The sequence below is a fragment of the Sphingomonas sp. PvP018 genome (assembly GCF_017876865.1).
Classification (GTDB): Bacteria; Pseudomonadota; Alphaproteobacteria; order Sphingomonadales; family Sphingomonadaceae; genus Sphingomonas; species Sphingomonas aerolata.
Window position 1 is genome coordinate 1,898,501 of sequence record NZ_JAGIOU010000001.1, and the last position, 115,343, is coordinate 2,013,843.

Here is a 115,343-nt window from a genome sequence, read left to right on the forward strand (position 1 = left end):
CTAGTGCTCGGCCCCGTTCAGCGCGAAGGCCATGAGACCGATTTCGGCAATCTCCACCTGCGCGGCTGGGTCTCGACGATCACCGCGCACATCGCCGCGGCCGACGTCGTCGTCGCCTCCAGTGGCGATACCATCGTCCACGAAATCGCGCGGGTCGGCCGCCCCTATGTCTGCGCGCCCGAATGGCGCTATTTCGACGAACAGATGCGCAAGGCCGAACGCCTGGCCGAACTCGGCGCAGCGATCCTGGTGCCAAGCTGGCCCGGCGCATCGACCCCGTGGCGCGGCCTGCTCGACGCCGCCAAGGCGCTCGATCCCACAGCGCTCGCAACCCTCCACACCCCCACCGCCGCCGCCAGCGCCGCGGACTATCTCGACCGGCTCGCCACCGATCTCTGGACACGCTGAACCGGCACCCCCGGAATGGAAGACAGGCGGGTCCGATCCGGACGTTTTTAGCTGTATCCGGCTCATTGCCAGGCTAGCCTGCGTCATGCACCTGACCCGGCCACAGGCCGACTCGCTCGCCCGTGAGGGCATGACCGCGCTGCGCAACGGCCACGCCGCCGTCGCCTATGAAAAGCTGTCGCTGTTGCGCGACGGCGCGCCGGGCATGCCCGCGCCCTGGTTCCTGATCGCGCAGGCGGCGCAGGCGCTCGGGCGCGACGACGAGGCCGACGACGCGCTCGTCCGCTTTCTCGCGACCGAGCCCCGGCATCTCGGCGCGCTGCTGACGATGGCGGCGCTGAAGCGTCGTCGTAGTGACGATCGTGCGGCGGAGTCCTTCTATCGCACCGCGCTGTCGGTTGCCTCCCAGCCGGGTGCGACCATCGCCCCCGCGCTCGTCCCCCTGCTTCGGGTTGGCGAGACCTTCCTGACCGAAGTCGCCGGCCGTTTCTCGGCCCATCTCGACGCGGCCCTCAAGGACATGCCGCGCGTGGCGGGTCCCCGGATCCATCACGCGCTCGACCTGCTGCTCGGCCGGAGCGAGCTCTATCTGCAGCAACCCTCGATGTTCTATTTCCCGGGCCTGGCGCAGCGCGCCTATTTCGAGCGCGACGGGTTTGACTGGGTCGCCCCGATCGAAGCGGCGACCGGCGCGATCCGCGCCGAACTCGACGCGGTGCTCGCGGCCGGACAGGGCTTTGCACCCTATGTGCAGACGATGGCCGGTCGACCACCGCCCGCAAACCCGCTGCTCGACGATCCGGGCTGGGGCGCCTTTCACCTCTGGCGTGGTGGCGTGCCGGTCGAGCCCAATGCGACGATGTGCCCGAACACGATGGCCGCGCTGTCGCTGGCGCCGATCCCCGTCATTCCCGGCAGGTCACCGATGGCGATCTTCTCGCGGCTGACCCCGGGCACGCATATCCGCCCGCATCACGGCATGCTCAACACGCGGCTGATCTGCCACCTCCCCCTGATCGCCCCTGACGGATGCGCGCTGCGCGTCGGGTCCGAGACGCGGCCGTGGCGCGACGGCAGGATGCTGATATTCGACGATTCTTTCGAGCACGAGGCGTGGAACCGGGGGACGCAGACCCGGATCGTCCTGCTGTTCGAAGTCTGGCGTCCCGAACTGACCGCAACCGAACGCGACGCGCTGACCGACATATTCGCCGCGATCGACCGGTATCAGGGTCCCGTGGTCGATACCGGCTAAACGCGGCCGGCGTGTCGATCAGTCGCCCGGCATCGCACGGGTATGCATCTCGCGGGTTTCGTCCTGCGCCAGTTCATACTGGCGTCGCCATTCCGCCTTGGTCAGGCAGATGCGCTGGCTCGCGACCAGCGAGCCCGTCCTCGCCTGCGCACGACAGATCTTCTTCTCCGGCAACGGCCCCGCGGTTGCTGATGCGGTCGTGGGTCGGACACCCGCAGGCAGCGTCCAAACGACTTGCCCCTCCTGCCGGGTCGTCGGCCCGCCGCCGCCCGGTGCGACATAGGCCGCAATCTGCGCGTGCGAGAACAGGAAGTCGCACGTCGCCTCGTCGAGCGACGCAAAGCCGCTGCTCTTCGAAACCGCACATTCGCGCAACCGCCCCTGCCGATCGACGGTGACGCTGATCCCGACGGTTCCCTGCTCACCGCGACGCAGCGCTCCGCGCGGATAATTGGCGAGCTGAACCCGTGCATTCTTTTCCCGGAGCGCCTGCAGCGCGGGATCGTCTGCAGATGCAGTGGAGACGGGTGCGATTTGCGCCCCGACGGCCGATAGGCCGACCATACCCCCGACGAGCATGATGACCCACGCCCCCCGGCTTGCCCATGACAGCGTCGTCCGCATAGTTTCGTCTCCCAGCCAGTATTTCACCACCGCAGCCTCGCGCGGGCAAGCTCAATCCACCACGTCGCCCGCCATGCCCAGCCGCGCGCCGAGCGTCCCGAACATCCGCCGCATCATCGCGATTTCGCTCGTTGTGAGATGCGGGTTCCAGACGTCGACGATCAGGACGGCGCGAATCTCGTCGCTGTCGTTCCACGCCTCATGCTCGATCGTGTCGTCAAACACGAACGCCTCACCGACGCGCCACGCTCGGGTCTCGCCACCGACCCGAAAGCCGCATCGGTCGGGAACGATCAGGGGGAGATGCACGACGGACCGGATATTGCTGACCCCCGTATGCGGCGGCAGCCGCGTGCCGGGCTTGAGGACCGAGAAGAAGGCGGACGGCCCGCGGCCGGGAATGTCCGCCAACGGCAGCGTCTCCAGCATCGCCGCGGTTTGCGGGCACCGCGTGCACACCGCATCGTCGCGCACGCCATACCGCCACAGATATCGGGCGCTCCACAGATCCGACCCGTCGAGCGGGGTCCACCGGTTCGGCGGCGTGCCCGGCGTCATCGCGACATAGGGCGCGAAGCCCGATGCCCCATCGGCAAGAAGGTTTTCCAGCTCTGCGCGGATCGCCGGCGTGGCCGCTTCGAACGCGGCCAGCCAGGGAAAATGACGCCGCGGGAAGAATTCGTCCGCGGGCAGGAATGGAAAATGCAGCCCATGGGGTACCGGCGCATGGATCGCCCGACGACCGAGCATCGCATCGATACAGACGTCGATGCGACGTCGGTCGTCCGCGGCCGCATCCTCCCGCAACGGTGCAAGCGCCGTATCGATGGCATCGGACAGTGCACGTGTATGCTGCGCGATCCTATCAGAGGCACGGACGAGGAGCTGGCTCAACGCCGGCGACCGCTCGGGGAGCGACTGAACGATCGTGGCCACCCCACCCCAGCGAAACGCCGCCGCCGCAGTGTTACCGACGCGGTCCTGCAGTTCGGCCAGCCGGACGTTCGCCATCAGATTGCGCTGGTCGAGCGCAAGTGCGCGTTCGAGCGCGGTCTGTTCCCCCACGCTGTCGCCGAGCCCGCGATAGGCGCTCGCCAGGTTCATCCACAGCGGCGACGCGGCAGGGTCAGCCGTCGTCGCGCGCGCGAAATAGCCGACTGCCATGCCATCGCCCCGCGCCAACGCGTCGAGGCCCAGCGCGTTGAGCGCAACAGGATGTTCGGGCGCAATGACGAGTACGTCGTGAAAGGCGGCGCAGGCCCGCGCACCGTCGCCGGCACGCTGCGCGGTTTCGGCGGCTTGCAACAACATCTCCAGCGACGGCCCCGGCTGCTGGCGCATCACCGGGGCGCCGTTATTGCGCACCGCTGCGTGCGGCACGTTCGACCATATCCTGTCCCGCGGCACGTCCCGCCTGCGCGATCTGGTCCCATTCCGCGCGGGTGTGGCATTCGCGTCGCGTCTCGATCAGCGATCCCGACGGCGCCGATCGCTTGCAGATCCGACGCTCGGCCGGCGGTGTCGCGGCCGGTGGCGCCTCATCGCGCTGCGCCATCGCCGCACCGGCCGCTGCCATAGTGACCGCGGACGGCGCCGCCACGATCAGCGACACCGCGGCGAGACCCGATCGGACCGCCGATCCATACCATGTCGTCCGCATCATGATGCCGCTCCGCAATGCATTTCCAAGACGCATCATGACGGGTCCTTTCAGTTTCGCAACGATATTTTGGCCGATTCGGACGTACCAAGATCGGTGGCGGTCGGGACCATGATATGCGATCCCGATGCCATGACCCGTCCGACCCGCCCGCCCGCCCCCGCCCGGGAATCCGCCACGTCCGTCGGCGCACAGATCGGCGATCCGTGCTGGCTGGCCCATCGTTACGATCCGGACCATGATGCGGTGCATTTCATCGCGGCGGACCGGGCGCAGCGTGGCGTGGCGACCTTCCTCACCGACGAGTATCTGCCGTCGTCGGCCACGCCGATCGTGGTGCCACGCCGCGACGCCGTCGCGGCCGCCCCGCCCGCTGCATCGGTTCATTTCATTTTCCACTCGGCCTATTGCTGTTCGACGATGCTGGCGCAGGCACTCGACATGCCGGGCTTCGCCACCGCGCTGAAAGAGCCGGTAATTCTCAACGATCTCGTCGGCTGGCGTCACCGCGGCGGTCATCCCGCGCGCGTCGGTGAGGTCCTCGATGCGACGCTGAGACTGCTTGGCCGCGCCTTCGAGCCCGGCGAGGCCGTGGTGATCAAGCCCTCCAACGTCGTCAACGCCCTCGCGCCGGCGATGCTGGCGATGCGGCAACAGGCTCGCGCCGTGCTGCTCTACGCGCCGTTGCGCATCTATCTGACGTCGATCGCACGAAAGGGCATGTGGGGCCGGCTTTGGGTGCGCGAGCTTCTCGCCAAACAGCTCGCCGACGGCATCGTCGATCTGGGCCTCACGCCCGAGGACATCTTTAGGCTGACCGATCTGCAGGCGGCGGCGGTAGGGTGGATCGCGCAGGCCGATCTGTTCGCTGGCTTGGTGGCCCGCTTTCCGGACCGCGTCAGAACGTTGCAGAGCGAAACCCTGCTCGCGAACCCCTTCGCCGCGGTGACTGCCCTGGCACGATTCTATACACTGCCCGACGATCCGGCGACCGTGCAGGCGCTGCTCGACGGCCCTGCCTTTGCGCGCAATGCCAAGGACGGCAAGACCTATGGCGCGGCGGACAGGGCACGCGAGCACGAGACCGGCGCGGCACTCCACGCCGACGAGATCGACAAGGTGGTCATCTGGGCAGAGGCGGTCGCACGCACCGCCGGCGTCGCGCTTGATCCCCCGGCGCCCCTGCTGGGCTAGGCGCTCGTCCCACCACCACGCGCAGCCGATAGTTTCGCGGTCGAGCCCGAACAAAAAAAGGGGCGGTTCCGAAGAACCGCCCCATTCAAGACCGAGATGGCCTGACCCTAGAAATGCAGGTTCGCACCGATCGCAAAGCGGCGGCCCAGTGCGTCATACGTCGACGGATAGGTGTTGCCGCTGTTGAAGCTGGTCGAACCCACCGTGGACCCAACGAGCGGCGGCTGCTTGTCGAACACATTCTGGACCGTGACGGTCAGGTCGAAATTCTCGGCAATGCCGATCCGCGTCGACAGGTCGATATAGTCGTAGGACGGGATCCGCGTGAAATCCGCAGACTGGCCGGCAAGAGCGCCACCGGTGAGCGTACCGCTGAACGCCGCCCCGTTGCCGTTGACGACATCGTCCGGCTCCTGCTGGACGTTATCGATGTGACGCCACAGCACCGACACGTCGATATTGTCGACGAAGGTGAACGTCGCACGGGTGTTCCAGGTGAATTCGGGCTGGATCGAGCCCGAGCCCCCCGCCGCGGCGCTGGCCGCGCCGCCGCAGTTGACCGAATAATAGCCGATGCACTCACGATTGATGAGGCCCGGTGCGGCCTGGAAGGTCGCGGAGTTCGACCAGTTGCCCTGGAACGACAGGCCCAGTTTGACACCCTGAGTCAGCGGCGTGCGATAGTTGATCGCAAGATCGATACCGTCGGTCTTGACGGTGCCAAGGTTCGAGATTGCAGCCAGCAGGCCGCGCGTGGTTGCCGGATCGCCGTCGAGTCCGCCCGTGACCGGGTTTCGCGAAATCGCGAGGCAGGCCGGGCTGGTGGCGCTCGCCGCGGTGATGGTGTCGAAGCAGTTGGAGATGATATCGCCCGGCGCGAACTGCGAAATCGCGCCCTTGATCTTGATGTTGTAGTAATCGACGTTGATCGAAAGGCCGGGAATGATCTGCTGCGGCTGGATGACGAGGCCGAGCGTGTAGCTGTCCGACTTTTCCGGACGCAGGTCGAGGTTACCGCCGGACGTGATGTTCGCCTGACCCGCAGTCGGAACCGCAATGAGACCGATGGTCGAGGCCGGTGCACCCTGCGCAAGGCAGACGGCGCGCAGATTGGCATCGTTGACCGGCGCTGCACCGGCGCAACGATCGGTCGCCAGGTTGGTCAGACCCGTATTCACCGGCGAGAACAGCTCGCTGATCGTCGGTGCGCGGACTGCACGCTGATAGCTGCCGCGAACCTTCAGGCCCGTGACAGGCTCCCAGCTGCCGCCGCCCTTGTAGGTGGTCGTGTTATACGAGGGCGAGTTGGCCGCGAAGACCTTGTAGTGCGAGTAGCGGACGCCCGCTTCGAGCGTCAGGCTCTGGAAGAACGGACGATCCTGGACGAGCGGTGCGATGAGCTCGCCAAAGCCTTCGCTGACTTCATAGCCACCGTCGATGTTCGGCGCGGCGCCACCGGCGCCACCGAGTTCGCCAGCGGTCTGTGCCAGCGTATCCGAACGCTGCGACGCACGGTACTTGCGATACTCCGCACCGGCCGCGAAACCGATCGAGTCGCTCGCGAACGGCGAGGCAAAGCCGAAATCACCGTTGAGAACCGCGCGGGCCTGCGCCAGCGAGGTACGAACGGTCGTCGTGCTCTCACCCGTGATATACGAGGTCATATCGGGGGTGATCGAACCGTCGGCACCGAAGACGTTGAGCGGAACGCAGCCGGTTCCCGCGTCGATCGCCGCACCGCCGGGCGCACCGCCAAGGCAGCTCGTGGTATTGGTTGCATAGACCGCGGACCGTACGCGCGACGTCAGGACATAGCCCTGCAGCGTCTGCGTATTCTCCGATTCACCGTAACCGCCCGAGACGTCAAGCTTGATACCCTCGGTCAGCCCAACCTTCACGCCGGCACGATAATCGAAGATCGTCGTCTGGAAGTTCGAGATGCGCGGCCCGACCTCGGTCGTCCGGCGCGACAGGTTTGTCGTGATCGTGCGGAAGTTCGGGTTTGCCGTCGTCACGCCGCCCACGGTGACGGTAGGGCTGGTCGCGGCTGCGGCAAGGTCGCACTGCGCCTGCGTGATGCTGGCGGCGGCGCAGAACTGATTCCGCGCACCGGCCGGCAGGTAGGGGTTCGACAACGGAACAACGATCGACGAGTTGAACACACCCGACGGCGCGATGATCGTGTCGACAGTATTCTTCGAGAACAGGCCGCGCGTATAGATTTCGACGCTGTCCGACACTTCGTAATGGCCGGCGCCATACATGTTGAACCGCTCGAACGGCGTCTGGAAGATGTTGTACGGGTTGAAGTTGAACGGAATGACCGCCGTCGTCAGCGAACCCGTGGCCGGGTTGATCTGGCGACGACCGCCAAGCGTGAAGACCGATGGGACCGTCGTGCCCGAGCCGCTGCTCGCGCCCGAGAACGAGTCGTAATTCTGCACCGAATAGTCGCGCTCGCCCTGATAGACGGGATCCGACTGCTGGTACCCGACCGAGAAGACCGCGTTACCGCGGCCATCGTCGAAATTGGCGCCGATCGTAATGTCGCCGCGGAAATACGCGCCATCGCCACGCTCGGTGATCTGGTTCGAAACCGAGGCGTCGATGCCCGAGAAATCCGACCGCGTGATGAAGTTGACGACGCCCGAAACGGCGTCTGCGCCGTAGGTGGTCGCGGCGCCGCCGGTCAGCGTGTCGACCCGCTCGACCAGTGCGAGCGGGATGTTGTTGAGATCGACGCGACCGAGCAGACCCGAGGGTGCAATGCGGTTGCCGTCGAGCAGGACGACGTTGCGGAACGAGCCGAGGCCGCGAAGATCGACATAGGACGCGCCGCCATTGCCGTTGTTGACGGCTGAACCGATGCTCGGCGTCGCACCTGGCAGCGTGCGCAGAATGTCTTCGGCGGTGTTCGACTGGCGAAGCTTGATTTCCTCCTGGCCGATGACAGTCACCGGCGATGAGGCGATCAGCGCGGGGTTCTTGATCAGCGAGCCGGTGACGACGATGTCACCCTGGCTGTTCTCCGTGCTCGGCGCGGCTTCCGACGTCGTCATGCCGACTTCGCCCTGGGCGTTGGCGCCCGGCGTGGTCGACTGAGTCGCGGTCGCGCCCCCGGCGCGAATCCCCGAATTGTCCCCCTGGACCTGCGCAAGGGCTGGAGTGGCGAACGTCGTCGCCCCCATCAGCAACGTGGTCGCAAGCAAATGGGCGCGAGCTGCAGATGTCATAAATACCCCTTTGTCGCCGGTGAATGCACCGTGCATTTTCTCCGGTTTTTCCGGTTCTGGTCACGATCTATCCAGCCACGCCATTGCGCTGCAACAATTATCGTCGATTCGGACCTTTTCTCATTTCGTTTGCGACATCACCGTGACATAACCGCAACATAGTGTCGTATGGCGAAACCCGAGGCCGGGTTCCGCCAAGCGAAAGCTCATAAGGCGATCATATGCGAATGTTGTCGGCCATCTCTGTTGCCCTGTCAGCGCTGCTCATCGGCGCGCTGCCGATCGCCCCGGCTGTTGCCGCGCAGGCCAGAGAAGACTCTTCGAAGACATTGGATGCGCTGGCCGCGTGCCGGGACATAACGGCCGATGCAGCCCGGCTTGCCTGCTTCGACACGACCGCCGGGCAGATCGCGCGCGCGCGCCAGGCAGGCGACCTGCTTGCGCTCGACCGTGGCAAGGTTATCGAGCGCAAACGCCAGCAATTCGGCCTTGCCGATGCCGGTCAGAACCCGCTTGGCGGCGGTGAGGCGGATCGCGCCACACGCGTTACGGAGGTGCAGACTACGATCACCACGGCAAAGCCGGCGAGCTATGCGCGGTTCGCGCTGCAACTGGCGAACGGCATGGTCTGGGAAACGATCGAACCGCTCTCGCTGCAACCCCGGCCGGGCACCGCAATCACCATCCGGCAGGCCGGCTTTGGCGGGTTCAAGGCGTCGATCACCGGCGAGCGCGCGATCCTCGTCAAACGCCGCCGCTGAGCCCGGTCGCTATCTTGGGCACCTCGTAAAAAGGTGGCGTCCTGCGGTCGTTAACGGGCTTCAGATCAGGGCCGACATGCTCGGCGCGCCCGCGGGATATCGATCAGCGTCACCGCCGGGGTGGTGTCACGGGTGAGCGGTCGGGCGGTCACCGCCGGATCGTCAAGTATCGGCGGATGAAAGGGTCCCCATTCGACCACCGCGGCGCAACCCCGGTCGCGAATCACCGCAAGCGCGGCGGCGGGCGACAAATGCGTGCCCGAATACAGCCCGTCGGCCCAGCGTTCACGATAGGCCGACTGAACGACGATCGGTCTCGGGCCCTTGAGCTCCGCGTTTGAGCGATAGCGATCAAGCGCCAGCGCGACCGCATCGTCGCCGACGATGACGAGCGCGGGTTTATGGCTTCCGATCAGGGCGACGGCCTGAGGCCAGTGCTCGCGCTCACGGCTGGGCAGCCAGCTCGCCAGGCCGATGGCGCTCAGGCCGAGCAGGATGGCTCCGCTTGCACGGGCGACGGGGGCCGATCTTATGCGCGTCACGCCGAGCGCCACGAGGACCAGCTCGGGTCCGCTCGCCCAGCTCAGCGTGCGCGGCAGGAATATCGGCACCCGCTGGCTGATCGCGAACAGCAGCAGCGGCGCGCCGATCGTCAGGACGGCGAGCAGCCGCACTTCCGGTCGCGCCGCGCGTACCGCACACGCTGCGAGCCCGGCGAACAGGCCGGCCAGCAGCAGCATACCCGCAACCCCCGTCTCATGGGGAAAGAGCGGCAGATAGACCTGTGCGGTCATCGCGACCGCGTCACGCCAGGACGGTGTGGCGATCCACGCGATATTGGTCACGGGCATCGTCATCTGGCGGACGCTGATCATCCCCCACCATCCCCAGCCGGTCAGCACCGCGACGTTCGTCGCCAGCCACCGCGCCTGTGCCCGTCGGTCACTCCGCAGCAGCCAGAGCATTGTCACCCCCGCCAACCCGGCAAACAGAGCGACCGTCGTATGCGTATACAGGCCGATGAGCGTCGCAATGCCGTAGAGGACCAGCCCACCCGGCGCCCGGCGACGCAGATAAAGCACCATCCCGGTGCAGGCGAGCAGCACCGCCAGCTGCGCGAGCGCATAGCCGCGCAGCTGTTGGCTCAGATCCGTGCCCAGCGCGGACAGAGACAGCAGCGCGGCGGCGAGCAGCCCGATCTTCACATCCCCGACCGCTCGCCCTAGCCCGTATGCCGCGCCGATCCCCGCCATCCCGATCCCGATCGGAAGGATCCGCACCGCGACATCATCCTGGCCGACCAGCGTGATCCAGCCCGACAGCATCGTGTAGAACAGTGGTGGGTTGGTCTCGCGCAGCATCCAGCTGCTCCACAGCCGCGACACGGGCTGACGCGCGAATTCGAGCGACGCCAGCTCGTCATACCAGAGCGAATAACCCGCCGTGTGGATGCGGAATGCCGCAACGGCGACGAGCATCAGCGCCAGCATCAGCGGCGCGCGCAGGCGGCCCGCCGCCGCCGGGGAACCACCACGCTGATCGACCCGCTTCACCCGCATCGCCTTTCCCGATCACGCGCGCCCGCACAAGGGGCGGCCTCACCGCATCGATGATCGTCAGACGAGCTGGAACTCCCCGGATACACCCTCCGCCTGTGCGGACGGCGCGATCCACAGGTGGAAGCGGCCCGGCTCGACCGTCGGCACGAGATCCTGGCCGATGAAGAGCAGGTCGTCACGACGCAGCGTGAACGACACGACCTGCCGCTCGCCCGGCTTCAGCGCGACGCGGCGAAACGCTTTGAGTTCGCGCACCGGACGCGTCACGCTGGCCGCCAGATCGCGGATATAGAGCTGCACGACCTCTTCGGCGGCGCGCGTGCCGCTATTGCCGATCGTCGCGCGCACCGTCAGCGCGCCATCGGTCGACAGACGCGCAGTGCCGAGATCGAGCGACTCATAGTCGATTGCGCCATAGGTCAGGCCATGACCGAACGAGAACAGCGCGGCATTGGCGAATTCGCGGTAGCGCGCCTTGTATTCGAGCAACGGGCCCGGCGGGTTGGGCCGCCCGGTGTTCTTGTGGTCGTAATGATAGGGCTCCTGCCCCGTGGCATGCGGAAAGGAAACGGGCAGCCGCGCCGACGGGCCGGTCTTGCCGAACACGATGTCGGCGATCGCCGGCCCGTCCTGCGACCCCAGAAACCAGGTGACCAGGATCGCCGGCGCCTTGAGCACCGCGTCGCTGAGCACCAGTGCACGGCCGGTCCGCAGCAGCACGACGATCGGCGTGCCGGTCGCGGCCACCGCCTCGGCCAGTGCCATCTGCGCCGCGGGGATCACGATCGACGCCCGCGACTGCGCCTCGCCCGACATGCGCTGACTCTCGCCGACCGCCAGCAGGACGACATCGGCCGCGCGTGCGGCGGCGACCGCCGCGGCAATCCCGCCGGGGAGCGGATCGTCGATCCCCGACCCCGGCGTCACGCTAACCTGCGCCGGATCGGCCACTGCGGCCCGGATACCGGTCGCCAGATCGACTGCTTCGGCGTCGGTGCCGTACACGTTCCACGGACCGATCAGATCGTGCTGCCCGGCCGCGAACGGGCCGATCAGCGCGATCCGCCGTCCCTGTCGCGGCAGCGGCAGCAATGCGCCCTCATTCTTCAGCAGGACGATCGACCGCGCCCCCGCATCGCGCGCCAGCGCCAGCGTCTCGCGCGTCCGGATCCGCGTCTTCTCGCGACGCGGGTCGATCCGCCGGAACGGATCGTCGAACAGTCCGAGCGCGACCTTGAGCGCGAGGACGCGGCGGACCGCCTGGTCGAGCCGCGCCATCGGCACCTCGCCCGCCGCGACGAGCGCCGGCAGATGCGCCAGGTAAAACCCGCTTTGCATGCTCATGTCGACGCCGGCCATGAAGGCGAGCTTGGTCGCTTCGCGCGCATCCGTCGCAAAACCGTGCGCGATCAATTCCTCGTCGCCGGTATAGTCGGACACGACCAGCCCGCCAAAGCCCCATTCGCGGCGCAGGATCTGCGTCAGCAGCCACGCATTCGCGGTCGCCGGGACGCCCGAAATTTCGTTGAACGCCGCCATCGTCGTCGCAGCGCCGGCGTCGAAGGCCGACTGGAACGGCGGAAAATACACCTCGCGGAGCGTACGTTCCGAAACGTCCACCGTGTTGTAGTCGAGCCCGGCTTCGCCCGCGCCATAGGCGGCGAAATGCTTGGCGCACGCCGCGACCGCGTCCGACGCCGCCAGTCCCCGCTCGCCCTGGAACCCGCGGACCCGCGCGGCCGCCATCATCCGGCCGAGCAGGACATCCTCGCCCGCCCCCTCAACACCACGGCCCCAGCGCGCGTCGCGCGCGACATCGACCATCGGCGCGAACGTCCAGTCGATCCCCGATGCCGCCGCCTCGGCCCCCGCGGCCCGGGCGGTACGCCGTGCAAGTTCGGGATCGAAGCTTGCCGCCTCTGCCAGCGGGACCGGAAACACGGTCCGCAGCCCGTGGATCACGTCGGCGGCGAACAGCAGCGGGATCTTCAATCGCGACTGGCGCATCGCAGCGGTCTGCATCCGCTGCGCCATCACCGCGCCATTGCCGTTGAACACCCCGCCCAGTCGCCCGGCGCGGACCTGCGCGAGCTGTTCGTCGAAACTCGACGACCCGCCCGCGGGGTTGAGCGCGGTCGCCGCCCCCCCCGCCCAGGCCGCCGCCATCAGCGTCAACTGCCCGGCCTTCTCGACGACGGTCATGCGCGCAAGCACGGCTTCGACCGATGCGGGCAGGGCACGCGGCTGTGCCGTCTGCTGCAGCAGCGCGCGCGCGGGGTTCGCCGCCCAGGCGGTCACCGCCCCGGCCCCCATGATCATCGCCCGTCGTGAAATCGTCCGTTGTGCCATCGTCGCCGCCGTCATCCGCTAACCCTTTGTCCGTGCCTGTTTCGACCGCCCGGCTCCACCGGGCTGATGATCGTTGCAAGGTTCTTGATCCCCGTTTGTGGATCATGTAACCGGTTACATCAAGAACAACATTTCCAGCCGCGAACGACGGCCGACGCCAGAGGGGATCCTGACCAGCCATGTCGCACGCCACGATCCGTGATATTGCCCGCGAGGCGGCGGTGTCGGTGGCGACCGTGTCGCGCGCGATGAACGGGCTCGCCAGCGTCCGCCCCGAATTGCGCAAGCATATCGAGGAGGTCGCGACGCGGCTCGGCTATGTCCCGCATGCCGCGGCGCGACACCTGAGCTCGGCCCGCTCTGGCATGATCGGCGTGGTGATCCCCGATCTCCACGGCGAATTCTTCTCCGAACTGCTCCGCGGTATGGACCGCGAGGCGTCGGAGCGCGGGCTGTACCTGATGCTGATGAGGATGCACGGCGACGCGGCGCGCGGTGTGGCGGCGCTGAACGCGATGCGCGGTCGGGTCGACGGGCTGCTGGTGATGGCCCCTCAGGTCGCGGCGGACGAGCTGCTCGCGCACCTGCCGCGCGACATGCCCGCGGTGCTGCTGAACTGTGCGCCGGGACAGCCCGGCCGCGCCGAACTGCGCATCGACAACGCCGCCGGTGCCGCCGCGATCGTCGAGCATCTGATCGCGACCGGCCGCCGCCGGCTGGTCCATATCACCGGCCCCGAGGGGAATATCGATGCGGAGGAACGGTGTCGCGGCGCGCGCGACGCCTGCGCGCGTGCGGGCGTCACGCTGCGCATCCTGCAAGGGGACTTCAACGAACCCTCGGGCATCGCCGCCGCCGCGACCCTTCTCGACGAGGGGTGCGACGCGGATGCGATCTTCGCCGCGAACGACATGATGGCGATCGGCGCGATGATGACGCTGAAACGGGCCGGGATTGCCGTTCCGGAGCAGATTGCGATCGCCGGTTTCGACGACATCCCGCTCGCCCGGCTCATCACGCCGTCGCTGACCACCGCAAGCATCGACATCGCGGCCTTCGGTGCGCGCGGCGTCGCACGGCTGGCAGGCGCGATTGCCGGGCAGGACCATGGCCTGCCCGAGCAGCGCGTCCCGGTCGTCGTCATACGGGAATCGACCGGCCAGCCCGACCCGGCACGACCCAACGCATTTCTATCCACAATCCACAACGAGACACCCGATCAATCGGGAACAGGGGAACGACCATGACCAAGATGATGTTGCGTGCGGCAGCGCTTTCGCTGACGGCGCTGTCCGGCGGGGTGCTGTTCGCCCCAGCGCCGGCAGCCGCCCAGGTCGGCCAGGCGTCGTTACGCGGCACGATCACCGCGCCGGCGGACAATCCGGTCGTCGAGGTCACCGCGGTCGAGGTCGCGACCGGCCTGCGTCGCACGGTGCCCGCCGACGCCGCTGGCGGCTACAACTTCGCGTCGCTGCGCGCAGGCACCTATCGCCTCGAGATCAAGCAGCGCACCGGTACGCGCAATTCCGACAGCTTCACGCTGCGCGTCGGGCAGAGCGCCGGGCTTGACCTCGACCTGTCGAGCGCCGCGACGCCCCCCGCCGCTCAGCCGACAACGCCCGGTGCCGAGCCTGATCCGACGGCGGACACCGGGGCGACCCCGGCTGCCGGCGGCACGGGCGACGAGATCGTCGTCACCGGCAACCGGATCCGCTCGCTGTCTGGCGGCCAGGTCGGCAGCAACATCACGCAGCGCCTGATCGAGCAACTGCCCCAGAACAACCGCAACTTCCTCGCCTTCGCCGATCTTGCGCCGGGCGTTCGCTTCATCGAGGACGCCAGCGGCGCGTCGCGCATCCAGGGCGGCGGCCAGGACAGCCGCACCGTCAACGTCTTCGTCGATGGCGTCAGCCAGAAGGATTACGTCCTCAAGAACGGCATCACCGGCCAGGATTCGTCGCCCGGCAATCCCTTCCCGCAGCTCGGCATCGGCGAATATCAGGTGCTGTCGTCCAACTACAAGGCGGAGTTCGACCAGGTCAGCTCGGTCGCGATCACCGCGGTGACCAAGTCGGGCACGAACGAATTCCACGGCGAGGGCTTCTTCGACTACACCAACCAGAAGCTGCGCGACCGTCGCCCGAGCGAGATTTTCCCGACCACGATTCCGAAGGTGGACACGAGCAACAAGCAGTTCGGCGCGGCCCTGGGCGGCCCGATCATTAAGGACAAGGCGCACTTCTTCTTCACCTATGAAGGCAAGCGCATCACCAGTCCGTACGACGTGCGACCCGAGAACGGCTATCCGGTCGCGTCGATCCCCGAACAATATCGGGACGATTTCGGCACCTTCGCGCAGCGCTTCAAGGAAGACCTGTACTTCGGCAAGATCGATATCGTGCCGACGGACAATGATCTGATCGAGCTGTCGGGCAAGTATCGCAACGAATCCGGGCTGCAGAACGCGACGGGCATCAACGCCGCGAGCACGTCGACGCTGAACAAGGTCGTCGACAAGCGCGGCCTGCTGCGCTGGCAGCATACGGGCAATACGTGGATCAACGACGCGCGCGTCTCGTATGAGGATGTGGTCTTCTCGCCGACGCCCGCGACCGGCGGCATCACGCAGTTCTTCCAGGCGACGCAGCGGATCGGCAGCGGCACGCAGCGCACCGACCTGCTGCGCGCCGGTGCCGGCGGCAACTTCCAGACCAAGGGGCAGAAGGGCTGGACCGTCCAGGACGATTTCACCTTCACCGGCCTTCAGGGGCACACGATCAAGGTCGGCGCCAAGGCGAAATGGGTGAAGCTCAACACGCGCGAGCAGAACCTGACCAACCCGCAATATACCTATGACGTCAACGCAATCCCCGGCGTCGCCTTCAACGACACGCTGCCCTACCAGCTCCAGTTCGGCGCCGCCGTCGCGGCGGGCAATCCCAACGTCCGATCGAACAATTTCCAGATCGGTTTCTATGCGCAAGATGATTGGGACGTCACCGATCACCTGACGCTCAATCTTGGCCTTCGCTGGGATTATGAGCGGACGCCAGCCTATCTCGATTATGCCACCTCGGCAGAGAATGTCGCTGCGGTGTCACCCGCCAATTACGGCAACCTGATTGGCGCCGACTACGACATCAACGACTATATCTCGACCGGCAACAACCGGAAGGCGTTCAAGGGTGCGTGGCAACCGCGTCTGGGCTTTACCTACCGCTTCGACGAAGCCGGACGCTTCTCGATGTTCGGGGGCTATGGCCGCTCCTATGATCGCAACCAGTTCGACTTCCTCCAGCAGGAGGTCAGCCAGGGCGCGTATCAGGTCCGCACGTTCAACTTCATCAGCAATGATTCACTCAACCCCTGCGTACCGAGCCAGACCTGTATCGCATGGGATCCGGTCTACCTTACCGAGGCCGGACGTCAGCAGCTGGCAACCTCGGCGAGCGGCGGCGGCCGCGCGATCGTCATGATGAACAACGACCTGAAGCTGCCCTATTCGGACCAGTTCAGCCTTGGCCTGCGCGGCCGCTTCTCGCCGGTCGAACTCGAGCTCGGCTTCACGCATATCGAGAGCAATGACGGGTTCGCGTTCCTGCTCGGCAACCGTCGCCCCGACGGAAGCTTCTTCTTCAACGATCCGGCCAACCCGACCGACGTGCCGCAGTCGCCGTTCTCCTTCTCGCCGAACGGCTTCGGGTCGATCATTCTCGGCACCAATGGCCTGAAGACCAATTCCGATGCCGTCTATTTCAAGCTGACCAAGACCTATTCGGCGGCCTCGCCGTGGAGCATCGACGCGACCTACACCTACACGCAGGCCGACGAGAACCGGCAGTTCGGCGAAACCTATTCGCTCGATTTCGCCCAGCTCTCCGATTATCCGACCTTGCGCTCGTCGGGCGTGCCGCGTCACCGGTTCGTCATCGCGGGCAGCGTCGATACGCCGATAGGCGTGACGATCTCGACCAAGTTCCAGATCGAATCGCCGATCTATCTCAAGGCGTTCATCGACAATTCGGATCCGTTCTCGCGAACGCTGGTCGGGCGCGAAGCGGATGGCCTTGGCGATCTCTGGGGTCGTCGACAGCTCGATTTCGCGTTCACGAAATATGTCCCGCTCGGCTTCATCTCCGATCAGACCAGGATCCGCATGCGGCTCGATATCCTGAACGTGATGAACGACCGCAATTACGTCGATTTTAATAACAGCCCGCTCGATCCGAATTACGGTCGGCGGTCGACCTACAGCACGGGCGGCAACGCACCGCGCACGGTCAAATTGTCGGCGGGTTTCTCCTTCTGACCTGCCCCCGGGGGACGTGGCCCAGCCACGCCCCCGCTTTTTTTTTGAAGACCAGACCCGAAGGACATCATGATCGATCGCAGGCAGATGCTGGGCCACAGCACGCTCGGCCTGGCGGGACTCATAGCCGGCTGCGCCGTGCCGTTCCGCCCCAGTGCTCCCCTCCCCAGCGCGCCCCTACCCCGCCCCGGGACCATCGCCACGCCGATGCCGAGCGCGTTGCTCGCGGACCTCCATCACCGCAGCTTCCGCTATTTCTGGGACACGACCGATCCCGTCACGGGTCTTGCACCCGATCGTTGGCCGACACCGTCCTTCGCGTCGATCGCCGCGGTCGGCTTCGCGCTGACCGCCTATCCGATCGGAGTCGAGAATGGCTGGATCACGCGCGACCAGGCGCGCGCGCGGACCCTGGCCACGCTCGAATTCTTCGCGGCCGCCCCGCAGGGCGACAGCCGTAGCGACGATAGCGGCTTCAAGGGCCTGTTCTACCATTTCCTCGGCCGGACAAAGGGTCACCGCTTCGCACGCGCCGAACTGTCGACGATCGACACGGCGCTGCTGATCGGCGGCGTGCTGTTCGCACAGAGCTGGTTCGATACCGAGCATCCGGGCGACGTCCGGATCCGTGCGCTGGCGGACCAGCTCTATGCTGCGATCGACTGGACCTGGATCACCCCGCGTGCACCGTTCATGGCGATGGGCTGGCATCCCGAAAGCGGCTTCATCCCGCATGACTGGAACATCTACAACGAAGGCCTGCTGCTCTATATCCTCGCGCTCGGCTCGCCGACGCACGCGCTGCCGGCAGAGAGCTGGGATGCGTGGACGAGCCGGTTCGACGCGCAGTGGGGCGACCGCTGGGGCGGCGAGCCGCACGTCCAGTTTCCCGCACTGTTCATCCATCAGTACAGCCATTGCTGGATCGACTTCCGCGGCATTCGCGACCGCTACATGACGGCGAAGGGCATCGATTATTTCGAGAACAGCCGCCGCGCGGTCCGCGCGCAGCGCGCCTATGCGATCGCCAACCCCGAAGGCTGGGTAGGCTATGGCCCCGACGTCTGGGGGCTGACCGCGTGTGACGGCCCCGGCGATTTCGCCATCGACATCGGTGGCCGCCGCCGCGAATTCTTCAGCTATGCAGCCCGCGGCGTCGGCGACCGGGACGACGGGACGCTGGCCCCGACCGCGGCAGCGGCATCGATCGCGTTCGAACCCGAATTGTCGCGCCGCGCGATCGAGACGATGCACGCCCGCTACGGCGCCCGCATCTACGGCAAATACGGCTTTCTCGATTCGTTCAACCCGACGCTGACGGCCACGTCGGTGCCGCTCAAGCATGGCAGCGTCGATCCCGCTTCAGGGTGGGTGGACGACGATTATCTGGGCATCGACCAGGGTGCGATCGTGGTCATGATGGAGAATTGGCGCACCGGCCTCGTCTGGACGACCATGGGCCGCAATCCGCATATCCGCCGCGGGTTGCAGCGCGCCGGGTTTACCGGAGGCTGGCTGACCTGATCGCCGCACCGGGCGATGACGCGATAACAGGTGCGCAAGGCAGGCTCGGGCGCGATAGGATGACGCATGCATCGCCCCAGGACCACCATCCGCCAGCTCAGCTATTTCGTCGCGCTTGCCGAAAACGGCAGCTTCACGCGCGCGGCCGAACGGATGGGCGTGTCGCAGCCGTCGCTCTCGCAACAGATCCGCGCGCTCGAGACGATTCTCGGCGCGCCATTGTTCGAACGCGGCGGCCCTGCGATCCCGACGCCGCTCGGCCGCGAGCTCCTCGAGCGCGCGCGTCGGATCCTGTTCGACCTTGCGGACCTGGAGGAGGTGCGCGTCGCTTCGGCGGACGCGTTGGTCGGGACGATCCGGCTGGGCGTATCGCCGACGCTCGGCGCCTATCTGCTACCGACCTTCGTCGCGCGTCTGCACCGTGACCATCCGACGCTGCGCATCCATGTCCGCGAAGGCCTGCCCTCCGCGCTGACCGCGGGACTCGCGGCGGGTGACCACGACCTGATCCTCGCACAGCTGCCGGTCGCCGGGCGCGGATTCCACACCGAGCGTCTGTTCCGTGAGGCGCTGTATCTGGCGATGGCGGCGGACCATCCGCTGGCCCCCAAGGCTGGAATCGAGATGGCCGATCTGCGCGGCCAGAACCTGCTGACGCTCGTCGCGGACTATCGCCTCGCGCAACAGGTCGCCGCGATCGCCGGCGAAGTCGGCGCGGTCGTGCTCAACGATTACGAGGGCACCAGTCTCGACGCGATCCGGCAGATGGCCGGGATGGGCATGGGGCTGGCATTGCTGCCCGAGCTCTATGTCCGCCAGGAAGTGCGCGACGGTGGCGACGTCATCGTGCGGCCGTTCAGCCATGGCCGACAATATCGCGAGATCGGACTGCTGTGGCGCATCGGCGCAGGCCGTGCCCCCGCCTATCACCTGATCGCCGACCTGTTGCGCGCGGTTGGCCCATAGGTTTATCCTATCGATGATATAGCCGCCCCGTAGTTGTATCAATAACACTGTGCGGCAATTCTGATTGCGGGCTCGAGCAGTTGGATGACGCAGGTGGCAGGCAAACGAATCGGATGGCGTGAAGCGCGCGGCTGGCTGGGTGAGATCGTTGCACCCGATACGCCCTATCTCCGCCTCGCAATGGTGTACGGCGTCGCGATCAGCCTGTTGTCGCTCGCCACGCCGATCTCGGTGCAGCTGCTGATCAACAGCGTCGCCAACACCGCGCTGCCCGCACCGTTATGGACGCTGGCCGGGCTGTTGCTCGTGCTGCTGCTGTTCGTGGCCGGGCTCAGCGCGATGCGCTTCTGGGTCATGGCGCTGTTCGAACGGCGCTTCTTCGCGCGCGTCGTCGCCGAAATCACCGAACGCGCCGTCCACGCGCAGAACCCCTTCTTCGCCGATCAGAATCGCGGCGACCTGTTCAACCGATATTTCGATCTCGTCGTGGTGCAGAAGGCGGTGCCGAGCCTGGTGATCGGGGCGTTCACGATCATCCTCCAGTCCGCGGTCGGACTGGTCGTGACGAGTTTCTACCACCCCTTCTTCCTCGCGTTCAACGCGCTGCTGATCCTGCTGGTGCTCGCGATCTGGACGATCTGGTCGCGCGGATCGATCCGCTCCGCGGTCGCGCTCAGTCACGCCAAGCATGAGGCCGCCCGCTGGCTGGAAAGCCTGGGTGGATCGAACGGCTTCTACAAATCGAGCCGCCATCTCGATTTCGCGATGGATCGGTCCGAAGCCGTCACTGCAACCTATGTCGACCGGCACGAACGTTATTTCCGCTACAGCTTCGCGCAGACCGTGGCCTTCCTGCTGCTCTATGCCTTTGCCAGCGCGGCGCTGCTTGCGCTTGGCGGCAATCTGATCCTGCGCGGCGAATTGTCGATCGGACAGCTCGTCGCGGCCGAACTGATCCTCAGCGGCGTGTTCTACGGTGTGTCGCAGCTCGGCTGGTATCTCGACACGCTCTACGACCTGATCGCGAGCGCTGAGGAATTGTCGCTGCTGTTCGCGATACCGCAGGAACAGGCGGCCGCCACCGCGGGACAGGCGCCCGCCGATGGCGCCGTCCGGCTCGAAGCCGTCGAAGTGGAGGGTGCGCGCTTCGACTTCTCGCTGGCGGCGGGCGAACAGCTCGTCACGCTGGCGGATGGCGGGGCCGAACGGCTGCTGGCGATGGTGCTCAAGCGCCACATCGTGCCCGAGCGCGGGCTGGTCACGGTCGGTGGCGCCGACATGGCGACGTTCGACATGTATCTGTTGCGATCCGCGGTGATGGTGCTCGACCGGCCGACGATCGTCGAGGTCACGATCCGCGAATATCTGTCGCTTGCCGCGGCGGCTGGATCGGACCCGGGCGGGATGCTCGAAGTCCTCGACGCCGTGGGCCTGCGCGAACGGGTCGCGCAGTTCCCGCACGGGCTCGACACCCCGCTTGCCGCGTCGGGTTATCCGCTGGCGATCGGCGAGGTCGTCGCACTCAAGCTCGCCAGCGCGCTGCTCGTGCGACCACGCGTGCTGATGCTCTCGCAGCTGTGCGACCTGATTCCCGCGGAGCGGCTGGCGGACGTGCTGCGCCGGTTGAAGGCGGCCGGGACGACCACCTTGCTGTGTACCGGCCGGCCCGAGGACATCGTCCTCGATGGCTGGTTCCGCCTCGAACCGCATCGCCAGCGACGCTTCGCCACCCATGCCGCGCTGATCGCCGACGCGCATACGGAGTCGAACGATGCCGTATAGTCCCGATCGCATCGCACATTTCCCGACACTGGCGAAGATGCGGGCACCGCGCAGCGCGGTGACGGTCGCGTGGCTGCTGTTTATCGGCATCGCGGTCGCGATCGCGATCATGGCGCTGGTCCCCTGGGTTCAGACCGCCAATGGCACCGGCCAGGTCGTCGCGCTCGATCCCGACGATCGCCAGCAGCAGGTGACGGCGTTCGTGCCGGGCCGCGTCGAACGTTGGTACGTGCATGACGGGCAGCATGTCGAACGCGGCGATCCGATCGCGCGCGTCGTCGATCTCGATCCCGATCTGCTGTCGCGTCTGCGCGCCGAACGGGCGCAGGTCGAGGCGGAGATCGCCGCGGTCCAGCAAAGCCGCGCGGTCGCCGGCATCGACGTGTCGCGTACTGCGCAGCTCTTCGCCGAGGGGCTGGCCGCGCGGCGCGACTATGAGCAGACCCAGATCAAGGTCGCCGATGCGGGCGCCAAGCTGGCCGAGGCGCGCGCCAAGCTCAACCGGATCGACATCCAGCTCAACCGCCAGTCCGCGCAGATGGTCCGCGCGCCCCGCGACGGTCGCGTCCAGCAGCTCAACGCCACGACCGGTGGATCGATGGTGTCGCCCGGCACGGTGCTCGCGGTTATCGCCCCCGAGCGCGTCGAGCGTGCGGTCGAACTGTTCGTCGACGGTCGCGACGTGCCCGTGCTGCGTCCCGGCCGCCCGGTCCGCCTCGAATTCGAGGGCTGGCCCGCGATCCAGTTCAGCGGCTGGCCATCGGTCGCACAGGGCATGTTCGACGGCCGCGTCCGCACGATCGATCCCAATGCCGCGCCAGACGGGCTGTTCCGCATCCTGGTCGAGCCCCAGCCCAGCAAACCCGCCTGGCCCGCGCGCGAATTCGTCCGCCCCGGCGGCAAGGTGCGCGGCTGGGTACAAGGCGAGACGGTGCTGGTCGGCTATGAACTCTGGCGCCAGCTTAACGACTTTCCGCTCGAATTCGGCCGGCGTCCGGCCGCGGCAGCCTATGGCGCAGCAAAGGGCGAGGCCAAGGGCATGGACGCGAAGGCCTCCGACGAGGAGGGCGGCAAGAAGTGACCCGGTTCTTCGCCGCACTGCTGATGCTGCTGTCCCCGGTGGCAGCGATCGCGCAGGCCGCCCCACTGACACTCGACGAGGTGCTAGGTGCCTCCGCGCGGTCCGCCCCGCAGATCGTCGAGGCACTCGCGCGCGTCCGCCAAGCGGAGGGGCGATCGCTGTCGGCGGACGGCGCGTTCGACACGGTGTTCGACGTCGACGGCAAGTCGCGCGTCGCGGGCTATTATGACGGCACGGTGGTCGAGAGCCGAGTGACCCGGCCGCTGACGACCAATGGCGGCTATGTCTATGGCGGCTACCGCGCGTCGCGAGGCACTTTTCCGGTCTATGAGGATCAGGCCTATACCAACCGGCTGGGCGAGGCGAAGGTCGGCGCGCTGTTCGCCTTGCTGCGCGACCGCGTGGTCGACGAACGCCGGACGCGGCGCAGCGTCGCCGGCGCGGACATCGACGTCGCGCGGTTCGAAGCCCAGATGGTCGCGATCGGCGTCCAGCGCCGCGCGGTCGACGCCTATCAGGCCTGGGTCGCCGCAGGGTTGCGACTGCGTGCCTATCGCGACCTCCTCGATCTGGCGGAACGGCGGCGCGGCGCGATCGGGCGGCTGGTGACGCTGGGTGCACGACCCGAGATCCTGTTGACCGAAAACGACCAGAACCTTGTCCGCCGGCGCGCGCTCGTCGTGCGCGCCGAACAGGATATCGCCACCGCCGCCAACACGCTGTCGCTCTATCTGCGCGACGATGCGGGAGCACCGCTGCTCGTATCATCCGATCGGCTGCCCGCGGACACGAGCGCGCTTGCCGGCGTCGCACCGACTGGATCAAGCGCGGCAGCGATCGCGCGGCCGGATTACAGGGCGATCCTGACCCGGATCGACCAGTCGACCGCGCGGCTGATGCTGGCGGAAAACGATCTGTCGCCCCGGCTCGACCTGCGCGGCGAAGTCGGCAAGGATGTCGGCCCGGTCGGTCTGGGCGGACCGAACCGCACGCCGCTCGAAGCGGCGGTCGGCTTCCGCTTCAGCGTCCCGCTTCAGAATCGCGCCGCCAAGGGGCGCGTGGCCGAAGCCCGCGCCGAGATCGACGCACTGGCACAGCGCAGTCGCTTCCTGCGCGACCAGATCGCGATCGAGGTCGAGGGAATCGTCATCGCGGTCGGCGCGACCGAACGGCTCGCCGGGATCGCGGAGGAGGAACGCAGCCTGGCCGACCGGCTCGCGGTCGCCGAACGCCGCCGCTTCGAGCTGGGATCGGGCGACTTCTTCCTGGTCAACCAGCGCGAGGAGACCGCGACCGATGCGCGCGTCCGCCTGATCGACGCGCAGGCCCGCATCGCCTCCGCGCGCGCCGAACTCGCCGCCGCGACGGCCGACCGTGTCGCACTGGGGCTGGACCGCTAGGCCAGCCCCGCCCTGCTCAATAGGCGAGCGCGCACCCATCGGCGCGCATCTCGCTCGCCGCGGCATAGACGCGGGTGTCGCCGTCCATCCGGTGCTCGACGCATTCGTAGCGCCCGAAGCCGCCATCGGGATCGCCGATCGTCCAGCCCATGTCGGCCAGCCGCTTGCGCGTCGCGACCGGCACCCCGGTCTCGAGGCGAAGCAGCCCAGTGGGCCCGAGCCCTGGCGAATCCTCGCCCATCGATTGCGACGATCCCTCGTGATGCCAGCGCGGCGAATCCCCTGCCGACTGGATCTCGAGCCCGTAGTCGACGCGGTTGACGATGATCTGCGTCTGCCCCTGCGGCTGCATGTCGCCGCCCATCACCCCGAAGCTCATCCACGGCGCGCCCTTGCGCGTCGCGAAGCCCGGGATGATCGTCTGGAACGGCCGCTTGCCCGGCGCATAGATGTTGGGGTGACCGTCCTTCAGGCTGAACAGCTGCCCGCGATCCTGGAACATGAAGCCGAGGCCATCCGCGACGAGGCCCGATCCCATCCCGCGGAAGTTGGACTGGATCATCGACACCATCATGCCGTCCTTGTCCGCGCAGCTGAAATAGGTGGTGTCGCCGTGGCTTGGCGCCTGCCCCGGATAGACCGGGGTCAGCAATCGGTCGGGGCGGATCAGTTTGGCGCGCTGTGCGGCATAGTCCTTGGAGATCAGCCACTCGACGGGTACCTTGGCGAAGTGCGGATCGGCATAGTATCGCGCGCGATCCTCATAGGCGAGGCGCTTGGCCTCGGCCTGTAAGTGAATCGACAGCGCCGACTGGAAGCCTGCGCCCTTCAGGTCGAACCGTTCGAGGATGTTGAGCATCTGGAGCGTCGCCAGCCCCTGCGTGTTCGCGCCAAGCGCATGGACGGTCGTGCCGCGATAGTCCGTCGTGCTGGGCGCGATCCATTCCGAATGGTGCGCGGCGAGGTCCGCCGCCGACAGCCACCCGCCGATCCGCTTGAAGTAGCGCTCGATTGTCTGCGCGATGTCGCCCTCATAGAACGCATCGCGTCCACCGCTTGCGATCGCGCGATAGGTGCGTGCGAGGTCGGGATTGCGGAACACGCCCCCTGCCGCCGGTCCCTTGCCGTCCGCCAGCCCATAGGTGCGCAGCGCATTGGCGGACTCCTCCAGCCCGTTCCCCGGACGGCGGAACGCGGTGAGGCTGCGGCGGATATAATAAGCGATGATGTCGGGGACCGGCGCGCCCGCTTCGGCCAGCGCGATCGCGGGCTGGAACAAGTCCGCCCAGGGCAGCTTCCCGTAGCGCTGGTGCATCGTCCACCACGCGTCGACCGTCCCCGGCACCGACACGCTGAGCGCACCGAGCGGCGGCAAGGCGCCGTTCTTGACGCGCGACCGCACCGTTTCCAGGCTCAGGCCGCGCGGCGATGCGCCCGACCCCGCGAGGCCGACCACCGCCTTGGCCTTGGGATCCCAGATCATCGCATAGGCATCCCCGCCGATCCCGCTCGACGTCGGCTCGAGGAAGCCGAGGCACGCGTTGATCGCGATCGCCGCATCGACCGCCGACCCACCCGACCGCAGGATGTCGATCCCCGCCTGCGTCGCGAGCGGGTGCGCGGTCCCCGCCGCGCCGTTGAGGCCATAGACCGCGGTGCGCGACGCGAAGCTCGCGCCGATCGGCCGGTCGCCGGCATGGACGTCGGGGCGCAGGAAGCGCTCCTCGCCAGGCGCCCAGAATGTAGGATTGGTATCCGTCGCGGGCGCTGCCCCCTGACCCGGGCCGGGCGCGGGGTCGGTGCTGGCTGTACCGCGTTGCGCAGAAGCGAGTGTCGGAAGCATCGCAGCGGCCGGCAGCGATGCGATGAAGGTGCGACGATGCATTGGCGAACTCCCAGAACTTGGCAAGGTTGTTGCCCGCAGGGGCGATCGGCGCAAGTGGCTGAAATCGGCGGTGCCTCGACGGATCAGCGCTGGCGTCTGGCCGCGACGATCTGAAGCAGCACCGCCGCGGCGGACAAGGCTGCGCCCAGACCCGTGACCGCGACCCAGCCGTCCGTGCGCCATGCCCAGGTCGCGCCGGCAGATCCCGCCGCGCCGCCGAGGAACATCGCCCCCATGAAGATCGTGTTGAGCCGGGCGCGGGCCTCGGGCCGCAGCGCGTAAACGACATGCTGGTTGGAGACGAGCGCGCTCTGCACGCCGAAATCAAGAAGGATCACGCCGACCACCAGCCCGGCAATCGAACTCCAAAGCGCAAAGACCGACCAGCTTGCCAGCGTCAGCACGGCCCCGAGCAGGATCACCAGCCTTGGGCCACGGCGGTCGGCGATCCGCCCGGCGACCGGCGCGGCAAGCACGCCGACCGCGCCGACCACCCCGAACAGACCCGCAATATCGGCCCCCAGACCGAAGCGCGGACTTTGCAGATGGAGTGCGAGCATCGTCCAGAACACGCTGAACGCGCCGAACAGCAGCGCCTGCGTGATGGCCGCCTTGCGCAGCGCGCCGAACTCCCGCCAGAGACCGCCGAGCGACCGCAACAGCCCTGCATAACCGAGATCCGCGGTCGGGACGCTGCGCGGCAGCCGCATCGCCATCACCACCCCCGCGCCGAGCGCCATCGGCACGCCCAGCCAGAACATCGCCCGCCATCCGGCATGCGTCGCGACGAAACCCGCCAGCGTCCGGCTGAGCAGGATGCCGCACAACAGCCCCGCCATGACCGTCCCGACCGTTGCACCGCGTCGTTCCGGGCTTGCGAGATGCGCGGCGAACGGCACGACCTGCTGCGCGACGGTCGACAATATTCCGACGAGCAGCGACGCGGCGATCAGCATCGCCGCGCTCGGTGCGATCGCCGCGAGGATCAGGGCCGCGGCCAGCCCCAGGAACTGCACGACGATCAGACGCCGGCGTTCGACCAGGTCGCCGAGCGGCACCAGCAAGAACAGCCCCGCGGCATAGCCAAGCTGCGTCGCGGTCGGCACCAGGCTGGTCGCGGCCCCGGGCAGGTCGCGCTCGATGATCCCCAGCATGGGCTGGTTGTAATAGATATTGGCGACGGCAACGCCGGCCGCCGCGGCCATCACGAACGTCAGCCCCCGACCGAGATGGTGTCCGCCCGACGGGCCTGGCATCGACGCATCCGTCTCCAAGGGGCCACGGTCCTGCGCAATACTCGTCATACCAAACTCCTCTGCGACCGCGTGCCCGCTATGTGGACCATGGTGCAATGCCCGATAAGAGCGCGTCAGTGGCGAAGATGGGCTCGCGATCAGCGGCGCATCAATGCGGTGCGGAAGGTAATCGCGAACCGGGTCCGCCCCGGCCGCGACGCGAGCACCACCCGCGTCGCGTGCGCCTCCGCAACCTGCGCGACGATCGCCAGCCCCAGCCCGCTGCTGGCGGATGCGGCACGATCGCGTTTCCAGAAACGGCGAAAGATCGACGGCTGATCCGCCTCGGGGATGCCGGGGCCGTCGTCGCAGACCGCCAGCGTGCCGTCTGTCCCGATCGTCACGTCGATCCGACGGCCAGGCCCGCTATGCTTGACCGCATTCTCGATCAGGCAGCCCAGCGCCTTGGCGATCCAGGCCGCATGGCCCGCGACCATCACGCTGTCCGCCGCCGTCGACAGCGCGATCGACTTGCCTTGGCGGATCGCCAGCGGTGCGATCGAAGCCACGCCGTCGGTCGCGATCGCGACGAGATCGACCGATGCCGCGGTATCCAGCGCGACGGTTTCCAGCTCGGCGATCTCCAGCACCTGCTCGACGATGCGGCCGAGCGTGTCGAGATCGCTGCGCAGCGTCGCTCGCAACGTAGCATCTTCGACCTCCTCGACACGAAGCCTGGCCACCGCGATCGGCGTGCGCAGCTCGTGCGCCGCATCGGCGATGAAGTCGCGCTGCATGCGGTAGCTCGACGTCAGACGCTCCAGCAGCGCATTGACCGCGCGCGCGAGCGGACGCACCTCGGCCGGAAGCCGGTCGTCATGCAGACGCAGATCGAGCGGCAGCGCATCGTCCGTCCGCAGCGATGCGGAGGCTCGCCGTACCGGCGCGACCGCACGCCGGATGATCAGCACGTCGATCGCCAGCAGCAGCAGCAGGACCGGCGTCACGATCGCCAGGCCGTAGAGCAGGAACTGCGCGAGCAGGTCGTCGAGAATATAGTCCGGGTGGGTCAGATTCTGCAGGACAACGATCCAGACGCGCGCGCTCCCGACGCGCGCCGGGCTGCTGGCGCCGGCATAGAAGGCATGCCGCGACTGCCGGCGGAAGAAGCGCTCCTCGTCGCTTAGCGGGATGGCCGCGAGCGGCACCATGATCGGCGAGTCCGAACGGAACAGGACCGCACCACGCGGATCGACGATGCGGAATGCAAAGCCCGCCCCCGGCGCGAACACCGCGGCGCTGGTCCCGTCCTGGGTCAGGTGCAACCGGCCTGTCGGGTCCTGCGACAGCGCCTGGCGCAGGGCCTGGGTATGGACGTGGACCGTCTGATGCTGGATCCGCGCCGCCGTCGTGTCGAGAAACAGATAGACCCCGCCGGCCACCGCGACGGCGGTGATCAGCACCGCGATCGCGTGCCAGCGCAGGATCTGCGCCATCAATGATCGTGGCGGCCGCGTCACGCGTCCCGCTCCAGCAGCATGTAACCGACCCCTCGGACTGTGACGATATCCGCGGTCGCCTGCGACTCCGCCAGGCGACGCCGCAGCCGGTGGACGTAGACCTCGACCGCATTCGACCCGAGATCGTCGGCCAGTCCGAACAGCAATTGTTCGAGATGCTGCTTGGTCACCACCCGGCTCGTGCGGCGGATCAGCCCGGCGAGCACCTCCAGTTCGCGCGCGGACAAAACGGTCGGCCGGCCGGCAACGGAGACCTCGCGCGTTGCCGGATCGAACCGGACATTGCCGCAATCGATCGTCCGGTCGACGATCGTGCCGCTGCGCCGGAGCAGCGCCTGGATGCGGGCGAGCAGTTCCTCGGGCGCGAACGGTTTGGCGAGATAGTCGTCGGCCCCCGCCTCGAGCCCGGTCACGCGGTGTGCGACGCTTGCCCGCGCGGTCAGCGCGATGACCGGCGTGGGATCGTCGCGTTCACGCAATTCGCGCACGACCGACAGGCCATCGCCGTCCGGCAGCCCGAGATCGAGGATGACCGCGGCATAGCGCGTATAGGACAGGATCAGCCGTGCATCGGCGGCGGTCGGGGTCGCGTCCGCGGCATAGCCCGCCTCGCCGAGCAGCCGGATCAGCATCGTGACCAGATCGGCATGATCCTCGACGATCAGGATCCGCATCGACGCTCCCCGGTCGGGCTGCCCGGATCGCACCGCCCGCGCCCATCGCCGCCTGTAAGGCTGGCGTAAGCCGGACGGGATAGGCCGACCGATCCTCGATCCCGATCGATGTCGCGCGATGCGCCGTCAGCAAAAATCAGAGTGTCTCCATGTCCGATATCCTTGGCCCGTTCGAACGGCTTGCAGCGACCCGCGCCGCGGTGTCCCGCGTCCGTGCGGGGCCCGACCAGCCGCGCCGGGTCGCCCTGTTCTCGGGCAACTACAACTATCTGCGCGACGGCGCCAACCAGGCGCTCAACCGCCTTGTTGGGTATCTCGAGCGCGACGGCGTCGACGTCCGGGTCTATTCACCGACATCGCCCCGCCCCGCCTTTGACCCCACGGGCACATTGGTGTCGGTCCCGTCGGTCCGGATTCCGGGTCGCGGCGAGTATCGGCTGGGGCTCGGATTGCCCGCGGCGGTCCGGCGCGATGTCGAACGCTTCCGCCCCGACATCGTCCACCTGTCCGCCCCCGACTGGACCGGCGTTGCCGCGCAGCGGCTGGCGCGGACGATGGGCGTCCCGGTCGTCGCCAGCTTGCACACGCGGTTCGAGACCTATGCGCAATTCTATGGTGCGGGATTGATCCGGCCAATGATGGAACGGCATCTCGACCGGTTCTACACCGGCAGCGACGCGATCCTCGTGCCCACCCCTCCCATCGCCGCCGAGTTTTCCGCCAAGGGGCTTGGCGAGCGGACACGTCTCTGGGGTCGCGGGGTCGATCGCGACGCCTTCTCCCCGCGCCATCGCGACCTGGCCTGGCGCCGGCACATGGGCATCGCCGACACCGACATCGTCCTGCTCTTCTTCGGCCGGCTGGTCCGCGAGAAGGGACCGGCGCTGTTCGCCGACATCGTCGACGCGGTTCGCACGGGTAGCGGAGATATGTGCGGATCATCCGCCACGATCCGGGCGGTGGTCGTCGGCGACGGGCCCGAGCGACGCTGGCTCGCGAAGCGACTGCCCGACGCGATCCTCCTCGGCAGCCTCTCGGGCGACAGGCTGGCCCGCGCGGTCGCCAGCGCGGATATCTTCGTCAATCCGAGCATTACCGAAGCCTTTGGCAACGTAACGTTGGAAGCGATGGCATCGGGATTGCCGAGCGTGTGCGTCGACATCCCCAGCGGACGCAACCTGCTGCGCAAGGAAACGGGCATGTTCTTCGCCGCGAACGATCTCGATGCGGCGGTTGCCGCGGTTCGCCGTCTTGCGCTGTTCTCGGATCTGCGCGCGTCGATGGGCCGGGCCGCACGTGCGGCAAGCGCGGCCTATGACTGGGACACCGCGTCGGCGATGGTCCTCGACGCCTATCGTGCGCTGTCGGGCACGGACACGGCGTCGGCAACCGCCGATCCGGGTGCCGCGCCGGCACTCCGGCGGAACCGGTCGGCCGCGGGCTGAGCGTCGTGACAGAACAGTGCAGCGCCCGAACGCCGTCAGGGTGGCGACGTCGCCTGTCATCGTCGTCGGTGCGAACGGCAGCCGCCGCCGCCGCGATGCTCGCCGTCGTCGCGATCGCCCTGTCGGCGCTCGCAAGCCTGCTCGACGGGGTCGACTGGACCGACATCCGCGACGCGCTGACGCGGATCGGCTGGGTCCGGCTGCTGCTCGCGGCCGGGATCACCGCAACCAGCTACGGCGTGCTGACCGGCTATGACGTGATCGCGCTGCGGGTCATCGGGCGACGGGTTGCCTATCCCCGTGCGGCGCTTGCCTCGTTCACCAGCTATGTTTTCAGTCACAATTTCGGGTTCGCGCTGCTGACCGGCGGAACCGCACGGTTGCGGATCTACCGGCCCGCAGGGCTGACGATCGGCGAAGTCGGTCATGTCATGGTGCTGACCGGCCTGACCTTCTGGTCCGGGGTGCTCCTGCTGCTGGGGATCGGGCTTGTCGCCAGTCCCGACAAGCTGGCGATTGCCGGCATTGCGATGTCCTACCCGGTCCACGCCGCGATCGGCACGGCGAGCCTTGCCCTGCTGGGCGTAGTGCTGATCCTGCTCCACCGGCGTGGCGGTCGGATGATCGTCGCATTCGGCCGCTCGATCCCCGTGCCTCGCACGCGGCAGGCGCTGATCCAGATGATGCTGGCGAGCATCGACCTCGTCCTTGCGGCGCTGGTGCTGGTCGTCCTGCTGCCCGGCGCGTCGCTTGCCCTGCTTCCCGGCCTGTTGCTCGGGTACCTGGTGGCGATCACGACGGGATTGATCACCCATGCCCCGGGCGGCGTGGGCGTGTTCGAAGCGGTGATGCTGGCAAGCCTCCCCGAGATCGACCGCGCGACGCTGTTCGCGGCCTTGCTCGCCTATCGGATGGTCTATTTCCTGATCCCGCTCGCCATCGGGATGGTGCTGTTCGCGCTTCATGAAGTCGACCTGCGGGCCCGCGTAAGGTCGGCGTAAGTCGGCGCGGCGATGAGCGCATGTCCTCATGCTCTATCCACCGGAACCCGTCACCATGATCATCCGCGCGCGGCCCTGCGCCCACTTCTCCCTCGCAGCGTTCTGCGCCCCCGCCCTCCTTGCCGCCAGCACCGGCGCTGCCGCGCAGACGCGATCGGCAGAGGCCCAGCCGGTGCCGGGCGCGACCGCGATCGCGGGGGCGACGTCCGCGGCGATCCCCGCCATCCCCGAACCGATGATCTTCGACATGGTCCGGCCACTCGGCGCGCGGCGGGGCGAGCTCGAGACCAACACGCTCGCCCAGGTCAATCTCAGCGGACCGTCGCGCCATGTCGAATGGGCGCCCGAGGTCGAATACGCAGTCGCCGACGGCTTTGCAGTCGAACTCGAGCTGCCGTTCACCGATGGCCGGCTGACCGATCTCAAAATGGGGCTGCAGGGGACGTTCGGCACGTTTCGCGGCGGACGCAGCATCCACGGCGTCCAGTATCTCGGGCTTCACAATCGCCGCGACGGGGGGTGGTCGAGCAGCCTGGTCTATCTGCTCGGCAACCGCTTCGGCGAACGGTTGAGCACGATGACGATGATCGGCGCGGGCGACGTGACGCTTAGGAGCACGAAGGGCACCGGGCTGATCGTCAATCACTCGACATTCTGGGATGTCGATGACGGCACCGTGCTCGGGTTCGAGGTAAACCGGCAGACGGGGGCGAGCGGCCATTGGCTCTTGATGCCACAGCTGCACCGCGCGATCGGGCGGAAGGTCTCGGCGCAGATCGGTGCGGGCGCCGAACGGGCCGTGTCGGGTCCATTCCGACCGCGCGTCGGCCTGCGCATCATCCGCGAATTCTGAGGTGCCAGCTGCCATGCAGGCCGGGCCCGCTGGTGCCGGCACGCCCGACATGCCACACCCCTGACATATCAGAACAAGGGGTTATGAATGCGCGCCAGTGCCTGTTTGATCGCTCTCCTCCTCGTCACGACCAGCGCGGTCGTCTCCGGCGCCAGCGCGCAGACGCCGGGCACGCCCTATCACCGCGCGCCCGATGCGATCGCACGGGCGCTGGAGACACCCCCGACCCCAGGCGTCTCGGTCAGCCCCGACCACCGGACGCTCGCGATTCTCGGTCGCGAGAATCTTCCGTCGATCGCCAATCTGTCCAAACCGATCCTGCGTCTTGGTGGCTATCGCATCGATCCCGCGACCAATGGCCAGGCCGAGGTCCGCGTGCAGTGGCTGAACGCGCTGCAGTTCAAGGATCTGGCGAGCGGCAAGACCATTAATGTCGCGCTGCCGGCCGGACTGCGCTTTGCCGCACCCGACTGGTCGCCCGACGGCACCCGCCTCGCATTCTACGCGCAGCAGCCCGACGGTCTCTCGCTGTGGATCGCCGAGCGTGACGGCAGTGCGCGCATGGTGGCCAAGGGCGTGAACGGGACGTTCGGCACGCCGTTCACCTGGATGCCCGACAGCACGGCGCTGATCGCCTACACCGTCCCCGCGAACCGCGGCCCCGCGCCCGTCGCCGGCGACACGCCGACGGGCCCCGTCGTCCAGGAAAGCGCGGGCCGATCGTCGGCGGCGCGAACCTATGAAGATTTGCTCGGCGATGCGCAGGACGAGGCCCTGTTCGATCATTATTTCACGGGCCAGCTCGTCCGGATCGCGCTGTCGGGCGCCACCCGGCCGATCGGCGCACCCGGGCTCATCACCGAGTTCAGCGTCTCGCCCGACGGCCGGTATCTGCTGACCGAACGGCTCAAGCGGCCCTATTCCTATCTGCTGCCCGCGCGCTATTTCCCGACCGAGATCGCCGTCGCGACGATCGATGGCCAGCCGGTCCGGACGCTGGTCGATCGCCCGCTCGCCGACGATCTTCCGGTCGACTTCGACGCCGCCGTCAAGGGTCCGCGCGAGGCGATGTGGCGATCCGACGCCCCTGCCACGCTCGTCTGGGCCGAGGCGCTCGACGGCGGCAATCCGCGTGCGAAGGTCGCCTTCCACGACGTGGTCAAGATGCAGGCGGCACCGTTCGAAGCGGCGCCGGTCGATCTGGCGATGACCCCGGCGCGCTATGCGACGACCTTCTGGGGCGATGACGGCTTCGCGCTGGTCGTCGATCGCGAATGGCGGTCGCGGACCGAACACCGGCTCGCGGTCGCACCGGCGCGACCGGGCCAGCCGCGCACGCTGCTGACCCGCAATTATCAGGACCAATATGGCGACCCGGGTCGGCCGGTCGTCGAATCGAACGCCGCGGGCAAACCGGTGATGCGCTTCACCCCGGACCATAAGGCCGTCTACGTCACCGGCGACGGTGCGACCAAGGCGGGCGCCTTCCCCTTCCTTGCGACGCTGCCGCTTACAAGCGGCGAACAGACGCGGCTATGGTCCGCCAAGCCGCCTTTTTACGAAACCGTCGTCGCGATGCTCGACGATACCGGGCAGCGCATCCTCACGCGCCGCGAAAGCGCAAAGCTCGCCCCCAATTACGTCGTGCGCAGCGTCAAGGGCGGCAGCGCCAAGCCGGTCACCGCGTTCGCCGATCCTGCCCCGGTGTTTGCCGGCGTGACGCAGCGCACGATCACCTATCCCCGCGCCGACGGGCTTGCGCTGTCGGGGTCGCTCTACCTGCCCGCGGGCTATGATGCGAAGCGCGACGGGCCGCTGCCGACCTTGCTCTGGGCATACCCCGCCGAATTCACCGATGCGAAGGTCGCCGGGCAGACCGTCGACCAGGGCAATCGCTTCGTGCGCCCGCGCGGCATCAGCCATCTGTTCCTGCTGACCCAGGGCTATGCGATCCTCGACAATCCGGCGATGCCGATCATCGGCGAAGGCGGCACGGAGGCGAACGACACCTACGTCAAGCAACTCCAGCAAGATGCGCAGGCGGCGGTCGATGCCGTCGTTAAGCTCGGGGTCGCCGACCGGACCCGCATGGCGGTCGGCGGGCACAGCTATGGCGCGTTCATGACCGCCAATCTGCTTGCGCATACCGATCTCTTCCGCGCAGGCATCGCCCGGTCGGGCGCGTATAACCGCACGCTGACGCCGTTCGGATTCCAGGCCGAACAGCGGACCTATTGGCAGGCGACGCCGACCTATACCGAGATGAGCCCGTTCACCTATGCCGACCGGATCAAGGCGCCGATCCTGCTGATCCACGGCGGCGCGGACGACAATAGCGGCACCTTCCCGATCCAGTCCGAACGCATGTACGCTGCGCTCAAGGGCAATGGTGCGACCGTGCGCTACGTCGTCCTGCCGAACGAGCCGCACGGCTATCGCGCGCTCGAGTCCACCGAAGAGACGCTGTGGCAGATGACGGACTGGCTGGACCGCTACGTGAAGCCGAAGCCGGCGCCGGAGACGGCGGAGCACCGGCCATGACCGGCCGTTGCTCCTTTCCGCGGGCTTGCGCGACGGCCGGTCGCATCGCATCGGCACCCCATGTGTAATCGCGCGCGGTTCGAGGGCGAGCCCGAAACCCTTACCCAGGTCTTTGGCGCGGGCTGGCTAACGCCAAGGCCGATGGATAACCGGTTCAATCCGACCGAGCTCTATCCCAAAAGCCGCGCCTATGTGATCCGCGAACAGGACGGGGCCCGCGGACTCGATGTGATGCAGTGGGACGTGACCGCCGGGCAGGCGCCATGGCCGATGACCAATGTCCGCAACCTCGCGCTGCCACAGTGGAAAGCGCTCGCGGCGAACCCCGAAAACCGGTGCCTGATCCCGCTCACCGAATTCTGCGAATGGACGCCCGACCCCGTTGATCGCGGCGACGGGAAAAAGCCCATCAAGGGCGAGATGTGGTTCGACGTCATCGACCAAGACGTGTTCGCGATCGCCGGCTTCTGGCGCCAGATCGGCGAGCAGCGCTATTTCGCGATGGTCACCTGCGACGCGAACGACCTAGTCGCGCCGATCCACCCCAAGGCGATGATCACCATCCTGCATCCGGACGATCACGCGCTATGGCTCGCCGGTCGCTACGACGACGTCGTAGCACTGCAGCGCCCCTATCCGGCCAGCCGGATGACGGTGCGCGGCCCCGTCTTTCCGACCCGCACCGCCGCACCGCCGGGCCGCACCCTGCTATAAGTGTCGAACCGCCCGGCGCGGCATCGGGCCGGGCGCCGACGCCAAGCGGCAATCACCCGCAACCATGGTCAGGCGGGCGGCGTACCGCCCGCCTGACCGATCGTCACTTGGGGGCGGACGGCGCGGCGGGCGCGACCGTGGTGGCGACAGGCGTCGCTGCGATCGGCGCACCCGGCGAAGCCACGGTCGCGGCCGGGGATTTCATCGTCTGGCGGATGAACACGGTCTGGTTGATCTGCTCGAACGCCGTCTGATAGACCGACACGTCGTAGATCGGCTCTTCGTCCTGCGCCCCCGAGCCATAGACGGTCGATTTGACTTTCCCCATGACGAAGCTCAGCCGCACATGGGTCGTCGACGGGCTGGTCTGCTCGATAAAGGCCGAGACGATCGGCGTCTTCTTCGATTTACCGAAACCGGTCCACAGGCTGTACGACATCTTGCCCTTGGTCGAGGCGATGCCGGTGATCAGCCCGGTGTCCTTGTCGGCGGCCTGGATACGATAGCCCGAATCCTGCAGCACCGACATGACGGCGCCGAACACCTGATCCTTGCTCGCCTCGATGTCCCGACCCTGCAGTTGCTGCAGTTCGAGCGACGACATGACCACCGGCTTTTTTGCATAGACGACAGACGCGTCGAGGCACGCACCCGCCATGGCGAGCGCTACGAAAAGCTTCTTCATTGATATTCCCCCTTAGAACGAACTGCTGCGGCTTTGAAAATCGCTGACCACCTTGTTCGCGTCGAACTTGATCACGAGTGTCATGGCGCGCGACGACTGGCTCGACCGCGACTTCTTGTTGCTGAACCCCAGACCGCCAAGCCCCGCGCCGCCGCCGCCACCACCGCCGCCGAACAGGCCGATCGAAAACCCCGATGTCTTGTCGTAAGACACCGTGGCATGGCGGTCATAGACCCACATTTCCTGTCCGGAACCATCGATAGTGGTAATGTTCGGCCCGCCAAACGCCTCGATGATCTGTGCCTGCGTCGTGGTGCCGACCTTCAGGTTCATCTGCACCATGCCGTGTGTCAGCGTGTTCGGATCATCCTTCGCCGAAGCCCCTGCTGGAACCGTCGCCGCAAATGCCGCAGCCAGAATGATTGCTCGAATCATAGATCCCCCCGTAATATCTCGCGCTTATCACTGTTGTTTGTGCGCGAGAAGCAGGTGCCGGAGGCGATAGATCGAAAGCTGATCTATTGTAACGAAGCAAAGTCTGAAGACAGCCAGATCTAGTCGGAGATCGTGCCGTCAGCGGAGGCGTGGCGGCCGCCGCTGACGGCGATCCGGCGTCAGGCGTGCGCCGGCCTGGCGTGAACGATCGCGGTCGCTGCGGACATCAGGATCGCGTCCTCGACGAACCCGGTGCTCGTCTGCCCCCAGCGTTCCATCGCCCATTTGCGGGCGGCAAGCCCGCCATAGGACGACAGGATCGCCGCACCGATCCCGAGCGCCGCGCCCGTCAGCTGACGCTTTGGCGGGGCGAGCGCCGCGCCGGCAAAGCCGCCCGTGATCGTGCGCGCGAGCAGACCGAGAAATACCGTACGATCGGGCGCGGTCTTCATCTTGTCACCGGCCATTTCGGCCGCGGCCATCGCCACACCCCCGGCGGTGATCAGCGGCATCGCCATCAGACGCGCCCCGGCGGTGTCCTCGGGGAGCGTGCCGCGCTGGGCTGCGCCAGCCAGTGCAGCAAGCGGCGTCATCGCACGCTGTCCGGCCACCAGGCCTATCAGAAGGGAACGAAGCATAAGGGATCCTGTCGGTTGGAGCGATTGTCTGATCGGCCTCGTCAACGGCTGACACCGTCAATGCGCTCCATGCCTGCGCGCGCTCGATCGTGCGCCGACCTGGGTATCACCCCGATACGCAGAGCAGCGCCCGCAAACGCGCTTGAACGTCCCCGATTTGCGCATATGCCGGAATGTATTGGAGCGAACGATGAATGATCCGGCGAATACCAAAAGCGCGGCGTGGGACGGGACCCTAGTCAAAATCTGGCTCGAGCGGCGGCTTGCCGCGGCGAAGCTCGACCAGGCAATGGCGGACCGGCGCGGCTACGAGGCGCAGGACGATTATGACAAGGCGGCTGCCGAGGAATGGGCCTGCCGGGCGCTGCAGTTGCCGGACTGCACCGAGGATCAGGCCGGTTTTGCAAAACGGCTCAAGGACCTGATCGCCCAGGACGACTATTCCGCGACCGGTATCTATGACGATATTCGGTTCCAGCGCCATGTCCGCGGCCAGCTGCGCAAGATTGCCAAGATGGCCAAGACGAATGAAGGGTTCGGAAAGACGCTCCGTTACCAGTAAAGCCGGGCTGCGAGCGCAGCGCAGCGCAGCGCCCGAATCTCGCGGTACCGCCGGCCTAGGCCGGCCGCATCCTCACGAGGCCCGTGCCATCCCGCCACTGCCGACACGCCGCGCCTCGCGCTGCCCGTGCATCGCCAGAAGCGCGGTCGTCGCATCCCGGTCGACGGCGGGGGAGAATACGAATCCCTGGCCGAGCACGCAGCCGATCGCGCGAAGCTGCGCGATCTGCTGATCCGACTCGATTCCCTCCGCGACGATCCGGATGCCCATCTTCTTGGCGACACGGATCAGCCCTTCGACGATCGTCGCGCTGACACTGTCGGGTTCGAGATGATCGACGAACGTCTTGTCGATCTTGATCACGTCGACGGGCACCGTCAGGAGATGCGTGAGCGACGCGAAACCAGTGCCGAAATCGTCGAGCGCCACCCGGATGCCGTGGTCGCGCAGCGCGCGGATCGCCTCCTGGATCGCCTGGTCGCCCCGGCCCATATACACGGTCTCGGTGACCTCCAGGATGACATGCTCTAGCGAGACGTCATGGCGTTCGAACGCCGATGCGAGCACGCGCGCAATCGCCCCGCCGCTCAAATCCTCCGACGAGACGTTGATCCCGACATGCTGGACCGCGAGACCCAGATCGAGCCAGGTCCGGATGTCGGCGGCGACAAGCCCCATCATCCGCTCGGTCAGCGCGGTCGAAACCCGCGCATCGCTGGTGGCTTCGTGGAACGCGGCGGCGGAAATGATCCGGTCGCCGATGCGCATCCGGCACAGCGCTTCCAGGCCGACGATCTCGCGCGTGTCGAGCCGGAAGATCGGCTGGTAATAGGCCTCGATCCGTCCGTCGCAGAGTGCCGCGCTGACATCGCGGATCGCATGCAGACGCCGCGTCATGCTCGAACCCAGCGCCGCCGAATACATCACGAAGCTGCCACGCGCGGTATCCTTTGCATGGTACAGCGCGAAATCGGCGTTCTGGCGCACAGGGTCGGTCACGGGATCGCCCGCGATATAGACCGCGCCACCGATGGTCGCGCGCGGCACGACGATCTGTCCGCCGCAATCGGCGGGTCGGCCCAGCGCATCGAGGATCCGCTGCGCGATTGCATCGGGTTCGGCCAGGTCGTCCGCCGACTCCAGGATCAGCGCGAATTCGTCGCCGCCCACCCGAAAGGTCCGCCCGGGCTCCCCCGCCGCCGCGATCCGCTGACCGACGATCCGCAGGACAGCATCGCCGGCCGGATGCCCGAACGTGTCGTTGATCACCTTCAGATTGTCGAGATCGAGCACGAACAGCGCCCAGCGCGCGACCGAGCGCTCCCGGATATCGGCCAATGCCGCATTGAAGGCGGCCCGGTTGGGCAGTTCCGTCAGCGTGTCGGTAAAGGCACGCCGCTCATGCTCGACGACGCGGTTATGGCGGTCGATGGCGATCAGGCAGAGATGCAGGCAATGTTCGACGAGCACGCGTTCGAACGCCGTCGGACCCCGCGCTTCGCGGTAATAGAAGGCGAAGGTCGCCACGGTGAGCCCGTCCGGATTCGATATCGGGCTCGACCAGCAGCCGCGCAGACCGAGCGGCGCCACCAGATGCTTGAAATCCGCCCAGCGCGGATCGGTCGCGATATCCGCGACGCTGATATCGGTGCCAAGATACGCGGCGGTGCCGCACGACCCCGCCAGCGGCCCGATCGCGGCGCCATCGATTGCCTGCGAATACGACTCCGGAAGACTGGGGCCGGCCAGCGGATGCATCCTGCCCGCGCGGTCGACCGTCAGGACCGAACAGATCACGCCGGGCACCAACTGCTCGACCTGCTCGCATAACGACCGACAGGTGACGTCCAGACCCTCGCCCCGGGCAATCCTCTTAAGTATCGCGTTCTGGAGTTGCAGCACCACACGCTGGGTATCATCACCGACTGGATAGGATAGATCGGTCATGGAGAAATCATAAGCCATGGATGCATCTGAGAACAATTTCTATTTACTTTTCATGAACATCCCAAACGGCTATAGTTCAGCCCGATTTGGCATGTATCCATTCGTCAACGGACGCGCACCCAGAACTGTACTGAACGAGCCCTCCGGAGTCCGACCGACACGCACGGACTTCGCCACGGATTGAGGGTCCTTAACCAAAGAACATATAGCGAACAATAGGCCTTGTCGCGATCTGGTCCCGCGCCTAGGACGCCGCATGGCTGGCACTCGCCGGCGGCGGAACATACGCGGGCGATGCTGCGCGAGGGGCTTGACGATGACGGACGCAGATCGGTGCTATTTCGAACGGCGAGCCGAGCAGGAAATTGCAATGGCCGCCGCCACCGAAGATCCAAGCGCCTGCGCCCGCCATTACGAACTCGCGAACCTGTATCTGTCGCTCATTTCGGAAACGCCCGTCAGCACGGCCGCCTGACGAGGACACCGGCATCGGTCAGGCATCCAAGTCGCGGTGCCCGTCGATGCTATGTCAATCGAGATATCCGCAAGGACCTCGCTACGCATCGGCACGCAAGCGGTAGCCGACGCCCAGTTCGTTGGCGATCACGCTGCCGACTGGTCCCGGGTGCTCCAGCTTCTGCCGCAGGTTGCGGATGACGATGCGGAGATATTCGACGCGCGGATCCTCCTCGCCGCCCCAGGCCGCGGCGAGCACGCGCTGATGCGTCACGACGCGGCCGATGTGCCGGGCAAGCACCGCGAGCACGTCATGCTCCTTGCGGGTGAGATGCAGTTCCTCCGCGCCCCGGAACACGACCCGGCGATCGAGATCGATGCTGACGTCACCGGTGCGCACGATCTTAGGCGTGGTTTCGGACAGTCCATGATGACGCAGCGCCACCCGCAGGCGGGCGAGCAGTTCCTCGCTGTCGAACGGCTTGGTGATGAAATCATCCGCCCCCAGATCGAGTGCTGTGACCTTCTCGTCGACCGCATCGCGTGCCGACACCACCAGGATCACCGCATCGCCATGCGTCCGCAGCAGCGGGATCAGGCTCAACCCGTCGCGGTCGGGCAGGCCGAGGTCGAGCAGGACCGCACTTGGATGCTCGACCGCTGCCTGCTGCAGCGCCTGCCGCCCGTCCTCGGCCTCGACCACGGCATAGCCCGCGCGGGTGAGTGTGTTGCGCAGCAGGCGGCGGATCGCGGCTTCGTCGTCCACCACGAGAATCTTTGCGGGCATTCAGGCGATGCTTTCGGGTTTGAGGTCGCGGACGATGAGCGCGCGGGAGAAGATCAGTGCGAAGGCGGCTCCGCTACCATCGTCGCGGTTCCCGGCCTCGACCGTCATGTCCATCGCCTCCGCGAACGCCTTGACGATCGCGAGGCCGAGACCCGTTCCGCCCACCGCGCGATCGGACCCTTCGAGGCGGCGGAACGTCTCGAACACTTCGGTTTCCTTGCCCGGCGGCAGGCCGGGTCCGTGATCCATGACCGCCAGCCGAAGCTCACCGAACCGGTGCCGCCCCTCGATCACGATCTCGGTCCCGGGATCGCCGTAGCGCCCGGCATTGTCGAGCAGGTTGAGCAGGCAATGATGGAGCAGCTGCGGGTCGGTATAGACCAAAGGCAGGTCGGGCGGGACATCGAGCCGGACCGCATGGCCCTCCAGCGCGCGCCGTGCATCGTGCGCCGCGCCCGTCACCGCATCGCTGAGATCGGTCGGTTCGATGTTGAGCTTCAGCGCGCCCGCCTCGACCCGTGCCATGTCGAGCAGATTGGCGACGAAACGATTGAGCCGCGCGGCCTCGGCCTTGATCGTCGCGATCAGGTCGGGCGTCGCGCCATGCTTGAGCTGGTCCGCCGCGGCAATGACCGCGGTCAGCGGCGTGCGCAGGTCATGGCTCACCGACGACAGCAGCGCCGCGCGCAGGCGGTCGCGCGTCCGTACGGTCTCGACGTCGCGCATCTCGACCTCGAGCCGCAGCCGCTCGAGCACCAAGGCGGACTGGTCGAGCAGGCTGCTGAGCAGCGGCAGCTGATCGGCGCGGACCGGGTCGGCTGCGCTGTCCTTGGCCACGCCGAGCACGCCGAGCACATGGCCCCCGGCCTTCAGCGGCTGAAACAGCCACTCCGATGCCGCGAGCGTGCCCGAGCCCTTCCCCGCCGCCATCCCCGTGTCGAGTGCCCAGGTCGCCGCGGCGGTATCCATCGTGCCGAGATGATAGCCGGCATCGCTGGCCGCGAGGATCTCCAGGTTCTTGCCGACCCCGGGCACCAGCAGGACGACCTGTACGTCGAGCAGCCCGCGGACGTCGTCGCAGATCATCTGCGCCGCGACGTCGAGGTCGTTGACGCTCGTGATCTGGCGCAGGAACCCGGCGAGCGTCGCGTTGGTCCGCGCACTCGCCGCGGCCAGATCCGCCTGCGCCCGGACGCGCGAGGTCAGCTGGCTCGTCGCGACCGCGATGGCGAGCAGGACGACGACAGAGACCAGATTTTCGGGATTGCTGATGCTCAGCGTACCGACCGGCGGCAGGAAGAAGAAATTGTAGGCAAGGCTGGAGGCGATGCCCGCGTAAAGACCGGTCCGCAGGCCATAGAGGCTGGCGGCGGCCATGACCGGCAACAGGTACAACAGCGCGACGTTGCCGAGATCGAGGATGTGGAACAGGGCGCTGGCGACGCCGGTGACGCTCGCGACGAGTGCGGTCGTAACCACATAGCCGGCGGGCGTACCCCACCGCGCCGGCCGGCGGCGACCACGGTCCCGACCGCGTGGATCTGCAGCCACGGGCAACACATGGACGGTGACCCCCGGGGTATCGCGGATCACGCGGTCGACGACCGAACCGTGCAGAAACTCGAACCACCGCGACCGGTGCGACTTTCCCATGACCAGCTGCGTCGCGCGGGCATCGGCGAGAAAGCCCTGGATACCCGCCACCACATCGGTCGCGGGCACCGTCGCGACGGCTGCACCGAGCTGCGTCGCCAGCGTCATCGCCGCGGCCACGCGCTGATGTTCAGCGTCGGAGAAATTCGCGACGCGCGGGGTTTCGATGAAGAGCGCGGTCCAGGGGCCACGCAGACCGTCAGCCACGCGCTTGGCGGCGCGCACCAGCGTGTCGGCACCGGGCAATTCGTTGATCGCGACGACGATCCGGTCGCTGCCCGCCCAGGTGCCGCCGAGCCCGAGTGCACGAACGTCGTCGAGCATCCGCGCGTCGACCGCCTGTGCCGCGCGCCGCAACGCGAGTTCGCGCAAAGCGGACAGGTTGGATTTGGAGAAGAAGTGCGACAGCGCCCGCGTCGCCTCGTGCGGCAGATACACCTTGCCGGCGCGCAGCCGCTCGATCAGCTCATCGGGCGGGATGTCGACGACCTCGATCTCGGCCATTTCCAGCACGCTGTCGGGCACCGTCTCGCGCACCCGGACGCGGGTGAAGCTGGCGACGATGTCGTTCAGGCTCTCGACGTGCTGGATGTTGACGGTCGAATAGACGTCGATTCCGGCGACCAGCAGTTCCTCGACGTCCTGATAGCGTTTGGGATGGCGACTGCCCGGCGCATTGGTGTGTGCGAGCTCGTCGACGAGGACGAGGCGCGGCGCGCGCGCGAGGATCGCATCCAGATCCATCTCCTGGAGCGTGCGGCCTTCATAGGCGACCGCCCGCCTCGGAATGATCTCGTGGCCGCGGGTCAGCGCCTGGGTTTCCGCCCGTCCATGCGTTTCCACCACGCCGACGACGACGTCCACGCCGTCCCGCCTGCGCGCGGCGCCCTCGGACAGCATCTCGAACGTCTTGCCGACTCCGGGCGCGGCGCCGAGGAACACCTTGAAGCGCCCCCTGCCCTCCTGCGCAGCGGCGCGCAGGAGGGCGTCGGGATCAGGTCTGCCGTCGCCCGATACCGGCATCAGCGCGCGGGCGCGCCCGAGGCCGACAGGGCGTCAAGCGCGCGGTTGAGCGCCAGCACGTTGACGTGCGGCTCCCCGAGGATGGACGCATCCGTCGCGTCCGTGACCAAAGCGCGAACCCGCTCGACCGGCACGCCGCGAACACGCGCGATGCGTGGCGCCTGCGCCAGCGCGGCGGCGGGCGACAGGTCGGGGTCGAGGCCCGAACCACTGGCGGTGACCAGATCGGCAGGCACCGGACCAGCCACACCCTCGGCACGGCGTTTCGCGACGTCGGGCGTCACGCGATCGACCAGCGCCTGGCTCGCCGCGCCGAGGTTCGACCCCGACGACGCCAGACCGTCATAGCCCTTGCCGGCCGCCGATGGCCGCGTCTGGAAATAGCGATCGGTCGTGAACGCCTGTCCCACCACGGTCGAGCCGATCACGGTGCCGCGGGCGTCGCGCACCAGGCTGCCGTTCGCCTGGCTCGGGAAGATCGCCTGGCCGATACCGGTCATGGCGAGCGGGTAGACGAGCCCGAGAAGGACCGCGAACAGGATCGTCATGACGATCGCCGGCCGCAGCGCGGAGGTGAAATCCTTGCCCATGTCTGTCTTTCCTTATGCGAGACCGAGGCCACCGACCACAAGGTCGATGAGCTTGATGCCGATGAACGGTGCGACGAGGCCACCAAGGCCATACACCGCGAGGTTGCGCGCGAGCAGCGGCCCGGCTGCCATCGGCCTGTAGGCGACGCCGCGCAGCGCCAGCGGGACGAGGCAGGGGATGATGACCGCGTTGAAGATGATCGCCGACAGGATCGCGCTTTCAGGACTCCCCAGCCGCATCACGTTGAGCACGCCAAGCCCCGGATAGAGCACGACGAACATCGCCGGGATGATCGCGAAATATTTCGCGACGTCATTGGCGACCGAGAAGGTCGTCAGCGCCCCGCGCGTCATCAGCAACTGCTTGCCGAGGCCGACGACCTCGATCAACTTGGTCGGATCGCTGTCGAGATCGACCATGTTGCCCGCCTCGCGCGCCGCCTGCGTGCCGGTGTTCATCGCGACCCCGACATCGGCCTGCGCGAGCGCGGGCGCGTCATTGGTGCCGTCACCGCACATCGCGACCAGCCTGCCGCCGGTCTGTTCCTTGCGGATCAGCTCCAGCTTGTCCTCGGGCGTCGCCTGGGCGAGGAAATCGTCCACCCCGGCCTCGGCCGCGATCGCCGCTGCGGTCAGCGGATTGTCGCCGGTGATCATCACCGTGCGGATCCCCATCGCGCGCAGCTCGCCGAACCGTTCGCGGATGCCGGCCTTGACCACGTCCTTGAGGAAGATCGCGCCGAGCAGGCGCCCGTCCTGCGCCACCGCCAGCGGTGTCCCGCCCGCGCGGGCGATCTCGTCGGTGATCCGGCGCAGTTCGGTCGCCGCCGCGGTTTCGCCCGATCCGGCATTGGCGCGCAGGATCGAATCCACCGCGCCCTTCTGGATCAAGGTGTCCGCCATCTTCACCCCCGAAATGCGGGTCTGCGCGGTGAACGGGATGATCTCGGCCCCGGTAGGGAGCGCGTCGGTCGTAACGCCGAACGCCTTGCGCGCGAGCACCACGATCGAGCGGCCTTCGGGCGTTTCATCGGCGAGGCTCGCCAGCAATGCGGCCTCGGCGAGTTGCTGCGGACTGGTGTCGGAAACGGCGCGGAACTCGCTCGCCTGCCGGTCGCCGATCGTGATCGTGCCGGTCTTGTCGAGCAGCAGCACGTCGATGTCCCCCGCCGCCTCGACCGCACGTCCCGACTTGGCGAGCACGTTGAAGCGCACCAGCCGGTCCATGCCCGCGATCCCGATCGCCGACAGCAACGCCGCGATCGTCGTCGGGATCAGCGTGATCAGCAGCGCCGCCAGCATCGCCACCGGGATCGACCCGCCGGCATAGGACGCGAAGCCCGGGACGGTGCCGACCGCGATCAGGAAGATGATCGTCAGCCCGACGAGCAGCAGCGTCAGCGCGATCTCGTTGGGGGTCTTCTGCCGCTCGGCGCCTTCGACCAGCGCGATCATCCGGTCGAGGAAACCCTTGCCGGGTTCGACCGTCACCTTGACGCGGATCTCGTCGGAAATGACGCGCGTGCCCGCCGTCACCGCCGAGCGGTCGCCGCCCGCCTCGCGGATCACCGGCGCGCTCTCGCCGGTGATCGCCGCCTCGTTGACCGAGGCGACCCCCGAAACGACATCGCCGTCCGACGGGATGAGGTCGTTGGTCTCGACCAGCACGATGTCGCCGACCTTGAGCTGGCTGGCGGGCACCGAGTCGAACTCGCGCCCGTCGCCTTTCAGCCGCTTGGCGGTCAGTTCGGCCTTGGTCGCGCGCAACGACGCCGCCTGCGCCTTGCCGCGCCCCTCGGCAAGCGCTTCGGCAAAGGTGCCGAACAACACGGTCAGCCACAGCCAGATGACGAGCTGGAGCTTGAAGCCGATCGACAGGCTATCTTGCCCGACCACGAGCAGGACGGTCATCAACGCCGCGACCACGGCGGTGACGAACATCACCGGATTGCGGATCAGCTCTCTGGGGTTGAGCTTGAGGAACGAGGCCTTGATCGCGGGCACGACGAGGTCGGCCGTGAACAGGCTTTTTGTCTGGGTCTTTGCCATGGTGGCCCCCGATCAGGACAGTTTGCCGCTGATCATCGCAAGATGATCAGCGATGGGACCGAGCGCGAGGCCCGGCAGGAAGGTGAGACCACCCAGGATCAGGATGATGCCGACCAGCAGCCCCACCCAGAGCCCGCCCGTCGTCGGGAACGAGCCCGCGCTTTCGGGTGTGTACTTCTTCGCGGCCAGGCTCCCGGCGATGGCGAGCATCGGCACGATGATGAAGAACCGCCCGACCCACATCGCGACGCCCAGCAGCCCGTTGTAATAAGGCGTGTTGGCGGTCAGGCCCGCAAAGGCAGAGCCGTTGTTGGCGACCGCGCTGGTGAAGGCGTAGAGGATCTCGCTGAAGCCATGCGGCCCCTTGTTGAGCGGCCCCGCCAGCCCTTGTTGAAGCACCGACGACAGCGCGGTCAGACCGAGGATCATCAACGGCAGCACCGCGATCGCCAGCACCGCCAGCTTCACCTCGCGGCTTTCGATCTTCTTGCCGACATATTCGGGTGTGCGCCCGACCATCAGCCCAGCGACGAACACCGCGAGGATCGCGAACAGCAGGAAGCCGTAGATCCCCGCGCCGACTCCGCCGATGACGACCTCGCCCAACTGCATGTTGAACAGCGGGATCATCCCGCCGAGCGCGGTGAAGCTGTCGTGCATGCTGTTGACCGCGCCGCACGACGCCGCCGTGGTCACGACCGAGAACAAGGCGGACGCGGCGATCCCGAAGCGGACTTCCTTGCCCTCCATGTTGCCGCCCGCGACGCCGAGATGCTGCAGCACCGGGTTGCCCGCGGCTTCCTGCCAATAAGTGACGGTGACGCCCGCAAGGAACAGGATCACCATCGCCGACAGGATCGCCCAGCCCTGCTTGGTGTTGCCCACCGCCTTGCCGAACGTCCAGGTTAGCCCGAAGCCGATCAGGAAGATCGACAGCATCTGGATGAGGTTGGTCAGCGCGGTCGGGTTCTCGAACGGATGCGCCGAGTTCGCGTTGAAGAAGCCGCCGCCATTGGTGCCGAGCATCTTGATCGCTTCCTGGCTCGCAACCGGGCCGAGCAGCAGCGACTGTTTCGCGCCCTCGAGCGTCTGGACGTCGACCACGCCCGCCATCGTCTGCGGCACGCCGCTGGCGATCAGGAACAGCGCGTAGACGATCGAGATCGGCAGCAGGACGTAGAGCGTGACGCGCGTCATATCCGCCCAGAAATTGCCGATCGCCTTGGACTCCCGCCGCGCAAAGCCGCGGAACAGCGCGAAGGCGAGCGCGATCCCGGTCGCCGCACTCAGGAAGTTGTGGATTGTCAGCCCCAGCATCTGGCTGAGGTTCGACATCGTCGATTCCCCGCCATAGCTCTGCCAGTTGGTGTTGGTGGTGAAGCTGATCGCGGTGTTGAACGCGAGATTCGGCGACAGCCCCGCCAGCCCCTGCGGATTGCCCGGCAGCACGCCCTGCAGGCGCAGCACGGCATAGGTGAACGCCATCAACGCAACGTTGAAGAATAGCATGTGCAGCGCGTAGCGCCGCCAACCCTGCTCGGCATTCGGGTCGATGCCGGCGAGCGTGTAGAAGCCGCGTTCGACCGGACCGAGCACGATGTGGAGCGGTGTGCGCCGCCCCTCGTAAAGGGCAAAAAGCCACGCGCCGACCGGTTTGGTCAGCGCGAGCAGGATGGCGACGAAGCCGAGGATCAGGAGCCAGCCCTGGAATGTCATGGTGTCCGCCTCCTTCAGAAGCGTTCGGGGCGGATCAGGACCGCCACCAGGTAGATAAGAAGGCCAAGCGCGGTCAGCGCCGCGAGCCAGAGGTCGAGCGTCATGCGTGCGTCCTCATGCGTTGTCGCAAAGCCGGGCATAAGCGAGCGTCGCCGCCACCAGCCCGACCATGACGAGGATCCAGAGCAGGTCGTCCATCACCATCTCTCCTCAAAAGGCCGCGGTCAGCGACGCGACGATGGTGCCGCCGGCGATGTTGCCGCTGCCGTCCTGTCCCTTGCTGAAACTGGGGCGCAGATAGGTCGCCTCGGCGGCCGAAATGTCGGTGTCGATGTACGACACGTTGAAGGTCAGGTTGTGCCAGGTCGCATCCGCGCCGAGCGACCAGTCCCAATACTCGCCGGTCGGCGCGACCGCGGTCGCGTTGGGGCCTAGCCCATCCTGCCCCCAGCTGTGCCCGACATGCGCCTTGGCGGTGATCGGCGTGCCCGCCAGCGCGAGCGCGCCGTCGCCCCACAGGTACAGATTGTCGTCCTTGTCGCCCGGACTCGTATAGACGCCCGCTACCGCGTCCGCGCCGGTCGCATACCATTTGCCGATCGCCTGCTGTTTGGGCGCATAGGCGACGCCCGCGGTCAGCGTCGCGGGGCCGGCGGTGCCGGTCAGCTTGGCATAGGGCTCGGCAAAGTCTGTGTTGTCCGCGCCACCCGGATACATGTACCAGGTCAGCCCGGCGTCGAGCGTCGCGTTATCGGCCAACTTCGCCTTGTAGCCCCCGATCAGGTCGAGCTCCATATTGGCGCCGCCGAACGTCCCCCAGCCGGCAAGGTTCGATCCCCAGACGCCGGCATAGAGACCGCTCTCATGCGACACCGTGATGCCGCCCTGGACGGCCATTTCCCGGTCGGACTGCGACACGCCGCGAAACCGATAGTCGGAGGCGATCGCCGCCGAACCGCTGACCGTCAGCGTTGCCGGCGGGGCCGTGTCCGCAGCCGCCTCGGCCTTGTCGCCGGGTGTCGATTGCGCCTGCGCGGTGACGGGAAGAGCGAGGATCGCGACGACCATGGCCGCATGACGGAACTTCATTGATGCACCCCTTGAACGGCGCCCGTCACACGACGATGCCTTCAGGGATGTGCGATTAGGCGCATCGATCGTAGCAATTCGAGATCGATTCCGGGAAATGGCATATAGCGCGCATATAGCTGGCGCATTTTTACGCTTTGGGCCGATATGCCCGGTGATAAACCTGCGCCAAATTGGCGATGGCGCGCGCGGCCTCGCCGCGGGGGCGATGTGGATCGAGGCGCACCGGCAGCTTTGCGAGGCCCGCTTTGCCGCATTGGAGAATGTGATCGGTGACCTGAAGCAGGAGGAAAACGATGGACAGCCAGGGTAGCGATGCGGTCGAGCGCTGCGGCGATCGCGAACTCGTCGTAACACGGATATTCGATGCGCCGCGCAGCACCGTCTATGAGGCGTGGAGCCAGGCCGATCTCTTCCAGCGATGGTGGGTACCGAAGTCCGCCGCCGGCATTTCGCTGGTCTCTTGCGACCTCGACGTCCGCACCGGCGGCACATACCGGCTGGGGTTCAGCGCCGGCGGCTCCGATATCATGACCTTCTACGGCCGGTATATCGAGGTGGTACCGAACGACCGCATCGTCTGGACCAATGACGAAGGCGAAGAGGGCGCGATCACGACGGTGACTTTCGAGGACCGCGATGCACAGACGCTGCTGACGTTTCGCGAATTCTATCCGTCCCGGGAGGCGCTCGACGAGGCACTGCAGGGCTCGGCGGCAGGCTTGCCGGAGCAGCTCGAACAACTCGGCGCATTACTCGCCGGCCAGGATCGATAGCGCGGGTCGGGGACCGCTGCTCTGGGAGTATTTGCTCGCCGGAGCCATGGAGCGTTTGCCAGACCCGCCCAGCTGTCCGCTTCGGCATGGATCCCGTGCCTTGGCCAAAGACGAGAAAAGCGCCCCGCATGTCCGTGTGAAAGATCATGGCGGGGCGCTGAGGGTACTCGTCACTGGAGGCGAGAGCCTCGAGTGCTTGATTAGGATCAAGTAGTTGATAATGTATGAAGCATCCCGCCCGCTCCGTGTGACACCGTCGATGTCGCGGGCGGGATGCCGAGCTCTTACCGTCTTGGAGCAGTAAGCTCTATGACGAGCGTCTCAAATATGGCCGCGGCGGACAAGCCTCATGTCGTCCGCGAATCCCGGATCGAGACAGACAGCGCGCCGTCACGCACCGCGAGTTCCTTTTCCAACGGCAGCATCGCGATCGGGCGAGCGTCCAACGGCCCTTATCGGGTCGCCGCCGTTATCTTGTGGCGCTTCTGCCATCACCGGGCACAGGCAAGCGGCGGGTGGCCTTTCATAGGTCGGCAGGCCGCGCGCCTTGCGCAGGCCAATCAGCATATCGACGCTGAGCGGCATCCCGACCTGCCGGCAGATCGCGCTGAGATAGGTCCGGGCATAGGTCGCCCGCGTGTCCGGCGTCCGCGTGATCGCATTGGGTGCCGCAGTGACCACCCGCCAGAACTGGTCGAACGGCGACCGGTCGCCCTCACCCCAGAAATGCAGCAAGGCCAGCGCCAGCCGCAGCCCCGGATTTGGCTTCACCGGGTGGGGACAGCAATCGTCGATCGTCTGGTCGAGCACGCACAGCGCGGTGTAGATCAGCCGCGCACGCGTGGGCGGTTTTGCAGGATCGGACATTGGTCACGCACGGCGCCCGATGCAGCGCCGCGTCATGTGCGCGGGACCCAGATGTCGCGAATTCCGAGCCCGAACTCCCCCGCGCCGAGATATGTGCAGAGCCGCTGGTGATTGTCGCAGGTCAAGGCCGCCGGACGCCCCTCGCTGATGAAGCGCGCCAGATAGCCGGGCGACCGGTCGATCATGCGCGACAAAGCGGAAAGGCTCTCTCCGCGCTCGTCGGCCAGCTGGCGCAACGCCTGACGTGGATCTGCCGGCACCAGCGCCAGGCGAAGTCGCGCGCCCATTACTGCACCATCCAGTCCATTTCGGCATCGTCAATCGCCGCGAACGCATCGCCATCCGCCGACATCTCGCGCAGGCGCTTGCGTACGGCTTCCGGGTCGCCGTTCTTCGGAAACTGACGATCGGCGCGTGCTGCATCCGCGACCGGATCGATCCAGTCGCCGCGATCGCGCTGTTTCAGCAGCCACCTGCCGAATGTCTCACGGGTCGTTTCAACCCCGTCATCGTCGCTGTCCATCACCTGATCCTCCTGCCGACTCGATGACGGCACTCCTATCGTGTTCCTGTTTCGTTCTCAATGGGCTTGGGTCGTTCAGCTGCGATCCGTCCGCTTCGGGGTGGAGGAATCGACGCGCTGACTAAGGGGTTTCCCTTAGGTCGCCGGCAACAGGCCGGAAACCAGTCCACCGGCACAAGCAGCGTTCACTGCCATTTCCGGGACGGCGCTCATGTGGTCGAAGCAAATCAACGCGAACAGCGAATCGGCGATGTTCCCAGCGGCCCCCGATCTGGTGATCGTGTTCGGCCCGACCGACCGCCTTGCCGATCGCACGCTCATCGACCAGCTCGCGCACCGCTACGACACCGCGATGATCGTCGGCTGCAGTTCGGGGACGATGGTCGAAGGTGATCGGCTCGACGACGACGGGGTCGTCATCCTCGGCATGGGATTCGACCGGACCGAGCTGCGCCTCGCGGTCCAGCCGCTGCCGTCGTCCGACCTGTCGTTTTCGGCCGGTGCCGCGCTTGGCAAGGAGCTCGCGGGCGACGAACTGTCGGGGATATTCGTCCTGTCGAACGGCCTGAACGTCAATGGCAGCGCCCTCGTCGCCGGTCTGCGCACGGTGATCGGCGATCGCGTCGCGCTGAGCGGCGGGCTGGCAGGCGATGGCGCGCGGTTTGCGGACACGCGGATCCTGGCACGCGGCGAACACCACGCAGACGTCGTCGCCGCCATCGGCTTCTACGGCGACCATGTCCGGTTCGCGCATGGCAGCGCGGGCGGCTGGCAGCCGTTCGGCCCCGTACGCACGATCAACGATGCGGCGGGATCGACACTGCGCGGACTCGACGGCGAGCCGGCGCTCGCACTGTACGAGCGCTATCTCGGTGAGGAGGCGGTGGATCTGCCTGCATCGGGGCTGCTCTATCCGCTCGAGATCTGGGATCCCGCCCACCCCGATGTTCGCGTCGTCCGCACATTGCTCGCCATCGACCGTGACGCCGGGACGCTGACCTTTGCCGGCGACATGCCGCAGGGGTGGAAGGCACGGCTGATGCGCGGGATGTTCGACGAACTGATCAACGGCGCGTCGACCGCGGTGCACCATGCGCTCGACCAGACCGCCGCGTGGGGGACGTCACCCTCTGCGTGCCTCGCGATCAGCTGTGTCGGGCGGCGGCTGCTGATGGGCCAGCGCACCGAAGAGGAAATCGCCGCGGTCGCCGCCGCGCTCGGCCCGGACATCGCGCTGGCGGGCTTCTATTCCTATGGCGAGATCGCGCCGCAAAACCAGACCGCGGTGCCGTGCCTCCACAATCAGACAATGACGATCACGCTGATCGGGGAATGTGCGTGAAGCCCCCGCCCCCGATCACTACCGAGCCGCCGGTGCTCCACCGGATCGCGGCACGCCAGGCGGAACGCGCGCGACGGCCCGACGGTGGGATCGACACCGATCGCCTGCTCGCGCTGGTGTCGGCGACCTATGTCGAAACCGATGTCGATCGGCGGCGATCGGATCGCGCGAACCGCCTGATGGCGCAGGAGCTGGAGGTCGCGCTGGCGGAAAGCGCGCTTCAGAATTTGCGGTTCAAGGCCGCGCTCGACAACATGAACCAGGGGCTCGCGTTGTTCGATGCGTCCCGGCGGCTGGTGCTGACCAATCAGCGGTTCCTCGACATCTACGGGCTCGACCATGCCGTCCCGGGCCTGACGCTCGACCAGCTGCTCAGCAACAGTCCCTGTCTGTCGGTCAGCACGGCCGACGAGCATCGTCGACTGGTGGAGGAATATGACGGCGCGGCCTCCGCCTATGGCGCGAGGATCGAACAGCGCTGGCCGGATGGACGGACCATCACGATCGAGCGCACCCGGCTGGTCGATGGCGGCTTTCTCGACACCGTTGCCGACGTCACCGAAGCGCGCAACGCGTCCGCCCGCCTCGCGCATCTGGCGCGGCACGATGCCCTGACCGATCTTCCCAACCGAACCATGCTGCGCGAACGGCTCGACGAGATGATGCGCAACGCCCGCAGCGGTGATCGCTGCGCGATGCTGTGTCTCGACCTCGACCGGTTCAAGCTCGTCAACGACACGCTCGGCCATCCGGTCGGCGACGCGCTGCTCGTCGCGGTAGCATCGCGTCTCGTCACGCTGGTCCGTCATCATGACGTCGTGACCCGGCTGGGCGGCGACGAATTCTCGGTCCTCGTCCAGCATGTCACGTCGGACCATGCGATCGAGCAACTGTGCCGCCGCATCATCGAGGCACTGACGCAACCCTTTGAGATTGGCGGTCACCATATCCAGATCGGCGCGAGCATCGGCGTCGCCATGGTCGAGGTCGACGCGCTCGACCCCAACGTGATGCTCCGCAATGCCGATCTCGCGCTGTACAGCGCCAAGGCGGGCGGGCGCGGCAATTATTGTTTCTACACGCCCGACATGCACGTCTTCGCAACCCGCCGGCGCGAGCTCGAGATCGAACTGCGTCGTGCACTGAAATCGGAAGAGTTCGAGGTTCACTACCAGCCGCAGGTCGCGATCGGCACGCATGCGGTGGTCGGCTTCGAGGCGCTCGCACGCTGGTATCACCCCGAGCGCGGCATCATCCCCCCGAACGAATTCATCAGCGTGTGCGAGGAGATCGGGCTGATCGGCGCGGTCGGCGAATTCGTCCTGACGCGCGCCTGTCGGGATGCGGCATGCTGGCCGGACAGCGTCAAGATCGCGGTCAATCTCTCGGCGTTGCAGTTCAAGTCGGGGACGCTGCCGGCGGTCGTCGCACACGCGCTGCGTGTCAGCGGCCTCGATCCGCGTCGCCTGGAACTGGAGATCACCGAAAGCGCGATGCTCGACGACACGGCAAGCGTCCTGAAACAGTTGCGTGACATCAAGCAACTGGACGTGCTCATCTCGCTCGACGATTTCGGCACGGGCTATTCGTCGCTGAGCCATATCCGCAATTTCCCGTTCGACCGGGTCAAGATCGATCAGTCGTTCGTCCGCGATCTCGGCACCAACAGCGACAGCCTGGCGATCGTGCGTGCGGTGACTGGGCTCTGCGGGAGCCTCGGGATCCTGTCGACCGCCGAGGGGGTCGAGACGCTCGACCAGTTGAATATCCTGGTCGCGGAGAAGTGCGACAGCGCGCAGGGCTATTATTTCAGCCGCCCCGTGCCGTTCGTCGAAACGCTTCCCTTCGTCTCTCGCATGCACGCGCTTCACTCACAGGCCGCCTGAGCCGGCTGCGCGGATCGGACGCGGCTGGCCGTTGCTCACGGCAACGCCAGTTCCCGGGGACCCGTAGGAACCGCGATGAGGCTGACCGTCAGCGACGTGAAAACTCGGCGATCAGCCGCAGGCCGACCACGAACGCCGACCGGCGGCCTGCGCCGGCATAGGCGCGGCGAACATATTGCACGTCGGGCTGCACCGCGAGGAAGGGCGCCGCGCGATCCTGATAGGTGATCTCGATCCCCGACTCGGCGGCGTCGGCGCGATCGCCCGCATCGCGCACCGTCTGACGAAGAGCCTGCGACAAAAGGCCCTGCGCGACGCCGATCGAGAATTGCCCGTCGGGCCGTCCGGGAACGAGGCCGCGTGCGAGCAGCCCGGTCTGAAAGCCGCCGCGAAACGGCGTCGTCTTCCCGTCCGATATGCCCGCGCGCAGGAACAGATCGATGCCCCGGCCGTCGTCACCGACCAGCCGCTGATCGACCAGTACATAGGCACCGATCGCCGTCCGTTTGACCGGATTTCCGTTGCCGTCGCACGCCCGCATGTCGTCCTGCTGCCGTGTGTAGCGCCACGCACCGAACGCCAGCTTGCCGTTGGCGCGTGTCCCGGCCTCCGCGATCAGAAGCGCGCCATCGTGCATTCCGAGGTCGATCCCCGTCGTATCGCCCAACACCCCTGCCCGCGCATTCACGACGGCAGCGTGGAAATAGCCGGATGTGCCGATCGACGTCTTCAGTCGCATCGTCAGTGCGGTCGAGGGGAAGATCGAAGGCCCGTTGGGCCCCGTCGCCGCCAGCTCCGAGCCGATGCCGAACGCCGGCGCGACCAGCATGCCCGCGGAGTCATTCTGGTAGAAGTCGACGTTCAGATCGGACAGCCCGACCAGCAGCGCGGCGCGCCCACCCGCAAGATCCTGTTCGACCCACGCCTCGTACAGCTTCACGCGGCCGTCAGCGACCTCGATATTGTCGACGCCCTGCACCGTCCCCGCCAGCGCATTGATCGATCCCCCCTGATTGCTCAGCACATGGAGATGCGCGCGCGCGCCGCGCCAGCCGGCCAGCCGGTCGAGGTCGCCATCGGCCGTGACCTCGAGATTGTCGAGCACCCGCGCGCCCCGCACGTCGCCGCCAGCGACGTTGCCCATGAGATCGACGACATAGCGTCCCGTGATCGCGACGGCACGTGGCGGGGGGTCTTGCACGACTTCTGGCGGGCCGGACTGCCCCCAGGCAGGTAACGTCCAGGCCGCGGAGAGTAATAGGGCGGGTCCGACCAGTCGAGGCACCGTCATAATATCCACGCGCCACCTCCGAGCACTGCATTCCCGCCTATTATAGAAATCGAAACGTGTCCCAGTACGGAACAGGCCAGCAAAACATGATGATGACGAAGTCCCGGTCGCGTGATGCGATGTCGCTGACCCGTATGATCCGGATGGCGGGCGTGGTCCTGTTCGGACTGATGCTGCTCTGCGGTGCGACCGGCATCGGCGCGGCGTGGATGCAGAGCGCCGCGCTGCACCGTCTGACCGATGCGACGACGCTGCTTTCCAATCACCAGGGCGCGGACATGATGCACGACGCGATCCGCAGCGACGTGCTCGCGACATTCCAGGCAGCGGAGCCCGGCAGCGCGATCAAGCCGGATGATATCCAGAAGGATTTCCGCGAGCATCTCATCGCCCTGCGCGAGGGGATCGCAGCGGATTCGGCGTACACCGGCGATGCCGAAGTCGCCGCGGTAACGTCCAGGCTGGCGGCGCCGATGGAGGCCTATGTCCGCATCGCGACGCAGGTCATCGATCGCGTCGGCCGCGATCCGGTCGCCGCGCGTGCGATGCTGCCCCGGTTCTTCGATCAGTTCCGCGTGCTCGAAGTGTCGATGGGCGCGGCGTCGGATGCGATCGAGACGAATTCGACACGGTCCGCCGAGAAAGCGGAGCAGCTCGGCACGATCGCCATGATCCTGCTCGCCATCACGCTGGCGGTCGGCATTGCCGGAACGCTGGCATTCGTGATGGTCGCACAGCGCCGGGTCGTCCAGCCGATCGTGATCCTTGCCGGCACGATGCGCGCGCTCGGCGATGGCAATCTTGCGGCCGAGGTGACCGGCGCGGATCGCGGCGATGAACTGGGCGACATGGCGAAGGCGATGCTGGCGTTCCGCAACCAGCTTCAGGCCGCCGAGGCTGCGAAACAGGCACAGGCCGCGCTGATCGTCGACAGCCTTGGCACCGGCCTCACCGCGCTGGCGCAGGGCGATCTGACTGCCGAGGTGGTCGCGGACCTGCATGCGCCGTTCACCGGGCTCAAGAGCAACTTCAACAGCGCGCTCGCCAGCCTGCGCGGGCTGATCGGATCGGTCGCGCAAGGGGCGATGATGATCCGGACCGGATCACAGGAGATCGCGCAGGCCAGCGAGGATCTCGCCCGGCGCACCGAAAGCAACGCCGCCAGCCTCGAGCAGACCGCGGCCGCGATCGCGCAGATGGATCAGCGCCTCAAGGCTACCGCGGTCGCCGCGGGCCAGACCGTCGAGCGGGCGGACGGCGCGATCACCACCGTGGCGGACGGGCGCAGGATCGCGGACGAGGCGGTCCAGGCGATGACCCGGGTCAGCGAAAGCGCGACCGGGATCGACAGCGTGATCGAAGGACTCGACAAGATCGCGTTCCAGACGCGCGTGCTGGCGATGAACGCCGCGGTCGAGGCAGGGCGTGCCGGCGAGGCGGGCCGTGGGTTTGCGGTCGTCGCCGACCTCGTGTCCGCGCTGGCGATGCGTGCCGAGGAGGAGGCCGGACGCGCGCGCGACCAGCTGACCGCGACGCAGGCCGATATCGGCACCGCGGTGGAACGCGTGCAACGGGTCGATGGTGCGCTGTTGGCGATCTCGACGGATGTGCGCGGCGTTCACACGCTGCTCGCCGGGATCGCGGACGACAATCGTGCACAGTCGAGCGCGATTACCGAGGTCAGCATGGCGGTCGGCGCGATGGACCAGGCAACGCAGCAGAATGCAGCGATGGTCGAACAGACCTCCGCGGCGGCGCGCAACCTGACCGCCGAAGTCGCAGCGCTGTCGGACCAGGCGGCGAAATTCCGCATCGAGGGCGCGCAGCGTGGCGCCGGGGCATTTCGGCAGATGACCGGGCAACCAGACCTACAGGGCGGCGCTCGCATGCGCTCGTCTCGATCGGCGACCACCAGCCCCCCCGCCCCGGTTGGTATCGACGAGGACGCGGATTACGGGTTCGCCGCCTTTTGACGCGAGCGACGCGTGCTTAACGCGGCATTAGGGTTGTTGGCCTAGGGCTGGCATATGAAGACCTACCGCCGCCTCGCCAGCGACATCAGCCACGATCTGCTCGATCGACGCAATTGCACGCGTCGTGCGATCAGCCTCCCCGTGACGATCGTCACCGGCTTCGGCGACGAGCATGCGGCGATCGTTCAGAATGTCTCGTCCCGGGGTTTCAATATCCAGTCCGAATATGGCGTCACGATCGGCCGGTTTCTCTCGCTCGACATACCCGGGCTCGCCCAATATCCCGGCTGGGTGGCGTGGTCTTATCTCGGGGGATTCGGGCTGGAGGTCGCCAATCCGATCCCCGAACAGGTGATCGAACATATCGTTGCGATGGCCGTCAGACACGCCGCCTGAGCTGCGGCATGCCCGTCGGGGGCCGCGTGATCGCGTCGTCACCGCACCGATGCGGACCTGCCATCAGAAAAACCGCAGCCACGCAATATCCCGACGACGCTGCTTCAACCGTGCGAACCACATCGTTGGAAGCGCAAACGGTATGATCAGGGCGACGTACCAGATGAGCACCCAGGCATAGCCATCGACCATGAAGACCGCGCCATCGGTCGGCCCCCACCACGCCAGCGCGGTGTGATAGAGGATGCGCAGCATGGTGAGATGAAACAGATAGAAGAACATCGGTGCGGCGCCAAAGACGGCCAGACCGGAGACAAGCCGTGAGCTCGCCAGTCGCTCGCATTGCGCCAGCAGCAGCGCTCCGCCGCCCAGGGTCGGCAGCAGGAACAGGAGCGACGGCGGATATTTCGTCATCGACAGGAAGCTGATCGCCGTCCGCAGCGGGCTGTTGTCGACCACATGCCAGGGCGCGTCGCCATAGAGGTTGAACGCGCGCAGCGTGATGAAGCCGACGATCATCCCGATGCCGAGCCGCGTCAGATATCGCCTGCGCTGCGCGGATTCGACCATGCGGTCAAACCACGGCCCGATCGCGTGACCGAGCAGCATGACCCCCAGCCACGGAAGGATCGGATAGGTCGTCCTGGCCAGGAACCCGAACGGCAGGGCGATGACGTCGCGCTGGTGCAGCAGCGCCCAGACCGGAAACAGCGTGTCCCCCTGGTGCAGTCGAACGGGATCGAGCAGATTGTGGCCACATACCAGCACGAGTCCCAGGGCGATGCGTGCCGGCCGGGGGAGCCGTATCAGCCCGGACAGAAGGATCATGCACAGGCCGAGGCACCAGATCACCTGCAGCCAGAAGGTCGGCTGCGGCACCACCCCCCAATAAAGTGGTGAGAGGTACAGCACGTCGATCGCCATCAGGAGCAACCCGCGCTTTGCCAGGAAGGCGGCGGTTTCGCGCGGCGTGTGGCTGACGCCGAAGAGATAGGCGGAAAGGCCGGTCAGCGCGACGAAGATCGGCGCGCAGAAACTGGCGGCGAAGCGCGCGATCGCGAGTGCCGGCATGACCGTGTTCGCATCCACCGGATCGGGCATGGGAACAAGGACAAGCCATGTCTCGCGCAGATGGTCGAGCAGCATCAGGATCATCACGATCCCGCGCACCGCGTCGATGCTCTCCAGTCGCCTGCGCGGGATATCGCGATCGGGTGCGGCAGCGCGCGTCTGGTCCGTCATTATCGCCATTCAGAATTCCGCTCGCAGCGACGCGCGCACGGTGCGTGGCGCGCCTGGATAGATCCAGACCGAATTATACGAGCTTTGCGCGTAGCGCTCGCCGAACAGGTTATCGACCTCGGCGCGGACCGTCAGCGCACCCGATAATGGAATGTCGGCGGACGCCTTCACCTTCACATAATCGGGCAACATGAGCCCGCTGGCGTCGGTCGCGCCGGACCGCTTGCCGACATAGGCGACACCGCCGCTGATCTGCCAGTCCCGGCCGGTGCCGGGATCGAAGCGGTGCACGATGAAGGCCGTCGCCGAATGATCGGGGACGTTCAGCGCCAGCGGCGTGGCGAACGACCGATCGTCGGTGCGCGCCCGGGTCCAGGCATAGTTCACCACCGCCTGCCACCGCTCGGCAAGCCGCAGCGACGCATCGAATTCGACGCCGCGGCTTGTCAGCGATCCCACCGGCGCCAGGAAATTGGCGTCGTTCGGATCCGTCGTGAGGACGTTGCTCTTTTTGATATCGAACCAGGTCAGGCCGACATCGACACCGCGCCAGCGGCCCGCCGCGCCGATCTCGTAGCCATGCCCTTGTTCGGGGGCGAACGCGACCCCCCCCGCGCCACTGCCGGAATTCAGCTGGAACGACTCACCCCAGTTGGTGTGGACCGAGAGCGCGTCGCTGACGGCATAGCGCGCGCCGAGCCGGAAATTGACGGGGCGCCCCCTGGACACGGTCGTCGCCTTGACGAGATTGCGCGCGAGCTGCTGCCGATAGGCGTCGAGGCGGATGCCCCCGACGAGATCGAGCCGATCGGTCACCGCCCAGGCGTCCTGCGCGTAGAGCGACACCACGCGCCGCGTTTCGCGCTGATCGATACTGGGCAGGAGCGGCAAGGCCTGCGTCTCGCCATAGACGGGGTTGAAGACGTCGATCGCATAGGGATTGTCTGCGGTCGGATTTCGCCGGTTCAGCAGTTCGAGATAGTCGAGCGTGTAGCCCTTGATGCCCAGGCTCGGACGATGAAGCCCGAGCGCCTGCACTTCGCCGCGCACTTCGAGACGCGCGGACAGATCCTCGACTTCGTAACCCCGTTCGCGACGCTGTCGCCACAGCGTGTGTCCGTCGACGAGGCGCGACGGATCCGCCGAAAAGCCCCGCAACGTGCCGGTCCGATAGGCGACGCCGCCGACGAGCGACCATGTCCCGCCCAGCCGCGCTTCGCCGGTCAGCTGGTGTCGGGTGTCACGCGCGCGCGTTGGCCCGTTCGAGGGTTCGCCGAGAAACCGCGACGCCGGCAGCGCGAGCGGATCGCCATCGACCGCCGCCACGCCGCGGTCGAACGGCGCGTCATAGACGATATGCTGCGCGAGGTAGGTCAGCTGTACGGCGTCGCTCGGCCGGAAGGTCAGCGACGGGGACACGACGCGGCGCTTCACCGTCACGAAATCGCGGTACCCGTCGCTGTCTTCGGTCGCTACCACGATCCGTGCGGCGAGCGTCCCGGTCAGCGGCCCCGTCGCGTCCAGTTCGATGCGACGCGTGTCGAACGATCCATAGTGCAGCGAAGCCGACGCCTGTGATGCAAAACGCGGCGTCTTGCTGACCATATTGACCCGCCCGGCGGGATCGATATCGCCGAAGACGGCGCCGGCAGGACCCTTGAGGATCTCGATGCGCTCGATCGTCGCGGGGTCCCGCGCGGGGGCGCTGCCGCGATTGGCGATGAAGCCATCGGTATAATATTCGCCGCCGCCATCCGCTGTGCTCAGGAAGCCGCGGATCGCAAAATTGTCGGCAAAGCCCCCGCGATTATTCTGCTGGCTGCTGCCGCTCACCAACTCCAGCGCGTCGCTCAACCGGTAGGTGCCCGCCGCCCGCAGGATGTCCTGTTCGAGCGACCGGCTCGATTGCGACATGACTTCGGTCGCGCGATCGGAAGAAAGCGTCGCGTCCCGCGATGTCCGGGTCCCCAGCACGACGATCTCGTTCCGCTCCGCTGGCTCCTCGACGGCCTGCGCAAGCGCTGGCGACCCTGCCATCATCCCGATCGCGCCAAGCGTGTGCCGCAGCCGAAGCGGCACACCCCCGCCCGATAATCGTGTCACAGTCCGCATCGTCCAGCGTGCCAAGAGACTTCCTCATATGCGATGATATGTTGTCTCCTAACGTCACTACTCCGCGATGGCAACGCGGCCGACCGCAGTGGTGGCCAGGTGTACGAACGATCGACCTGAACCTTCAGGGTAGGACGCAAAACAAGAAGCATCGAGCTTTGCCGCCCGTCCTCCTGACGCTCGATCGCTGGCTATGGGCCGAATACGCGACCTCACGTAAATCAAATTGAGGGACCGCGCCGGTCGCGGCTGGCTGGTCAACTACCACGGGCGAGCGGTGCAGGATGTCGACCGGGCCTAGGACACCATGCTTACGAAGCTCGGACTGCCGAAGGGCCGCGAGTGGCGCTCGTACCTATTGCCCCACAGCCTCACGACGCTCACGCGCAACCGCGGCGCTACGAAGTGGGATTTAGAAGGTTTCATGGGTCACAGCGACGGCCGCTCAGCCCCTCGCGTCGCGCAACGCTTCCAATGTAGCCATCTTGACCGGGTCGTCAACTGCAAGAGCCTCTTCAAGATAGTAGCTATAAGATATGTTGCGCACCACCTCTTGCGCCTCGCCACTATATGCTTCCGCTATGATCGGAAACGCATTCACGAGCTCACGGAGAAATCCCTTGTCCATCTCCTGAAGATGGCTAGCTAAGGCTTCCATCATCTTCACGGCGGTGTCAGGGTTAAGTTCCTCGTCGTCGGTCAGTTCGAGGAACACGGCATACTCCGCGATAGTTTCTGCAACCTGCATAGCGATCATGGCTTCACAACCTTTACATGGATGTTCGTGATGCTCATCTGCTTGAGCAGTTTCAGTGCTTTGGTTTTCTCGACAGGCGTAGGGACCTCCCACGTCCCGATCAGACGGTGTTGTGCTAATACCTCCGACTGCCGCAAAATCTGGGCGCGCGAACGAGGCCTGTTTACGACAGCCCATTTTCGGTCGACCATATAATCGCCCTGAATGCCGTCAGACTTCACCGGCCGCTGAGAACCGTTGGGCATCGTCCGCATCAACGTTAGCGCCTGACCGGCGCGCGCGCCGGGCGCCGAATCGTTATAGGGTTTCCAAGGCTTTTTTGACTTGGTCGTCTCCTTGACCCAGCCGATTTGCGGCGGGTCAAAGGTTATACGCGGCCTCGCGATAGCGAGTCGGCGCAATGCGGCAGCCTTGGAGAGCGCCGCCCCCGGCGCTACCGCCAGCGCGACGTTCCCAGCAACCTTTCCTGCGGCGCGACCGATGTCCCGCGCCGAGGCGTTGGCAACGGCGCTTGCCGCGCGGGAGGCCTGGATATGGGCCGGGGTATCCTCAGCAGTGATTGCGGTGTCGATCATGGCCGCGATGCCACGGCCGGCGTTGCGAACAGTCGTTACCGGATTTGTTGTTAGCGCAGCATGGACTCCCGCCACGGTTCCTTCCCCAACATCATAAGTCCCTGACCGACGCCATCAACGAATTCGGCGACGGGGTTCGGCTGACCACCGGGCCGCGCTCCCGGGATCCGCGTGGACTGCACCTTGGCCGACCTGCGTTCTACCGATTTCGGGTCGTCGCCCGTGAGCGATCGGGCGCGGGGCGTTTCAGCCTTTGGCGGTTTTGCGGTCCGCGATGTATGATTATCCCCTGGGCTTGGAGCGCGACCGCTCCCAGAACGCGCACGATCGTTTCTGGCGCTCGTCGTATCGGTTTGGGTCGATCCATCATGACGCCCCGCGCCTGCAAATGTAAACCGGCCGTCCGCCGGATCTGCCATGGATTGAATTTGAGTTCGAGACCGTCAGGACCTAGCGCCGATGGCACCATGCCCGTCCGTAGCCACCGTGAAAATGCGGTCCGCTTACTGGTGCCTGATGTCTGGACCATGCCATCCCCCGCCTATTGCGGCGGTGAGAACATAAGAGAAACATTATCCTACAAGCCAAGCGCAACGCAAGCAAATCTTAAAATTCGCCCTGCTCAACCGCGCTTCTGTAGTATGGTGCCGCTTACAGGACTCGAACCTGTGACCCCCGCATTACGAATGCGATGCTCTACCAGCTGAGCTAAAGCGGCCCGATGACGGATATCTCCGGTCGAGGGGGCGGCGCTTAACAGGGGAAAATTGCGGTGACAAGCACTAACCCGCATTTACGTGCCGTTTACCAAGCAGCGTGCACAAGCAGCCGTAAGTGAACGGGGAAGTTTTCGGTATGGGCATGCGACGCGAGCCGGACGGCGAATACGGCGAGATCGACGAGGCCGCGACGGGACTTCCCGGCGGGGCGACCGACGCGGGCGTCAACGACGTGATGTTCGATCTGGGCGGGGACGAACGCCGGATGCACGTCCGCGCCTATAACCACTGGGTGTCGCTGCTGAGGGGACGCCCCTATCCGAAGATCGCGGACCTCGATCCCGGCTCGATCGCCGATTTCGGCCCGCACAGCGTGCTGCTCGACTTCCGCACCGATCCGGGCACGGGTGCGGATCGGGATGCCGCAGCGGTGATGACGATCGACGATCCGCGAATCGCCTATCTCGGCGCCAAGCTGCGTGAGGAATGCGGGCTGGTCGGGCCGATCACGTCGATCGCCGACGTGCCGAGCCGGTCGCTGCTGTCGCGGCTGACCGATCATTATCTGCAGATCATCGCGAATCGCGCGCCGATCGGGTTCGAGGCCGAATTCGTCAACAGCCGCGGGCGCACGACGCTGTACCGCGGCATCCTCATGCCGTTCTCGTCGAGCGACGAGGGCATCGATTTCCTATATGGCGTGATCAACTGGAAGGAACTCGCCGACGACCGGATGCAGGCGACGCTCGCCGCCGAGCTCGAGGCGGCGGTTCGCGCCGCGCCGGTGCCCGCGTCCGGGCTCACCGCCTATGCCCGCCACGCGCCGATGATGCCGGGGCTCGGTGCGTCGCTGGCGTCGGCCGGGCACGCGCCCGCCACCTCGCCGGGCGTGCCGATCTGGGCCGACGGGCCGAGTGCCGAATTCGCCGACCCCATAGCGGCGACCGGCCCGACCGACGGCCCGGCACCCGACACGCTGGCGCATGTCGTGCTCCGGACCGATGCGGAGCCCGGCGCGATTGTCCTGCTTGTCGCCCGCGCGGGGGTGGATGGCGGGCTCGACATCATCGGCACGATCACCGACGACGCGGCCCTCACCGCGCAGGCGATGGCCGCGATCGGGTAGGCGGAAACCGTGTTCGCGCCGCGCCGATGCGCCTCCGAATGCTGCACCGCAACAGCGGTGTTCGCACCTGCCACAAGCCTTGAGGTCGTATCCTACCCGGCGCATAGGCGCGGTCATGGCTGATCTTTCCACGACGCTGACCGACGCGCTCGCCGCCCGGTTGACCGAACGCGCGCTTCCGGGCGAACTCAAGGACTTCGGCACGACGGAGGCGGCGCACGCCGCGGCTTTCGTCGTCGCCACGGCGCTTCGCCGCGACGATGGCGCGCCCGCCATCGCGCTCGAACCGATCAGCGCCGACGACACGCGCCGCCGCATGCGGCTGGCGATCGTCAACGACGACATGCCATTCCTGGTCGATTCGATTTCCGCCGCAATCGCCGCGCAGGACATCGCGATCGATCGCATCATCCACCCGGTCGTTCACACGACGCGCAGCCCCGATGGCTTGCTCCAGGCGATCGGTGACACCGGCCCTGCCGAATCGATGATCTATCTCGAGATGGAGCGCGCCGACGCCCGCGATCGGCGCGGGCTGATCGAGGAACTGACCGGGGTTCTCGCCGATGTGCGCGCGGCGGTGAAGGACTGGCGCGCGATGCAGGGCGCAATGGCAACTGATATCGCGCTGCTCCACAGCGACGGCCCTGATGCGGAGGGCGCCGCGCTGCTGCGCTGGTTCCTCGACGGCCATCTGACGCTGCTCGGGCATCAGGTCTGGCACCGCGACGGCAGCGGCGGCGCCGCGCTTGGCATCGCGCGCAATCCGCATGCCGTGCCGATCCTGGCGGAGGCCTCGCGAGCGCTCGCGATCCAGTGGTTCGAGGCGGGCAATCTCGCCCCGCTGCTGCTGAAGTCGAACCTGATCTCGACCGTCCACCGCGCCGTCCCGCTCGATCTGGTCGTCGTGCCGGTGATCGAGGGCGAGACGATCGCGGGACTGTCGATCTACAGCGGTCTGTGGACCAGCGCGGCGCTGGCGACGATGCCGCGCGACGTGCCGATCCTGCGCACCCGGCTCGCCGCGATGAAGGCGAAGTTCGGCTTCGATCCGCGCGGCCATGCGGGCAAGGCGCTGACCCACGCATTCACCGCCCTGCCCCATGATCTCGTCATCGCGTTCGCGCCCGACGCGCTCGAGGAACTCGCGCTGACCGCGATGAGCCTGGCCGACCGGCCGCGTCCCGCGCTGGTGCTGGTCGCATCGCCGCTCGGCCGCCATCTGTTCGGCTTCGTCTGGCTGCCGCGCGACGACGTCACGACCGGCCGCCGCACCGCGATCGGCGAGATGCTCGCCGAGGCCGCGAATGCCACCGTGCTGAACTGGTCGATCGCGCTCGAGGACGGCGAGACCGCGATGCTGCGCTACACGCTCGACCTGCGCGGCGAAGGCCGCGTACCCGACGTCGCGCCGCTCGCGCTCAGGCTGCAGCGGATGGTCCGCGGCTGGGTGTCCGACGTCGAGGCCGCGCTGGTCGAGACATTGCCGTCGCCGCGCGCCGCCCGCCTCGCGCTGCGCTGGGCCGCCGCCTTCCCGCAAAACTACCGCAACCTCAGCAGCCCGGCCGAAGCCGCCGAGGACATCCAGCGGCTCGCCGCGCTCGACGGGTCGGGCTCGCGCGGCGTGCGCCTGATCTCCAGCGCGCCCGGCGAAGACCGCCAGCTCAAGATCTACAAGCTGGGCGGCGCGCTGCCGCTGTCCGATGCCGTGCCGGTGCTCGAGAATTTCGGCTTCCGCGTGATCGGCGAATTGCCGACCCGGCTGCAGGAGGACAGCGATCCCTTCGTGCACGACTTCGTGCTCGAGGCGAACGATGCGGTCGCGCAGGCCGACGCCGCGACGCTCGAGCGCGCGATCGCCGCGGTGCTCGAAGGCGCGGCCGAGAACGATGCGTTCAACCGGCTGATCGTCGAGGTCGGCATGAGCCCGCAGGCGGTCGTGCTGTTCCGCGCCTGGTTCCGCTATCTGCGCCAGGCGGGACTGCCCTACGGCCTGACGACGGTGGTCGACGCGCTGCGCCGCGCGCCGAGAGTCGCGACCGCGCTGATCGCGCGCTTCGCCGCCGCGCATGATCCGGCCGATGCCGGGCATCCCGCCGACGCCGATGCGACGATCGAAGCGGGACTCGATGCTGTGACCGCGATCGACGACGACCGCATCCTGCGCGCCTATCATAGCCTGGTCGGCGCGACGCTGCGCACCAACGCCTTCACGCCCGCCGCAGTCGAAGCGCTCGCGTTCAAGCTCGACAGCCACCTGATCCCCGGCCTCCCCGCGCCCGTGCCGTGGCGCGAGATCTGGGTATACAGCCCGCGGATCGAGGGCATACATCTGCGCGCCGGCCCGGTCGCGCGCGGCGGGCTGCGCTGGTCCGACCGTCGCGACGATTTCCGCACCGAGATTCTCGGGCTCATGAAGGCGCAGCGCGTGAAGAACGCGGTGATCGTGCCGACCGGCGCGAAGGGCGGCTTTTATCCCAAACAGCTCCCCGCCCCGTCGAACCGCGACGCGTGGCTGGCGGAAGGGACCGAGAGCTACCGGATCTTCATCCGCACGCTGCTGTCGATCACCGACAACATCGTCGAGGGCAAGGTCGTCCATCCGAAGGGCGTCGCAATCCTCGACGGCGAGGATCCCTATTTCGTCGTCGCCGCGGACAAGGGCACCGCGACGTTCAGCGACGTCGCCAACGCGCTCGCGCTCGACCGCGATTTCTGGCTGGGCGACGCGTTCGCGAGCGGCGGCTCGGTCGGCTATGATCACAAGGCGATGGGCATCACCGCCAAGGGCGCCTGGGTCTCGGTCCAGCGTCACTTCGCCGAGCGCGGCATCGACGTGCAGAGCGATCCGATCACCGTCGTCGGCTGCGGCGACATGTCGGGCGACGTGTTCGGCAACGGCATGCTGCTGTCGAAGTCGCTCAAGATCGTCGCGGCGTTCGACCATCGCCACATCTTCATCGATCCGAACCCGGATCCCGCCGCAAGCTGGGACGAGCGCGCGCGCATGTTCGCCCTCCCCCGCTCGAGCTGGGCCGATTACGACACCGCGCTGATCTCCGAAGGCGGCGGCGTCTTTCCGCGCACCGCCAAGGTCATCCGTCTCTCGCCCGAGGCGCAGGCCGTGCTCGGCATCGCGGTCGACGAGATCGAACCCGGCGCGCTGATCTCCGCGATCCTCAAGGCGCCCGCCGACCTGCTCTGGTTCGGCGGCATCGGCACCTATGTGAAGGCGGCATCCGAGAACAACGTCCAGGTCGGCGATCCCGCCAACGACCGGCTGCGTGTCAACGCCGAGGATCTGCGCGTCACCGCGATCGGCGAAGGCGCCAATCTCGGCGTCACGCAGGCCGCGCGCATCGCGTTTTCCGAGCGCGGCGGGCGAATCAACACCGACTTCATCGACAATTCGGCGGGCGTCGACTGCTCGGACAACGAGGTCAACATCAAGATCGCGCTGAACCGCGAGATGATCGAGGGACGCCTGGGATATGAGGATCGCAACGCGCTGCTCGCCAGCATGACCGACGACGTCGCGCATCTCGTGCTCGAGGACAACCGGCTCCAGACGCTCGCGCTGTCGATCGCCGAGGGCGCGGGAGCCTTGGCAGGGCCCGGCGGCCTTGGCGGCGCGACCGGCGGCGGTGGCGGCCCGGGATCGATGCCGAGCTATGTCCGCGTCATCGAGATCTTCGAGGGCAGCGGACGGCTCGATCGCGCGGTCGAGGGGCTGGCCGCCAATGACGACCTGCTCCGCCGCGGGCTCGACGGCCATGGCCTGACGCGTCCCGAACTCGCGGTGCTGCTCGCCACCGCGAAGCTCGCGCTGCAGGATTCGATCGAGCATGCCGGGCTCGGCGACGACCCCGCGCTGAAACCCGATCTTCACGCCGCCTTCCCGGCCGCGATGCGCGAGCATTTCGCGCAGGCGATCGACGACCACCGGCTGCGCGGCCAGATCGTCGCGACCAAGCTCGCCAACCGCATCGTCAACCGGCTCGGCGTGCTCCACCCGTTCGAGCTTGCCGAGGAGGAAGGCGCGGCGATGGGCGATATCGCGGCGATGTTCGTCGTCGCCGAACGGCTGTTCGACCTGCCCTCGCTCTGGGCGGACATCGAGTCACGACCGATGCCCGAAGCCGCACGCATCGCGCTGTTCGACGAGGTGGCGGTCGCCACGCGCTCGCAGATCGCGGATCTGCTCCGCGTGTCCGCGCCCGGCACGATGCCCGGTGCCGTACTCGCGCGCCTCGCCAAGGGGATCACGCATCTCGATGGCCAGACCAAGGCGCTGCTGCTCGAGGAGGCGAGTGCGCAGAGCGACCGCATCGCCGCGCAGCTCGAGACGGCGGGTGCCCCGCACGACCTCGCGATCAAGGTGGTCCGGCTGTTCGAGCTCGACGGTGCGGTCGGGCTTGCCGACCTCGGCGAGCGCCTCGCGCTCGACGAGGCGGTGCTGACCCGCGCCTTCACGCATCTGGGACAGGCGCTCGGGCTCGACTGGGCACAGGCGAATGCCGCGCGGATCACGCCGTCGGATCCCTGGGAACGCCTGTTGATCGCCGGACTTGCGCGCGATTTCCAGCAGTTGCGGCTGGAGTTCCTCGCACGGTGCGGGGCCAAGGATCCGCAAGGCGCGGTCGACACATGGCTGGCGAGCAATGCCACCCGCGTCGCGCAGTTCAAGGCGGTGATCGACCGTGCACGCCACGCCGCCGTCCCGAACGCCGCGATGCTCGCGCAGATCGCCAGCCAGGCGCGCGTCCTGCTCGGCCGATAGGCGCAAACCGAAGCCCTGCCCCGCCGCATTCCCGGCGGGGCGGGAACCCATCGCGCGTCCGGCGGTTCGATGATGTCTTCCCGACAATCGCGTACGTCGCGGTTGAGTATTCACCCGCGCTTGGCCTAGAGCTACCGGGAACACGAGGCCAGCATGACCGATATCCCCAATACCCAGCCTGACAGCCGCGAGACGACGATTCTCGACGCCCCCGACCGCATGGTGAAGGTGCGCGAGATGTTCGGGATCGATTCCGACATGGAGGTGCCCGCCTTCTCCGAGGCGGACGAGCGCGTTCCCGATCTCGATCCCGCCTATGTCTTCGACGCGGACACGACGCTCGCGGTCCTTGCGGGCTTTGCGCACAACCGCCGCGTGATGGTCCAGGGCTATCACGGCACCGGCAAGTCGACGCATATCGAACAGGTCGCGGCGCGCCTGAAATGGCCGTGCATCCGCATCAACCTCGACGCGCATATCAGCCGTATCGACCTGATCGGCCGCGACGCGATCGTCCTGAAGGACGGCCAGCAAATCACCGAGTTCCGCGAAGGCCTGCTCCCCTGGGCGCTGCAGACCCCGACCGCGCTCGTGTTCGACGAATATGACGCTGGGCGTCCCGACGTGATGTTCGTGATCCAGCGGGTGCTCGAGACCGAGGGCAAGCTGACGCTGCTCGATCAGAACCGCGTGATCCGCCCGAACCCCTGGTTCCGCCTGTTCGCGACCGCCAACACGGTCGGCCTCGGCGACACCAGCGGGCTGTATCACGGCACGCAGCAGATCAACCAGGGTCAGATGGACCGCTGGAACATCGTCGTCACGCTCAACTACCTCCCCGCCAAGGTCGAGGCGCAGATCGTGCTCGCCAAGTCGGGCGAATATGACAAGCCCGACGGCAAGAAGGTCGTCGAAAATATGGTCCGCGTCGCCGACATGACCCGCAAGGGGTTCGTCAACGGCGACATCTCGACCGTGATGAGCCCGCGTACCGTCATCACCTGGGCGCAGAACGCGCTGATCTTCGGTGACGTCGGCTTTGCGTTCCGCCTGTCGTTCCTCAACAAGTGCGACGAGGCAGAGCGGTCGCTGGTCGCGGAATATTACCAGCGCGTGTTCGGCAAGGACCTGCCCGAGAGCGTGATGGGCAAGGCCTGAGGCCTTGGCGAACGAAACGCCCCTCGACCGGTTCAAGGCGGTTCTCGCCGGCACCGCGCGTGCGATCGCGGAGGAGCCCGAGGTCGAGCTCGCCTTCACCGCGGACGCGCCGGCGCAGTCGGGCAAGCACATCAAGGTGCCGATGCCCGCGCGCGCGCTGCCGCCCGAACAGGTCGCGGAAGCGCGCGGGTTCGCCGACGGCTTCGCGCTTCAGCTGAAGCATCACGACATCGCGCTGCACAACCGTGCCGCACCGGTCGAGGCGGTCGCGCGTGCGGTGTTCGACGCGGTCGAGACCGCACGCGTCGAGGCGCTGGGGTCGCGCGGCTATGCCGGCATCACCGACAATCTCGCCATGGCGCTCGACGTCCGGCTGCGCGCCGACCCGATCACGCGCGCGCGCAACCGGGACGAGGTGCCGCTGTCGACCGCGCTCGGGCTGATGGTGCGCGAGCGGCTGACCGGGCAGGAATCGCCTGCGGTCGCCGCCCCCGGCCTCGCGCTGGTACGCGAATGGATCGAGCAGAAGACCGATCTCGACGCGCTGGCCTATGCGATCGACGACCAGAAGACGTTCCAGGGCCTGGCGCGCAAGATGCTCGCCGAGCTCGAGCTCGTCCAGGCGGACCAGGTTCCCGAGGAGAGCGAAGAGGGCGGCTCCGAGGACGAGGGCACCGACGAGCAGCAGCAGGACGAGGGCGACGAAGGCGACGACCAGGGCGAGGACGGCCAGGGCGAAGTCGAGGCGCGCGGCGAACAGTCCGAGCAGCAGAACGAGGAAAGCGACGGCCAGGAGCAGAGCGACGAGTCGATGGACGACATCGACGGCGAGCCCGGCGATGACGGCGAGGAGGGCATGCAGCCCGTCCGCCCCAACCGCCCGATGGCGGACATGGGCACCGCGTTCGACTACAAGCCATGGACGACGCAGTTCGACGAGGTGATCGCCGCGACCGAGCTGTGCGATGCCGAGGAACTGGCACGACTGCGCGGCTATCTCGACCAGCAGCTCGTCCATCTGCAGTCCGCGGTCTCGAAGCTCGCCAACCGCCTGCAACGCCGCCTGATGGCGCAGCAGTCGCGCTCGTGGGATTTCGACCAGGAAGAGGGCATTCTCGACGCGGCGCGTCTCGCCCGCGTGATCGTCAACCCCACGCTGTCGCTCAGCTACAAGGCCGAGCGCGAGACCGATTTCCGCGACACCGTCGTCACGTTGCTGATCGACAATTCGGGGTCGATGCGCGGACGTCCGATCTCGATCGCGGCGATCAGCGCGGACATCCTCGCGCGTACGCTCGAACGCTGCGGCGTGAAGACCGAGATCCTTGGCTTCACCACGCGCGCGTGGAAGGGCGGCCAGTCGCGCGAGACCTGGCTCGCAGCAGGTCGTCCGCCCCAGCCCGGCCGTCTCAACGACATCCGCCACATCGTCTACAAGCGTGCCGACGAACCGTGGCGGCGCGCACGCAACTCGCTCGGGCTGATGATGCGCGAGGGGTTGCTGAAGGAGAATATCGACGGCGAGGCGCTGATGTGGGCGCACGCCCGGCTCGTCGCGCGGCCCGAGGAACGCCGCATCCTGATGGTGATCAGCGATGGCGCGCCGGTCGACGATTCGACGCTCAGCGTAAATTCGGGCTCCTATCTCGAACGCCATCTGCGTCAGGTGATCGGCTGGATCGAGACCAGGTCGCCGGTCGAGCTCGTCGCGATCGGCATCGGCCACGACGTGACGCGCTATTATGCGCGCGCCGTGACGATCATGGACGTCGAACAGCTCGGCGGGACGATCATCGAACAGCTCGCATCGCTCTTCGACACCGAGTGACGGCCATTCGGCCACCGCGCGCGTGATCGCCCCCCCGCGCGGCGGGTTTGCAGGCCCCGTGAAGCGGTCGATCACGATCGCCGGTCACCAGACATCGATCAGCCTCGAACCGATCTTCTGGCAGGCGCTGGAGCGCGAGGCGGTCCGGCTCGGCCTGCCCTTGTCCGCGCTGGTGGCCGAGATCGACGCGCTGCGCATCGTCGCGGACGCACCCCCGAACCTCGCCAGCGCCTTGCGGAGCTGGCTGTTCGCCTCGTCGACTTGAGAACCAGTCGCATTAGCATTGACAGTGCGAACGACTCTCAATAGCGATACTCCAAGAGCAAAAGGGGTTTCACTATGTCGACTGTTTCGCCGCGGGGCGTCGCGCCGCGTCCTGCCACGATGCCCGCCTTCCTGGCCCTGTCCTGCATCGGTGCCTTCACGACCGCGCCGGCGTTCGCCGCCGATGCCGACCGGACGACAGCGACGCCCAAGGCCACGACGGACACGGCCGACGTGCAGCACCGTGACGAGATCCTGGTCAACGGCCACCGCGAACGCGACGCCGGCCCGAAACAGGTCGCGCCGCTGGTCGATACCCCGCGCTCGATCATCGTCCTGCCCAAGGAGGTGATCGAACAGACCGGATCGAACAGCCTCGCGGATGCGCTGCGCACCGTGCCCGGCATCACCTTCGGCGCCGCGGAGGGCGGCAATCCGATCGGCGACCGCCCCTTCATCCGCGGGTTCGACAGCCAGGGCAGCATCTTCGTCGACGGTGTCCGCGACCTCGCCTCGCAGACGCGCGAGGTGTTCGCGGTCGAATCGGTCCAGATCGTCCGCGGGTCCGATTCGACGCTCGGCGGCCGCGGCTCGGCGGGCGGCACGATCAACATCCTGTCGCGCCTGCCCGTGCTCGACACGTTCGGCTCGCTCAGCGGCAGCTATGGCGAGGCGGACTATAAGCGCGTCACCGGCGACCTGAACCTCAAGATCTCCGACACCGCGGCGTTCCGGATCCAGGGCATGTGGCACGACCAGGACGTCGCGGGTCGCGATGCGATCTGGCAGAAGCGCTGGGGCATCGCGCCCTCCGTCGCGATCGGGCTCGGCACGCCGACCCGGCTGACCGCGAGCTTCTATCATATGGAAAGCAGCGAACTGCCCGACAGCGGCATTCCCTATCTCTACACGATCAACAATCACCCCGGCACCGGCAGCGTCACGACACGGCCCGCGCTCGGTACCGTGACGACCGCGGGCGGCCAGACCGGCTTTGTCTCCCGGAAAAACTTCTACGGGCTGGCCGCGCGCGACTTCCGCGACGCCGACACCAACCAGGCGACGATCCGCGTCGAGCATGATTTCGGCGGCATCACGCTGCGCAACACCGCGCGCTACACGCACAGCACGCAAAGCTTCATCTTCACCCTCCCCGACGACAGCCAGGGCAATGTCTATGGCACCACCGCGACCAATACGGGCGCGAACGTGACCAATGGCGGCTATGTCTGGACGCGCGGCAACACGCGCTACGGCTATAGCGAAAGCATCGTCGACCAGACCGACCTGTACGGCAAATTCAATACCGGCGGCATCGAGCACAGCTTCTCGCTCGGCACCGAGCTTTCGTGGGAAAAGACGCGGCGCGGCACGTTCGTGTCGGCGAACGGCTCGACGATCTCGCCACGCTGCAACACGGCGACGATCGCGCGCTCCTATTGCGTCAGCCTGTTCGATCCGGATCCCTATGCGCCATGGGTCAACTACGCGAGCGACACGTCGACGACGCAGACCCCGATCGCACGGGGCGCGCTGTCCACCGAAACGCAGAACGACGCCAATACCAAGGCGGTCTACGCGTTCGATTCGATCACGCTGATCCCCGCGCTGATCCTGAACCTGGGTGCGCGTTACGACCGGTTCGAATCGACGATCACGCTGCCGGGCGCAACGCAGACGAAGCTCACGCGCGTTGACAACCTCTTCAACTGGCAAGCAGGGCTCGTCTTCAAGCCGACCCCCGAAACCAGCCTCTATGCGAGCTACGCGACCGCCGCGACGCCGCCGAACAGCCTGCTCGGCGAAGGCCGCGAGGATAACGCGATCACCGCCGCAGTGCTCGGGCTGTTGAAGCCGCAAAAGACCAAGTCGTACGAGGTCGGCGCCAAGGCGAGCCTGTTCGCCGAGAAGCTGCAGCTCGGCGCGGCGGTGTTCCAGACGGAGATTTCCAACGCGCGCGTGCTCGACGACACGAACACCGCGTCGTTCATCGGCGAGACGCGGATCCGCGGGTTCGAGTTCAACGTCAGCGGGACGATCCTCCCCGGCTGGACCGTCTTCGGCGGCTTCACACATCTCGACCCGAAAATCATCGACGGCGGCTTCACGACGCTGACCGCCCCCGCGATCACGACGACCGCAAACGGGGTGACGACCGTCGTCCAGCCTGCGCGGACCACCGGCGTCGTATCGGTCAACACCGGCAAGCAGGTGCCGCAGACCGCGAAGAACAGCTTCACCGCAACGACCAATATCGACGTGACGAAGCGGCTGCAGATCGGCGGCACCGCGCTGTACATGGACGAACAGATCGGCGGCTATGCCGACAATCGCGCCGCGCGACAGACTGCGGCGGGCGTCGTCACGGTAACCCCCGCGACCAAGGTCCTCACCCGCAGCACGCCCGGTTACTGGCGGTTCGATGCGCGGGCCAGCTACAAGCTGACCGACATGATCGACCTCAGCGTCAACGCGCAGAACCTGACCAACAAGACCTATTTCTCGCAGACCTATGCCAGCCACTATGCCACGCTCGCCGCGGGCCGTACGGTGTTCGGCACGGTCAACCTGCGGTTCTGAGGGCCAGAGTGACGGCGCTAGACACACTTTCGCCCGACGCCATCGCCGCGCGCCTCTCCGGCAGTCCGGAGGAGCGCGCGGCGTTCGTGCGCGAGGCGGCAGACGCCGGCGTGGCGGAGGCACAGGCGGTCTACGGGCAGATGCTGCTCGACGGGACCGGCGTCGCGGCCGATCCGGCTGCCGCGCTGGCCTGGTTCATCAGGGCGGCGGCGCAGCATCACGTGATGGCGCTCAACATGGTCGGGCGCTGCTACGATCTCGGCTGGGGCACGCCGGTCGACAAGGCGCGCGCGGCCGAATGCTACCGGGTCGCGGCTGCGCGCGGGCTCGACTGGGCGATGTACAATTACGCGACGCTGCTGGCGCTGGGCGACGGCGTGCCCGAGGACAGGCCGGCCGCGCTCGCCCTGCTGGAGAACGTTGCGGCGATGAACACAGGGCTTGCCAGCGCGAAGGCGATCAACTTCGTCGGCAGCTTCGCCGAGGATGGATGGGCCTGCCCCCGCGACCTCGCGCGTGCCGCGGCCTGCTATGCGAGTGCGGCAGAGGGTGGCGATTTCCGCGGCTGTTTCAACCATGCGCGGATGCTCGGTGCGGCGGGCGAGATCGACGCCGCGCTCGGCTGGCTCGAACAGGCCGGCGCGCGGGGCAACGCCGCGTTCGTTTCGAAGGCGCAGGCATTTCTCGCGGCCAGCGACATCGCGGCGTTCCGCACGCGCGGCGTCGCGGCGTTGCGGGAGGGCGCGCAGTGCTGATCGCGATTCCGGACGTGCTCGATTCCGCCGGCGTCGCGCGGGTCCGTACGTTGATCGACGCGGCCGAGTGGGTCGACGGCAACGCGACCTCGGGCACGCAAAGCGCGCTCGCCAAGCGCAACGAACAATTGCCCGAGGAGTCCGCCGCGGCGAAGGACGCCGGCGGCATGATCCTCGACGCGCTGGGGCAGTCGGCGCTGTTCATCGCAGCCGCGCTGCCGCTGAAGGTCTTCCCGCCGCTGTTCAACCGCTATGCCGGCGGGCAGGATTTCGGGCTGCACGTCGACACCGCGATCCGTATCCGCCGCGGCAGCGATTTCCGGATCCGCAGCGACCTGTCGGCGACGCTCTTTCTCGACGATCCCGAAAGCTATGACGGCGGCGAACTGGTGATCGAGGATCAGTTCGGACCGCAATCGGTCAAGTTGCCCGCCGGGCACATGGTCGTCTATCCCGCCTCCAGCCTGCACCGTGTGACACCGGTGACGCGCGGCGTGCGGACCGCGTCGTTCTTCTGGCTTCAGTCGATGGTCCGCGACGACGGCGCGCGCCGGATCCTGTTCGATCTCGACCAGGGCGTGCAGGCGGTCGCCGCGGCGCAAGGGATGGGCGACCCGGCGACGATCCGGCTGACCGGCGTCTATCACAATCTGCTCCGTCGCTGGGCCGATGCGTGACCACGCCCTGCCGATCCGGCCCCTCGTCGCGCTGCTCGCGATCGCGGGGCTCACCAGCCAGTCGAGCGCGCAGGCTAACGCCGCGTTTGCCGGAATACCGGACGTGACGATCGACTATTACCCGGTCGATGGCGGCGATGCGATGGCGGTCCGCCGGGCGATCGACGCCGCCCGACCGACCGATGCGCATGACGGCCGCCGGGTCGATGCGCTGAGCAGCTGGGACCTGCGCTGGTCCTGGCCGCGAACCAGACACGGCGGCTGCGATCTTGCGGCGACGACGATCCGATACAAGGCAACGGTGCGCATGCCGCAACTCGCCGCGACCGCCCGGCTGACCGCCGCCGAGCGCGCCGATTGGGACCGCTACGTCGCGGCGCTCGCCCGGCACGAAGCGGGGCATGTCCGCTACACCTATCGCCACCGCGGCGACATCCTGGCCACGATCAGGCGGGCGACCTGCCGGACCGCGGACGCCGCCGCACGGGCAGCGCTGGCCCGGCTCGACGCCTATCAGATCGCCTATGACCGCGAGACGGAGCATGGCACCAAGGACGGGGCAAGCTTCCCCGCCCCCTGACCCGTCAGGCGAACGCCGCCGCCCCCTTCAGATGCTGATAGGCGGCGATGACCTTCTGCAACTCCGATTCATGCGCCCGGTCCCCGCCATTGCGATCGGGATGATAGCGCCGCACCAGTTCGCTATAGCGTTTGCGCAGCGCGGTGCGGTCGGTGTCGGTCCCCAACCCCAGCACGCGCAGCGATCGTCGCTCGCCATCGGACAGCACGCGACCATCCTTGCGCGCAGCAGCCACCCGCTCGCCGAACCGCGCGCCGATCGCATCGATCGGGTCGGCAAAGTCCGCCCATTTGGGCGGCGTGTCGCCGCCGCCATGCGCAAAGGCCCGGGTCTCGCGCTCCCATCCCGCCATCGGCCGCTGCGCATGGTGGATCTCGTCCGCGGTCATCCCGTCGAAATAATTATAGCCTGCGTTGAAGGCGCGGACATGCTCGAGGCAGAACCAGCGGAATTGCGGCGGTCCGCCATCGCTCGGCCCCTCGAGCGGCGGCGCGCGGAATTCGCCGGGTTCGGCACAGCCCGGCCACATGCACACGCGCCCGCTGCCCTCCACGCGCCCGTGGAAACGGGGGCTGGGCCGGTCCTTGCGCTCTTTTCTCGCGTCTTGCGTCACCGGCTCCCCGTCTATCCAAAACGGGCTATATAGGTCGGATGACAGACCTCGCCACCGGCTCCGTACAGGACCAGATCACCGCGCGCCTCACCGCCGCGCTCGCCCCGACCCATCTGATCGTCGTCAACGAGAGCGCGCTGCATGCCGGACATATGGGTGACGACGGCACCGGCGAGACGCATTTCCGTGTCGAGGTGGAAGCACCGGCGTTCCAAGGGCTTAACCGCGTCGCCCGGCAACGCCTCGTGAACCACGCGCTCGCCGAACTGCTCAGCACGCAGATCCACGCGCTCGCGATCAAGGCGCGCGCGCCTGGAGAGGCATGATGGCCTATACGCTCTGGTACTGGCCCGGCCTTCAGGGCCGCGGCGAGTTCGTCCGGCTCGCGCTCGAAGGCGGCGAGATTCCCTATACGGATGCGGCGCACGATCGCGGTGCCGAGGCACTGATGGCCGATCTGAACGACCGCACCGGCCGCACGCCCTTCGCCCCGCCCTATCTCGAACTCAATGGTCTGGTGATCGCACAGGTCGCCAACATCCTGATGTATCTGGGCGAACGCCACGACCTCGCGCCGTCGAACATGGCCGATCGGCTGTGGCTCAACCAGCTCCAGCTGACGTTCGCCGATCTCGTCGCGGAGGTCCACAACGTCCACCACCCGGTCGCGATGATGGACTATTACGCCGACCAGAAGCCCGAGGCCGCGCGCGCCGCCAAGCAGTTCCGCGAGCAGCGGCTCCCCAAATTCCTCGGTCACTTCGAAGATGCGGCACAGGCCAATCCGGGCGAATGGCTGATCGACCATCGCTGGACCTATGCCGACACCTCGCTGTTCCAGATCGTCGAGGGGCTGCGCTACATGTTCCCGCAGCGGATGCGCACGCTCGAGCCCGACTATCCCAACCTGGCCCGCATCCGCGACCAGGTCGCCGAGATTCCCGCGATCAGGGCCTATCTGAACAGCGACCGGCGGATCGCGTTCAACACCGACGGCATCTTCCGCCACTATCCCGAACTCGACGCCGCATGAGCCTTGGTCGCTTCCCGACATCCAATACCTCCCCGGCGAAGGCCGGGGTCCAGTTGGGGGACAGGCATAACGATGGGCCGTCCGTCGCCATATCGACCGTTCCAACTGGACCCCGGCCTTCGCCGGGGAGGTGCATCGGGCTGTGAGAACCCCGCGCCCCGCCGCGCGCATCCTGCTCGTCGACGCGCAGGACCGCGTGCTGATGTTCCGCTTCACCCCCGACGATCGCCCGCCGCTCTGGTGCACGCCGGGCGGCGCGGTCGATCCGGGAGAAAGCTACGCCGCCGCCGCCCGTCGCGAGCTTTGGGAAGAGGTCGGGCTCGACATGGATTGCGGCCCCGAGGTCGCGCGCCGCGTCGTCGACTTCCGCACCTTCGAGGGCGTCGAGGTGACCGCCGACGAACGCTATTTCCGCGTCGACGTCGATACGTGCGACGTGGCGGCGGGCGGGCTCACCGATCAGGAGCGCAAGCTGCTCGTCGGTCACCGCTGGTTTTCCCGAAACGACATCGCGGGGCATGACGAAGTCCTCTATCCAGCGGACCTCGTCGAACTCCTCGACGCCACGGAGACACGCCATGCTGGATGATTTCGTCCTCCAGACCATCCTGCCCTCGACGCATGATCTGGGCGGCTTCAAGGTCCACCGCACCTTGCCGAACAAGGACCGGACGATGGTCGGCCCGTTCCTGTTCTTCGACCAGATGGGCCCCGCGCATCTCGAGGTCGGTACGGGCATCGACGTGCGCCCGCACCCGCACATCAACCTGTCGACCGTCACCTATCTGTTCGACGGCGCGATCGACCACCGCGACTCGCTCGGCACGAAGGCGCGGATCGAACCCGGCGCAGTCAATCTGATGACCGCGGGTCACGGCATCGTCCATTCCGAACGCTCGCCCGGTGACGAGCGCACCGGCGGGCCCAACCTGTCGGGCATCCAGACCTGGCTGGCGCTGCCCGAGGCGGTCGAGGAGATCGATCCCGCGTTCGAACACGTCACCAAGGCGCAGCTGCCGGTGATCGAGGCGCACGGCGCGCGCTCGCGGATCATCATGGGAAGTCTGTGGGGGCAGAGCGCGCCGACCACGACCTATTCGGGCACGATCTACGCCGACATCGCGCTCGATCCCGGCGCGAGCGTGCCGATCGACGCGGCGGCGGAGGAGCGCGCGGTCTATCTCGCCATGGGCGAGGCGACGCTGGAGGGCGTGCCGCTCGAGCCGCAGGTGCTCTACGTCCTGCGCCCCGGGATCGCGGCGACGTTGCGGTCGGCAAGCGGCGGCCGTGCGATGCTGTGCGGCGGCGACGCGTTCACGACGCCGCGCCACGTCTGGTGGAACTTCGTCAGCTCGAACCGCGACCGGATCGAACAGGCGAAACGCGACTGGAATGCGGGCAATTTCCCGAAGGTCCCGGGCGACGAGAAGGAACGGATCGAGATCCCGGCGATACCCAAGACGGTCAGCTACCCCTGACCCTCAGGTAAATCCTCCCCCGCCAGGGGGAGGATCGCAAAATGGATCCGACCCTTGTCCCGCCCCGCGTGGTACCGCACACTCCCCCTATCGGTGCAGACCATATCGACCCCCGACCAGATCCGGGGCACCACGCGGGAGAGAGACATGACCGAGCTGCAGAGCCTCCGACTATCCACCGGCGTCGACCTCGACGTCGCGATCAGCGGCGATCCCGCGCATCCGCCCGTCATCCTCCTCCACGGCTTCCCCGAATCGCACCGCACCTGGCGCCACATCGCTCCCGATCTCGCGCGCGACCATTATGTCATCGCTCCCGACCAGCGCGGCTATGCGCGCTCGTCGAAGCCCGAAGACGTCGCGAACTACACCCCCGACAAGATCGTCGCCGACCTGCTCGCGCTCGCCGATCAGCTCAAGATCGACCGCTTCACGCTGGTCGGGCACGACTGGGGCGGCGCGGTCGCCTGGATGGCCGCGCTCCAGCATCCCGACCGGATCGAACGGCTGGTGATCGTCAACGCGCCCCACCCGCTCGTCTTCCAGCGGACGATCTTCGACGATCCCGAACAGCGCAAGGCGAGCCAGTATATCCGCCGCTTCCGCGACACGAGTATCGACCAGGGCCTCACCGGCACAGGGCTCGAGAAGTTCCTCGGCTCGACCTTTGCGCATCACGTGACGCAGGCGATCGCGGGCAAGGACAAGGCCGCCTATCTCGACGAATGGTCACAGCCCGGCGCGATGACCGCGATGCTCAACTGGTACCGCGCCAGTGCGATCGTCGTCCCCGCGATGGACGAGACCCCGCCCCGCCCCGCCTTTCTCGACGCGCCCTTCCCGCCGATGAAGATGCCGGTGCTGGTGATCTGGGGCATGCGCGACACCGCGCTGCTGCCGAGCCAGCTCGATCTTGCCGACTATGTCCCCGAGCTGACGATCGAGAAGGTCGATGCGGGCCATTTCGTCCCCTGGGAAAAACCCGACGCGGTGATCGCCGCGATGCGCCGCTGGGGGATCTGACCGCCCACTCCTCGTCATCCTGACGAAAGGGGTGGAAGGCGTAGCTGCCACCTGTCTGAATCCTGACCAGCACATTCTGAAACCGTTCAGCGGCCGGGGAGCAAATCCCCTGTCATGCCGTTTGATACGGCGTCGAAGACAGGAGAGCATTATGCGTAAGATCATCCTCGCGGCTGTAGCCGCCGCAACCTTGGTCCCCACGTTTGCCAGCGCGCAGAGCTATGGCGAAGTCCGCCGCAGCGACCGTGAAGTGCGTCAGAGCCAGCGCGAACTTCAGCAGGCGCGCCGTTTCGGCGACCGCGGCGACGTCCGCGATGCCCGCCGCGAGCTGCGCGAAGACCGTCAGGAGCGCCGCGAGGACTGGCGTGACTATCGCCGCAGCCACGCCAACGTCTATCGTCGTCCGGCCTATGTCGGCCCGCGCGGCTATCGTTATCGCCCGATCAACGTCGGCCACCGGTTCGCGCCGCAATATTATGGCCGCAACTACTGGATCAACGACTACCAGACCTATCGCCTGCCACGCCCGGGCTTCGGCTATCAGCGCTGGGTCCGCTACGGCCGCGACGTCGTCCTGGTCGACACGCGCAACGGTCGCGTCGCACAGGTCAACAACGGCTTCTTCTACTAAGGCACCACGACGGCCCGGGAGCGATCCCGGGCCGTATTGTTGTGGCGATCGGGGCGATCCGGTTGCACCCTCCCCAGCCCGATCGTAAAGCCCGGCGCGTGCCAGACTCCCAGATCATCATCGCCGTCCCCAAGGGACGTATCCTCGCCGAGGCTTTGCCGCTGCTCGCCCGCGCCGGCATCCATCCCGAAGCGGCGTTTTCGGACGAGGACAGCCGCGCGCTCCGCTTCGCGACCAACGACCCCGACATCTCGCTGATCCGCGTCCGCGCGTTCGATGTCGCGACCTTCGTCGCGCACGGCGCGGCGCAGCTCGGCATCGTCGGCTCGGACGTGATCGCCGAATTCGGCTATTCCGAACTCTATGCCCCGGTCGATCTCGGCATCGGCCATTGTCGCCTGTCGGTCGCCGAGCCGACCGCAATGGCGGCCAAGGACGATCCGCGCGGGTGGAGCCATGTCCGCGTCGCGACCAAATATCCGCACGTCACCGCCGCGCATTTCGCCGCCCGCGGCGTCCAGGCCGAATGCGTGAAGCTGAACGGCGCGATGGAGCTCGCCCCGACGCTCGGCCTCGCGCCGCGTATTGTCGACCTCGTCTCGTCGGGCCGCACGCTCAAGGAAAACGGCTTGGTCGAGGTCGAGCGGATCATGGACGTCACCAGCCGCCTGGTCGTCAACCGCGCCGCGATGAAGACGCGCGCACGCGTGGTGCCGCTGGTCGAGGCGTTCCGCCGTGCCGTCGAGCAGGAGCAGGCCGCATGATCCGCCTTTCCACCACCGACGCCGACTTCGCCGACCGCTTCACCGCGCTCGTCGAGGACCGCCGCGAATCGGACGCCGGCGTCACGCAGGATGTTGCCGCGATCATCGCGTCCGTCCGCCGCGACGGCGAGACCGCGCTGCGCGACCTGACGCAGAAGCACGACCGCCACGACCTCGAAGCGACCGGCTGGCAGATCGACGCCGCCGATAGCAAGGCCGCGTTCGACGCGCTCGAGCCCGAGCTGCGCACCGCGCTCGAACTCGCCGCGACTCGCATCCGGGCGTATCACGAGAAGCAGCGCCCGCTCGACAGCGACTCGGTCGATTCCGCGGGTGTCCGGCTCGGCGCCCGCTGGCTCCCGGTCGACGCCGCGGGCATCTATGTCCCCGGCGGTCGCGCGGCCTATCCCTCGTCGCTGCTGATGAACGCGATCCCCGCCAAGGTCGCAGGCGTCGGCCGGCTCGCGATGGTCACGCCGACCCCGGACGGCCAGATCAACCCGCTCGTCCTCGCCGCCGCGCATCTCGCGGGCGTCGACGAGGTTTGGCGCGTCGGTGGCGCGCAGGCCGTCGCCGCACTCGCTTACGGCGCCGGTCGGATCGCGCCCGTCGACGTCATCACAGGCCCCGGCAACGCCTGGGTCGCGGAGGCCAAGCGCCAGGTCTACGGCGTCGTCGGCATCGACATGGTCGCAGGGCCCTCCGAGATCGTCGTCGTCGCGGACGCGCTGAACGACCCCGAATGGACCGCCGCCGACCTGCTCAGCCAAGCCGAGCACGACGTCACCACCCAGTCGATCCTCTTCACTGACGACGCGGCGTTTGCCGACAAGGTCGCCGACGCGGTCGATCGCCAGCTCAGCGCGCTCGCCACCGAGGCGGTCGCGCGCGTCGCCTGGGATGCGAACGGCGCGATCATCGTCGTCGACACGCTGGCGAACGCGATCCCGCTGGTCGATCGGCTCGCCGCCGAGCATCTCCAGCTCGCCATCCCCGATCCGCAGGGCTTTTTCGACCGCGTCCGCCATGCGGGCTCGGTGTTCCTCGGCCGCTACACCCCCGAGGCGATCGGCGATTACGTCGCCGGCCCGAATCACGTCCTGCCGACCGGCCGCCGCGCGCGGTTCGCCAGCGGGTTGTCGGTTCTCGACTTCATGAAGCGGACAAGCTTCTTGGCGCTCGATGAGGCCGCGCTGCGCGAACTCGGCCCCGCCACCGTCGCGCTTGCCAACGCCGAGGGTTTACCGGCCCACGCAAAATCGGTGGCGTTGCGGCTTCGCCTCAACCACTGATTTTTGTTCGCGCGGAGGCGCGGAGGCGCGGAGATGTTGTATACGGCGCAGCCGCTCCGATCATCACCAGCAGGTGATTGGAGGGCCGCTGCGCGGCAAGGTCGACACCTCCGCGCCTCCGCGCCTCCGCGCCTCCGCGCGAACCAATCTTCTTCGCTTAGACACGCCCGAAACGCGAAGGGCTGACACGCAGCCCCCCCGCGCGTACAGGCAACCGCTTATGTCCAGAACCGCTCCCCGCACCAAGGCACGCGCCGCCGCGCGACTCGCCGCCGTCCAGGCGACCTACCAGCATGAGATGGAGGGTACCGCGATGCCCGTCCTGCTCAACGAATTCCATCAGCACCGGCTCGGCGCGACGATCGAAGACGTCGAATATGCCGAGGCGGACGTCGATTTCTTCGACGACCTCGTGACCGGCGCGAATGCCCGCAGCGGCGAGATCGACCTGCTGATCGAGGGCAAGCTCGCCAAGGGCTGGACGCTCGCGCGGCTCGACAAGCCGATGAAGGCGATCATCCGCGTCGGCACCTACGAGCTGCTGGCGCGCAAGGACGTGCCGGTCGCCGCGGTGATCAGCGAATATGTCGACGTCGCGCACGCCTTTTACGACAAGCGCGAATCGGGCTTCGTGAACGGCCTGCTCGACGGCATCGCGAATGAGGTTCGGGCGTAAACGCTCGTCATCCTGGGCTTGACCCAGGATCCAGAGTGACGGAGCGCAACGTTTGCGGCTCTAGATCCTGACTTTCGTCAGGATGACGGTGCTGTATTGGCGGAGGACATGACCGAAGCCGAGTTCATCGCCGCGCTGCGCCGCCTCCCGCTCCACCCCGCGGCACGCGGCCTGAACGACGACACCGCGCTGCTCGACGCAGGGCCCCTCGTCGTCACCACCGACACGCTGGTCGAGGGCGTGCATTTCCTCCCTACCGACCCTCCACAGGACGTCGCGTGGAAGCTCGTCGCGACCAACCTGTCCGATCTCGCCGCCAAGGGTGCGGTCCCCGAGGGCATCCTGCTCAATTACCCCCTCGGCGACGACGCATGGGACCGCGCGTTCCTCGAAGGCCTCGCCGACATCCTTACGGCCCATGACACGCGGCTGATCGGCGGCGACACGGTCACCCTCCCCCCGGGAGCGCCCCGCATCCTCACCGTCACCGCCTTCGGCAGCGACGCCGCCGCCCCCGCCCGCGCCGGCGCGAAGCCGGGGGACGCGCTCTACGTCACCGGCACGATCGGCGACGCGGGCGCTGGCCTCGCCATCGCGCGCGGCAAGGATGGCCCCCCCGAACTGCTCGCCGCATACCGGCGCCCGCAGCCCCGCCTCGCCGACGGCCGCATCCTCGCGCCACACGTCCATGCGATGATGGACGTGTCCGACGGCCTCCTGATCGACGCCGGGCGAATGGCGCGTGCGAGCGGGCTCGCGGTGGCGATCGACCTCGCCAGCATTCCGCTGTCGCCCGCCTATCGCGCCTTTTCGGGCGATCGGATCGCGGCGGCGACCGCAGGCGACGATTATCAACTGCTGTTCGCCGCACCGAAAGACTTCGTGACCCACGCCACCCGGATCGGCAGTTTCGCGCCCGGCGCCGGACTGGCGCTCCACAACTCGGGCGAGCCGGTCGCGCTGCCCGCCAGCCTTGGCTACGAACACCGCCCCTCCGCATAACTTGCGCAATGTTCCCGCACTGATAGGCTCGACCAATCGGGACTCGGCAAAGCCGAGACCGGGGAGGAACTGAAAAAAGGGATAGTGCCGTATGACGACCGTCTATCTGGCCATGATCTGCGGCGTCATCGCCGTCCTATATGGCTTCGTCACCAGTCGGCAGGTGCTCGCCGCATCCCCCGGCAACGCGAAGATGCAGGACATCGCCGCCGCCATCCAGGAGGGCGCAAAGGCCTATCTCGGCCGCCAGTACACGACCATCGCGATCGTCGGCGTCATCGTCGCCGTCATCCTGCTCGCCACGCTCGGTGTCATCTCGACGATCGGCTTCGTCATCGGCGCGGTGCTGTCGGGCGTTGCGGGCTATGTCGGCATGAACATCTCGGTCCGCGCGAACGTCCGCACCGCAGAGGCCGCACGCACCTCGCTCCAGGCCGGGCTGACGATGGCGTTCCGCTCTGGCGCGGTCACCGGCATGCTGGTCGCAGGGCTCGGGCTGCTCGCGATCAGCGCCTTCTTCTGGTACCTCACGGGCCCCGCGGGTCACGCGCCCAACGACCGGATCATCGTCGAGGCACTGACCGCCCTGGCGTTCGGCGCCTCGCTGATCTCGATCTTCGCGCGGCTCGGCGGCGGCATCTTCACCAAGGCGGCCGACGTCGGCGCGGATCTGGTCGGCAAGGTCGAGGCGGGCATCCCCGAAGACGACCCCCGCAACCCCGCAGTCATCGCCGATAATGTCGGCGACAATGTCGGCGACTGCGCGGGCATGGCCGCCGACCTGTTCGAGACGTACGTCGTCACGCTGGGCGTCACGATGATCTCGATCGCGCTGCTGATCCAGGCGAGCGGCGCCGAGCTGATGCGGCTGATGACGCTCCCGCTGCTCGTCGGCGGCGTGTGCATCGTCACCTCGATCATCGGCACCTACATGGTCCGGCTCGGCGGCGGCAGCATCATGGGCGCTCTGTACAAGGGCTTCTTCACCTCGACGATCCTGTCGATCCCCGCCATCTACCTCGCCACGCAGTACGTGCTCGGCGACCTCCACCGCGTGATCGGCGGCGCGGGCTATCTCGATCCCGCGACCGACGACCTGACCACCCAGGCCGCGCCGTCGCTGACGCAGAGCTTCACCGGCATGGACCTGTTCTGGTCGATGATGATCGGGCTGGTCGTCACCGGGCTGATCGTGTGGATCACCGAATATTATACCGGCACCAACCATCGCCCGGTCCAGTCGATCGCCAAGGCATCCGAGACCGGCCACGGCACCAACGTCATCCAAGGCCTCGCGATCAGCCTCGAATCCACCGCGCTGCCCACCCTTGTCATCGTCGTCGCGGTGATCGTCGCCTACCAGCTCGCCGGGATCATCGGCATCGCCTTTGCCGCCACCGCGATGCTCGCCCAGGCGGGCATGGTCGTCGCGCTCGACGCGTACGGCCCGGTCACCGACAATGCCGGCGGGATCGCCGAGATGGCGGGCCTGCCCGACGACGTCCGACAGAAGACCGATGCGCTCGACGCGGTCGGCAACACCACCAAGGCGGTGACCAAGGGCTATGCGATCGGCTCGGCCGGGCTCGCCGCGCTCGTCCTGTTCGGCGCCTATACCACCGATCTCGCGACCTATTTCCCGCAGGTCACGGTCGATTTCAGCCTCAGCAACCCGTATGTCATCGTCGGGCTGCTGCTCGGCGCGCTGCTCCCCTATCTGTTCGGCGCGTTCGGGATGACCGCGGTCGGTCGCGCGGCGGGCGCGGTCGTCGAAGAGGTCCGCGCGCAGTTCCGCGACAATCCCGGCATCATGCTCGGCACCAGCCGCCCCAATTATGCGCGCACCGTCGATCTCGTGACGAAGGCGGCGATCCGCGAGATGATCGTGCCCTCGCTGCTGCCGGTGCTGTCGCCGATCGCGGTCTATTTCATCATCACCGCGGTCGCCGGCCAGGCCTCGGGCTTCGCCGCGCTCGGCGCGATGCTGCTCGGCGTGATCGTCTCGGGGCTGTTCGTCGCGATCTCGATGACCAGCGGCGGCGGCGCCTGGGACAATGCCAAGAAATATATCGAGGACGGCAATCACGGCGGCAAGGGATCCGAGGCGCACAAGGCCGCGGTGACCGGCGACACAGTCGGCGACCCCTACAAGGACACCGCCGGCCCCGCGGTGAACCCGATGATCAAGATCACCAACATCGTCGCGCTGCTACTGCTCGCCGCACTCGCGGGCGGCGGGGTGGGCTGACCCGACGATCCTCATCCGCAAGGGGGAGGTAGCAGGTGCAGCCTGACGGAGGGGGCGGCACGCGCTGCCCCCTCCGTAACATCCCCCCCGCCGATACCGCCGTAACGGACCCGATAGACCGTCCGCGGATGCATCTGGCTTGGACGGACCGGCTCGCGCCCCCGCATCCTGCCCCGATGCGCAACCGCCCCGAAAACCACCTCTTCTATGGCGACAATCTCGCCGTCCTCCGCAAGGAGATCGCCGACGAGAGCGTCGACCTGATCTATCTCGACCCGCCGTTCAATTCGAACGCGACCTACGGCATCCTGTTCAAGGAACCCGACGGCCGCGCCTCGAACGCGCAGATCGAGGCGTTCGAGGACAGCTGGCACTGGAACGACAGCGCCGAGGAAGCCTTCGACCAGGTCGCGCGCAGCGGCAACACCAAGGCATTCGACCTGCTCAACGCGATGTGCGGGTTTCTCGGCGACAATGACATGATGGCGTATCTGGCGATGATGGCGGTGCGGCTGCTCGAACTGCACCGTGTCCTGAAACCGACCGGCAGCCTCTATCTCCACTGCGACCCGACCGCGAGCCACTATCTGAAACTCCTCCTCGACGGCGTATTCGGGCACAAGGCGTATCGGAACGAGATCGTTTGGGACTATTCGTTCCGGCTGATGGACCTGCCGCATTTCTTCAACCGCAAGCACGACGTCATCCTGTTCTACGGCAAGAGTGCTGGGAGCCGTTTCGCCATGCCGAAGACGCCGTGGACGCGCAGCGAACTGCTCGCATCGCGCCGCCAGGCAGTCCATGTCGACGAGGCCGGGGTGGAGTGGATCTGGATGCCGGGCGGCAAGGGGCATTCCAAAAACAAGCTTCGCCGGATTGACGATATCCTCGCCGGCGGCAAAGCGATGTCGGACGTCTGGCCGATGCCGATCCTGTCGTCGTCGTCGAAGGAACGTTTCGGCTATCCGACGCAGAAACCGGTCGCGCTGCTCGAGCGTATCATCGCCGCCTCATCCCGCGAGGGGGATGTCGTCCTCGATCCCTTTTGCGGTTGCGGCACAGCGGTCCACGCGGCGCAGAAGCTCGGCCGCCAGTGGATCGGGATCGACGTCACGCATCTTGCGATCTCGCTGATCGAAAAGCGGATGCGCGACGCCTTTCCCGCCGTCATGTTTAGTGTCGAGGGCACGCCGACCGACCTCGCCTCCGCACGCGATCTGGCGCTGCGCGACAAATACCAGTTTCAGTGGTGGGCGGTGTCGCTGGTCGATGCGCTCCCTTTTGGCGGCCGCAAGAAGGGGGCGGATGGCGGGATCGACGGGCTCATCTATTTCAACGATCACGATGTCACTGCGGGGAAGATGGTCACGCACCGTGCGATCGTCTCGGTCAAGGGCGGGCTTAATCCCGATGTCGCGATGGTCGAGACGCTCGCCGCGACGATCGCGCGCGAAAAGGCGCCGATCGGCGTGCTGATCATGAACGCCAGGCCAACGCGCGAGATGGAGCGCCGCGCCGCTGCGGTCGGCATCTATCGCGCGGGCGTCGACGAGACGTTCCCGCGGCTTCAGATCCTCACGCTCGCCGACCTGTTCCAGGGCAAGCGGCCGCGAATCCCCAATGTCGACCGCGCCGCCTTCCGCCGCGCCGCGCGCGAAGCCACCGGCACACAGCCCGGGCTGCTGTGACGCGCCCTTGTTTCGGACGCGGCGAACACCGACATCCAGGTCTGACGGGCGCGTATGGGCATAAGGGCCATGCGCGCCTTTCGGGCGTGCTTTCCTTTTTCGCGAACCTGCGGTAAGGGCGCTCGTCCCGAAATTCCCCCAATTCAGAGATTATATTTGGCCAAGGAAGAACTGCTCGAGATGCGCGGCCGCGTGGTGGAACTCCTCCCCAACGCGATGTTCCGGGTACAGCTCGAAAACGACCACGAGATTCTCGGTCACACCGCCGGCAAGATGCGCAAGAACCGCATCCGCGTGCTGGTCGGCGACGAGGTGCTGTGTGAACTCACCCCGTATGATCTGACCAAGGGTCGCATCACCTACCGCTTCAAATAAGCGCTGGCCGCGGGTCGTCCGCGGTCGTGCAGCAAGATCGAGGCAATTGTGCTCGTCCTAGCCTCCTCCTCGCCCCGCCGCCGCGACCTGCTGGCGCGGCTCGGCGTCGTGCCGTCGCGCGTGGCGTCCCCCGATATCGACGAAAGCCCGCACCGGGCCGAAGTGCCGCGCGCCTATGCGCTGCGTCTCGCGGTCGAGAAGGCATGCGCGGTCGATCGCGCGGCGGGTGAGATCGTCATCGCCGGCGACACCACCATCGCGCTCGGCCGCCGCATCCTGCCGCCCGCCGATACGCCCGACATCCAGCGCGACCTGCTCGGCAAATTGTCCGGGCGACGTCATCACTGCCTGTCCGCGGTCTGCGTGATCGACGCCGCCGGCACCGTCCGCACCCGCCTCGCCGACACGATCGTCGCGTTCAAGCCGCTCTCGAGCGCCGAGATCGACGACTACATCGCGTGCGGCGAAGGGCTCGGCAAGGCGGGCGGCTATGCGATCCAGGGCCGCGCGGAGGCGTTCGTGCGCTTTCTCTCGGGCAGCCATTCGGGGGTCGTGGGGCTTCCGCTGTTCGAAACCCGCGCATTGCTGAAGACCGCCGGGCTCGCGCTTGCCTGAACCCGGCCCCGTCTGGCTCTACGAAGCCGGCATCGGCGAAGACCGCGCCGCGCTGGTCGAGAATGACCAGATCGTCGAGGCACTGATCGAGCGCGACGACGTGGCGCTGCGCGTCGGCCACGTCGCGCGCGCACGTCTCGTCGAGGCGCTGGGCGGCGGGCGCGGCCGCGTCGCGCTCGACGGCGGCGAGGCGCTGGTCAGCCACCTCCCGCCCGGCATCACGCAGGGCGCCAGCCTGACCGTCGAGATCGTCCGCGAGGCCCTGCCCGAGGCCGGCCGCGCCAAGCTCGCCAAGGCGAACGCCACCGACCGACCGCCCTGCGCCGCGCCGACGCTGTACGACCGCCTCGTCGCGACCGGCCTGCCGATCCATGCCCCGCGCGCGCACGAGCCCGACGCGCTGGAGGCCGCGGGCTGGTCCGAACTGCTCGACGAGGCGATGAGCGGCGAGATCGTCTTCCCGCTCGGTGCGCTGCGGCTGTCCCCGACGCCGGCGATGACGCTGTTCGATGTCGACGGCGCGCCGCCGCTCGACCCGCTGGCGGTCGCCGCCGCGCACGCCGTCGCGCGCGCGATCCGCCGCCACGGGATCGGCGGCTCGATCGGCGTCGACTTCCCCACCATCGCGGGCAAGGCGCAGCGAAACGCCGTCGCCGCGGCGATCGACGCGACGCTGCCGCCCCCGTTCGAGCGCACCGCGGTCAACGGCTTCGGCTTTCTGCAGATCATCCGCCCGCGCGCCCGCGCCTCGATCCCCGAGATCCTGCGCGCCGATCCGGTCGGCGCCGCCGCCCGCGCGGCGTTGCGCACGCTCGAACGCACCCCGCCGACCGCCCCGCGGCGCCATGCGCTGCCCGCCGCGGTCCATGCCCGCCTCATGGCGCACCCCGACTGGCTGGCGACGCTCGCCCGTCGTACGGGCGTCGTCCACGATCTGGAGAGCCGCTGATGCCCGCCGTGAAATGCCCGATCTGCGGCCAGCCCGCCGTCCCCGACTACGCCCCCTTTTGCTCGAGCCGACACCGCGACCGCGACCTGCTGCAATGGCTCGGCGAAGGCTATCGCATCCCCGGCCGCGCAATATCGCAAACGGGGCTAGACAGCGGTGAAGAGCCCGACTAAACGCGCCCTTCCGATCGCACGATCGGCCCTTCATCCGATCCCGATCGGACGATGCCCGGATAGCTCAGTTGGTAGAGCATGCGACTGAAAATCGCAGTGTCGGCGGTTCGACCCCGTCTCCGGGCACCATTTTTCTTCTGATATTGCAACGCCGAACCGTACTCTCCGGCGAGCGTCGACGTGCGCTCGGCAGCCGCATCATGCCGCGCATAGTCCAGCCTGTCCCGGGCGGCCATTCAGCCTATAGTCTTATCAATCGTGCTCCAGATCGCATGGCGCTCCGGCATTTGTGAGCTGTTTTGTCTTCACTCCGACAAATACTTGCAACGCCCGATATCCGAGGTAGTGTGAGCGCTATCGCAACTGCTAAATTGCGCATGTCCTTCTGAAGTCGGAGACATGCAATTCGGTCGCCCATGCCTCACGCACGATGAGGCAATGCGACCCATGAGGGGAGGCAAGGATGGGCTCGACGACGTCTGCTGCTTCCACCGTTGCGGCCCAAAACCCGACGCTCGCCCGCGGCGGCCCTACGGTCGCGCACGCGACCAGCCTTGCCACGCTGACCTGCGCGCTGCCCGCCTTCGCGCACGACTTTGCCATTCAGAGCAACACGCTACCCCTGCCCGCGATAGACTGCGCTGGTAACGACATAGTCGTCAGCCTCCGCGCACGCACGGCGGTGATGCCCGGGTCGATGGAGAACGACGCCCGGATACACTGTCTAGTGGCCAGCGCGCCCCACCACCGCGATCGTATCGACCGTTTCGCTCGCTACGGGCTCCGGCCCGTCTGACCCGCCAGAGGACCCATCAAATCATGCAACGCCTGCCCGTGCGTCTCGCCATCGCCGTCCTTCTCGCCAGCAACGCGTCCGCCGCGCTGGCCGCCCCGCGCCTCGACGGCGTGCTCGCCGATCACGCGGTGATCCAGCGGGGCCAGCCGATCGCGCTGACCGGCGAGGCGGCGGCGGGGGAAACGGTGATGATCACGCTGGCGGGGCGTTCGGTCACGGCAAAGGCGGACCAAAAGGGCCGCTTCGCTGCGGAGCTGCCCGCGCTCGACGCCGGCGGTCCCTATGATCTGACGATCGCGGCGCAGAGCGGTGCGGCGGTGCTGCACGATGTGTTGATCGGCGATGTCTATCTCTGCTCGGGCCAGAGCAACATGGAACTGGCGGTCAGCGAGGCGCAGGACCTGATCCCCGATGCGCATGCACCCGTCGACGCCGGCCTGCGCCTGCTGACCATCCCGAAGCGCGCCGCCGCGACGCCCGTCGCGCGGCTTGACGATGCGGTGCGCTGGACCGTCGCCGGCCCGGCGAGCCAGCCCGCCTTCTCCGCGGCCTGCTTTTACATGGCGCAGGCGCTCCGGCGAAGCGCGGCCGTGCCGATCGGCGCGATCCATTCGAGCTGGGGCGGGTCGCGGATCAGCGCGTGGATGAGCGATCCCGCGCTGCGGCAGGCGGGGCTCGGCGACCAGGCGGATCTGCTCGCGCTCTATGCCCGCGATCCCGCGGCGGCGAGCCGGCGTGCGATGACGCTGTGGGAGACATGGTGGCGGACCGGATCGGGCGACGCGGTCGGGCGCGAGCCGTGGCAGCCCGGCGCCGCGCTCGACTGGCAGGCGGTGCCCGCGATGACCAATTTCGAGACCTGGGGCATCGCCGACCTCGCCAGCTACAACGGCATGCTGTGGTATCAGCGCAGCGTCGAGATCACCGCCGAACAGGCGCGCGGTCCCGCCACGCTCGTGCTGGGGACGATCGACGATGCCGACCGGACCTGGGTGAACGGAGTCGGTGTCGGTGGCAGCAGCCTCGCCGCACAATCGCGCGTCTATGCGCTGCCCGTCGGCACGCTGAAGGCCGGGCGCAACGTCATCACCGTCAACGACGACGACGTCTATGCCTATGGCGGGATGACCGGTCCTGCGGACACGATGCGGATCACCTTCGGGGACGGGAGCAGCGTGCCGCTCGGCGACGGCTGGCGCTATGCGAAGGCACAGCGGATCGCGGGTTCCGCCCCCCGGGTGCCGTGGGACGACATCAACGGCGCCGGGACGCTCTACAATGCGATGATCGCGCCGCTCGGTCGGACGCGCGTCGCCGGGATCGCCTGGTACCAGGGCGAGTCCGACACCGGCATACCGGGCTATGATCAGCGTCTCACCGCGCTGATCGCCGACTGGCGCACGCGTCTCGGCAGCCCGCAGGCCGGCTTCGCCATCGCCCAGCTCGCTGGCTACGGCGCACCGTCCTTTGCGCCAGGCGAGAGCGGCTGGGCCACCGTGCGCGATGCACAACGTCGCGTCGCCGCCGCGGATCGCCACGCCGGCGTCGCGGTCACGCTCGACATCGGCGATGCGCTCGACATCCATCCGGGTGAAAAACATGCGGTCGGCCAGCGCCTTGCCCAGGTCATGCGGGCGACGGTCTATGGCGAGCGGATCGCACCCTCGGGCCCGGCCATCGCCCGTGCACAGCGCGCGCCCGGCGGCGGCGTCGCGCTCGATTTTTCCGGCGTGACCGGCGCGCTGCACGCGAAGAGCGCGCGCGAGGCGATCGGGTTCGAGCTGTGCGGTGCCGCCGCCGCAAGCTGTCGCTACGCATCCGGCACGGTCGTCGGCTCGCAGGTGACGCTGCCCGGCGACGGCCAGCCCGTCACGCGGGTCCGCTATGCCTGGTCGGACGCGCCCGCGATCAACCTGGTCGACGATGCAGGGCTGCCCGTCGGCCCGTTCGAAACGCCGCTATCGTGATGCGCGGGCGGCGGCGTCCTGCGAGCATGGGGAAGACGATGATGCGCAAGACTATGATGCCCACCCGGCGCGCGGCGATCGGCCCGTCGCTCGCGCTTGCGATGGCGCTCGTCGCGGCCCCGGTCGCCGCACAGACCAGCCCGGCAGCGCCCGACCAGGCCACGGTCATGGCCACCGCGCTCGTCGCGCAGCTGCGCGCGGACGAGAAGCTGCCGCAACTGCTCAACGTCGCGCCCGCCATCCCGCGGCTCGACATTCCGGCCTATAACTGGTGGACGGAATCGCTCCACGGCGCGCTGGGCCCGATCGCGACGACCAATTTTCCCGAGCCGATCGGTCTGGCCGCGAGCTTCGATGCGCCGCTCGTCGAGGCGGTGGCGGGCGCGATCAGCACCGAGGTCCGCGGGCTCCACACGCTGGCGCGCGAAACGGGGCGGGTCGGGCATATCGGCACCGGGCTCGACAGCTGGTCTCCCAACATCAACATCTTCCGCGATCCGCGCTGGGGGCGCGGGCAGGAAACCTATGGCGAGGATCCCGTCCTGACCGCGGCGATGGGCGTCGCCTTCGTCCGTGGCCTGCAGGGCCCCGATCCGGAGCGCCCGCACGTCATCGCCACGCCGAAGCATTTCGCCGTCCACAGCGGGCCGGAAGCCACGCGACACCAGGCGAATGTCTATGTCTCCGCGCACGACCTTGAGGATACGTTCCTGCCGGCGTTCCGCGCGGCGATCGTCGACGGACAGGCGGGGTCGGTCATGTGCGCGTATAACCGCATCAACGGTCAGCCCGCCTGTGCCAGCGACCCGCTGCTCAAGACGCATCTGCGCGGCGCCTGGGGGTTTTCGGGCTATGTCGTGTCCGATTGCGACGCGGTGAAGGACATTGCCGACAACCACAAATATGCCCCCGACGGCGCCGCCGCGGTCGCCGCGGCACTGCGCGCGGGTGTCGACAATGAGTGCAGCGGGGATACGCTGAGCGACACGGCGGGGCTCGACGCCCGCTATCGCACCGCGTTGCAGCGCGACCTCGTCACCCAGGCCGATATCGACCGCAGCCTCGTCCGCCTGTTCGCGGCGCGCTACCGCACCGGCGATCTGCCCGGTCTGGCCGGCGCGCCCGCGGCGGTACCGGTCGACGCGGTCGGTGCCGCCGAGCATCGCCGCCTCGCGCTGACCGCCGCCGAGCGGTCGATGGTGTTGCTGAAGAATGACGGCGTCCTGCCGCTGCGCGCCGGGACGAAGGTCGCGGTGATCGGGCCGTTGGGCGACGCCACGCGCGTGTTGCGCGGCAACTATGCATCGCCCTTGTCGGGACCGCCCGTCTCGATCGTCGACGGCCTGCGCACGACGCTCGGCACTGACAGAATCACGCTGGTCCCGTTCGGCGAGTCGGTGACCGACGGCGACCGCGTTCCGACCTCCGCGCTGCAGACCCCCGATGGCAAGCCGGGCGTGCTCGCACGCTATTACAACCCGGTCGCCCCGCTGCCGGCCGCTTTTGCCCCCGGCACGCGCGACGCGATCGTCGCGGCGGTGCGCTATCGGGACACCCCCGTCGTGACCCGGATCGAACCCGATGTCGGCGACCGTCAGCTCGCGCTGGCCGGGGTCGCCGACGTGCACCGGACGATCCGGACCGGATTCCTCATCCCCCCCGAAACCGGCACCTATCGCCTCGGCCTGTCGGGCGCGGGTGGCGTGCTGGAAGTCGACGGGGTGGTCGTGTCGGACCGTCGCAAGGCGCGCTGGAACGATCTGCCCGGGATGAAGACGCTCACGCTCACCGCCGGGCGACGCTACCGCATCGAGATCGACGGCGGCGGCGGCGATCTCGTCTGGAAACGCGTATCGGACGATCCCGCCGCCGCGCTGAAACGCGCCGCCGCGGCGGCCGACATCGTCGTCGCGGTCGTCGGCCTCACCTCCGATCTCGAAGCCGAGGAAACCGGCGTCAGCGTCCCGGGCTTCGCCGGCGGCGACAAGACCACGCTCGACCTTCCCGCCGACCAGATCGCGATGCTCGAACAGGCGCGCGCCGCGGGCAAGCCGATCGTGCTGGTCGCGATGAACGGCAGCCCAATCAATCTCGCCTGGGCCAAGGATCACGCGGCCGCCATCCTAGAGGCCTGGTATCCGGGCGAACAGGGCGGGCTCGCCGCGGCGAATATCCTGACCGGCCGGACCAATCCGTCGGGCCGGCTGCCGCTGACCTTCTACCGTAGCGTCGCGGATCTGCCGCCGTTCGGCGACTATGCGATGGCCGGGCGCACCTATCGCTATTTCACCGGCACGCCCGTCTATCCGTTCGGGGCGGGGCTCAGCTACACGCGCTTCGCCTATGACTCGATCCGGGTCGAACCCGCGCCGGACGGGGCGGAGACCGGCATCCGCGTCACCGCGCGGCTCCGCAATATCGGCACGCGCGCGGGCCCCGAAGTCGCGCAGCTCTACCTCGATTTCCCCGACCAGCCCGGCACGCCGCGGATCGCACTGCGCGGATTTCGCCGCGTCGACCTCAACCCCGGAGAAACCCGCATGCTCAGCTTCGACCTCTCGCCGCGCGACCTGAGTTCGGTCGCGCTCGACGGCACGCGATCGGTCGCCGCCGGCACGTACCGCGTGACGCTGGGGTCGGGCCAGCCCGGCACCGGCGTTCCGGGCACGACGTCAAGCTTCACCGCGCGCGCTTCCGCGGCACTGCCACTATGATCGCCCGCTCGGTCCTGTTGATCGGCACCGCGCTCGCATTCGCCGGTGCCGCCGCCTCGCCCGCCCACGCCGCCCCGCGCGATCCGCTTGCGGCGACCGGCCGGTGGAGCGCGAATGCCGATGGGCACGCCCCCGTCCCGCCGATGGGCTGGAATTCGTGGAACGCGTTTAACAGCGATGTCGACGAGGAGAAGGTGCTCGCCTCCGCGCAGGCGCTGGTCGACACGAAGCTGGCAACGCTCGGCTATCGCTACGTCAATATCGACGACGGCTGGTGGCTGAAGCGCCGCCAGCCTGACGGGCGGATGATCATCCGCACCAGCCATTTCCCGTCTGCGGCGACCGGCCCCGACACCAGCTTCCGCCCGCTCACCGACCGGCTCCATGCGATGGGGCTGAAGGCCGGGATCTATTCGGATATCGGCCGCAACAGCTGCGGCCAGATCTACACCCCCGATTTCAAGAACCAGCCCGAAGGCAGCGTCGCCGAACGCGAAGTCGGGCTCTACGGCCATGTCGATCAGGACATGAAGACCTATTTCCGCGACTGGAATTTCGATTTCATCAAGGTCGATGCCTGCGGTATCCGGGGGTTGCCCGCGGATGCGCCGCGCGTGCGATCGGGCCTCTATCGCGCGCTGCCGCCGCTGGTCGACATGCAGTCGCTCGGCCGGTCCGACGTCGCGGGTATCCGCCGCCTCTACGAAGATGTCGGGGCGGCGATCCGCGCCGAGGCGGCGGGACGTCCCTATGTCTACTCGCTGTGCCTCTGGGGCGCCGGCGACGTGCGCGCCTGGGGCAAGGACGTCGGCAACACCTCGCGCACCAGCGACGACATCCAGCCGCTCTGGCCGCGCATGCTGACCAATATGGACACCGTCACGCACCGTGCGCTCTATGCGCATCCCGGGTCGTGGAACGACGCCGACATGCTGTTCGTCGGGTCGGGCGATTTCGATCGCAGCCATCTGGTCGAGGCGCGGGCGCACTTCACGCTCTGGGCGATGCTGAACTCGCCGCTGATCATCGGCTATGATCTGCGCAAGCTGACGCCCGATCTGCTCGTGATCTTCGGCAATGCCGACATCGTCGCGCTGAACCAGGACCCGGCCGGCAATCAGGCGGTGCTCGCCTATGACTCGGACGAGGTGCAGATCCTCGTCAAGACGCTGGCCGACGGCAGCAAGGGCGTCGCGGTCGTCAACCGGACAGCGCAGCCTGCCAAGGCGACGCTGACCGCCGAGCATCTCAAGCTGCGCCCCGATACCGATGTCCGGTTGCGCGACCTGTGGAGCAAGGCGGACAGCAGCTTCCGCAAGGAAATGGCCCTGTCGCTGGCTCCGCACGAGACGCGCGTGTTCCGCGCCGCCGGCACCCGGCGTCTTGCCGACGGGCTCTATCTTTCCGAACAGACCGGGCGGGTCAATCCGGCGGTGGACGGGGTGGCGTCGCCCCAGGCCGATCCAACCATCCACCATTCGATCACCCCCTGGATCGGTACGCACGGGCCTGGCGAGCATCCGCAATATGGCGGCTGGGGCGGGGCCGAGGTGGACCGGGCACCCTATGGCAAGCTGCTGCGGATCGCCGGGACGGACTTCGACACGGGGCTCGGCGTGCTCGGCCAGTCGCGTCTCGAGGTGCGCAACGCCGGGTTCACGCGCTTCGCGACGAAGGTCGGTGTCAACGATTCCGGCACCCCCAAGGCAGGCACGGTCACGTTCGAGGTCTGGGGGGACGGGCGCCTGCTCGCGACCTCCCCGGCGATGGCGTTCGGCATGGCCGCCGCGCCGCTGCGCGCGGACATCAAGGGGGTGCGGATCGTCGAACTCGTCGCCCGCGGCAGCACCTCGACCGCGGCTCAACCCGTCGCCTGGGCGGAGGCGGCGCTGCTGCGATAGGCTGCGACCGGCCTTCGCCTATCGGGCCGCACTGCCCGACGGTGTCAGTCGCGAGAGGCGGAAGCTGTCGGTGTCGATCCAGCCGGTGCTGCGGGCGGGCGCGTAGCAGAACAGCGCGAACTGCTCGCCCTGGAACGTGCCGGTCTGCCATGCGAAGGCGAGCGGGAAGTCACCGCCGAGCCCCGTCCAGCGAACACCGTCTGCGCTATAGGCGACCCGGCCCCGGCTCGTCGTGAAGTCCATGTCGGTGCGCAGCCACAGCGTATTACCCGGCGGCAGGTCGGTGGTGGCACGCGTTTCGGTCTGCGCGCCCTCGACCCGGTCCGTCGTCACTTCCATCGCAATCCGCGCCCGGCGGTTCGCGTCGCGCGTCACGGTCAGGTTCGCGCTGATCTGTCCCAGCGTGCCGAAACCACAACGATCGCCGGGTGCCAGACGAGCGATATCAAGCTTCACCTCGCCGCGGCTCGCAGGCCCCTGCCCCTTTTGCGTCAGCGTGTTGCGGGCGGTCCAGAACCGCTCCGCCACGGTCGGGCGCAATCGCAGCCAGCCGGGGCGTGCGGCAAGTGACCAGCGCTCCGGGTCGGGATTATGGTTCCACTGCCATTGCAGCCCGAGCCGCCGCCCGCTGAAATCGTCCGACGTCGCGGGCTCGGCAAAGCGATGGCCCGCGATCGGCTTGGCTGCCTGACGCGGCACGCGGCCCGGCGCGGCGGGCGTCCCCCAGACCGGCCAGTCGTCGCGCCAGAAGACCGGGCTGATATTGGTCATCCGCCCGATCGCGCCGCTATCCTCCATCACGAACCCGAACCAGCGCCCGTCCGGCAGATCGACCAGCGCGCCCTGATGCCCGCCGGTCGTGTCGTCGATCTGGTCGCGGGTTTCCCACGGCCCGAACAGGCTGCGCGACCGCGATACGGAGAGTGCGAGCCGCGGCGGCAGCGCGTTGAACAGATAATAATAGTCGCCACGCCGCAGCAGCTTCGACCCTTCGGCCCCCTTGATATAATGGATCTTGCGTGATGCCGTGACGTGCGCGAGCGCGCGGTCGAGCGTCAGCAGCGTGATCGTCCCGTCGGCGGTGCTCGCGGTGGCGAGATAGGCGCGGCCGTCGGGCTCGATGAACAGGCCGGGATCGAACGCCTGGCGATCGAGCTCATGGTAGCGCCACGGGCCGCGCACGTCCCTGGCATACCAGATCCGCGTATTCTGCCCGACCGGCGTGTTCGCCAGATAATAGGTGCCCGCGTGATAGCGCAGGCTCGAGGCATAGAGCCCCTTGCGATAGGCGTTGCCGCCGACCAGGTCATATTGCGGCCGACCCTCGAGACGCGCCACCAGATGCGACGTGATCGTCCAGTTCACCAGGTCGCGACTGTGCAGGATCGTGATCCCCGGCGTGTTCGCAAAGGTCGTCGACGCGAAATAATAGTCGCGGCCGACGCGGATGATGTCGGGATCCGGATAGTCCGCATAGAGCACCGGGTTGCGGTAGCTGCCATCGCCCTGATCCGATCGCCAGACCTGCGCCGAGGCCGCGGTCGCGAAGAGCAGGGCTGCGGCGATTGCCGATCCCGCCTTCATTTGCCGAACGCCAGCGCGCGCGCGAAGAACGGCATCATCTGGTCCTGCACGCGTCCCGCGACGCCACTGGTATGATCGCCCGGATAGAGGGCGAAGCGGTTGGCGATGCCGTAGCGGTCGAGCGCCTCGTGGAATTTGACCGCGTCGTCCTTCAATCCGTCGCGGTCGCCCACGTCGATCCCGATCGCGGCATAGCGGCGCAGGTCGCCGGCATATTGGTCGAGCATGGCGAGCGGGGCGTTGGCGGCCCAGCGCGCGGTCACGTCGGGCTGGGGCTGGCCGTCCTTGACCGGCAGGTCGAGATAGAGCGGCGGGGCCTTGGGATTGGGCGACCAGGCGGCGGCCGTGGCGAGTTGCGCCCGCACGCCCCAGGGCAGCGACGCGCCGTCGGCGGGCGATTTCAGCGCCCGGATCGTGGCCTCAACCGCGGCATCGGGGGTGCCCAGCGCGCGCGTCGACAGGCAGCAGGGGCTCATTATGTAGAGCGCGCCGAAAATATCGGCATGCTTCATCCCGATCCGCGCGGTGCCATAGCCGCCCATCGAATGCCCCGCGAGGCCGCGACTGCGCCGATCCGCGATCGTCCGGTAATGCGCGTCGACATAGGCCACCAGGTCATGCGCGACGAAGCGCTCGAAATCGCCCACCGTCACCGACCGCGAATAGAAGGAGCCGTTGTGCACCGTCTTGCTGTCGGGCAGCACGACGATCATCTCGCGAACGCCCTTGGCGAACGCCCCCTCGATCGTCTGCGGCACATGGATCTCGCCGATCCATTGCTCAACTCCGATCGAATAGCCGTGCAGCGCATAGACCACGGGATAGCGTTTGCCCGGACTGGTCCGGTAGCCGGGCGGGAGGATGACGATGACCGCGCGGTCGGGACTATTCCCCTCCAGATTGCCGGTGATGGCGGGGGAATGAACGGTGATGCGCTCGACCGTGACGGCCTTCGCCCCCGGCACGACCGCGGGCGCCGGGGTCTTCACCTGCGCGCCCGCACTCCCGATCGATGCCAGCCCCAACACCGCGCCCAGCAGCCATGCCACACACCGATACCGCATCGCATCCCCCCATCCATCGTCACTGCCGAACACGTCATGCCCGGCCGGCCGGTCAGCGCAGATCGAGCACCAGCACCGACTTTGCCGGGACGGTCACGCTCAGCGTCCCGCCCGCGATCCGGGCATCGGCAAAGGGCTGCGGGGTCACCGCATCCGGCGAATCGAAGCTGTTATGCGCGTCCATCGTCGGACCGGTGACGATCCGGCCGCTCGCCTGGGTCGCCTGCAACCCCGTCATCGCGACCGAGACCGGCATCGCCCGATTGGGGTCGAGGTTGACCAGCGCGACATGCACCTGCCCCGCCGCGTCACGCACCGCGGACGCGCTGACCGCGGGCACCGCTACCTCGTCCTTGTGATACCAGGGCGAGGTCAGCGTGATCGGCAACGACGTCGCGCCCTGCCACGGCTTGTACAGGTCGAACACCCAATAGGTCGGCGTCTTCACCATCCTGGCGCCGTCGGTCAGCAGCATCGCCTGCAGCACGTTCACCATCTGCGCGATCGCCGCCATCTTCACCCGGTCGGCATGGCGCGCGAAGATGTTGATGTTGAGCCCCGCGACGACCGCATCGCGCACCGAATTCTGCTGCTCGAGAAAGCCCGGATTGCTGCCCGGCGTCGGGTCATACCATGTCCCCCATTCGTCGACCGCGAGCATCACGCGCTTGGCGGGATCATATTTGTCCATGATCGCCGAATGCTTGGTGATGAACTCTTCCATCTGCAGCGTGTGCGCCATGGTGCTTGCCCATTCGCGCTCGGCAAAGCCCAGCGCCGGCCCCTTGTCGGCCCAGTTCTTGTCGCGCGGACGCGTGTAATAATGCAGCGCGAGCCCGTCGATATTCTTGCCGGCGATGCGCATCATCGCCTCGGTCCATTCATAGTTGGAATCGCTCGGGCCGCTCGCAATCTTGAGCATCGGGCCGTTCGCGGACTTGGCGAACTGGGCATAGCGGTTGGTCAGATCGGCGGCATATTCCGCACGCATGTTGCCGCCACAGCCCCATAATTCGTTGCCGATGCCGAGATACTGGATCTTCCACGGCGCGGCGTGTCCGTTGCGCTCGCGCTCCTTGGCCAGCACCGTGGTACCCTGCGGCGCGGTCATGTATTCGACCCATTGCGCGGTCTCGGCAGGCGGCGCGCTGCCGACATTGGCCGAGACATAGGTGCTGCCGCCCAGCCGGTCCATCAGCCCGAAATATTCGTGCGTCCCGAAACTGTTATCCTCGTTGACGCCGCCCCAGTTGGTATTGACCTTGGTCGGCCGCGCCTTGGTCGCGCCGATCCCGTCACGCCAGTGATATTCGTCGGCAAAACAGCCGCCGGGCCAGCGCACCATCGGCACGTTGATCGCCTTCATCGCCGCGAGCACGTCGCGCCGGTAGCCGCCATCATTGGGGATTCGCGAGGTCTTGCCGACCCAGATGCCGCCATAGATGCCATGACCGAGATGCTCGGCGAACTGCCCGAACACGTCGCGGTGGATCTGCGGGCCGGGCTTGTCGGCCTGCAAGGTCGCACTGGCCGTCTCCGCCGACAGGGTCTGCGCTGCGGCGCCGCCGGACAGCGCCGTGCCCGCAAGGATCAGCGGCGCGAGCAACGACGCTGCGGTCATGCGTCCCATGCTACGGGGGCGGATGGCGCACGACCGTGCGAGGCGAGGACTGATCCGGTTCATGCTCTCCCTTTCGGCCCCTTGGCGAGGCCCCGTCTTTTGAAGTTAATAGTAGGAGTAGTCGACTATACGCGTCCGTCAACCGCGGTTGGTGACCGATGGCCGTGTCAGGGTCGCTTGAACGTCCACCGTCCCGCCGGGCTTGCCGGATCGAATGCCGCAAGGGTCGGCGTGCTCGCACCGATCGCGACCAGCGCGAGATCCCGCCCGTCCCCGGGCACGACCTTCGGTTTGATCCGGTAACTGCCGTCGGTGAGCTGATCGATCTGCCATAGGGGCTCGGCGCCTGCGGTGGCGGCGGTGATCGTCTCGACCTCCCCGTTCGGGGTGGCGGCAAGCATGCGCGACGTGCCTGCGATCGCGATCCGGTAATAGGGGGCGCCGAAATAGCCCCCCGCCGCGGGCACCGGCGTGATCGTCCACAACTGATGCGGGCGCACCAGATAGTCCGCCAGATCCACCCGGACCCGCCCGCGTGGCCAGTCGGCAGAATCCTGTGCCAGCGTCTGGTCGGGGATCGGCCCGACCGGATCGGTCGCGGCGGCCATGAAACTGCGGCGGACGTCGAAGGGAATGCGGACGATATCGGTCGCCAGACTCAAGGCATAGCCGCTGCGCTCGGAGGCGATCTCATAGGTGCCCGGCGCCACCGTCTCGCCCACGACCGGCCAGCCGTCGGTCCACCGCAGGGGTTCGATCGCAAGGACACTCCGACCGCTGCGATCCATGTCGGCCTCATAATGGAGCGACAGCTTCTCGACCCCGCCGGCGAGCGCGATCCGTCCGAAATGCCCCGGTCCGATGCGGCGGCCGCGCGCGCTGACGACCATCTTGCCGCCGCCCCGCAGCAGCGGGATCCCCATATGGTCGAGATAGGGGCCAAGCGGGCTGCGCGCCCGGCCGGCACGAATGTGATAGGTCGAATTGGGCCCGTCGCAGCACGTGCCGTGCGTCCCCAGCAGATAATAATAGCCGTCGCGATACATCATCGCGGTGGCCTCCATGTCGATCGCCACGTCGACGGGCACGTTGCCCGCCATGCGCAGTCCCGTCTTCGGGTCGAGTTCAATCATCCGGATCGGGCCGAAATAGGTGCCGTAGGTCAGCCACAACCGCCCCTCGGCGTAGAGAAACGCGGGATCGATCGCATCCGCGGTCTCGACACCGTCGCTCGACACGACGACGCCGATGTCGTGGAACTTGAAGCGCGGCGATGCCGGATCGAGCGACAGCGTCCACATCATCTTGACCTGGCTGGCATGGCCGCCCCCCATGCCCCCGCCGCCGACCGCATAGGCAACGTAATAGCGGTCGCCGATCTGGATGACGTCGGGCGCCACCCCGCCGCCCGGCCGCTCGGGTCCGCCATGCCAGGTCCAGCCGTCGTCGGATACCAGCCCGCCGCCGCGGGTGCCGAACGTGTAATATTTCCCGTCCGACAGCGTGACGGTCGAGGGATCGTGGATGAAGGGTTCGCCCGCCAATTGCCCGGCGGCGGGCGCTGCGCCCATGATTCCCAGGCACACCGCGATAAGTCCGCACCGCATCCGGGTACCTCGCTGTTGCCGATCCGCGGTAGCGCGACGGGGACTATCGAACATGGGTCGTCAGATCGGTGATCGGACGGCCGGCTTCGTCGACGAAGCGGACGCAGAAGCTGCTCAGCCCTGGGCCGTTGATCACCGCGCCGCGGATGACGTTGCTTCCCTTGCGCAGCGTCAGACGATCCGACAGCACATCGTCCATCACCATGCGACGGTCGTTGAACAGCCCGACCGCCTCGGTGCCGTTCAGCCACCAGATCGATGCCGCGTTCGAACCGACCGCCAGGCGGACGTTGCGCTGCTCGCGGGGGCTGTCGACGATCGTCACCGCCCAGAATATCACGCCATAGGTCGGCGCCCCCAGTGCCTTGGCGAAGTCGAACAGCTTGACGTCGAACCCTTTCGAATCAAGTGCATGCCAGCGCAGTGGCGCGGCGGCCTTTTCGACCTGCCCGTCCCTCGGGATTGCGGCCGGCGACCCTGGCAGGGATGCGGTCAAGGCCTGCCGGACATAGGTGGCGGTAAAGCCGGTGTTCGTGCGGTTGGGTTTGGCGATCGGTTCGAGCAATAGCCAGCGGCGCAGAAAGCCGTCGCGATCGGGCGTGGTCGCCGCGTCCGGCACCGCCGTGAAATAGGGCGCCAGCGCGGGTGGTATCGGTCTGGCCGCAGTCTGGGGATCCGCCACGGCGGCGATTGAGTCCGGACCTGGCGTCGCCAAGGGCTCCGCCGCCGTGCCGGGCGACAGGCCTGCCAGCAACGGCACGCATGCCCAGTGCACAAGCGATCCCCGCGGTGCGCGACTTCGATCGGTGATGAGCCCCGTCATCTCTCTCCCTCCGCCACGGCATCGGGTCGATCCACCGGCGCCTTCGCCCGATGCCTGCCCTGCTCGTAAGGCACGAACGTAAGTCGATACCGCTATCATGTCCAGCATCGTGTCGGCTGGCATTTGCAGTCCTGACGACATGGTAGCGTCAAGGAAAGTTAGCGCTATAGTCTGAGTAAGAATGACCGGTCAGAGACCGGCGGCATTGGGACGTGGGAGAGGGTATATGACGGGAACAGCTTGGTTTTGCCTGCTGGGGACACTGGTTTCGACCGCGACGCCCGGCGTGGCGCGTGCACTGCCGCGGGACGCCGCAGCCCCACAGGATGCCACCGCACGACCACGTATCGCCCCTGCCCGCACAGGTCGGGCCGCGCGCCCGGACGCGGTTGCACCGACGCTTGGCGAGGCGGGCTATTACGAGGCACCGGCCGTCAACGTGCTGGTCTTCTCGAACTGGTATGACGGGCTGTTCGCCGATTCGAAGATCAGCGGCGTCGAGATCATCCAGCAGGGCGAACGGATCGCGACCAATGGCGACGTGCGCCTGTCCGCCACGCCGGGGCAATGGGATGCGACCGCGCGATTCGTCGACCGGCAGGTCGATCGCGCGGCCGGCACCGTCACCGTCACGCTCGAATATCCCGACTATAACTGGCGATACCGGATCCGCTCCTCGACCAAGGGCGCGGCCGTCGCGCTGGCGGTGATCCTCGACGCGCCCGTTCCCGCGGCGCTTGCGGGCAAGGCGGGATTCAACCTCGAATTCCTCCCCGCCGCCTATTTCCACCACGGCTATATCGCCGACGATCGCAGCGGCGTCTTCCCGCTTCACCCCGCCGACACGATGACCGCGACGCCACAGCGCAACGCGGCGAGCGGTCGCGCCGAGGGGCCGGGCGCAGAGCCGAACGCCATCGCGCAGGGCACCCGCTTCGTCCTCGCGCCCGAGGATCCCGCCCGCCGCGTGACGATCCGGTCGAGCGCGCCGGTGCAGCTGTTCGACGGTCGTAACCAAGCGCAGAATGGCTGGTTCGTGCTCCGCTCGCTCCTCCCCGCCGGGCGGACCGGGACCGTGCTCGAATGGGAGGTTCAGCCGAACAGCGTCCCGGGCTGGCTGCGCGCCCCCGTGATCGCGCATTCGCAGCTGGGCTACGCCCCCGGTGCGCGCAAGGTCGCGACGATCGAGCTCGATCGCAACGATCGCACGACGGCACCGGCGCGGTTGCTCCGGGTCGGCACCGATGGCAGCACGACCGCGGTCAAGACCGCACCGGCGACCCGCTGGGGCGACTATCTGCGCTACAGCTACCGGCAGCTCGATTTCAGCGACGTCCGCCAGCCCGGGCTCTACATGCTCGAATATGGCGCGACGCGCACCGCGCCGTTCCGCATCGCCGACGACGTCTATGCAGGCGCATGGCATCCGACCCTCGACGTCTACTTCCCCGTCGCGATGGATCACATGTACGTGAACGAGGGCTATCGCGTGTGGCATGGCGACGCGCATCGTGACGATGCGCGCCAGGCGCCGCTGAACCACGAACATATCGACCTGTACGCGCAGGGGCCGACCACCGATACGAAGTACAAGCCGGGGGAGCACATCCCCGGTCTCGCGGTCGGCGGCTGGTTCGACGCGGGCGATTTCGACATCCGTACCCAGTCGCAATATCAGGTCGTCCGGTCGCTGGTCGACACCTGGGAACGGTGGCGCCCGACGCGCGACACGACCGCGGTCGACTGGACCCGCCGCCGGACCGAGATCCACGTCCCCGACGGCACGCCCGATCTGCTCCAGCAGATCCGCCATGGCACGCTCCAGCTGGTTGCCCAGTTCGATGCGGTCGGCCATGCGATCCACGGCATCGTCGAGCCCGACGTCGCGCAATATACGCATCTCGGCGACGCATCGACCAAGACCGACGGGCTGATCCATGATCCGGCGCTGAAGCTCGGCGAGGAACGCGGTGGCCGCAGCGGGACGCCCGACGATCGCTGGGCCTTCACGACCAAGGCGTCGGCGCTCAACTATGGCTCGATCGCCGCGCTTGCCGCCGCATCGCGCTCTCTTGGCGAAGCCGATCCGACGCTGGCCAAGACGGCGCTGGGAATCGCGACGCGCATCTGGGCGGAGGAGCAGACGCATGCCCCCGACCTGTACCAGCATGGCAACACCACCGGTGGCCCGCTCGACTCGGAACGGTTCGCCGCCGCCGTCGAATTGCTGCGCACGACCCGCGACCCGCGCTATGCCACCGCGGTCCAGACGCTATGGCCGGCGATGGAGCGGCGCTTCGCGTTCAACCTGCGCGACGCCGTCGCCGCGATCCCGCTCATGCCGCAAAGCTATCGCGAGGGCATGATCCCCGCGGTCCGCGCCTATGCGGCGGCGACGGTCAAGGCGGCCGCGGCAAACCCGTTCGGCGTGCCGATCACGACGGGCGGTTGGGCCGGAAGCGGCACGGTGATCGCGGGTGCGCTAAACGCCTATGCGCTGCACAAGGCGTTTCCCGAGATCATGCCCGCCGATCCGGTGTTCCGCGGTGCGGAGTTCCTGCTGGGGCATCATCCCGGTTCGGACATCTCGTTCGTGTCGGGTGTCGGGACACGATCCAAGGAGGTCGCATACGGCAACAACCGCGCCGACTTCTCGTTCATCGCCGGCGGCGTGGTGCCGGGCGTCCTGATCGTGAAACCCGATTTCCCCGAAAATCACGAGGACTGGCCGTTCTTCTGGGGCGAGAATGAATATGTCATCCCCGAGGGGGCGATGTGGATCGAACTCGCGCACGCGGTTCAGGATCTCGCGGGCAAGCCCCCGGCGAAGTGACGCGCAGCGGGTGCCGCGCCTAGCGCCGCACCCGCGTGACGTGACCCATCTTGCGGCCGGGCCGCGCCGTCCCCTTGCCGTACAAATGGAGATGCGCGCCCGGTTCGGCGAGCAGATCCTGCCAGCGATCCACGTCGCTGCCGATCAGGTTCTCCATCGTCGCCTCGCGCCCGGTCAGCGTCGGCGCGCCGAGCGGCAGGCCGCAGATCGCGCGGATATGGTTCTCGAACTGCGAGCATTCGGCACCCTCGATCGTCCAATGCCCCGAATTGTGTACGCGCGGCGCCATCTCGTTGAACACCGGCCCGTCCGCGCCGACGAAGAACTCGCAGGCCAGCACGCCGACATAGTCGAGCTCGGTCGCGATCCGCTCGGCGAGCGCCGCCGCCTCGTCCGCCTGCGCCAGCACGGCGGCGGGCGCGGGCACGGTAGAGTACCGCAGGATCGCATCGCGGTGGAGGTTGAGCGGCGGCGCGTAGCGGACGATGCTGCCATCCAGCCCGCGCGCGATCAGGATCGAGAATTCATGCTCGAACGGCACGAACGCCTCGAGCACCGCGGGTCCGCCGATCGCATCCCAGGCGTCCTGTGCACCCTCGGGCGCGTCGATCTTCACCTGCCCCTTGCCGTCATAGCCGAACCGCGCGGTCTTGAGCACGGCGGGCGTCCCGACCCGCGCCAGCCCCTCGCGCAGGCTCGCGAGGCTGTCGACCGCCGCCCATTTCGCGGGCCGGCCACCGACGCTCTCGACGAAGCGCTTCTCGCCGATCCGCTCCTGTGCGACCCGCAAGGCGCGCGGGCTCGGATGCACGGGGACGCGATCGGCGAGCCATTCGACCGGCTCGACCGCGATATTCTCGAATTCGTAGGTGACCACGTCGCAGGCGTCGGCGAAATCGGCGAGCACGATCCGGTTGTGATAATCGGCGCGCGTCATCGTCGAGGCGGACTGCGCGGCGACGCTTTCCTGGTCGGGGGCGAGCACATGCGTGTGATAGCCGAGCTGCGCCGCGGCGGTGGCAAGCATCCGGCCGAGCTGTCCGCCACCGAGAATGCCGATGGTCGATCCGGGGGGAAGCGGCGTCATGTCGGCGTCTTTCAGGCTGGGTCGGTGGCGACGGAATCGGTCTGCGCGGCGCGCCAGGCTTTCAGCCGCTCGGCCAGTGCGTCGTCGGCGGTCGCGAGGATCGCCGCGGCGAGCAGCCCCGCGTTGATCGCGCCCGGCTTGCCGATCGCCAGCGTACCGACGGGGATGCCGCCGGGCATCTGGACGATCGAGAGCAGGCTATCCATGCCCTTCAGGGCCTTGGATTCGACCGGCACGCCGAGCACCGGCAGGTGCGTCATCGCGGCCGCCATGCCGGGCAGATGCGCTGCGCCGCCCGCGCCGGCGATCACGACCTTCAGGCCCCGATCGGCGGCGGTAGTCGCATAGTCGTAGAGCCGCTGCGGGGTCCGATGCGCGGACACGACCCTGGTCTCGTACGCGACACCGAGCGCATCGAGCGTCTCGGCGGTGTGGCGCATCGTCTCCCAGTCGGAGGTGCTGCCCATGATGATGCCGATTAGAGCCAATTTCGCCCCCCGCTTCAGGAAGCGCCGTGCCTAGCGACGCGGGGGGACGAGGGCAACGCTGTTGGTGGCATCGTACGGATCGACCGGCAAACGCGATTGCCACCATTTCCGACCCCACCTCCCCGGCGGAGGCCGGGGTCCAGTTGGAGGATGCCGTTAACGAAGCACGGCGCCCCGTTACTGCTACCTTTCCAACTGGGCCCCGGCCTTCGCCGGGGTGGCGTATCTCGCCGGCGTGGGTCATTCGAGAAGAAAGGCTTACCGCTCGCTCAGATAATAACGATCGGTCGCGTTCAGATTAGCGTCCAGCTCGTACACGATCGGCTGACCCGTCGGGATCTCGAGGCTCGTGATCTCGTCGTCCGGGATATTCGACAGGTGCTTGACCAGCGCGCGCAGCGAATTGCCGTGCGCCGAGATCAGCACGCGCTGCCCGTCCTTGAGCGCCGGCGCGATGCGGGCGTCCCAATAGGGCAGCACGCGATCGATCGTGTCCTTCAGGCTTTCGGCCTTCGGAATCGCGATGCCGTCATACCGCCGGTCCTTCGACAGGTCGAACTCGCTGCCATCCTCGAGCGGGGGCGGCGGCACGTCGAAGCTGCGGCGCCAGATATGCACCTGCGCATCGCCGTGCTTGGCCGCGGTCTCGGCCTTGTCGAGCCCGGTGAGCCCGCCATAATGCCGCTCGTTCAGCCGCCAGTCCTTCTCGACCGGCAGCCACAGCCGCCCCATCGCCTCGAGCGCGATGTTCAGCGTCTTGATCGCGCGCGTCTGCAGGCTGACAAAGGTCTGGTCGAAATCGAGACCCTTGGCGGCCATCAGCTCGCCCGCCGCCTTGGCCTCGGCCTCGCCCTTGGCGGTCATGTCGACGTCCCACCAGCCGGTGAAACGGTTTTCGAGGTTCCAGCTGGACTGGCCGTGGCGGATCAGGACGAGTTTGGGCATGCGGGCTCCTGCAATGGCGTGACTGGTGGTGAATGTCTGGATCAAATTTAACCGTCATCCTGACGAAAGTCAGGACCCAGGGTAACCAGCCTCAGTCCTGCTTGGCTCTTGGGTCCTGACTTTCGTCAGGATGACGGGGGTTGGTAAGGACGACGGAAGTCAGATCGCGTCGATTACATCCGCGAGCGTCTCGAGCATGGCATGCGCAAGCTGCTTCGACCGTTCCGGCGACCAGCCATATTCGGCATCGGGATTCGCGTCATGATCCTTGAACGGCATCTCGAGCGTCATCGACACCGCGCCGAAGCGCTCGGCAAGCTGGTTCGTCGACATCGACAGGTTGGCGGTGCCGGGCGCGGATTTGGGATAGCCCTTCTCGGTCTGGAAATCGGGCGTGTGCGCCGCGAGACGGCGGCCATAATCGTAGAATTTCTCGCCATGCGCATCCGTCCAGGACGGGATGCCCTCATAGCCCGCGATGAAGTTCGCCGGGATCGCCTCGTCGCCGTGGATGTCCATCGCGACGTCGACGCCGGTCGCGTCCATCGCGTTGCGGACGCACAGCACCTCGGGGCTCTTTTCCGCGCTCGGCGTCGCCCATTCGCGGTTGAGGTTCACCCCGACCGCATTGATGCGCAGATGCCCGCGGTACGTGCCGTCGGGGTTCATGTTTGGCACGACGTGGAACGTCGCCTTTTCCAGCAGCGTCGCGGTCACCGGGTCGGCCGAATCGGTCAGCCGCTCCAGCGCGCCTTCCATCCACCATTCGGTCATCGATTCGCCGGGATGCTGGCGGCCATAGATCCAGACCTGCTTGGGCCCGGTGCCGATCGTGAAGGCATCGATCGCTTGGCCGTCGAGCGACTGACCGAGCTCGCGGTGCGTGACGCCCGGCAGCAGGGCGGTCCGCGCGACCAGTGCCGCATGCATCTCCATGGTGTACGGCGCGAAATAGGCGAACCAGGCGAGGTCGGTCCCGGCGGTGAAGTCGAATTCGAGCACGCCATCGGCGTAGCGCGTCTCGATCATCCGCCACGCCTGCCGATCGGTGCTCGCCCGCGCCTTGTAGCCGGGCCAGCCGAACGGATAGGCCGAACTACCGGCATTGAGGATCCGGTAGGTCAGCGTCCGGCCCGCCGCCCCCGCCACGCGGAAGTAGAACCACTGGAAATAGTCGGAGTCGCGGTCCTTGACGATTTCCAGGTCGATCCGGTCGCCATCGACCCGCACGAGACGGATATTACCGCCATCGAAGGCGGCGTTGATGGCGAGAGGGGTGGTGGCGGCGGTGGCGGTCATCGGGCGATCGTTCATTTCACCTGGATAGTGCGACCGGACTCGCCGGGGAACCCCGCGAACAGCGCGCTGGCGAGCTTTTCGGCCTGGATCTGGCTCGTCGCATCGGGCTTTCTCGCGTCGGCGAAGGTCTGCGCACGCCCCTCCCAGACCGGCGACTGGTCGAGCGACCGCTTGATCGTCACCGCCATCTCGGTGACCAGGATCGCATCGCGGCCGCCCCCGCCAATCGGGAAGCCGACGCCGCCGCCAAGCCCCACACCGCCGCCGCCCCGGCCACCGCTGAAGCCACCGCCGCCGATCCCGACGCTGAACGGCGACCGCTTGGGCGGCCCCGCCTGCGTGGTACGCGTAAAGGCGACGGTCGCGATCAGCATCGGCTTGGCACCCGGCGCGGGCGGGTTGTACCCGACCTTGATCAGCTGCCCCTGCACGGCGGCGGCATAGCTCTTGAACTCGAGGCTCGCCGGCGCGCCCGCAGTCAGCGGCTGGACCGCGATCGTGCCGCGGTCGAGCGGCTCGCCGAGGTGATAGCGCAAGACCTCGGTCGGCGGCAGCGACGGACCGGTCGCGCAGGCCGTGAGGGATGCGCCCGCCAGCGCGAGAACCATGATCGAACGAACCGCCATCGGGACTTCCTTAGAATGTTGCGCTACAGTAACGCTTGGACCAGCCGGGAGGGTTCCCGGCCGGAACGAGTGCGTCTGTTGCTTGACTTGGACACACCCCGCCATTAGGCGATCCCGTCTTTCCGCACACCTAGATTTGAAAAGAAGCGAATCGATCATGAAGATCCGCAATTCCCTGAAGTCGCTCAAGGATCGTCACCGCGATAACCGCGTGATCCGTCGTCGTGGCCGTACCTACGTCATCAACAAGACCAACCGTCGCTTCAAGGCACGCCAGGGCTAAACCCCTGAAGACCAGCGTCATTTTTGACGTCGGTCGTGTCCTGTACGATTGGGATCCCCGGATCCTGTACGAGCGCCTGATCGATGACGATCGGGCGCTCGACGCGTTCCTGCGCGATGTTGTCACGATCGATTGGCATTTCCAGCATGATGCTGGCCGCGACTTCGCCGACACCTCGGCGGAGCTCGCCGCGTTGCATCCGCAGCATGCCGACCTGATCGCCGCCTGGGGCCCGCGCTTCAGCGAGAGTATCGGCCCGGCGATTGCAGGAATGCACGAGCTCGTCCGCGATCTCGACGCAGCCGACGTACCGCTGTTCGCGATCACGAATTTCAGCCACGAATTCTGGCCGCCGTTTCGCGCCCGCGAATCAGCGATGTTCGATCGCTTCCGCGACATCGTCGTGTCGGGCGACGAGAAGATCGTGAAGCCCGACCCCGCCATCTATCGGCTCGCGCTCGATCGATTCGGCGTGCGGGCGGACGAGACGGTGTTCGTCGACGACAATCCGGCTAATATCGCCGCCGCACGCGCGCTAGAGATCGAATCGGTGCTCTTCACCGATGCCGCCAGCTTCCGCTCGCGACTCGTCGAGCTTGGCCTGCCGATTGCCGCTACGGGCGAAACGCCCCCGCGCTGAACCGTGCGCGCACGACGATGCGCGCCCGTATTTCCCATAGAAACGCCCGAAGACCGCGCATCGGATGTGCCGCGTCAGGACCGATCGTGTCGCCTGATATGGCAACCCACTCCGACGCCGCTGGCCAGCCGGAGAGTCACCTCGCCGCGCACGCGCCTACGACGAACCGCCTCCTTCCCGGGGCGGACAGAAGGAACATCACGACAACTGGTGGAAATGGTTGAGGAATGTTCATCATTTCTACGCTATAGAGAGGGTCACGGGATTGGGGTTTTTCGGGAATTTCGATGTACGATGAACAGGGCGCACGGCGAGATCGTCGTGCCATTCTAAAGAACGGTCTTGTATTGGCCGGTGCACTTGCAGTTCCGAGTGCGGTATCTGCAACGCAACGTCTTACGGCACGCGATTTGAAGCCGATGACTCAGCCACCATTGCCGCGTTCGCCGGCGATGCCGATTTCGTCGTCGCGCGTCGTGCGCCCTGAATTGCTGCGCCAGGCGATGGCCGCGCTGGGTCGCAACGGCAGCCGGATCCCGCATCATGACCGGATCGCGATCGCCGACTTCACCGCGTCGTCGTCGCAGCCGCGGTTCCACTTCGTCGACCTCGCCAGCGGCCGCAGCACGTCGCTGCTCGTGTCGCACGGGAGCGGTTCGGACCCGGCGCATACCGGCTATCTCGAGCGTTTCTCG

Annotated in this window: 95 protein-coding genes, 2 tRNA genes and 1 pseudogene (2 of these 98 running past the window's edge); 57 read left to right on the forward strand and 41 right to left on the reverse strand. The window is 67.3% G+C overall.

Annotated features, from left to right (window positions below; all coding sequences use genetic code 11):
- Window positions 1-408, forward strand: partial view of a glycosyl transferase gene (locus J3A66_RS08285; protein WP_209568200.1) — the end only. The gene continues 693 nt to the left of window position 1, outside the view; 408 of the gene's 1,101 nt are visible here — the last part of the coding sequence; its start codon lies beyond the left edge, outside the window; its stop codon occupies window positions 406-408.
- Between the two features lie 85 nt (window positions 409-493).
- Window positions 494-1,663: an aspartyl/asparaginyl beta-hydroxylase domain-containing protein gene (locus J3A66_RS08290; protein ID WP_245336731.1), complete on the forward strand. Its 1,170-nt coding sequence runs from the start codon at window positions 494-496 to the stop codon at window positions 1,661-1,663.
- An 18-nt stretch (window positions 1,664-1,681) separates the two neighbouring features.
- Here the strand turns inward: J3A66_RS08290 and J3A66_RS08295 are convergent, their stop codons facing one another.
- The 3 genes from J3A66_RS08295 to J3A66_RS08305 are packed head-to-tail and all read right to left on the reverse strand — an operon-like array spanning window position 1,682 to window position 3,986.
- Window positions 1,682-2,287 carry an energy transducer TonB gene (locus J3A66_RS08295; RefSeq protein WP_209568202.1) on the reverse strand — a complete coding sequence of 202 codons (606 nt, stop codon included), beginning with the start codon at window positions 2,285-2,287 and terminating at the stop codon, window positions 1,682-1,684.
- Between the two features lie 51 nt (window positions 2,288-2,338).
- Entirely contained in the window at window positions 2,339-3,667 is a 1,329-nt protein-coding gene (locus J3A66_RS08300) for an aspartyl/asparaginyl beta-hydroxylase domain-containing protein (protein WP_348634017.1), read from the reverse strand.
- The gene (locus J3A66_RS08305) at window positions 3,642-3,986 is read right to left on the reverse strand and encodes a hypothetical protein (protein ID WP_209568204.1); all 345 of its coding nucleotides are present in this window, start codon (window positions 3,984-3,986) and stop codon (window positions 3,642-3,644) included. Before J3A66_RS08305 ends, J3A66_RS08300 begins: the two co-directional genes overlap by 26 nt.
- A gap of 93 nt (window positions 3,987-4,079) precedes the next feature.
- Here J3A66_RS08305 and J3A66_RS08310 point away from each other — a divergent pair, with 93 nt between their 5' ends.
- Entirely contained in the window at window positions 4,080-5,141 is a 1,062-nt protein-coding gene (locus tag J3A66_RS08310) for a hypothetical protein (protein ID WP_245336732.1), read from the forward strand.
- A gap of 107 nt (window positions 5,142-5,248) precedes the next feature.
- Here the strand turns inward: J3A66_RS08310 and J3A66_RS08315 are convergent, their stop codons facing one another.
- Window positions 5,249-8,374 carry a TonB-dependent receptor gene (locus J3A66_RS08315; protein ID WP_209568206.1) on the reverse strand — a complete coding sequence of 1,042 codons (3,126 nt, stop codon included), beginning with the start codon at window positions 8,372-8,374 and terminating at the stop codon, window positions 5,249-5,251.
- 221 nt (window positions 8,375-8,595) lie between these two features.
- On the opposite strand from J3A66_RS08315, the gene J3A66_RS08320 reads away from it, so the two are divergent.
- On the forward strand, window positions 8,596-9,135 hold the full coding sequence (locus J3A66_RS08320) for a hypothetical protein (RefSeq protein WP_209568208.1): 540 nt from the start codon (window positions 8,596-8,598) through the stop codon (window positions 9,133-9,135).
- Window positions 9,136-9,200: 65 nt separating this feature from the next.
- Here the strand turns inward: J3A66_RS08320 and J3A66_RS08325 are convergent, their stop codons facing one another.
- A complete protein-coding gene (locus J3A66_RS08325) occupies window positions 9,201-10,688 on the reverse strand; it encodes a glycosyltransferase family 39 protein (protein WP_209568210.1) in 1,488 nt (495 codons plus the stop codon).
- Window positions 10,689-10,751: 63 nt separating this feature from the next.
- Window positions 10,752-13,043, reverse strand: a complete 2,292-nt coding sequence (locus tag J3A66_RS08330; RefSeq protein ID WP_209570445.1) for a glycoside hydrolase family 3 N-terminal domain-containing protein — start codon at window positions 13,041-13,043, stop codon at window positions 10,752-10,754.
- Window positions 13,044-13,222: 179 nt separating this feature from the next.
- On the opposite strand from J3A66_RS08330, the gene J3A66_RS08335 reads away from it, so the two are divergent.
- The 7 genes from J3A66_RS08335 to J3A66_RS08365 all read left to right on the forward strand — a co-directional run bounded on the left by J3A66_RS08335 (window position 13,223) and on the right by J3A66_RS08365 (window position 24,105).
- Window positions 13,223-14,290, forward strand: a complete 1,068-nt coding sequence (locus J3A66_RS08335; RefSeq protein ID WP_209568211.1) for a LacI family DNA-binding transcriptional regulator — start codon at window positions 13,223-13,225, stop codon at window positions 14,288-14,290.
- Window positions 14,287-17,352, forward strand: coding sequence for a TonB-dependent receptor (locus J3A66_RS08340; RefSeq protein ID WP_245336733.1), 3,066 nt, complete (start codon window positions 14,287-14,289; stop codon window positions 17,350-17,352). Before J3A66_RS08335 ends, J3A66_RS08340 begins: the two co-directional genes overlap by 4 nt.
- A gap of 69 nt (window positions 17,353-17,421) precedes the next feature.
- Window positions 17,422-18,876: a glucoamylase family protein gene (locus J3A66_RS08345; RefSeq protein ID WP_209568213.1), complete on the forward strand. Its 1,455-nt coding sequence runs from the start codon at window positions 17,422-17,424 to the stop codon at window positions 18,874-18,876.
- A 66-nt stretch (window positions 18,877-18,942) separates the two neighbouring features.
- Entirely contained in the window at window positions 18,943-19,842 is a 900-nt protein-coding gene (locus J3A66_RS08350) for a hydrogen peroxide-inducible genes activator (RefSeq protein ID WP_031394538.1), read from the forward strand.
- A 93-nt stretch (window positions 19,843-19,935) separates the two neighbouring features.
- Window positions 19,936-21,624: an ABC transporter transmembrane domain-containing protein gene (locus J3A66_RS08355; protein WP_037531815.1), complete on the forward strand. Its 1,689-nt coding sequence runs from the start codon at window positions 19,936-19,938 to the stop codon at window positions 21,622-21,624.
- Window positions 21,614-22,705: an HlyD family efflux transporter periplasmic adaptor subunit gene (locus J3A66_RS08360; protein WP_209568215.1), complete on the forward strand. Its 1,092-nt coding sequence runs from the start codon at window positions 21,614-21,616 to the stop codon at window positions 22,703-22,705. Before J3A66_RS08355 ends, J3A66_RS08360 begins: the two co-directional genes overlap by 11 nt.
- Window positions 22,702-24,105, forward strand: a complete 1,404-nt coding sequence (locus tag J3A66_RS08365; RefSeq protein ID WP_348634018.1) for a TolC family protein — start codon at window positions 22,702-22,704, stop codon at window positions 24,103-24,105. The genes J3A66_RS08360 and J3A66_RS08365 overlap by 4 nt, the downstream gene beginning before the upstream one ends.
- Window positions 24,106-24,121: 16 nt before the next feature.
- Here the strand turns inward: J3A66_RS08365 and J3A66_RS08370 are convergent, their stop codons facing one another.
- The 4 genes from J3A66_RS08370 to J3A66_RS08385 all read right to left on the reverse strand — a co-directional run bounded on the left by J3A66_RS08370 (window position 24,122) and on the right by J3A66_RS08385 (window position 29,419).
- On the reverse strand, window positions 24,122-25,990 hold the full coding sequence (locus tag J3A66_RS08370) for a gamma-glutamyltransferase family protein (RefSeq protein ID WP_209568217.1): 1,869 nt from the start codon (window positions 25,988-25,990) through the stop codon (window positions 24,122-24,124).
- Window positions 25,991-26,073: 83 nt separating this feature from the next.
- Window positions 26,074-27,246, reverse strand: coding sequence for an MFS transporter (locus J3A66_RS08375; protein WP_245336997.1), 1,173 nt, complete (start codon window positions 27,244-27,246; stop codon window positions 26,074-26,076).
- A gap of 137 nt (window positions 27,247-27,383) precedes the next feature.
- Window positions 27,384-28,721: an ATP-binding protein gene (locus tag J3A66_RS08380; RefSeq protein WP_209568219.1), complete on the reverse strand. Its 1,338-nt coding sequence runs from the start codon at window positions 28,719-28,721 to the stop codon at window positions 27,384-27,386.
- 20 nt (window positions 28,722-28,741) lie between these two features.
- Window positions 28,742-29,419, reverse strand: coding sequence for a response regulator transcription factor (locus J3A66_RS08385; protein ID WP_209568221.1), 678 nt, complete (start codon window positions 29,417-29,419; stop codon window positions 28,742-28,744).
- Window positions 29,420-29,568: 149 nt separating this feature from the next.
- Between J3A66_RS08385 and J3A66_RS08390 the strand changes: the two genes are divergently transcribed.
- The 5 genes from J3A66_RS08390 to J3A66_RS08410 all read left to right on the forward strand — a co-directional run bounded on the left by J3A66_RS08390 (window position 29,569) and on the right by J3A66_RS08410 (window position 35,973).
- Window positions 29,569-30,864, forward strand: coding sequence for a glycosyltransferase family 1 protein (locus tag J3A66_RS08390; protein WP_209568223.1), 1,296 nt, complete (start codon window positions 29,569-29,571; stop codon window positions 30,862-30,864).
- A 68-nt stretch (window positions 30,865-30,932) separates the two neighbouring features.
- The gene (locus tag J3A66_RS08395; RefSeq protein WP_209568225.1) at window positions 30,933-31,865 is read left to right on the forward strand and encodes a lysylphosphatidylglycerol synthase domain-containing protein; all 933 of its coding nucleotides are present in this window, start codon (window positions 30,933-30,935) and stop codon (window positions 31,863-31,865) included.
- A 28-nt stretch (window positions 31,866-31,893) separates the two neighbouring features.
- Window positions 31,894-32,718 carry a hypothetical protein gene (locus J3A66_RS08400; RefSeq protein WP_245336734.1) on the forward strand — a complete coding sequence of 275 codons (825 nt, stop codon included), beginning with the start codon at window positions 31,894-31,896 and terminating at the stop codon, window positions 32,716-32,718.
- An 87-nt stretch (window positions 32,719-32,805) separates the two neighbouring features.
- Complete coding sequence (locus J3A66_RS08405; protein ID WP_209568226.1) at window positions 32,806-35,259, forward strand: prolyl oligopeptidase family serine peptidase; 2,454 nt, start codon at window positions 32,806-32,808, stop codon at window positions 35,257-35,259.
- A gap of 60 nt (window positions 35,260-35,319) precedes the next feature.
- Window positions 35,320-35,973, forward strand: a complete 654-nt coding sequence (locus tag J3A66_RS08410; RefSeq protein ID WP_183935005.1) for an SOS response-associated peptidase family protein — start codon at window positions 35,320-35,322, stop codon at window positions 35,971-35,973.
- Window positions 35,974-36,076: 103 nt separating this feature from the next.
- Here the strand turns inward: J3A66_RS08410 and J3A66_RS08415 are convergent, their stop codons facing one another.
- The 3 genes from J3A66_RS08415 to J3A66_RS08425 all read right to left on the reverse strand — a co-directional run bounded on the left by J3A66_RS08415 (window position 36,077) and on the right by J3A66_RS08425 (window position 37,731).
- Complete coding sequence (locus J3A66_RS08415; RefSeq protein ID WP_245336735.1) at window positions 36,077-36,658, reverse strand: hypothetical protein; 582 nt, start codon at window positions 36,656-36,658, stop codon at window positions 36,077-36,079.
- A gap of 12 nt (window positions 36,659-36,670) precedes the next feature.
- On the reverse strand, window positions 36,671-37,093 hold the full coding sequence (locus J3A66_RS08420) for a hypothetical protein (RefSeq protein ID WP_043158327.1): 423 nt from the start codon (window positions 37,091-37,093) through the stop codon (window positions 36,671-36,673).
- A 179-nt stretch (window positions 37,094-37,272) separates the two neighbouring features.
- Window positions 37,273-37,731: a membrane protein gene (locus J3A66_RS08425; protein ID WP_031440233.1), complete on the reverse strand. Its 459-nt coding sequence runs from the start codon at window positions 37,729-37,731 to the stop codon at window positions 37,273-37,275.
- Window positions 37,732-37,921: 190 nt separating this feature from the next.
- Here J3A66_RS08425 and J3A66_RS08430 point away from each other — a divergent pair, with 190 nt between their 5' ends.
- Window positions 37,922-38,293 (forward strand): hypothetical protein, encoded by a 372-nt coding sequence (locus J3A66_RS08430; protein ID WP_056408989.1) that lies wholly within the window; start codon window positions 37,922-37,924, stop codon window positions 38,291-38,293.
- A 72-nt stretch (window positions 38,294-38,365) separates the two neighbouring features.
- Here the strand turns inward: J3A66_RS08430 and J3A66_RS08435 are convergent, their stop codons facing one another.
- Window positions 38,366-40,240 (reverse strand): GGDEF domain-containing protein, encoded by a 1,875-nt coding sequence (locus J3A66_RS08435; RefSeq protein WP_245336736.1) that lies wholly within the window; start codon window positions 40,238-40,240, stop codon window positions 38,366-38,368.
- 316 nt (window positions 40,241-40,556) lie between these two features.
- Here J3A66_RS08435 and J3A66_RS08440 point away from each other — a divergent pair, with 316 nt between their 5' ends.
- Window positions 40,557-40,715 carry a hypothetical protein gene (locus tag J3A66_RS08440; protein ID WP_156363512.1) on the forward strand — a complete coding sequence of 53 codons (159 nt, stop codon included), beginning with the start codon at window positions 40,557-40,559 and terminating at the stop codon, window positions 40,713-40,715.
- 81 nt (window positions 40,716-40,796) lie between these two features.
- Here J3A66_RS08440 and J3A66_RS08445 read toward each other — a convergent pair whose 3' ends face one another.
- The 7 genes from J3A66_RS08445 to J3A66_RS08475 all read right to left on the reverse strand — a co-directional run bounded on the left by J3A66_RS08445 (window position 40,797) and on the right by J3A66_RS08475 (window position 49,603).
- Entirely contained in the window at window positions 40,797-41,483 is a 687-nt protein-coding gene (locus tag J3A66_RS08445) for a response regulator transcription factor (protein ID WP_056679288.1), read from the reverse strand.
- Window positions 41,484-44,159, reverse strand: a complete 2,676-nt coding sequence (locus tag J3A66_RS08450) for a sensor histidine kinase KdpD (protein WP_209568229.1) — start codon at window positions 44,157-44,159, stop codon at window positions 41,484-41,486.
- Window positions 44,159-44,749 carry a potassium-transporting ATPase subunit KdpC gene (gene kdpC, locus J3A66_RS08455; RefSeq protein ID WP_209568236.1) on the reverse strand — a complete coding sequence of 197 codons (591 nt, stop codon included), beginning with the start codon at window positions 44,747-44,749 and terminating at the stop codon, window positions 44,159-44,161. The genes J3A66_RS08450 and kdpC overlap by 1 nt, the downstream gene beginning before the upstream one ends.
- A 12-nt stretch (window positions 44,750-44,761) precedes the next feature.
- On the reverse strand, window positions 44,762-46,798 hold the full coding sequence (gene kdpB, locus J3A66_RS08460; protein ID WP_209568246.1) for a potassium-transporting ATPase subunit KdpB: 2,037 nt from the start codon (window positions 46,796-46,798) through the stop codon (window positions 44,762-44,764).
- 12 nt (window positions 46,799-46,810) lie between these two features.
- A complete protein-coding gene (kdpA, locus tag J3A66_RS08465) occupies window positions 46,811-48,514 on the reverse strand; it encodes a potassium-transporting ATPase subunit KdpA (RefSeq protein WP_209568248.1) in 1,704 nt (567 codons plus the stop codon).
- A gap of 14 nt (window positions 48,515-48,528) precedes the next feature.
- Window positions 48,529-48,618 carry a K(+)-transporting ATPase subunit F gene (gene kdpF / locus J3A66_RS08470; protein WP_022685962.1) on the reverse strand — a complete coding sequence of 30 codons (90 nt, stop codon included), beginning with the start codon at window positions 48,616-48,618 and terminating at the stop codon, window positions 48,529-48,531.
- Window positions 48,619-48,724: 106 nt separating this feature from the next.
- Window positions 48,725-49,603, reverse strand: coding sequence for a TorF family putative porin (locus tag J3A66_RS08475; protein WP_209568250.1), 879 nt, complete (start codon window positions 49,601-49,603; stop codon window positions 48,725-48,727).
- A 296-nt stretch (window positions 49,604-49,899) separates the two neighbouring features.
- Here J3A66_RS08475 and J3A66_RS08480 point away from each other — a divergent pair, with 296 nt between their 5' ends.
- Window positions 49,900-50,379 (forward strand): SRPBCC domain-containing protein, encoded by a 480-nt coding sequence (locus J3A66_RS08480; protein WP_209568252.1) that lies wholly within the window; start codon window positions 49,900-49,902, stop codon window positions 50,377-50,379.
- 390 nt (window positions 50,380-50,769) lie between these two features.
- On the opposite strand, the gene J3A66_RS08485 is transcribed toward J3A66_RS08480, so the two are convergent.
- The 3 genes from J3A66_RS08485 to J3A66_RS08495 are packed head-to-tail and all read right to left on the reverse strand — an operon-like array spanning window position 50,770 to window position 51,769.
- Window positions 50,770-51,246, reverse strand: coding sequence for a hypothetical protein (locus J3A66_RS08485; RefSeq protein WP_209568254.1), 477 nt, complete (start codon window positions 51,244-51,246; stop codon window positions 50,770-50,772).
- A 32-nt stretch (window positions 51,247-51,278) separates the two neighbouring features.
- Window positions 51,279-51,533 (reverse strand): hypothetical protein, encoded by a 255-nt coding sequence (locus J3A66_RS08490; protein ID WP_159511602.1) that lies wholly within the window; start codon window positions 51,531-51,533, stop codon window positions 51,279-51,281.
- The gene (locus J3A66_RS08495) at window positions 51,533-51,769 is read right to left on the reverse strand and encodes a hypothetical protein (RefSeq protein ID WP_192098810.1); all 237 of its coding nucleotides are present in this window, start codon (window positions 51,767-51,769) and stop codon (window positions 51,533-51,535) included. Before J3A66_RS08495 ends, J3A66_RS08490 begins: the two co-directional genes overlap by 1 nt.
- Window positions 51,770-51,980: 211 nt before the next feature.
- On the opposite strand from J3A66_RS08495, the gene J3A66_RS08500 reads away from it, so the two are divergent.
- Entirely contained in the window at window positions 51,981-53,111 is a 1,131-nt protein-coding gene (locus J3A66_RS08500; RefSeq protein WP_209568256.1) for an FIST N-terminal domain-containing protein, read from the forward strand.
- Window positions 53,108-54,997 carry an EAL domain-containing protein gene (locus J3A66_RS08505; RefSeq protein ID WP_209568259.1) on the forward strand — a complete coding sequence of 630 codons (1,890 nt, stop codon included), beginning with the start codon at window positions 53,108-53,110 and terminating at the stop codon, window positions 54,995-54,997. Before J3A66_RS08500 ends, J3A66_RS08505 begins: the two co-directional genes overlap by 4 nt.
- A gap of 88 nt (window positions 54,998-55,085) precedes the next feature.
- Here J3A66_RS08505 and J3A66_RS08510 read toward each other — a convergent pair whose 3' ends face one another.
- Entirely contained in the window at window positions 55,086-56,198 is a 1,113-nt protein-coding gene (locus J3A66_RS08510) for a carbohydrate porin (protein ID WP_348634019.1), read from the reverse strand.
- A gap of 176 nt (window positions 56,199-56,374) precedes the next feature.
- Between J3A66_RS08510 and J3A66_RS08515 the strand changes: the two genes are divergently transcribed.
- Window positions 56,375-58,261: a HAMP domain-containing methyl-accepting chemotaxis protein gene (locus J3A66_RS08515; RefSeq protein WP_209568261.1), complete on the forward strand. Its 1,887-nt coding sequence runs from the start codon at window positions 56,375-56,377 to the stop codon at window positions 58,259-58,261.
- A gap of 54 nt (window positions 58,262-58,315) precedes the next feature.
- On the forward strand, window positions 58,316-58,657 hold the full coding sequence (locus J3A66_RS08520; protein ID WP_192139326.1) for a PilZ domain-containing protein: 342 nt from the start codon (window positions 58,316-58,318) through the stop codon (window positions 58,655-58,657).
- Window positions 58,658-58,720: 63 nt separating this feature from the next.
- Here the strand turns inward: J3A66_RS08520 and J3A66_RS08525 are convergent, their stop codons facing one another.
- The 5 genes from J3A66_RS08525 to J3A66_RS08545 form a co-directional block, all read right to left on the reverse strand.
- Complete coding sequence (locus J3A66_RS08525) at window positions 58,721-59,908, reverse strand: heparan-alpha-glucosaminide N-acetyltransferase domain-containing protein (RefSeq protein ID WP_209568263.1); 1,188 nt, start codon at window positions 59,906-59,908, stop codon at window positions 58,721-58,723.
- On the reverse strand, window positions 59,909-62,002 hold the full coding sequence (locus J3A66_RS08530; RefSeq protein WP_348634020.1) for a TonB-dependent siderophore receptor: 2,094 nt from the start codon (window positions 62,000-62,002) through the stop codon (window positions 59,909-59,911). It abuts the gene before it with no gap.
- 454 nt (window positions 62,003-62,456) lie between these two features.
- Window positions 62,457-62,768 carry a hypothetical protein gene (locus J3A66_RS08535; RefSeq protein ID WP_209568265.1) on the reverse strand — a complete coding sequence of 104 codons (312 nt, stop codon included), beginning with the start codon at window positions 62,766-62,768 and terminating at the stop codon, window positions 62,457-62,459.
- A complete protein-coding gene (locus J3A66_RS08540) occupies window positions 62,765-63,343 on the reverse strand; it encodes a hypothetical protein (RefSeq protein ID WP_192098806.1) in 579 nt (192 codons plus the stop codon). The genes J3A66_RS08535 and J3A66_RS08540 overlap by 4 nt, the downstream gene beginning before the upstream one ends.
- A gap of 642 nt (window positions 63,344-63,985) precedes the next feature.
- A tRNA-Thr gene (locus J3A66_RS08545) sits at window positions 63,986-64,061 on the reverse strand.
- Between the two features lie 233 nt (window positions 64,062-64,294).
- Here J3A66_RS08545 and J3A66_RS08550 point away from each other — a divergent pair.
- The 9 genes and pseudogenes from J3A66_RS08550 to J3A66_RS08590 all read left to right on the forward strand — a co-directional run.
- Window positions 64,295-64,831, forward strand: a pseudogene (locus J3A66_RS08550) (hypothetical protein); the annotation flags it as partial.
- Window positions 64,832-65,303: 472 nt separating this feature from the next.
- Window positions 65,304-69,968 carry an NAD-glutamate dehydrogenase domain-containing protein gene (locus tag J3A66_RS08555; RefSeq protein WP_209568267.1) on the forward strand — a complete coding sequence of 1,555 codons (4,665 nt, stop codon included), beginning with the start codon at window positions 65,304-65,306 and terminating at the stop codon, window positions 69,966-69,968.
- Window positions 69,969-70,121: 153 nt separating this feature from the next.
- Window positions 70,122-71,126 carry a cobaltochelatase subunit CobS gene (cobS, locus tag J3A66_RS08560; protein WP_031393922.1) on the forward strand — a complete coding sequence of 335 codons (1,005 nt, stop codon included), beginning with the start codon at window positions 70,122-70,124 and terminating at the stop codon, window positions 71,124-71,126.
- A 4-nt stretch (window positions 71,127-71,130) separates the two neighbouring features.
- A complete protein-coding gene (cobT, locus tag J3A66_RS08565; protein ID WP_209568269.1) occupies window positions 71,131-72,954 on the forward strand; it encodes a cobaltochelatase subunit CobT in 1,824 nt (607 codons plus the stop codon).
- Window positions 72,955-72,976: 22 nt separating this feature from the next.
- Window positions 72,977-73,219, forward strand: a complete 243-nt coding sequence (locus tag J3A66_RS08570) for a ribbon-helix-helix domain-containing protein (protein ID WP_031441063.1) — start codon at window positions 72,977-72,979, stop codon at window positions 73,217-73,219.
- 74 nt (window positions 73,220-73,293) lie between these two features.
- On the forward strand, window positions 73,294-75,798 hold the full coding sequence (locus tag J3A66_RS08575; RefSeq protein WP_209568270.1) for a TonB-dependent receptor: 2,505 nt from the start codon (window positions 73,294-73,296) through the stop codon (window positions 75,796-75,798).
- Window positions 75,799-75,806: 8 nt separating this feature from the next.
- Window positions 75,807-76,553: a tetratricopeptide repeat protein gene (locus tag J3A66_RS08580; protein ID WP_209568273.1), complete on the forward strand. Its 747-nt coding sequence runs from the start codon at window positions 75,807-75,809 to the stop codon at window positions 76,551-76,553.
- Complete coding sequence (locus J3A66_RS08585) at window positions 76,547-77,230, forward strand: Fe2+-dependent dioxygenase (RefSeq protein WP_209568275.1); 684 nt, start codon at window positions 76,547-76,549, stop codon at window positions 77,228-77,230. Before J3A66_RS08580 ends, J3A66_RS08585 begins: the two co-directional genes overlap by 7 nt.
- On the forward strand, window positions 77,223-77,810 hold the full coding sequence (locus tag J3A66_RS08590) for a DUF922 domain-containing protein (protein WP_209568278.1): 588 nt from the start codon (window positions 77,223-77,225) through the stop codon (window positions 77,808-77,810). The genes J3A66_RS08585 and J3A66_RS08590 overlap by 8 nt, the downstream gene beginning before the upstream one ends.
- A gap of 4 nt (window positions 77,811-77,814) precedes the next feature.
- Here J3A66_RS08590 and J3A66_RS08595 read toward each other — a convergent pair whose 3' ends face one another.
- A complete protein-coding gene (locus J3A66_RS08595; protein WP_209570452.1) occupies window positions 77,815-78,339 on the reverse strand; it encodes a J domain-containing protein in 525 nt (174 codons plus the stop codon).
- 122 nt (window positions 78,340-78,461) lie between these two features.
- On the opposite strand from J3A66_RS08595, the gene J3A66_RS08600 reads away from it, so the two are divergent.
- The 21 genes from J3A66_RS08600 to J3A66_RS08700 all read left to right on the forward strand — a co-directional run bounded on the left by J3A66_RS08600 (window position 78,462) and on the right by J3A66_RS08700 (window position 99,748).
- On the forward strand, window positions 78,462-78,749 hold the full coding sequence (locus tag J3A66_RS08600) for a BolA family protein (protein ID WP_209568279.1): 288 nt from the start codon (window positions 78,462-78,464) through the stop codon (window positions 78,747-78,749).
- The gene (locus tag J3A66_RS08605) at window positions 78,749-79,456 is read left to right on the forward strand and encodes a glutathione S-transferase (RefSeq protein ID WP_183936863.1); all 708 of its coding nucleotides are present in this window, start codon (window positions 78,749-78,751) and stop codon (window positions 79,454-79,456) included. The genes J3A66_RS08600 and J3A66_RS08605 overlap by 1 nt, the downstream gene beginning before the upstream one ends.
- Window positions 79,457-79,598: 142 nt before the next feature.
- The gene (locus J3A66_RS08610) at window positions 79,599-80,045 is read left to right on the forward strand and encodes an NUDIX domain-containing protein (protein ID WP_056408949.1); all 447 of its coding nucleotides are present in this window, start codon (window positions 79,599-79,601) and stop codon (window positions 80,043-80,045) included.
- A complete protein-coding gene (locus J3A66_RS08615; protein ID WP_209568281.1) occupies window positions 80,035-80,934 on the forward strand; it encodes a pirin family protein in 900 nt (299 codons plus the stop codon). Before J3A66_RS08610 ends, J3A66_RS08615 begins: the two co-directional genes overlap by 11 nt.
- 147 nt (window positions 80,935-81,081) lie before the next feature.
- Entirely contained in the window at window positions 81,082-81,957 is an 876-nt protein-coding gene (locus tag J3A66_RS08620) for an alpha/beta hydrolase (protein WP_209568283.1), read from the forward strand.
- A gap of 151 nt (window positions 81,958-82,108) precedes the next feature.
- Entirely contained in the window at window positions 82,109-82,588 is a 480-nt protein-coding gene (locus tag J3A66_RS08625) for an RcnB family protein (protein WP_031441073.1), read from the forward strand.
- A gap of 98 nt (window positions 82,589-82,686) precedes the next feature.
- Window positions 82,687-83,352: an ATP phosphoribosyltransferase gene (hisG, locus tag J3A66_RS08630; RefSeq protein ID WP_037530845.1), complete on the forward strand. Its 666-nt coding sequence runs from the start codon at window positions 82,687-82,689 to the stop codon at window positions 83,350-83,352.
- Window positions 83,349-84,644, forward strand: a complete 1,296-nt coding sequence (gene hisD / locus J3A66_RS08635) for a histidinol dehydrogenase (protein ID WP_209568284.1) — start codon at window positions 83,349-83,351, stop codon at window positions 84,642-84,644. The genes hisG and hisD overlap by 4 nt, the downstream gene beginning before the upstream one ends.
- 220 nt (window positions 84,645-84,864) lie before the next feature.
- Window positions 84,865-85,320, forward strand: coding sequence for a transcription antitermination factor NusB (gene nusB, locus J3A66_RS08640; protein ID WP_209568286.1), 456 nt, complete (start codon window positions 84,865-84,867; stop codon window positions 85,318-85,320).
- 108 nt (window positions 85,321-85,428) lie between these two features.
- Window positions 85,429-86,322 (forward strand): thiamine-phosphate kinase, encoded by an 894-nt coding sequence (gene thiL / locus J3A66_RS08645; RefSeq protein WP_209568288.1) that lies wholly within the window; start codon window positions 85,429-85,431, stop codon window positions 86,320-86,322.
- 91 nt (window positions 86,323-86,413) lie between these two features.
- The gene (locus tag J3A66_RS08650) at window positions 86,414-88,570 is read left to right on the forward strand and encodes a sodium-translocating pyrophosphatase (RefSeq protein ID WP_056679121.1); all 2,157 of its coding nucleotides are present in this window, start codon (window positions 86,414-86,416) and stop codon (window positions 88,568-88,570) included.
- A gap of 176 nt (window positions 88,571-88,746) precedes the next feature.
- On the forward strand, window positions 88,747-90,258 hold the full coding sequence (locus J3A66_RS08655) for a DNA methyltransferase (protein ID WP_209568290.1): 1,512 nt from the start codon (window positions 88,747-88,749) through the stop codon (window positions 90,256-90,258).
- Between the two features lie 156 nt (window positions 90,259-90,414).
- On the forward strand, window positions 90,415-90,633 hold the full coding sequence (gene infA, locus J3A66_RS08660; protein WP_031441079.1) for a translation initiation factor IF-1: 219 nt from the start codon (window positions 90,415-90,417) through the stop codon (window positions 90,631-90,633).
- 45 nt (window positions 90,634-90,678) lie between these two features.
- Window positions 90,679-91,248 carry a nucleoside triphosphate pyrophosphatase gene (locus tag J3A66_RS08665; protein ID WP_031441080.1) on the forward strand — a complete coding sequence of 190 codons (570 nt, stop codon included), beginning with the start codon at window positions 90,679-90,681 and terminating at the stop codon, window positions 91,246-91,248.
- Window positions 91,241-92,197 carry a ribonuclease gene (locus tag J3A66_RS08670; protein WP_166747073.1) on the forward strand — a complete coding sequence of 319 codons (957 nt, stop codon included), beginning with the start codon at window positions 91,241-91,243 and terminating at the stop codon, window positions 92,195-92,197. The genes J3A66_RS08665 and J3A66_RS08670 overlap by 8 nt, the downstream gene beginning before the upstream one ends.
- Window positions 92,197-92,370 (forward strand): DNA gyrase inhibitor YacG, encoded by a 174-nt coding sequence (yacG, locus tag J3A66_RS08675; RefSeq protein WP_081877796.1) that lies wholly within the window; start codon window positions 92,197-92,199, stop codon window positions 92,368-92,370. Before J3A66_RS08670 ends, yacG begins: the two co-directional genes overlap by 1 nt.
- Before the next feature lie 53 nt (window positions 92,371-92,423).
- Window positions 92,424-92,499, forward strand: a tRNA-Phe gene (locus J3A66_RS08680).
- Window positions 92,500-92,833: 334 nt separating this feature from the next.
- Window positions 92,834-93,166 carry a hypothetical protein gene (locus J3A66_RS08685; protein ID WP_209568296.1) on the forward strand — a complete coding sequence of 111 codons (333 nt, stop codon included), beginning with the start codon at window positions 92,834-92,836 and terminating at the stop codon, window positions 93,164-93,166.
- Window positions 93,167-93,189: 23 nt separating this feature from the next.
- The gene (locus J3A66_RS08690; RefSeq protein ID WP_209568299.1) at window positions 93,190-95,133 is read left to right on the forward strand and encodes a sialate O-acetylesterase; all 1,944 of its coding nucleotides are present in this window, start codon (window positions 93,190-93,192) and stop codon (window positions 95,131-95,133) included.
- A 38-nt stretch (window positions 95,134-95,171) separates the two neighbouring features.
- Window positions 95,172-97,847: a glycoside hydrolase family 3 C-terminal domain-containing protein gene (locus tag J3A66_RS08695; RefSeq protein ID WP_245336738.1), complete on the forward strand. Its 2,676-nt coding sequence runs from the start codon at window positions 95,172-95,174 to the stop codon at window positions 97,845-97,847.
- Window positions 97,844-99,748, forward strand: a complete 1,905-nt coding sequence (locus J3A66_RS08700; RefSeq protein WP_209568300.1) for an NPCBM/NEW2 domain-containing protein — start codon at window positions 97,844-97,846, stop codon at window positions 99,746-99,748. Before J3A66_RS08695 ends, J3A66_RS08700 begins: the two co-directional genes overlap by 4 nt.
- Window positions 99,749-99,766: 18 nt before the next feature.
- Here J3A66_RS08700 and J3A66_RS08705 read toward each other — a convergent pair whose 3' ends face one another.
- The 5 genes from J3A66_RS08705 to J3A66_RS08725 form a co-directional block, all read right to left on the reverse strand.
- Window positions 99,767-101,332 (reverse strand): glycoside hydrolase 43 family protein, encoded by a 1,566-nt coding sequence (locus J3A66_RS08705; protein WP_209568302.1) that lies wholly within the window; start codon window positions 101,330-101,332, stop codon window positions 99,767-99,769.
- Window positions 101,329-102,396: an alpha/beta hydrolase-fold protein gene (locus J3A66_RS08710; RefSeq protein ID WP_209568304.1), complete on the reverse strand. Its 1,068-nt coding sequence runs from the start codon at window positions 102,394-102,396 to the stop codon at window positions 101,329-101,331. The genes J3A66_RS08705 and J3A66_RS08710 overlap by 4 nt, the downstream gene beginning before the upstream one ends.
- A gap of 52 nt (window positions 102,397-102,448) precedes the next feature.
- Window positions 102,449-104,017, reverse strand: a complete 1,569-nt coding sequence (locus J3A66_RS08715; protein WP_209568306.1) for an alpha-L-arabinofuranosidase C-terminal domain-containing protein — start codon at window positions 104,015-104,017, stop codon at window positions 102,449-102,451.
- Between the two features lie 167 nt (window positions 104,018-104,184).
- The gene (locus tag J3A66_RS08720) at window positions 104,185-105,624 is read right to left on the reverse strand and encodes a family 43 glycosylhydrolase (RefSeq protein ID WP_209568308.1); all 1,440 of its coding nucleotides are present in this window, start codon (window positions 105,622-105,624) and stop codon (window positions 104,185-104,187) included.
- A 43-nt stretch (window positions 105,625-105,667) separates the two neighbouring features.
- On the reverse strand, window positions 105,668-106,447 hold the full coding sequence (locus tag J3A66_RS08725) for an acetylxylan esterase (RefSeq protein ID WP_245336739.1): 780 nt from the start codon (window positions 106,445-106,447) through the stop codon (window positions 105,668-105,670).
- 226 nt (window positions 106,448-106,673) lie between these two features.
- On the opposite strand from J3A66_RS08725, the gene J3A66_RS08730 reads away from it, so the two are divergent.
- Window positions 106,674-109,280, forward strand: coding sequence for a glycoside hydrolase family 9 protein (locus tag J3A66_RS08730; RefSeq protein ID WP_209568310.1), 2,607 nt, complete (start codon window positions 106,674-106,676; stop codon window positions 109,278-109,280).
- A 19-nt stretch (window positions 109,281-109,299) separates the two neighbouring features.
- Here J3A66_RS08730 and J3A66_RS08735 read toward each other — a convergent pair whose 3' ends face one another.
- From J3A66_RS08735 to J3A66_RS08755, 5 genes are all read right to left on the reverse strand, one after another.
- Window positions 109,300-110,367 (reverse strand): 5-(carboxyamino)imidazole ribonucleotide synthase, encoded by a 1,068-nt coding sequence (locus tag J3A66_RS08735; protein WP_209568311.1) that lies wholly within the window; start codon window positions 110,365-110,367, stop codon window positions 109,300-109,302.
- 11 nt (window positions 110,368-110,378) lie between these two features.
- Window positions 110,379-110,834 carry a 5-(carboxyamino)imidazole ribonucleotide mutase gene (gene purE, locus J3A66_RS08740; protein ID WP_031395074.1) on the reverse strand — a complete coding sequence of 152 codons (456 nt, stop codon included), beginning with the start codon at window positions 110,832-110,834 and terminating at the stop codon, window positions 110,379-110,381.
- A gap of 279 nt (window positions 110,835-111,113) precedes the next feature.
- Window positions 111,114-111,800: a 2,3-diphosphoglycerate-dependent phosphoglycerate mutase gene (gene gpmA, locus J3A66_RS08745; protein ID WP_209568313.1), complete on the reverse strand. Its 687-nt coding sequence runs from the start codon at window positions 111,798-111,800 to the stop codon at window positions 111,114-111,116.
- Between the two features lie 159 nt (window positions 111,801-111,959).
- Window positions 111,960-113,099: a M14-type cytosolic carboxypeptidase gene (locus J3A66_RS08750; protein ID WP_209568314.1), complete on the reverse strand. Its 1,140-nt coding sequence runs from the start codon at window positions 113,097-113,099 to the stop codon at window positions 111,960-111,962.
- A gap of 11 nt (window positions 113,100-113,110) precedes the next feature.
- Complete coding sequence (locus J3A66_RS08755; protein ID WP_031395071.1) at window positions 113,111-113,725, reverse strand: hypothetical protein; 615 nt, start codon at window positions 113,723-113,725, stop codon at window positions 113,111-113,113.
- Window positions 113,726-113,882: 157 nt separating this feature from the next.
- Here J3A66_RS08755 and ykgO point away from each other — a divergent pair, with 157 nt between their 5' ends.
- The 3 genes from ykgO to J3A66_RS08770 form a co-directional block, all read left to right on the forward strand.
- Window positions 113,883-114,008, forward strand: coding sequence for a type B 50S ribosomal protein L36 (gene ykgO / locus J3A66_RS08760; protein WP_003046794.1), 126 nt, complete (start codon window positions 113,883-113,885; stop codon window positions 114,006-114,008).
- 4 nt (window positions 114,009-114,012) lie between these two features.
- On the forward strand, window positions 114,013-114,648 hold the full coding sequence (locus J3A66_RS08765) for an HAD family phosphatase (protein ID WP_209570454.1): 636 nt from the start codon (window positions 114,013-114,015) through the stop codon (window positions 114,646-114,648).
- A gap of 287 nt (window positions 114,649-114,935) precedes the next feature.
- Window positions 114,936-115,343 carry the 5' portion of a murein L,D-transpeptidase catalytic domain family protein gene (locus tag J3A66_RS08770; RefSeq protein ID WP_031439528.1) on the forward strand. The gene runs 288 nt beyond the window's last position, so only the first 408 of its 696 coding nucleotides appear in the window; it begins with the start codon at window positions 114,936-114,938; its stop codon lies off the right edge, out of view.

What these genes read in the sequence shown, in the direction of transcription:
- J3A66_RS08290 (WP_245336731.1), top strand. Translation starts at nt 494, where the DNA reads ATGCACCTGACCCGGCCACAGGCCGACTCGCTCGCCCGTGAGGGCATG.
- J3A66_RS08295 (WP_209568202.1), bottom strand. Translation starts at nt 2,287, where the DNA reads ATGCGGACGACGCTGTCATGGGCAAGCCGGGGGGCGTGGGTCATCATG.
- J3A66_RS08305 (WP_209568204.1), bottom strand. Translation starts at nt 3,986, where the DNA reads ATGATGCGTCTTGGAAATGCATTGCGGAGCGGCATCATGATGCGGACG.
- J3A66_RS08310 (WP_245336732.1), top strand. Translation starts at nt 4,080, where the DNA reads ATGACCCGTCCGACCCGCCCGCCCGCCCCCGCCCGGGAATCCGCCACG.
- J3A66_RS08315 (WP_209568206.1), bottom strand. Translation starts at nt 8,374, where the DNA reads ATGACATCTGCAGCTCGCGCCCATTTGCTTGCGACCACGTTGCTGATG.
- J3A66_RS08320 (WP_209568208.1), top strand. Translation starts at nt 8,596, where the DNA reads ATGCGAATGTTGTCGGCCATCTCTGTTGCCCTGTCAGCGCTGCTCATC.
- J3A66_RS08330 (WP_209570445.1), bottom strand. Translation starts at nt 13,043, where the DNA reads ATGGCACAACGGACGATTTCACGACGGGCGATGATCATGGGGGCCGGG.
- J3A66_RS08335 (WP_209568211.1), top strand. Translation starts at nt 13,223, where the DNA reads ATGTCGCACGCCACGATCCGTGATATTGCCCGCGAGGCGGCGGTGTCG.
- J3A66_RS08340 (WP_245336733.1), top strand. Translation starts at nt 14,287, where the DNA reads ATGACCAAGATGATGTTGCGTGCGGCAGCGCTTTCGCTGACGGCGCTG.
- J3A66_RS08345 (WP_209568213.1), top strand. Translation starts at nt 17,422, where the DNA reads ATGATCGATCGCAGGCAGATGCTGGGCCACAGCACGCTCGGCCTGGCG.
- J3A66_RS08350 (WP_031394538.1), top strand. Translation starts at nt 18,943, where the DNA reads ATGCATCGCCCCAGGACCACCATCCGCCAGCTCAGCTATTTCGTCGCG.
- J3A66_RS08360 (WP_209568215.1), top strand. Translation starts at nt 21,614, where the DNA reads ATGCCGTATAGTCCCGATCGCATCGCACATTTCCCGACACTGGCGAAG.
- J3A66_RS08370 (WP_209568217.1), bottom strand. Translation starts at nt 25,990, where the DNA reads ATGCATCGTCGCACCTTCATCGCATCGCTGCCGGCCGCTGCGATGCTT.
- J3A66_RS08375 (WP_245336997.1), bottom strand. Translation starts at nt 27,246, where the DNA reads ATGCCAGGCCCGTCGGGCGGACACCATCTCGGTCGGGGGCTGACGTTC.
- J3A66_RS08380 (WP_209568219.1), bottom strand. Translation starts at nt 28,721, where the DNA reads ATGGCGCAGATCCTGCGCTGGCACGCGATCGCGGTGCTGATCACCGCC.
- J3A66_RS08385 (WP_209568221.1), bottom strand. Translation starts at nt 29,419, where the DNA reads ATGCGGATCCTGATCGTCGAGGATCATGCCGATCTGGTCACGATGCTG.
- J3A66_RS08390 (WP_209568223.1), top strand. Translation starts at nt 29,569, where the DNA reads ATGTCCGATATCCTTGGCCCGTTCGAACGGCTTGCAGCGACCCGCGCC.
- J3A66_RS08400 (WP_245336734.1), top strand. Translation starts at nt 31,894, where the DNA reads ATGCTCTATCCACCGGAACCCGTCACCATGATCATCCGCGCGCGGCCC.
- J3A66_RS08405 (WP_209568226.1), top strand. Translation starts at nt 32,806, where the DNA reads ATGCGCGCCAGTGCCTGTTTGATCGCTCTCCTCCTCGTCACGACCAGC.
- J3A66_RS08410 (WP_183935005.1), top strand. Translation starts at nt 35,320, where the DNA reads ATGTGTAATCGCGCGCGGTTCGAGGGCGAGCCCGAAACCCTTACCCAG.
- J3A66_RS08415 (WP_245336735.1), bottom strand. Translation starts at nt 36,658, where the DNA reads ATGAAGAAGCTTTTCGTAGCGCTCGCCATGGCGGGTGCGTGCCTCGAC.
- J3A66_RS08420 (WP_043158327.1), bottom strand. Translation starts at nt 37,093, where the DNA reads ATGATTCGAGCAATCATTCTGGCTGCGGCATTTGCGGCGACGGTTCCA.
- J3A66_RS08425 (WP_031440233.1), bottom strand. Translation starts at nt 37,731, where the DNA reads ATGCTTCGTTCCCTTCTGATAGGCCTGGTGGCCGGACAGCGTGCGATG.
- J3A66_RS08430 (WP_056408989.1), top strand. Translation starts at nt 37,922, where the DNA reads ATGAATGATCCGGCGAATACCAAAAGCGCGGCGTGGGACGGGACCCTA.
- J3A66_RS08435 (WP_245336736.1), bottom strand. Translation starts at nt 40,240, where the DNA reads ATGACCGATCTATCCTATCCAGTCGGTGATGATACCCAGCGTGTGGTG.
- J3A66_RS08440 (WP_156363512.1), top strand. Translation starts at nt 40,557, where the DNA reads ATGACGGACGCAGATCGGTGCTATTTCGAACGGCGAGCCGAGCAGGAA.
- J3A66_RS08445 (WP_056679288.1), bottom strand. Translation starts at nt 41,483, where the DNA reads ATGCCCGCAAAGATTCTCGTGGTGGACGACGAAGCCGCGATCCGCCGC.
- J3A66_RS08450 (WP_209568229.1), bottom strand. Translation starts at nt 44,159, where the DNA reads ATGCCGGTATCGGGCGACGGCAGACCTGATCCCGACGCCCTCCTGCGC.
- kdpC (WP_209568236.1), bottom strand. Translation starts at nt 44,749, where the DNA reads ATGGGCAAGGATTTCACCTCCGCGCTGCGGCCGGCGATCGTCATGACG.
- kdpB (WP_209568246.1), bottom strand. Translation starts at nt 46,798, where the DNA reads ATGGCAAAGACCCAGACAAAAAGCCTGTTCACGGCCGACCTCGTCGTG.
- kdpA (WP_209568248.1), bottom strand. Translation starts at nt 48,514, where the DNA reads ATGACATTCCAGGGCTGGCTCCTGATCCTCGGCTTCGTCGCCATCCTG.
- kdpF (WP_022685962.1), bottom strand. Translation starts at nt 48,618, where the DNA reads ATGACGCTCGACCTCTGGCTCGCGGCGCTGACCGCGCTTGGCCTTCTT.
- J3A66_RS08475 (WP_209568250.1), bottom strand. Translation starts at nt 49,603, where the DNA reads ATGAAGTTCCGTCATGCGGCCATGGTCGTCGCGATCCTCGCTCTTCCC.
- J3A66_RS08480 (WP_209568252.1), top strand. Translation starts at nt 49,900, where the DNA reads ATGGACAGCCAGGGTAGCGATGCGGTCGAGCGCTGCGGCGATCGCGAA.
- J3A66_RS08485 (WP_209568254.1), bottom strand. Translation starts at nt 51,246, where the DNA reads ATGTCCGATCCTGCAAAACCGCCCACGCGTGCGCGGCTGATCTACACC.
- J3A66_RS08490 (WP_159511602.1), bottom strand. Translation starts at nt 51,533, where the DNA reads ATGGGCGCGCGACTTCGCCTGGCGCTGGTGCCGGCAGATCCACGTCAG.
- J3A66_RS08495 (WP_192098810.1), bottom strand. Translation starts at nt 51,769, where the DNA reads ATGGACAGCGACGATGACGGGGTTGAAACGACCCGTGAGACATTCGGC.
- J3A66_RS08500 (WP_209568256.1), top strand. Translation starts at nt 51,981, where the DNA reads ATGTGGTCGAAGCAAATCAACGCGAACAGCGAATCGGCGATGTTCCCA.
- J3A66_RS08515 (WP_209568261.1), top strand. Translation starts at nt 56,375, where the DNA reads ATGATGATGACGAAGTCCCGGTCGCGTGATGCGATGTCGCTGACCCGT.
- J3A66_RS08520 (WP_192139326.1), top strand. Translation starts at nt 58,316, where the DNA reads ATGAAGACCTACCGCCGCCTCGCCAGCGACATCAGCCACGATCTGCTC.
- J3A66_RS08525 (WP_209568263.1), bottom strand. Translation starts at nt 59,908, where the DNA reads ATGGCGATAATGACGGACCAGACGCGCGCTGCCGCACCCGATCGCGAT.
- J3A66_RS08535 (WP_209568265.1), bottom strand. Translation starts at nt 62,768, where the DNA reads ATGATCGCTATGCAGGTTGCAGAAACTATCGCGGAGTATGCCGTGTTC.
- J3A66_RS08540 (WP_192098806.1), bottom strand. Translation starts at nt 63,343, where the DNA reads ATGATCGACACCGCAATCACTGCTGAGGATACCCCGGCCCATATCCAG.
- J3A66_RS08555 (WP_209568267.1), top strand. Translation starts at nt 65,304, where the DNA reads ATGGCTGATCTTTCCACGACGCTGACCGACGCGCTCGCCGCCCGGTTG.
- cobS (WP_031393922.1), top strand. Translation starts at nt 70,122, where the DNA reads ATGACCGATATCCCCAATACCCAGCCTGACAGCCGCGAGACGACGATT.
- J3A66_RS08575 (WP_209568270.1), top strand. Translation starts at nt 73,294, where the DNA reads ATGTCGACTGTTTCGCCGCGGGGCGTCGCGCCGCGTCCTGCCACGATG.
- J3A66_RS08590 (WP_209568278.1), top strand. Translation starts at nt 77,223, where the DNA reads ATGCGTGACCACGCCCTGCCGATCCGGCCCCTCGTCGCGCTGCTCGCG.
- J3A66_RS08595 (WP_209570452.1), bottom strand. Translation starts at nt 78,339, where the DNA reads ATGTGGCCGGGCTGTGCCGAACCCGGCGAATTCCGCGCGCCGCCGCTC.
- J3A66_RS08600 (WP_209568279.1), top strand. Translation starts at nt 78,462, where the DNA reads ATGACAGACCTCGCCACCGGCTCCGTACAGGACCAGATCACCGCGCGC.
- J3A66_RS08605 (WP_183936863.1), top strand. Translation starts at nt 78,749, where the DNA reads ATGGCCTATACGCTCTGGTACTGGCCCGGCCTTCAGGGCCGCGGCGAG.
- J3A66_RS08615 (WP_209568281.1), top strand. Translation starts at nt 80,035, where the DNA reads ATGCTGGATGATTTCGTCCTCCAGACCATCCTGCCCTCGACGCATGAT.
- J3A66_RS08620 (WP_209568283.1), top strand. Translation starts at nt 81,082, where the DNA reads ATGACCGAGCTGCAGAGCCTCCGACTATCCACCGGCGTCGACCTCGAC.
- J3A66_RS08625 (WP_031441073.1), top strand. Translation starts at nt 82,109, where the DNA reads ATGCGTAAGATCATCCTCGCGGCTGTAGCCGCCGCAACCTTGGTCCCC.
- hisD (WP_209568284.1), top strand. Translation starts at nt 83,349, where the DNA reads ATGATCCGCCTTTCCACCACCGACGCCGACTTCGCCGACCGCTTCACC.
- nusB (WP_209568286.1), top strand. Translation starts at nt 84,865, where the DNA reads ATGTCCAGAACCGCTCCCCGCACCAAGGCACGCGCCGCCGCGCGACTC.
- thiL (WP_209568288.1), top strand. Translation starts at nt 85,429, where the DNA reads ATGACCGAAGCCGAGTTCATCGCCGCGCTGCGCCGCCTCCCGCTCCAC.
- J3A66_RS08650 (WP_056679121.1), top strand. Translation starts at nt 86,414, where the DNA reads ATGACGACCGTCTATCTGGCCATGATCTGCGGCGTCATCGCCGTCCTA.
- J3A66_RS08655 (WP_209568290.1), top strand. Translation starts at nt 88,747, where the DNA reads ATGCGCAACCGCCCCGAAAACCACCTCTTCTATGGCGACAATCTCGCC.
- yacG (WP_081877796.1), top strand. Translation starts at nt 92,197, where the DNA reads ATGCCCGCCGTGAAATGCCCGATCTGCGGCCAGCCCGCCGTCCCCGAC.
- J3A66_RS08685 (WP_209568296.1), top strand. Translation starts at nt 92,834, where the DNA reads ATGGGCTCGACGACGTCTGCTGCTTCCACCGTTGCGGCCCAAAACCCG.
- J3A66_RS08690 (WP_209568299.1), top strand. Translation starts at nt 93,190, where the DNA reads ATGCAACGCCTGCCCGTGCGTCTCGCCATCGCCGTCCTTCTCGCCAGC.
- J3A66_RS08695 (WP_245336738.1), top strand. Translation starts at nt 95,172, where the DNA reads ATGATGCGCAAGACTATGATGCCCACCCGGCGCGCGGCGATCGGCCCG.
- J3A66_RS08700 (WP_209568300.1), top strand. Translation starts at nt 97,844, where the DNA reads ATGATCGCCCGCTCGGTCCTGTTGATCGGCACCGCGCTCGCATTCGCC.
- J3A66_RS08705 (WP_209568302.1), bottom strand. Translation starts at nt 101,332, where the DNA reads ATGAAGGCGGGATCGGCAATCGCCGCAGCCCTGCTCTTCGCGACCGCG.
- J3A66_RS08710 (WP_209568304.1), bottom strand. Translation starts at nt 102,396, where the DNA reads ATGCGGTATCGGTGTGTGGCATGGCTGCTGGGCGCGGTGTTGGGGCTG.
- J3A66_RS08715 (WP_209568306.1), bottom strand. Translation starts at nt 104,017, where the DNA reads ATGACCGCAGCGTCGTTGCTCGCGCCGCTGATCCTTGCGGGCACGGCG.
- J3A66_RS08720 (WP_209568308.1), bottom strand. Translation starts at nt 105,624, where the DNA reads ATGCGGTGCGGACTTATCGCGGTGTGCCTGGGAATCATGGGCGCAGCG.
- J3A66_RS08725 (WP_245336739.1), bottom strand. Translation starts at nt 106,447, where the DNA reads ATGACGGGGCTCATCACCGATCGAAGTCGCGCACCGCGGGGATCGCTT.
- J3A66_RS08730 (WP_209568310.1), top strand. Translation starts at nt 106,674, where the DNA reads ATGACGGGAACAGCTTGGTTTTGCCTGCTGGGGACACTGGTTTCGACC.
- J3A66_RS08735 (WP_209568311.1), bottom strand. Translation starts at nt 110,367, where the DNA reads ATGACGCCGCTTCCCCCCGGATCGACCATCGGCATTCTCGGTGGCGGA.
- purE (WP_031395074.1), bottom strand. Translation starts at nt 110,834, where the DNA reads ATGGGCAGCACCTCCGACTGGGAGACGATGCGCCACACCGCCGAGACG.
- gpmA (WP_209568313.1), bottom strand. Translation starts at nt 111,800, where the DNA reads ATGCCCAAACTCGTCCTGATCCGCCACGGCCAGTCCAGCTGGAACCTC.
- J3A66_RS08750 (WP_209568314.1), bottom strand. Translation starts at nt 113,099, where the DNA reads ATGACCGCCACCGCCGCCACCACCCCTCTCGCCATCAACGCCGCCTTC.
- J3A66_RS08755 (WP_031395071.1), bottom strand. Translation starts at nt 113,725, where the DNA reads ATGGCGGTTCGTTCGATCATGGTTCTCGCGCTGGCGGGCGCATCCCTC.
- ykgO (WP_003046794.1), top strand. Translation starts at nt 113,883, where the DNA reads ATGAAGATCCGCAATTCCCTGAAGTCGCTCAAGGATCGTCACCGCGAT.